The 83,097-nt window shown below is 66.7% G+C and carries 64 protein-coding genes, 3 pseudogenes and 1 riboswitch; of the genes and pseudogenes, 38 read left to right on the top strand and 29 right to left on the bottom strand.

The features are described from left to right. The first annotated feature begins 248 nt into the window (after window positions 1–248). The 5 genes from MBENS4_RS06025 (at window position 249) to MBENS4_RS06005 (ending at window position 7,608) form a co-directional block, all read left to right on the top strand. Window positions 249–1,751, top strand: coding sequence for an aldehyde dehydrogenase family protein (locus MBENS4_RS06025; protein WP_084591980.1), 1,503 nt, complete (start codon window positions 249–251; stop codon window positions 1,749–1,751). After that, window positions 1,748–3,052: an amidase family protein gene (locus MBENS4_RS06020; RefSeq protein ID WP_242404798.1), complete on the top strand. Its 1,305-nt coding sequence runs from the start codon at window positions 1,748–1,750 to the stop codon at window positions 3,050–3,052. The genes MBENS4_RS06025 and MBENS4_RS06020 overlap by 4 nt, the downstream gene beginning before the upstream one ends. A 151-nt stretch (window positions 3,053–3,203) precedes the next feature. Beyond that, on the top strand, window positions 3,204–5,525 hold the full coding sequence (locus MBENS4_RS06015) for a TonB-dependent receptor (protein WP_084591979.1): 2,322 nt from the start codon (window positions 3,204–3,206) through the stop codon (window positions 5,523–5,525). Next, entirely contained in the window at window positions 5,525–6,058 is a 534-nt protein-coding gene (locus tag MBENS4_RS23905; RefSeq protein ID WP_052322036.1) for a hypothetical protein, read from the top strand. The genes MBENS4_RS06015 and MBENS4_RS23905 overlap by 1 nt, the downstream gene beginning before the upstream one ends. Beyond that, a complete protein-coding gene (locus tag MBENS4_RS06005; protein ID WP_039389434.1) occupies window positions 6,055–7,608 on the top strand; it encodes a GMC family oxidoreductase in 1,554 nt (517 codons plus the stop codon). Before MBENS4_RS23905 ends, MBENS4_RS06005 begins: the two co-directional genes overlap by 4 nt. 84 nt (window positions 7,609–7,692) lie before the next feature. On the opposite strand, the gene MBENS4_RS06000 is transcribed toward MBENS4_RS06005, so the two are convergent. The 3 genes from MBENS4_RS06000 to MBENS4_RS05990 form a co-directional block, all read right to left on the bottom strand. After that, a complete protein-coding gene (locus MBENS4_RS06000) occupies window positions 7,693–8,139 on the bottom strand; it encodes a MarR family winged helix-turn-helix transcriptional regulator (RefSeq protein ID WP_039389433.1) in 447 nt (148 codons plus the stop codon). Between the two features lie 373 nt (window positions 8,140–8,512). Continuing rightward, entirely contained in the window at window positions 8,513–9,289 is a 777-nt protein-coding gene (locus MBENS4_RS05995; protein WP_052322035.1) for a 2-keto-4-pentenoate hydratase, read from the bottom strand. A gap of 71 nt (window positions 9,290–9,360) precedes the next feature. Then, window positions 9,361–9,825, bottom strand: coding sequence for a MarR family winged helix-turn-helix transcriptional regulator (locus tag MBENS4_RS05990; RefSeq protein ID WP_039389429.1), 465 nt, complete (start codon window positions 9,823–9,825; stop codon window positions 9,361–9,363). Window positions 9,826–9,880: 55 nt separating this feature from the next. Here MBENS4_RS05990 and MBENS4_RS05985 point away from each other — a divergent pair, with 55 nt between their 5' ends. Genes MBENS4_RS05985 through MBENS4_RS05970 form a run of 4 tightly spaced genes read left to right on the top strand, consistent with a single transcriptional unit; the run spans window position 9,881 to window position 13,351 of the window. Then, complete coding sequence (locus tag MBENS4_RS05985) at window positions 9,881–11,017, top strand: amidase (RefSeq protein ID WP_084591978.1); 1,137 nt, start codon at window positions 9,881–9,883, stop codon at window positions 11,015–11,017. After that, window positions 11,017–11,565: a nuclear transport factor 2 family protein gene (locus MBENS4_RS05980; RefSeq protein ID WP_039389427.1), complete on the top strand. Its 549-nt coding sequence runs from the start codon at window positions 11,017–11,019 to the stop codon at window positions 11,563–11,565. The genes MBENS4_RS05985 and MBENS4_RS05980 overlap by 1 nt, the downstream gene beginning before the upstream one ends. Before the next feature lie 5 nt (window positions 11,566–11,570). Further along, window positions 11,571–12,848, top strand: coding sequence for an aromatic ring-hydroxylating oxygenase subunit alpha (locus MBENS4_RS05975; RefSeq protein ID WP_242404797.1), 1,278 nt, complete (start codon window positions 11,571–11,573; stop codon window positions 12,846–12,848). After that, window positions 12,845–13,351, top strand: coding sequence for an aromatic-ring-hydroxylating dioxygenase subunit beta (locus MBENS4_RS05970; protein ID WP_039389424.1), 507 nt, complete (start codon window positions 12,845–12,847; stop codon window positions 13,349–13,351). The genes MBENS4_RS05975 and MBENS4_RS05970 overlap by 4 nt, the downstream gene beginning before the upstream one ends. Window positions 13,352–13,369: 18 nt before the next feature. Here the strand turns inward: MBENS4_RS05970 and MBENS4_RS05965 are convergent, their stop codons facing one another. From MBENS4_RS05965 to MBENS4_RS05950, 4 genes are all read right to left on the bottom strand, one after another. Continuing rightward, on the bottom strand, window positions 13,370–14,692 hold the full coding sequence (locus tag MBENS4_RS05965; RefSeq protein WP_039389422.1) for an MFS transporter: 1,323 nt from the start codon (window positions 14,690–14,692) through the stop codon (window positions 13,370–13,372). Window positions 14,693–14,718: 26 nt separating this feature from the next. Beyond that, complete coding sequence (locus MBENS4_RS05960) at window positions 14,719–15,915, bottom strand: MFS transporter (protein ID WP_052322034.1); 1,197 nt, start codon at window positions 15,913–15,915, stop codon at window positions 14,719–14,721. Between the two features lie 77 nt (window positions 15,916–15,992). Next, complete coding sequence (locus MBENS4_RS05955) at window positions 15,993–17,573, bottom strand: alginate export family protein (protein WP_052322033.1); 1,581 nt, start codon at window positions 17,571–17,573, stop codon at window positions 15,993–15,995. Window positions 17,574–17,613: 40 nt separating this feature from the next. Continuing rightward, window positions 17,614–18,621, bottom strand: coding sequence for an MBL fold metallo-hydrolase (locus MBENS4_RS05950; RefSeq protein WP_039389420.1), 1,008 nt, complete (start codon window positions 18,619–18,621; stop codon window positions 17,614–17,616). Window positions 18,622–18,772: 151 nt separating this feature from the next. Here MBENS4_RS05950 and MBENS4_RS05945 point away from each other — a divergent pair, with 151 nt between their 5' ends. Next, window positions 18,773–19,423, top strand: a complete 651-nt coding sequence (locus MBENS4_RS05945) for a TetR/AcrR family transcriptional regulator (protein WP_039389419.1) — start codon at window positions 18,773–18,775, stop codon at window positions 19,421–19,423. Window positions 19,424–19,446: 23 nt separating this feature from the next. On the opposite strand, the gene MBENS4_RS05940 is transcribed toward MBENS4_RS05945, so the two are convergent. Together MBENS4_RS05940 and MBENS4_RS05935 are read right to left on the bottom strand one after the other, a co-directional pair. Next, window positions 19,447–20,883: a sensor histidine kinase gene (locus MBENS4_RS05940; RefSeq protein WP_052322032.1), complete on the bottom strand. Its 1,437-nt coding sequence runs from the start codon at window positions 20,881–20,883 to the stop codon at window positions 19,447–19,449. Beyond that, window positions 20,873–21,538, bottom strand: coding sequence for a response regulator (locus MBENS4_RS05935; RefSeq protein ID WP_039389417.1), 666 nt, complete (start codon window positions 21,536–21,538; stop codon window positions 20,873–20,875). The genes MBENS4_RS05940 and MBENS4_RS05935 overlap by 11 nt, the downstream gene beginning before the upstream one ends. 106 nt (window positions 21,539–21,644) lie before the next feature. Between MBENS4_RS05935 and MBENS4_RS05930 the strand changes: the two genes are divergently transcribed. From MBENS4_RS05930 to MBENS4_RS05920, 3 genes are all read left to right on the top strand, one after another. Continuing rightward, window positions 21,645–22,721 carry an ABC transporter substrate-binding protein gene (locus tag MBENS4_RS05930; RefSeq protein WP_052322031.1) on the top strand — a complete coding sequence of 359 codons (1,077 nt, stop codon included), beginning with the start codon at window positions 21,645–21,647 and terminating at the stop codon, window positions 22,719–22,721. After that, window positions 22,722–24,251: an OprO/OprP family phosphate-selective porin gene (locus MBENS4_RS05925; protein WP_039389412.1), complete on the top strand. Its 1,530-nt coding sequence runs from the start codon at window positions 22,722–22,724 to the stop codon at window positions 24,249–24,251. It begins immediately after the preceding gene. Window positions 24,252–24,346: 95 nt separating this feature from the next. Next, window positions 24,347–25,702: a CitMHS family transporter gene (locus MBENS4_RS05920; RefSeq protein ID WP_039389410.1), complete on the top strand. Its 1,356-nt coding sequence runs from the start codon at window positions 24,347–24,349 to the stop codon at window positions 25,700–25,702. Window positions 25,703–25,784: 82 nt separating this feature from the next. On the opposite strand, the gene arsB is transcribed toward MBENS4_RS05920, so the two are convergent. Both arsB and MBENS4_RS05910 read right to left on the bottom strand, forming a co-directional pair. After that, on the bottom strand, window positions 25,785–26,858 hold the full coding sequence (gene arsB / locus MBENS4_RS05915) for an ACR3 family arsenite efflux transporter (RefSeq protein WP_039389408.1): 1,074 nt from the start codon (window positions 26,856–26,858) through the stop codon (window positions 25,785–25,787). 68 nt (window positions 26,859–26,926) lie between these two features. Continuing rightward, the gene (locus MBENS4_RS05910; protein ID WP_039389406.1) at window positions 26,927–27,259 is read right to left on the bottom strand and encodes an ArsR/SmtB family transcription factor; all 333 of its coding nucleotides are present in this window, start codon (window positions 27,257–27,259) and stop codon (window positions 26,927–26,929) included. A gap of 207 nt (window positions 27,260–27,466) precedes the next feature. On the opposite strand from MBENS4_RS05910, the gene MBENS4_RS05905 reads away from it, so the two are divergent. The 5 genes from MBENS4_RS05905 to MBENS4_RS05890 all read left to right on the top strand — a co-directional run bounded on the left by MBENS4_RS05905 (window position 27,467) and on the right by MBENS4_RS05890 (window position 33,035). After that, window positions 27,467–28,780 carry an aspartate aminotransferase family protein gene (locus MBENS4_RS05905; protein ID WP_039389405.1) on the top strand — a complete coding sequence of 438 codons (1,314 nt, stop codon included), beginning with the start codon at window positions 27,467–27,469 and terminating at the stop codon, window positions 28,778–28,780. A 1-nt stretch (window position 28,781) separates the two neighbouring features. Next, window positions 28,782–28,931, top strand: coding sequence for a hypothetical protein (locus MBENS4_RS25700; protein ID WP_159108021.1), 150 nt, complete (start codon window positions 28,782–28,784; stop codon window positions 28,929–28,931). Between the two features lie 16 nt (window positions 28,932–28,947). Beyond that, window positions 28,948–30,423: an amino acid permease gene (locus MBENS4_RS05900; RefSeq protein ID WP_084591975.1), complete on the top strand. Its 1,476-nt coding sequence runs from the start codon at window positions 28,948–28,950 to the stop codon at window positions 30,421–30,423. Beyond that, window positions 30,420–32,426 carry an NAD(P)/FAD-dependent oxidoreductase gene (locus MBENS4_RS05895; protein WP_039389404.1) on the top strand — a complete coding sequence of 669 codons (2,007 nt, stop codon included), beginning with the start codon at window positions 30,420–30,422 and terminating at the stop codon, window positions 32,424–32,426. The genes MBENS4_RS05900 and MBENS4_RS05895 overlap by 4 nt, the downstream gene beginning before the upstream one ends. A 69-nt stretch (window positions 32,427–32,495) precedes the next feature. Next, window positions 32,496–33,035 carry an amidohydrolase family protein gene (locus MBENS4_RS05890; protein ID WP_242404796.1) on the top strand — a complete coding sequence of 180 codons (540 nt, stop codon included), beginning with the start codon at window positions 32,496–32,498 and terminating at the stop codon, window positions 33,033–33,035. Window positions 33,036–33,052: 17 nt separating this feature from the next. On the opposite strand, the gene MBENS4_RS05885 is transcribed toward MBENS4_RS05890, so the two are convergent. Beyond that, window positions 33,053–34,960: a flavin monoamine oxidase family protein gene (locus MBENS4_RS05885; RefSeq protein WP_052322030.1), complete on the bottom strand. Its 1,908-nt coding sequence runs from the start codon at window positions 34,958–34,960 to the stop codon at window positions 33,053–33,055. A 271-nt stretch (window positions 34,961–35,231) separates the two neighbouring features. Between MBENS4_RS05885 and MBENS4_RS05880 the strand changes: the two genes are divergently transcribed. Further along, a complete protein-coding gene (locus MBENS4_RS05880) occupies window positions 35,232–36,164 on the top strand; it encodes a LysR substrate-binding domain-containing protein (RefSeq protein WP_052322029.1) in 933 nt (310 codons plus the stop codon). 26 nt (window positions 36,165–36,190) lie between these two features. On the opposite strand, the gene MBENS4_RS05875 is transcribed toward MBENS4_RS05880, so the two are convergent. The 3 genes from MBENS4_RS05875 to MBENS4_RS05865 are packed head-to-tail and all read right to left on the bottom strand — an operon-like array spanning window position 36,191 to window position 39,321. Next, window positions 36,191–37,603 carry a Dyp-type peroxidase gene (locus MBENS4_RS05875; protein WP_039389402.1) on the bottom strand — a complete coding sequence of 471 codons (1,413 nt, stop codon included), beginning with the start codon at window positions 37,601–37,603 and terminating at the stop codon, window positions 36,191–36,193. A 4-nt stretch (window positions 37,604–37,607) separates the two neighbouring features. Beyond that, entirely contained in the window at window positions 37,608–38,885 is a 1,278-nt protein-coding gene (locus MBENS4_RS05870) for a hypothetical protein (protein ID WP_052322028.1), read from the bottom strand. A gap of 4 nt (window positions 38,886–38,889) precedes the next feature. Then, the gene (locus tag MBENS4_RS05865) at window positions 38,890–39,321 is read right to left on the bottom strand and encodes a hypothetical protein (RefSeq protein WP_039389401.1); all 432 of its coding nucleotides are present in this window, start codon (window positions 39,319–39,321) and stop codon (window positions 38,890–38,892) included. 167 nt (window positions 39,322–39,488) lie between these two features. Between MBENS4_RS05865 and MBENS4_RS05860 the strand changes: the two genes are divergently transcribed. Continuing rightward, window positions 39,489–40,664 carry a hypothetical protein gene (locus MBENS4_RS05860; RefSeq protein WP_039389399.1) on the top strand — a complete coding sequence of 392 codons (1,176 nt, stop codon included), beginning with the start codon at window positions 39,489–39,491 and terminating at the stop codon, window positions 40,662–40,664. A 27-nt stretch (window positions 40,665–40,691) separates the two neighbouring features. Here MBENS4_RS05860 and MBENS4_RS05855 read toward each other — a convergent pair whose 3' ends face one another. The 4 genes from MBENS4_RS05855 to MBENS4_RS05840 all read right to left on the bottom strand — a co-directional run bounded on the left by MBENS4_RS05855 (window position 40,692) and on the right by MBENS4_RS05840 (window position 47,006). Further along, complete coding sequence (locus MBENS4_RS05855) at window positions 40,692–44,018, bottom strand: peroxidase family protein (protein WP_039389397.1); 3,327 nt, start codon at window positions 44,016–44,018, stop codon at window positions 40,692–40,694. A 261-nt stretch (window positions 44,019–44,279) separates the two neighbouring features. Continuing rightward, window positions 44,280–44,879, bottom strand: a complete 600-nt coding sequence (locus MBENS4_RS05850) for a hypothetical protein (RefSeq protein ID WP_144400855.1) — start codon at window positions 44,877–44,879, stop codon at window positions 44,280–44,282. Window positions 44,880–44,917: 38 nt separating this feature from the next. Continuing rightward, complete coding sequence (locus MBENS4_RS05845; RefSeq protein WP_199904345.1) at window positions 44,918–45,964, bottom strand: LLM class flavin-dependent oxidoreductase; 1,047 nt, start codon at window positions 45,962–45,964, stop codon at window positions 44,918–44,920. Then, window positions 45,957–47,006 (bottom strand): alkene reductase, encoded by a 1,050-nt coding sequence (locus MBENS4_RS05840; protein ID WP_084591972.1) that lies wholly within the window; start codon window positions 47,004–47,006, stop codon window positions 45,957–45,959. The genes MBENS4_RS05845 and MBENS4_RS05840 overlap by 8 nt, the downstream gene beginning before the upstream one ends. A gap of 213 nt (window positions 47,007–47,219) precedes the next feature. On the opposite strand from MBENS4_RS05840, the gene MBENS4_RS05835 reads away from it, so the two are divergent. Together MBENS4_RS05835 and MBENS4_RS05830 are read left to right on the top strand one after the other, a co-directional pair. Next, on the top strand, window positions 47,220–48,131 hold the full coding sequence (locus MBENS4_RS05835) for a LysR family transcriptional regulator (RefSeq protein WP_199904344.1): 912 nt from the start codon (window positions 47,220–47,222) through the stop codon (window positions 48,129–48,131). A gap of 103 nt (window positions 48,132–48,234) precedes the next feature. Beyond that, window positions 48,235–49,242: a zinc-dependent alcohol dehydrogenase family protein gene (locus MBENS4_RS05830; protein ID WP_039389391.1), complete on the top strand. Its 1,008-nt coding sequence runs from the start codon at window positions 48,235–48,237 to the stop codon at window positions 49,240–49,242. A gap of 49 nt (window positions 49,243–49,291) precedes the next feature. Here the strand turns inward: MBENS4_RS05830 and MBENS4_RS05825 are convergent, their stop codons facing one another. Together MBENS4_RS05825 and MBENS4_RS05820 are read right to left on the bottom strand one after the other, a co-directional pair. After that, window positions 49,292–49,954, bottom strand: a complete 663-nt coding sequence (locus tag MBENS4_RS05825; RefSeq protein ID WP_039389390.1) for a TenA family protein — start codon at window positions 49,952–49,954, stop codon at window positions 49,292–49,294. A gap of 14 nt (window positions 49,955–49,968) precedes the next feature. Beyond that, window positions 49,969–52,155, bottom strand: a complete 2,187-nt coding sequence (locus MBENS4_RS05820; RefSeq protein ID WP_084591971.1) for a TonB-dependent receptor — start codon at window positions 52,153–52,155, stop codon at window positions 49,969–49,971. Beyond that, window positions 52,147–52,276: riboswitch (TPP riboswitch) on the bottom strand. Its footprint overlaps the gene before it by 9 nt. A gap of 148 nt (window positions 52,277–52,424) precedes the next feature. Here MBENS4_RS05820 and MBENS4_RS05815 point away from each other — a divergent pair. The 3 genes from MBENS4_RS05815 (at window position 52,425) to MBENS4_RS05805 (ending at window position 57,262) form a co-directional block, all read left to right on the top strand. Next, the gene (locus MBENS4_RS05815; RefSeq protein WP_039389388.1) at window positions 52,425–53,588 is read left to right on the top strand and encodes a TetR family transcriptional regulator; all 1,164 of its coding nucleotides are present in this window, start codon (window positions 52,425–52,427) and stop codon (window positions 53,586–53,588) included. Between the two features lie 142 nt (window positions 53,589–53,730). Beyond that, the gene (locus tag MBENS4_RS05810) at window positions 53,731–56,016 is read left to right on the top strand and encodes a TonB-dependent receptor (RefSeq protein WP_242404794.1); all 2,286 of its coding nucleotides are present in this window, start codon (window positions 53,731–53,733) and stop codon (window positions 56,014–56,016) included. Between the two features lie 40 nt (window positions 56,017–56,056). After that, a complete protein-coding gene (locus tag MBENS4_RS05805) occupies window positions 56,057–57,262 on the top strand; it encodes a Ca2+-dependent phosphoinositide-specific phospholipase C (protein ID WP_084591970.1) in 1,206 nt (401 codons plus the stop codon). 93 nt (window positions 57,263–57,355) lie between these two features. Here the strand turns inward: MBENS4_RS05805 and MBENS4_RS05800 are convergent, their stop codons facing one another. Further along, the gene (locus MBENS4_RS05800; RefSeq protein WP_039389382.1) at window positions 57,356–59,611 is read right to left on the bottom strand and encodes a TonB-dependent receptor; all 2,256 of its coding nucleotides are present in this window, start codon (window positions 59,609–59,611) and stop codon (window positions 57,356–57,358) included. A 493-nt stretch (window positions 59,612–60,104) separates the two neighbouring features. Here MBENS4_RS05800 and MBENS4_RS05795 point away from each other — a divergent pair, with 493 nt between their 5' ends. After that, on the top strand, window positions 60,105–62,489 hold the full coding sequence (locus MBENS4_RS05795) for a TonB-dependent receptor (protein WP_039389381.1): 2,385 nt from the start codon (window positions 60,105–60,107) through the stop codon (window positions 62,487–62,489). Between the two features lie 211 nt (window positions 62,490–62,700). Here MBENS4_RS05795 and MBENS4_RS05790 read toward each other — a convergent pair whose 3' ends face one another. The 4 genes from MBENS4_RS05790 to MBENS4_RS05775 all read right to left on the bottom strand — a co-directional run bounded on the left by MBENS4_RS05790 (window position 62,701) and on the right by MBENS4_RS05775 (window position 68,682). Then, entirely contained in the window at window positions 62,701–64,917 is a 2,217-nt protein-coding gene (locus tag MBENS4_RS05790) for a beta-glucosidase family protein (RefSeq protein ID WP_039389379.1), read from the bottom strand. A 162-nt stretch (window positions 64,918–65,079) separates the two neighbouring features. Continuing rightward, the gene (locus tag MBENS4_RS05785) at window positions 65,080–66,498 is read right to left on the bottom strand and encodes a dihydrolipoyl dehydrogenase (RefSeq protein ID WP_039389378.1); all 1,419 of its coding nucleotides are present in this window, start codon (window positions 66,496–66,498) and stop codon (window positions 65,080–65,082) included. 1 nt (window position 66,499) lies between these two features. Then, a complete protein-coding gene (locus tag MBENS4_RS05780) occupies window positions 66,500–67,879 on the bottom strand; it encodes an NAD-dependent succinate-semialdehyde dehydrogenase (RefSeq protein ID WP_039389376.1) in 1,380 nt (459 codons plus the stop codon). 41 nt (window positions 67,880–67,920) lie between these two features. After that, entirely contained in the window at window positions 67,921–68,682 is a 762-nt protein-coding gene (locus MBENS4_RS05775; protein ID WP_039389375.1) for a hypothetical protein, read from the bottom strand. A 163-nt stretch (window positions 68,683–68,845) separates the two neighbouring features. Between MBENS4_RS05775 and MBENS4_RS05770 the strand changes: the two genes are divergently transcribed. After that, window positions 68,846–69,313 (top strand): MarR family winged helix-turn-helix transcriptional regulator, encoded by a 468-nt coding sequence (locus tag MBENS4_RS05770; RefSeq protein ID WP_039391823.1) that lies wholly within the window; start codon window positions 68,846–68,848, stop codon window positions 69,311–69,313. Between the two features lie 30 nt (window positions 69,314–69,343). On the opposite strand, the gene MBENS4_RS05765 is transcribed toward MBENS4_RS05770, so the two are convergent. Beyond that, window positions 69,344–69,922 (bottom strand): PAS domain-containing protein, encoded by a 579-nt coding sequence (locus tag MBENS4_RS05765; RefSeq protein WP_039389374.1) that lies wholly within the window; start codon window positions 69,920–69,922, stop codon window positions 69,344–69,346. Between the two features lie 132 nt (window positions 69,923–70,054). Here MBENS4_RS05765 and folE point away from each other — a divergent pair, with 132 nt between their 5' ends. The 10 genes and pseudogenes from folE to MBENS4_RS24625 all read left to right on the top strand — a co-directional run. Then, window positions 70,055–70,684, top strand: coding sequence for a GTP cyclohydrolase I FolE (folE, locus tag MBENS4_RS05760; RefSeq protein ID WP_052322328.1), 630 nt, complete (start codon window positions 70,055–70,057; stop codon window positions 70,682–70,684). A 2-nt stretch (window positions 70,685–70,686) separates the two neighbouring features. Beyond that, on the top strand, window positions 70,687–71,652 hold the full coding sequence (locus tag MBENS4_RS05755; protein WP_039389371.1) for an NAD(P)/FAD-dependent oxidoreductase: 966 nt from the start codon (window positions 70,687–70,689) through the stop codon (window positions 71,650–71,652). A 2-nt stretch (window positions 71,653–71,654) separates the two neighbouring features. Beyond that, entirely contained in the window at window positions 71,655–71,804 is a 150-nt protein-coding gene (locus MBENS4_RS24635; RefSeq protein ID WP_084591969.1) for a DUF2256 domain-containing protein, read from the top strand. A 42-nt stretch (window positions 71,805–71,846) separates the two neighbouring features. After that, a pseudogene (locus tag MBENS4_RS05750) lies at window positions 71,847–73,369 on the top strand (cryptochrome/photolyase family protein). 69 nt (window positions 73,370–73,438) lie between these two features. Beyond that, window positions 73,439–73,612, top strand: a pseudogene (locus MBENS4_RS26470) (IS5/IS1182 family transposase); the annotation flags it as partial. 608 nt (window positions 73,613–74,220) lie between these two features. Next, complete coding sequence (locus tag MBENS4_RS05740; protein WP_144400854.1) at window positions 74,221–74,751, top strand: TPR end-of-group domain-containing protein; 531 nt, start codon at window positions 74,221–74,223, stop codon at window positions 74,749–74,751. A 99-nt stretch (window positions 74,752–74,850) separates the two neighbouring features. After that, entirely contained in the window at window positions 74,851–76,539 is a 1,689-nt protein-coding gene (locus MBENS4_RS05735) for a hypothetical protein (RefSeq protein ID WP_052322027.1), read from the top strand. 35 nt (window positions 76,540–76,574) lie between these two features. Further along, entirely contained in the window at window positions 76,575–78,647 is a 2,073-nt protein-coding gene (locus tag MBENS4_RS05730; RefSeq protein WP_052322026.1) for a hypothetical protein, read from the top strand. 174 nt (window positions 78,648–78,821) lie between these two features. Beyond that, entirely contained in the window at window positions 78,822–79,382 is a 561-nt protein-coding gene (locus tag MBENS4_RS05725; protein ID WP_144400853.1) for a hypothetical protein, read from the top strand. Window positions 79,383–79,739: 357 nt separating this feature from the next. After that, window positions 79,740–80,168: pseudogene (locus tag MBENS4_RS24625) on the top strand (transposase); the annotation flags it as partial. 561 nt (window positions 80,169–80,729) lie between these two features. On the opposite strand, the gene MBENS4_RS05715 reads toward MBENS4_RS24625, so the two are convergent. Then, window positions 80,730–82,346, bottom strand: coding sequence for a winged helix-turn-helix domain-containing tetratricopeptide repeat protein (locus MBENS4_RS05715; RefSeq protein ID WP_052322024.1), 1,617 nt, complete (start codon window positions 82,344–82,346; stop codon window positions 80,730–80,732). Window positions 82,347–82,493: 147 nt separating this feature from the next. Here MBENS4_RS05715 and MBENS4_RS05710 point away from each other — a divergent pair, with 147 nt between their 5' ends. Beyond that, entirely contained in the window at window positions 82,494–82,718 is a 225-nt protein-coding gene (locus tag MBENS4_RS05710) for a tautomerase family protein (protein WP_039389368.1), read from the top strand. Between the two features lie 191 nt (window positions 82,719–82,909). Here the strand turns inward: MBENS4_RS05710 and MBENS4_RS25695 are convergent. Beyond that, on the bottom strand, window positions 82,910–83,097 hold a 188-nt coding region (locus tag MBENS4_RS25695; RefSeq protein ID WP_039389367.1), incomplete at its 5' end, for a hypothetical protein.

Raw genomic sequence — 83,097 nt, 5'->3', positions numbered from 1 at the left:
AGCCTAGCATGACTCCTCCCTGCCGCCCTTCCGGGCAGTCAAATCATTGAGACAGTACTATTTCTGGTTCCCCACTTATGGCTTCAGGATGTTGGAATAAATTGAAAAGTCAAGTGTTCTGTCTTGGCGCCTTTCGCGCGACTTCGCTGCCAATTCCGGTTCCTGCCTGCGCGATCTGAATAGCGGTCGGGGGACTTCGCGGCCTAACTCGGGACATCACGTTTCTTCGAGTTTGTTGCGGAGTCCATATGAGCAAGATGATCGACCAGAAGACCCTTCTGTCCGAGGCCACCCGTGCCTTCGTCTCGGCCCCCAAGGGCATGCTGATCGACGGGGAATGGTGCGCGGCGCAGTCGGGCCGCACCATCTCAGTGAGCGATCCGGCGACGGGGCTGGAGATCACCAGCGTGCCCGCCGGCGGCGCGGCGGACGTCGACAAGGCCGTGGCCGCCGCGCGGCGCGCCTTCGAAGGGGACTGGGCCAAGGTGCGCCCGGTGCAGCGCGAGCGCCTGCTGCTCAAGCTCGCCGACATGCTGGAAGCGCGGGCTGACGAGTTTGCTGAACTGGAGACGCTCGACAACGGCAAGATCCTGATGATGTCGCGCCACGCCGACCTCAACCTCGCCATCGATTCGCTGCGCTACATGGCGGGCTGGGCCACCAAGATCGAGGGCACCACGATCTCGCCCTCCTTCGCCTACGTGCCCGATGTCCAGTTCACGTCCTACACCTTGCGTGAGCCGGTGGGCGTGGTCGGCCAGATCATTCCCTGGAACTTCCCTCTGGTCATGGCGATCTGGAAGATTGCTCCGGCGCTCGCGGCGGGCTGCACGGTCGTGCTCAAGCCCGCCGAGGACACGCCGCTCAGTGCGCTGCGGCTGGGCGAGCTGATCTGCGAGGCGGGCTTTCCTGCGGGCGTCGTCAACATCGTCACTGGCGATGCCGAGCCCGGCCAGGCGCTGGTCGACCATCCCGATGTCGACAAGATCGCCTTCACCGGCTCGACCGAAGTGGGCAAGATCATCCAGCAGCGCGCGGCGGGCACGATGAAGCGGCTGTCGCTTGAACTGGGTGGCAAGTCGCCGGTCGTGATCCTCAAGGACGCGGACGTCGAGATGGCCGTGCAGGGCGCGGCGCAGGCGGTCTTCTTCAACCACGGGCAGGTCTGCACCGCCGGCTCGCGCCTCTTTGTCGAGCGCCCGCTCTACGAGGCCGTGATCGAGGGGCTGGCCCAGGCCGCCGACAGCTTCACCGTCGGTTCGGGTTTCGACCCCAACTCGCAGATGGGCCCGCTGATCTCGGCCACGCAGCGCGCCCGTGTACAGTCCTATCTCGACAAGGGCAGCGCCGAGGGTGGACGGCTCGTCACCGGCGGCGAGGCGATCGACGGGCCCGGCCACTTCCTGCGCCCGGCTGTCTTTGCCGACGTGCGCCCGGACATGACGATCTACCGGGAGGAGATCTTCGGTCCGGTGCTGGCAGCAACGCCCTTCGATGACCTCGACGAGGTGACGCGCATGGCCAACGACAGTGCCTATGGCCTGGGGGCGAGCGTGTGGACCGGCAACCTGCAGCTTGCCAACCGCTTCGTGCGCACGCTCAAGGCGGGCAATGTCTGGGTCAACGCGCACAACCTGCTCGATCCGGCCGTGCCCTTCGGGGGCTACAAGATGTCGGGCTATGGCCGCGAATTGGGCCATGCGGTGCAGAACCTCTACACCGAATCAAAGTCGGTCACGATGCCGCTGTGAGCAGGGCGGGCGAAGACACCGCGTGGCGGCTTGCGGCCGCGCGCGGGCTCAACGCCATAGCCGCGCACGATGCGCGGGAGGGCGCGCTTTCGCAAGAGAGCGCGCCCGTCGTCCTGGTGAAGGACAACATTGCGGTGCGCGGCCAGTCCTGGACGGCGGGGAGTCCGCTCTTTGCCGGGTGCCGTGCGGACCGCGATGCGGGCGCGGTGCAGCGGTTGCGCGAGGCTGGCGCGTGCTTTCCCGTTCGCACCACGCTGCACGAACTGGCGTTTGGCGTGACGGGCGCCAACGCCTGGAGCGGGGACATTGCCAATCCCCACGATCCGGGCCGGATCGCAGGTGGATCGAGCGGAGGCGCGGGCGCTGCGCTGGCGCTGGGCCTGGGCGATCTGGCACTTGTCACCGACACTGGTGGATCGGCGCGCATTCCGGCCGCGCTGTGCGGGGTGATCGGCTTTCGCCCCTCGACCGGGCGCTACCCGGGTGATGGCCTCATCGGCCTCTCGCCCAGCCGGGACACGCTGGGCCTGATGGCGCGCTCGCTCGCGCCGATCCTCTGGGCGGACGCCGTGATCGCGGCGGAGGCGAAGGAGGAGCCCGGCTTTCCCGGTTCGCCCACCATTGCCATTCCGGCCCCCGAAGCGCTGGGCTCGCTCGAGCCTGCCGTGGGCGCGGCGTTTGCGCGCAACGTGGCGGTGCTGGAAGCGCTGGGCGTGCGCACCGTTCCTTGCGATCTGTCGCGTATCACCGCGCTCGACGAGGCCTGCGGCTTTCCCATCGCGCTTTTCGAGACGGCGCGCTCGCTGGCCGCCAGTGTTCCGGCCCTGACCGGGCGCGATCTGGCCTCCAGCCTGGGGCGCATTGCCGGTGCGGACGTGCGCGAGCTGGTGGCCAGCGCGCTTTCTGGCGAGGCGGTGCCCCAGGCGGTCTATGATGAGGCGATCGGGACAACCTGGCCCGCCTTGCGCGGCGCCTTTGCCGAACTCTTCGCGGACGGTATTGATGCCGTGCTGCAACCCACCGTGCCGATGGTGGCCCCGGCGCGGGGCGGCGGCGAGACGGTCACGCTGTGCGGGGAGGTGGTGCCCGCATTCCCGACGCTCAGCCGCTTCACGCGCCCCGACAGCATGGCCGGGTTGCCCGCGATCTCACTCCCTGTCGGATGCGATGATGCCGGACTTCCCGTCGGCATGATGCTGACCGGCGCGAGAGGGCGCGACCGCGCCTTGCTGCAGCTTGCCGCGCGACTTGCGGGTCCATTTCGGGACAAGGCCACCCGGGCTGTACCGCGCAGGGGCTGAGGCGCGGCTTTTGTTCCCAACGCGCACATTGGCTGCGCAATCCGAATAGCCGCCCCTCCCGCTTGGTGACAGCTTCCCCTGCAAGGACCGGCGCGAAGACCGGCGATGTTCGCAGGACTCTTTTTCCAAGGCATTCAAGGGGGAAATATTCATGGCTCGATCACATCGTCGCGCGCGCCGCCTGTCCGCATTCCGGGCAGGCACCAGTGCTTTCCTGTCCATTGCAGCCGCCTCGCTGGCGCTTCCGGCCTGCGCGCAGGAAGCGCCCCAGGCCCAGGCCCAGGCTCAGGCTCAGGCCGCCGCAGGGCTGGAGGTGATTACCGTCACCGCGCGCAAGCAGACCGAGGATCTCCAGTCCACGCCGATCTCGATCACCGCTTTCAGCGCCGAGCGGCTTGAGGCGCAGGGGATCACCCAGATCAACCGCATCCAGGATTTCACGCCCAACCTGACCTTTGCCAACGTCCCCTCGAACAGCGGCATTGCCTCGAACGCGGCGGTCTACATCCGCGGCATTGGCCAGAGCGACTTTGCGCCGACCACCGAGCCGGGCGTGGGCATCTACATCGACGGGGTCTACCTCGGGCGCACGGCGGGCGGCGTGTTCGATCTCATCGACGTCGCCTCGGTCGAGGTTCTGCGCGGACCGCAGGGCACGCTGTTCGGCCGCAACACGGTGGGCGGCGCGATCAACCTGACGACGATCCAGCCGGATGAGACGCTGCGGGTGAAGGCCGATGCCAAGTACGGTACCGACAACCTCGTCAACCTGCGCGCGATGATCTCGGGCCCCCTGACCGAGGGGCTCTACGCCAAGATCTCGGGCGGGCTGTTCAGCCAGGATGGCTATGTCGACGCGCCCGAACTGGGCACCAGGTTCGGCAACAAGGACAGCAAGATGGTGCGCGGCGCGCTGCGCTTCGCGCCTGTCGGAAGTCGCCTCGACGTGACCCTGGCCGCCGATTACACCCGCGACAAGAGCAATGGCGCTCCGGTTGTCGTGACCGGCATGGACCCGAACGCGATGGACGGCTTTGCCGTGCTCAACAACCTCATCGCCAGCGGCATGACCGATCCGGGCTACTGCCTGACCCCGGCGCAGGCGAACAACACCGCCTGCTACAACTCGCGCCTGTTCAGCCGCGATACCAACTACTCGACCGGCGAGACCTTCTCGGACCTGGAACTGTGGTCGGCTTCGCTGACCGTGTCCTATGACCTCACCGACGAGATCGAGGTCAAGTCGATCAGCGCCTGGCGCCGCATCAACGGTTCCTTCGCGCAGGACCGCGACGGCTCGAACCTCGACATCAACTACGTCTACGACGACTTCAAGCAGAAGCAGTTCAGCCAGGAGCTGCAGCTGGTGGGCAGCGCGCTTGACGGTCGGCTCAACTGGGTCACGGGGCTCTACTACTTCACCGAGTCCGGGCGCGACATCAACCCGATCGACTTCCTCGTCGTCTATGCGCAGTCGGGCGGCTATTATGACTACGAGAACTGGGCGGGCTTCGCGCAGTTCGGCTACGAGGTGGTCGATGGCCTGACGCTGACCGGCGGGCTTCGCTACACCGACGACAAGAAGTCGTTCCTGCCCGATCAGTACGTGATCGACGGGCTTGCCCCTTTCATGACCTTGCCCCCCGGCACGCGTCTTGCGCCGTACGAGTGGGCCGACAACAACGTCCAGAAGTGGACGCCGATGGTCAACGCGTCCTGGGAAGCAACGCCCGACCTCATGCTCTACGCAACCTATTCGCAGGGCTTCAAGGGTGGCGGCTACACCCAGCGCGTCTTCCCGCCCGAGGAATCGCTGCCCAGCTTCCGTCCCGAAACGGTCGATTCCTACGAAGCCGGCTTCAAGCTCATGGCGCTCAACAACATGCTGCGCCTGAACGGTTCGGCCTACTACGCCGACTACAACGACATGCAGTTGCTGGTCGCCGATGCGACCCGTGTCGGTCCCTTCTTTACCAACGCGGGCAAGGCGCGCATCCAGGGCTTCGAGCTGGAGACCAACTTCGCACCGGGCGACGGATTTCGCTTCAACGCCGCACTGGGCCTGACCGATGCCGACTACAAGGAACTGGACGAAGGCGTGCAGGGGCTCACCCTCGACAGCAAGTTCGTGTTCGTCTCCAAGTGGACCGCCAGCGCTTCGGGCGAAAAGGACTTCGACCTTGGCAATTCGGGCACGATTACGCCGCATGTCGACTGGTCCTACCGCTCGGGCTTCTTCACCAATGCGAACGGCATCAACACGCCCGAACTCTACCAGCCAGGTTATAGCCTGTTCAACGCGAACCTGCGCTGGCGCGATGCGGACGAGCACCTCTCGCTGACGCTGGGCATCGACAATATCGGCGACAAGAAGTTCCGCATCTTCGGCGATTACCAGCCTTCCTTCGGCTTCTTCATGCAAGGCTTCGACCGCGGCCGGCAGTACTACGCCAAGCTCGGGTACGCGTTCTGATGGCGGGGGCTGACACGCACGCCGGCCTTGGGCGGCGCCAGGTTCTGGGGGGGATCGCGCTGGGCGCGCTTCTTCCCGCCCTGGGGGGGCTGGCTGCGCCGCTGCACGCGGCCGAACTGGACACTGAAGGCCCGGGCGAGCGGGAGACCAGCGCGGCGCTGCTGCGCCAGATGTTCCCGCACGCGGCTTTCGCGCCCGCCTTCTATGACGAGATGGCGGGGTGCTATCTGGAGGAACTGGCCGCGCGTCCCGACGCGCTTGCCGAGCATCGCCGGGGCCTTGCTCTGCTCGATGCCTCCTACATCGCGCCTTTCGCGCAGCTGCCCGCCGTCATCCAGCGCGCGCTGGTGGCCCGCGTCGATCAGGAGCCGTTCTTTACCGCCTACCTCATGCGCGGGGCCGAACTCGTCTACCGCGACGCGCGGGTCTGGGACAGGCTCGGCTATGAGGGTTCCTCGGTCGAATACGGCGGCTATCTCGACCGGGGCTTCGACGACATCGACTGGCTGCCGGGTGCAGGAGAGATGCAGTGACGACCTATTCGCTGGATGACAGCTCGGTTTTCGTGGTGATCGGGTCGGGGGCGGGCGGCGGCGTGCTCTCGCGCGAGCTGGCGAGCCGGGGACACAAGGTGGTGTGCCTGGAGGCCGGGCCCCGCCTGACGCTTGGCGATATCGTCAACGACGAGACCGAGATGTTCAACAAGCTCACCTGGCTCGACCCGCGCATGGCGACCGGCAAGCCCGATCCCAGGTTCCCGGTCTGGGGCTGCAAGACGGTGGGCGGTACGACCATGCACTGGACCGGGGCCTGCCCGCGCTTCGAACCGCACGAGATGCGCGCGCGCAGCACTTATGGGGACATGCCCGACACCACGCTGGTCGACTGGCCGGTGAGCCCCGAGGACATGGCGCCCTGGTACGACAAGGCCGAGATGCGCATGGGGGTGACCGGCACCCATGGCAACCCGCATCTGCCGCCCGGCAACAACTACAAGGTCCTGGAAGCGGGCGCGCGCAAGTGCGGCTACACCGACATGGACACCCACAACATGGCGATCAACTCGGTCGCGCGCGATGGCCGCCCCCATTGCCGCCAGCTGGGCTTCTGCACTTCGGGCTGCGCGCTGGGCGCCAAGTGGTCGACGCTCTACACCGAGATCCCCGCTGCCGAGGAAACCGGCAATTTCGAGCTGCGCCCCGGGTGCATGGTGACAGGGCTCGAGGTCGGTGAGGACGGACGCATCGCCTCGGTCACGTACCTGCATGAGGGGCAGAGCGTCACGCAGAAGGCGCGCGCGGTCTCGATCGCGGGCAACGTGGTGGAGACCACGCGGCTCCTTCTCAACAACCGCTCCGCGCGCCATCCGGACGGGCTGGCCAATTCGAGCGGACTTGTCGGGCGCAACTACATGCGCCACTTCACGATCCAGGTCATGGGGGTGATGCCGGGCAAGGTCCATTTCTACCGCCAGACCCACCTTGCGGGTGTCGTGCGCGACGAACGCGCGCACCGGCCTGAACGCGGCTTTGCCGGGGGCTTCCTCATCTCCACGGTGCCTTTCACGCCCGAGGTGCTGGCCAAGAACATGCTGGTCGGCGGCTGGGGGCGCGATCTCACCCGCGTGCTCGACAAGTACGAGTACCTCGCTGGGATGCTGCTCACGGGCGAGGATCCGCCGCAGTACTCCAACGCGATCACGCTGCACCCCGAGGCGCGCGATGCCAACGGCCTGCCGGTCCCGGTGATCCACTACGAGGACCATCCCAATACCATCGCGATGAAGGAATACGCCTGGAAGGCAGGCCGCCGCATCTACGAGGCGATGGGCGCCGAGGAGATCGTGGAAATGGGCGACTACATTCCCGCCACCCACAACATGGGCACCGCGCGCATGGGCGACGATCCCAGGGCCAGCGTGTGCACCCCGTATGGACGCACCCACGATGTCGCCAATCTCTTCGTCTCGGACGGCAGCCTGTTCCCGACCGCAGGCGGCTGCAACCCGACGCTCACCATCGTGGCGCTGGCCATGCGCCAGGCCGAACATATCGATGGCGAACTTCGCGCCGGCCGTCTCTGATCCGCAAGCTCGAGCCTGCCCGCCGCGCACCCTTGCGCGGCGGGCCTTTTCTCGGCGCGGCTTGGGGACGGCCTCCAGCGTGGCCTAGAGCACGATGTTGCGGGTTATTGTGCGCAGCAAACGGTTGAGACTGGCGACGTCTCTGTCCGAGACTCCCTCGAAGGTACGCGCGTAGATCCGGTTCGCGGCGGCCCAGGCCTCGCGGCTGGCCGCTTCGCCCTCGGGCGTCAGGCGCACCTCGGTCACACGCTGGTCACTGGGACGCGGCGTGCAGGCCACCAGGCCGTCGCTTTCCATGCGCTTGATGATCTTCGTCATGGTCGGAAGCTTGGCAATCGCGTGGTCGGCGATCTCGCTGACGCTCAGGCGTTCGCGGTCGCGCAGCGCCATGAGCACGCGCCACTGCGCAACGTCGAGGCCGATCGGTTTCAGGGCAAGCTCCATCTGCTGGAGGTAGCGCCCGGAGAAGCGGGTGAGCCAGTAGAACGGCCACTCCTCCATGTTGAAGTCCGTCTCGCCGCCTGCATCCATCGCTCGGTACTCTCCCTGGCGCGGCCAGCGGCCTGCGCGTGCCTGGCGGATCGGGGCGGCCGGACGCATTCGCGCGGTGGCTGTTCCCTCTTCGCCCAGGCTTTGCCTATCCCCGAGCGGCCCGTGAGACAACGCGAACAACAGATGACTGTTCAAGTAATATTCTCGTCGTATTCCAGCAAGACCGGGATGATGTCGGTCCTTCTGAACGACGCGGGTCACGATACCTCCACCGCCGCACACGTTCTTCTACGAGGCGACCGGGGATGCCTGGGCGACCCCGTGCACCGGAGAAGAGGCTAGCCGCGAGCCGGCGACGAGGGTGCGAAGGAAGGCCTCGTCTACTTCGACAGGGCCTTCCACCATGTGCCGCTCAGAGCGGGGTGACGACGCACTCGAGCGTGATGTCGGGCGCGAACTGCACGCGGCATTCCTGACCCTCTTCCACCACATGGACGCCGGTGACCGCGCCGGTCGAAATCAGGCAGCCCTCGGGCACGGTTTCGCCCATCCGGGCCAGCCGGTTGAGTGCAAAGGCGATCGCGGTGAGGGGGCCACCGGGCAGCATTCCTGCCGCGCGCGGCCCGAAAGTCGTGCCGGCGATGGTGGTGGTGGCCTCCACCGTATCGGGATCGCTGACCGCAATTTCGGGCCCCAGGATGAGCCCCATGTTGTTGCCAAAGACGGCAATGCTGGCAAGAGGGCCCAGGTCGTTGATGGTCGCCAGCGGGCTTCCGGCCACCTCGATCCCGGCATGCCAGGCCTGGACGAGAGAGGCGCAGTCCTGCGCGGTCCAGTCATCGCGTTCCCCGGGCGCGGAGATGCGGGCCACCAGTTCGGCCTCGAGCGCGGCAAAGCCGCCGCGAATCATCGGGAAGGGGGTGGGGCCTCCGCGTTCGAGCGGCCACACGTCCTCCTCGAATATCGGGCCGAGGAAACGGTTCTCCCCGAACCGGCTTTCCATTTCGCCCGTGATCCGGCCGACCTTCCAGCCCACGACCGGGCTGTTCCATTCCGCGATGGCCGCGTCCTGGATCGCGTAGGCTTCGTCCGGATTGGAGGGCATGATGCCCGGGAATTCGTCGAAGCCGACCTTGTTGTAGCGGTTGAGGACGAAGACGCGGGCGGCTTCGGTGGGGGCGACGGTCATGATGTGTCCTTGATCTGGAAGGGCCTGGACCGGCCCTCTGGGGAACATACCGGAAATGTGCTGCCAGCCGGTTAGCGCAGGTTTTGGGCCATGTCCCCAAGCAGTGTGCGCAGGAGAGTGAGTTTTTCCTCGTCGAACCCGGCAAAGGCGCGGTTGAAGACATGGCGTGCGGCGTCCACCGCAGGTGCGACGAGCGCCTCGCCCGCCGGGCTTAACGCCACTTCGGTCGCGCGGCGGTCGCGCTGGCCGCTGCGCAGCTCGACTAGCCCCTGGCTTTCCATGCGCTGGATCGCGCGGGTCATGGCCGAGAGTTTGGAATTGGCCTGCGCGGCGATGTCGCTCACGGTCATCCAGCGCTCTTCCTTGAGCACCATGACGATGCGCCAGCTCGTCGGATCGAGACCGGTGTCCTCGAGCGCGGAGCTGAGCGCGGTCTGGTAGCGCGTGTGCGCCCGGGTCAGCCCGTAGAACGGCCAGGCATCGTAGGTCAGGCGGTGATCGTGATCCATCGCGATCAGCTCGTGGATCTGCGGCATTTGTACAAGCCCTAAAATAGTTGACTAATCACGTGATTCGTGTTGCTTTCGCTTTATGACATATCCCCCCGACACCGCAATCCTTGTTCAGCACCTCGATCTGGCACGTGATCCCGGCCGCGCGGCCCCGCGCGTCGCGGTGAAGGATTGCCTTGCCATTGCGGGTACCCGCACCGGCTGTGGCAGCGCGGCGTTCGATGAGGCTGCGCCCGAAGCCCACCATGCCGCCGTCGTCGAGGCGCTTCTGGCGGCGGGGTGCCGGATCGTGGGCAAGGCCAACATGCACGAGCTTGCCTATGGGGTGACCGGGGCCAACGCGCACACCGGCACGCCGCGCAACCCGCGCTTTCCCGAACGCATCGTGGGCGGCTCTTCCAGCGGCAGCGCGGCGGCCGTAGCCGCGTGCCTGGTGGATTTCGCGATCGGCACCGACACGGGGGGCTCGATCCGCATGCCCGCGGCCTGCTGCGCGGTTTTCGGTCTGAAGCCAACCTTCGGCGCGGTGCCGCGCACGGGCGCTGTCCCGGCGTCGAGCTCGCTTGACTGCATCGGTCCCTTCGCACGTGACATGCGTAGGCTCATCACGGCAATGGAGGCGATCTGTCCGGGTTTCGAGAGGCCCGAGGCTGCGCGCGATTTCACGCTCGGGCGAGTGCCGACCACGGCCGATGGCGATGTGGAGGCCGCGCTCGATACCGTGCTGGCGCGCAGCGGCGCGCAGGTTCATGCGGCTGCACTGCCCTCGCTTGCCGAGGCGCACCGCGCCGGGATCACCATCATGGCGGCTGAAATGGCCGCGCTCTTCGGGCATCTCGTGGGTTCGGGAAAGCTGGGCCCCGACATCGACGCGCGCCTGGCCGCGGGCCTCAAGGTCGATGCGGCGGCGCGGGCTGAGGCCGAAGCGGTACGCGAACGCATCACTGGTGAAATCGACACCGCGCTGGAGACTTGTGACGCGCTGGTCCTGCCGACTTTGCCCAGCGTGCCGCTTCTCGTGCGCGAGGCGGGCGATGCGCAAGGGGCGCTGCGCCTGACCGAACTGGTGCGGCCTTTCAACCTCTCGGGTCATCCCGCACTGACCCTGCCGACCCTTACGCGCGAGGGCCTTCCGGTTGGCGTGCAGCTTGTTGCGGCCAAGGGCGCGGAGGCGCGTCTGTGCGCCCTCGGCCTGGCTCTGGAAGGAGCCCTGTGATGGCGCAGGACGACTACGCTGCTGTACTCGCCCGGCTGGAAAAGCTCGAGGCGGAAGGGGCGATCCGCGGCGTCATGGCCCGCTACATGGAGATCTGCGACACGCTTTCGCCGACCTCGCCGATGGAGGAGCTGGGCGAGCTCTTCACCCGCGAGGCAGTCTGGACCGGGGTCGGTGCGCGCTATGCAGGCGCCTTTGGCGGCCACCGCGGCCGCGCGGCAATCGTCGCCATGCTGGCGCAGTACCAGGGCGAGGAGGGCGGTACGCCGCCGCACTTCGCGATGAACGCGCACTTCCTTTCCTCCGAGACGATCCGCGTCGCGGACGGGGCAGGGCAGGCGCAGGGGCAATGGATGATGCTCCAGACCTCGACGTATGCCGATGGGCGCAGCGACGTGCGGTCTGCGCGTCTCAATGTCGGCTTCGCCCTGGAGGATGGGGTCTGGCGCATCGCCCGTTTCGAAACCGAGAACCTTTTCAGCCGGCCGGTGAGTCGGTGGGACGATCCGGCACCGGTCCCGGTGCCCGGACACAGGACAGGAGAATGAACGCCATGGACATGCCGACGGACATGACGCGACCGGATGGGGACTACGCCAGCCTCGTGCAGGATGATCGCGTCCACACCTCGCTCTACAAGGATCCGGCGATCTTTGACGAGGAGATGGAGCGCATCTTCAAGAACACCTGGGTCTGGGTCGCACACGCGAGCGAGGTGCCGGGCAAGAACACCTTCAAGAAGTCCTTCGTGGGCAAGCAGCCGGTGATCGTGACGCGCGACAAGGAGGAGAAGATCCACGTCCTCCTCAACCGCTGCCGCCACCGCGCGGCGACGGTGTGCGAGAAGAAGGCGGGCAAGACTTCGGTCTTCGTATGCCCCTATCACGGCTGGAGCTACAATCTCGATGGCAAGCTGCGCTCGGTGCCGCACGCCTCGGTCTATGGCGAGGATTTCGACAAGGACGAGTTCCCGCTCGTTTCGCTGCGCACCGAACAGTACAACGGCATGATCTTCGCAACCTTCCGCGACGACATCGAGCCGCTCGCGGACTTCCTCGGCAGCGCGAAGAAGTGGATCGACCTGTTCATGAAGCAGGGCGCGGGCTACCCGGTGAAGACGCTGGGCGAGCACCAGTTCCGCTTCCCGGGCAACTGGAAGATCCAGCTCGAGAACACCACCGACGCCTACCACTTCCCGATCGTTCACAAGACCTTCCTCGACAGTCTCGATGCCGAGACCGGCAACGTCTTCGATGTCCTGGGGCGCGGCGGCTGGGTCGAGGACCTGGGGCATGGCCATTCGGTCATGGTGATGATGCCCGAGTTGGTCGACCTGGAGGAGAACCTCGAGGCGCCGATCCCCGAACGCTTCGCCGATCTGGCCGAGGAACTGCGCGGCGAGGGCTACTCCGACCACGAGGTACGCCGCATCGTGCGCGCCGTGGGCGGCGGGGGCTTCAACCTCAACCTCTTTCCCAATGTGGCCTGTTCGATGGCGTTCTTCCGCGTGCTGCGCCCGGTCAGCGTCGATGAGACCGAGATCCGCCACATCGCCATCGGCATGGATGGCGGCCCCGAGGCGGGCAACCGCATGCGCCTGCGCCTGCACGAGCACTTCCAGGGGCCGATGGGCTTTGGATCGCCCGACGATGCCGAGGGCTGGGAGCGCGTCCAGCGCGGCTCGGCAGCGGGCGATGACCTGTGGATCCTCGTCAACCGGGGGCAGGCCCCGATCATCGGCCACGCGGCGGGCGATCACGTGACCGATGTCAGCGCCGAGAGCGGCATGCGCGCGGCCTATCAGGAATGGAAGAGGATGATGTCGGCATGAGCACGACCGAAATGACCCGCAGCGACCTGGCCGTCATCACGCTGGACGAGGCAAGCGCCTTCATCTGGCGCGAGGCCGAACTGCTCGACCGCCAGGATTACACGGCCTGGCTCCCCCTGTTCACGCCGGACGGGCTCTACGTGATCCCGATCGAGCGCGAGGCCGAGGACCGCGCGGGCGAACTCAACATCGCCTATGACGATGCCGAGATGCGCGCGATGCGCGTGAAGCGCCTCAAGAGCGGGTTCTCGATTTCATCCGCGCCCTCGGCGCGCACGGTGCGCACGACCTCGCGCTTCGTGCTCGAGGAGGCGCCCGACGGCGGCGTCCTGGTGCGCTGCGCGCAGATGCTGGTGGAGTACAAGTTCGAGCGCACCCGCGTCATCGGCGCGGACGTCACCTACCACCTGGTGCGCACGGGCGAGGGCTTGCGCATGGCGTACAAGGAGATCCTTCTCCTCAATTCCGACGATCCGCTCTGGGGGATCGGCTACCTGTTCTGACAGGGGACGCCGCCGTGCTCAGTCCTGTTTGAGGAAGACGAGCGCGGCGGCACCCAGCAGCGATCCGCAGGCCATCAGCAGGGCGACCTCGGCAAGGCCGAAGCCTGCGGTGAACAGGAAGCCTGCCACGATCGGGCCCAGCGCCGCGCCGCCGCGCCCGACGCCGATCACGAAGCCGGTTCCGCCTGCGCGCACTTCGGTCGGGAAGGCCTTGGCAAAGATCGCGTAGAGGCCGACCACGCCCGCATTGGTGAAGAAGCCGGCCGCGCCTGCGACCGTCGCAAGGCCGCCAAGGCTCGTCTGTCCCTGGCCAAAGACCGTGACCATGACCGTCGAGACGAGCATTGCGCCGATGACCAGCCAGCGCACCTGGACGCGGTACGTGAGGAAGCTGAGCAGGCTTGCGCCCAGGAGGCCGCCGACATTGGCCCAGACCAGCACGCCGCCCGCCTGCGCGGCGGGATAGCCCATGTCGACCACGATCTTGGGGATCCACTTCAGGATGAAGTAGAAGGTCATGATGTGGCAGAAATAGGCCAGCGTGAGCAGGATCGTGCTGCGCGCGAGCCGGGGTGCGAAGAGCGCGGCGAGCGAGGGCTTGGGGGCGCTGTCGCTTGCGGCGGGCAGCCCCTCGGCAGCGTGGTGGCCCAGGCGTCCAAGCACCGCGTTGATGCGGGCAAGGGCGTCGGGGCGGCGGCGGTGCACGTGAAAACCGACGGATTCCGGCAGCAGGAACCAGGCCAGCGGCAGAAAGGCCGCACTGACGAGCGCGCCGAAGATGAAGACGTCGCGCCAGTTGCCGTCTGCCAGCAGCGAGCTTGCGATCGAGCCACCCAGGATTGCGCCCATCGGATAGCCCGAGGCCATGATCGCGACGGCCAGGTTGCGGTGGCGTGCGTTCGAAAATTCCGCGACGATGGCGTTGGTGCAGGCCAGCATGCCCCCGATGCCGAGCCCCGTCAGGAAGCGGATGACGCCCAGCATCGTGACCGAGCTGGCCAATGTCGCCAGAGCCATGCCCCCTGCCATCACCACCAGGCAGCCGAGCACGGTCGGGCGGCGCCCGATCCGGTCGGCAAGGTTGCCCAGCAGGATCGAGCCGATGGCCATGCCGATCAGCTCCATCGAGAGGACAATACCCAGCGCCGCGCGGTCGATGCCCCACTCGCTGGCGATGCCGGGCGAGGCGAAGCTGATCGCGAGCACGTCGAACCCGTCCAGCGCGTTGAGCGCGATGGAGAGCGCCACGACGAGGATCTGGAGTGGCCTCATCGGGCTGTGCGCCAGAAGCGCCTGGGGATCGTGCGCGGTGGCGGTTCTGGAGGGCGTGGGAGAGGTCATGGCAACCGGTCTCTTTCAGGATTTTGTCAGGGGGGAGGCGGTCCGTCACAGTCGATCCGCCCGTAGCGGCGGTCGAGCCAGAGCGGGGCCAGCACGAGAATCAGGACGGGAAGTGCCAGCGCGAGGCCAAGCCGGGTCGAGCCCTGGCCCAGGCCGAGGAGAAGAGGGCCGCCGACCGCGCCGATCCGGCCGATGCCAAGCGCATAGCCAAGGCCGGTTGTCCGCATGGCAGGTGGATAGAACAGGCTTGCGGCGCTGGTCATGCCCTTCTGGCTGCCGCCAATGCCGATCCCGGCCAGGAGCGCGGCGGCCAGCAGCAAGGGGTGGGTAAGGTCGAGGCCGACGACGAGCAAGGCGAGGCCGGCAAGGCTGAACAGCCCCATCGCCGCAAGCGCGCGAAAGGGCCCCATGCGGTCGGCCCACCAGATCATCGGCACCGCGCCCAGCATGTTTCCCAGTGTGAAGATCCCGGTCAGTGCGACCGCACCGGAAAAGGTGATGCCACCTTCGGTCGCAAGGAGCGGAAGCCACGACTGAAGCGCGTAGAACAGGCAGAGCCCGGCGGGAAACAGGATCCAGAACAGGAGGGTGCCGAGGCGGCGGTTGCGATCGAGCAAGGCGCGCGGGCCGTGGATCCGGGGCTGGCGCGTGCCGCTCCGCGCGGCCCGGCGCGGAAGGGCCAGGGCCCCCAGCGCGGCTGCAAGTGCGAAGAGCGCACCTGGCACCCAGGCGGCGCGCCAGCCCGCTTCGGGGATCAGCCAGCCGGACAGCCCGGCGGCGGCAAGGAAGCCGAAGGAGTAGGCCGTGTAGGTGGCGACCACGCGGGCACCCTGCCAGCGGGGCGCCCCCTGCTGGCTGACGATGGCGACGGCGGCGGGAATGGCGGCGCCGCTCGCCGCCCCGATCACACCCCGGCAGGCCGCGAGGGTGAGGACGCCGGGCGCGGCCAGGCTGGCCAGTGTCGCGAGGGAAAGGCAGACCATTGCGCCTGCGACGATGACGCGCACGCCGATCCGCTCGGCCAGGGGGGACAGGGTGAGATAGCCAAGCATGAGGCCGAGCATGGCGCTGGCGAGCAGGGGGCCGACCGCCTGCGCGTCGAGGTTCCAGTCGCGCACGAGGCCGGGCATGGAGAACGCGAAAGCCTGAAGCGCGTACCCGGCGGTGAAGAGTACGCTGGCGCAGCTCAGCGTGATGAGGTGTTCACGGTGATGCGGACGCATGGCAGCCTGTTCTCCCCTCCCCGACACGGCGCGGCCAAGGGACGCAGGCACCTGCGTCAGGAGACCGCGCACCGCCATCAGAAGCGCAGCGTCAGACGTGTCTGGAGAAAGAGGTTATCGCCATAGCCCGCGCGTGTCAGGACCTTGCCGGCATCGACGTAGTTGGCGATGCCCGAGAGCACGACATGCGGGTCCGGCGTCCAGTCGATCCGGGCGCGGGCGATGTTGGCTAGGTGGTGTCCTTGCACGTTCTGCGTGCCCGCATAGACGACCGCGTTGCCACGATAGGCGGCGTCGTTTTCATTGGGACGCCAGTAGAAGCCAGCCTCGGTGGCGACCTTGAGCTTGCGCGAGAGGGGAACACGGAGGGTGGGGGCCACGCCCATCACGTTGCTCGCGCCGATGTAATTGTCGTCGCTGAAGATGATCGTGGCGTTGTAGAGGATGTTGAAGGCGCCGACCTTGCCGTCGGTGGCATAGCTGCCGCCGCCCGAGGCGTAGTCGGCGTGGAAGCCGAGGCGGGGGGCCTGCTTGCCTGCGCCCAGCGCGAGCGACTGGTTGGTCGAGATGGCCCAGGCATCGACCGGACGTTCGGCAAAGCGCCCGTCCTGCTTCATGGCGCTCCAGTCGAAGGCCACGCGGCCCCAGTGGCCCCACAGCCGTGCGCCCCAGGTCGCGCGCCGGTCCGATCCGGAAAGGAGGCCGCTGGTACGCTGTTCACGGGTGTAGTGGTAGTAGAAGGGATCGAGGTAGATCGCGTCGTTGGTGCCCTGCGCGCTGTTCCGGGCGAGAAGCAGGCTCGCAATGCCGCCCGAAAAGGTCTCGCCGTTGCCGATGCCGTCGTCAAAGATCCCGTTGCCCTGTTCGGTGGGCGTGAAATCGAAGACGGTAAAGCGCACGCGCGACCAGTCCATCGAGAGCCGCGCCCCGTTCATCGAGACGCGGATGTTGGGGTTCTCGCGGGGGCTGATCAGGAAGCGGGGGCCGTCGAAGAACTCCTGGCGGCCGACCGTGATGCGCGCCACGCCCGAGGCTACAGGCGCGCGGATCTCGGTGAAGAGCTGCTGGACGATGAGGTCGTTTTCCCAGACCGGTACGTGGCGGGTTTCGTTCGTGCCGAAGATATGGCCCGAGACGAGCTGGCCGTAAACGCGCACGGCAGGCCCGATGCGCAGGTCTGCGGCCAGGTTCGTGCGCGAGAGCCACTCGGTGCGGCTGCGCGTGTCGTTGAGGAGCGGCCGCGTCGAATGGCTGACGCTGGTGCGTTGCCCCCCGCTCAGCGACAGGGTGACATCGCCGTCCCCGTCGAGCGGGATCGCCTTGAGCGGCGCGAAGCGGTCATCGGGGGCTCCCTCCCTGCCCATGAAGCGCCAGTCCTCGGCGCCGCGCAGCAGGCGGTAGTGGGGCCCCAGGCGTGGGCCCAGGCCATCCGCCTCGGCAGGGAACGGCGAGGCAAGCGGGTCCTTGCCCGCCGGAGCGGGGGTGGGCACGGGTCGGGCTTTCGGCTCGGTCTCGTTGTGGTTGGCAGGCAGGTCTGCCGTTGGCCCGGCGCTGTCGGCCGCGAAGGCGACAGTGGGGACAAGGCTGGGCGCGACAAGTCCCAGCGTCAGGCATCCGGCCCACCCGCCAACGCGCCATCCCTTGCGGTGGCTGCGCATCAGGTTTCTCCCGTTCGATCTATGGATTTGGGTGTCCGGGTTATCCCAGCGCAATGTTTTGCAGGTCGTGGCCGACGAGGATTTCGCCCGCGTAGTTGGTGGCGGCGGCCTTCTGCCACATCTCGTCGGTGATCCATTCCATGTCGCCGGGCACGAAGTGGGTCAGCACCAGCTTCTTGGCGCGGGCCTGCGTGGCGATCTTGCCGACATCCTCAGCCGAGGTGTGCGAGTTGAGGATGTGGTTGCGGAACGCCTCGCCTTGCTGGGCGCGCTTCACGAGGGCATCGACGCCGGGGATATAGAGCGTCTCGTGGACGAGGACGTCGCAGTCGCGCGCGAATTCGGCGAGCGCGGGGTTGTAGGCGGTGTCGCCCGAGATAACGATGCTGCCGTAGGGTGTCTCGAAGCGGTAGGCGAGGTCCTTGATCGGCGGGTGCGGGGTGGTGAGTGCGGTCACGCGGACCACGCCGTCGTCCATGACGAGGCCTTCCCTGGCGTCGAATTCGTGGACTTCCAGGAGTGTAGCAGGATCGGTACGGCCCTCGTCCGCGATGCGGGTGTGGATGTCGGAACTGTGCGTGGCCCAGTAGTTGCGCGCCATGTCGGCAAGACCCTTGGGGCCATAGGCGTCGATCTTCTGGCGCAGGTCCCCTGCGACCCAGGTGTTGTAGACGAGGTTGCCGAATTCCAGTTCGTGATCGGAATGCATGTGCGAGATGAAGATCGCGCGCATCCTTGCCATGTCCAGGCCCGCCTTGAAGGCCTGTGCGCTCACGCCCATGCCGCAGTCGACGATGTAGACGTTGCCATCGACGACGATGGCGTTGGCCGGGTTCGAGCGCGTGCCGCCGACGCGCGGACCGCCCTTGGTGCCCAGCAGCACGAGCCGTGCGCCCTTCTCGCTGGCGGCATCGGAGGCACCTGCCGAACCTGGCTGGGCCAGCAGTCGCGCGCCGGGAAGGGCGAGCATGGCGCCGGTGGCGCCCATCAGCGAGGCGCGCAGCAGAGCGCGACGGCCAAGGACGGGGGGATGGAATTGGGGCTTCATCAGGACCTCTCCACGCGTTTTTGTCTGACCCTTTGCGGGTTGCTTGAGGGCCGATTTACAGGTCACGGCGGCGTGCGTCAATACGAATAAGAATCTGGTTCTGTTTTGTGCGGCGTGGACACGGCCGCCGAGATCGGCGATGGCTCGCACGATGAACACGCCGTCAGACGATCTCGACGAGGACTTCGAACGCGCCGGCGTTCCGCGCGCGCTGCAGTCGCGCAGCCGCCTCCTGCGCGACACCCTGATCCGGATTTCGCTGGATATCGCGCGGCGCCGCTCGTTCGATGATGTCGGCATCGTCGAGATCTGCGGGCAGGCCGGATGTTCCACGGGGGCCTTCTACGCCCGATTCCCCGACAAGCTGACACTGTTCAAGGCGGTGATGGTCAAGGCGGCGGCCGAATCGCGGCCCTTGCTCGAGACAATCGTGCGCGAGACGCCCTTCGATGAGATCCTTGATCGGTTGCTGGCCGAACAGGTGCGCCGCTTCGACGGTCAGGACGCTTTCTTCCGCTCCGCGTTCCGGGTCAGCCTGGTCGACCCGGAAGCCTGGGAGCCGTTTCGTCGCAACGCCCGCAGCCTCGCCTCGGTCTATCTCGAACGGGTCCGCGCAGAACCGGGCGTCGTTGCCGAGAGCATCGATGAAGGCCGCATCCGCTTTGCCTTCCAGGTCATGTATGGCGTTCTCAACAATACCGTCAGCAACCAGCCGGGGCCCTACACGTTCGCGGATCCGGCCTTCCCGAAGTTGCTCGGGATCGCGATGCGCGAGACCATGGGCCTGCAGCTGCGCACCTGAGGCGGCGCGATGGGGGGGCGGCTTCAGGCGCTCCGGGCCTGCGGCATCACCTCGATCGGGGCCGCAAAGGCGATGGTAACACGAAGGCCGGGCGCCATGGCCTCGACATGGATCGTGGCGCCCACGCGCTGTGCGGCCGAGCGCACGATGGCAAAGCCCAGCCCGCTGCCACCGGGACCTGAGCGGGGCTGAAAGCGCACGAAGCGCTGGCCAAGCTGCGCCATGTCCGCCTCGGCAAGGCCGGGCCCGCGGTCGGTGACAGAGAGGGCGCCTTCCTGCGTGATCGCGATCTCCACCTCGCCCCCGCTGCCGCCGTAGCGGATCGCGTTGTCGACAAGATTGGAGAGCATCTCGAAGACCAGCGTTCGGTGCGCCCAGACGCGGACCGGTTCGTCGGGGGCATCAAGCTGGAGTTCGACACGGCCCGCGATGGCCTGTCCGATGCGCCGGTTGATGACGGCGACGGCCACTTCGTGAAGGTCCACCTGTTCGCGCTCGGGCTCGACGCCGGCTTCCTCGGCGCGGGCGAGGGCAAGAAGCTGGGTCATCAGGTGTTCGAGGCGATCGGCGGCATCGGCGATCTCGCGCAGGGCATCGGGATCGCCGCGCCGGGCCAGTGCCAGCTGCACCTTGAGCGTGGAGAGGGGCGTGCGCATCTGGTGCGAGGCGTCGGCAGTGAAGCGGCGCATGCCCGCCGTGGCCGTATCGAGGCGTTCGAGCAGGCTGTCGAAGGCGCGCGAGAGGGGCACCAGTTCGCGCGGCAGGGGCCCGGCATCGAGCGGGGAGAGGTCGGGCGCGGCCCGGCGCGAGCGCCGCGCGACGGCCTCACGCAACCGCGCGAGCGGGCGCAGGCTCCAGCCGAGCGCCGGGCGCAGTAGCAGGACGGCAAGGCCGATCAGGAGCGCCTCGCCCAGCACCAGGGCAAGGATCAGGCGGCGGCCGAGCGCGCGGCGGTGGTCCAGCGTTTCCGCGATCTGGACCGAGATCGGCGCGGCGATGCCGGGGAGGTGCCGGTGCAGTTCGGCGATGCGGATGGCGCGTCCGCGAAAGGTGGCGAAGCGGTAGCTGGGCGCGCCTGTCGCATCGCCCGTGTCCAGGGCCGGCGGGCGCGCCGGGGGGAGCCCCGGGTCGCCCGTCAGCGTCTTCGTGCCGACCGCGACCCGGTAGAACACGGCATCGCGCTGCGGGTTTTCGAGCATGCCAAACGCGGCGGCGGGAAGGTCGAGCGTGACCTCGCCCCGTTCGGCCTCGACCGTTTCGGCGATGGCTCCAAGTGCGCCGCCCAGCACGCGGTCGTTGGCCCGGCGGACCGCGTCGGTGACGATGAGCGCGCCGATCACGCCCAGGACGATGGCAACGCCCACCATCGGGCCCAGCATCGCGACGAGGAGGCGCGTGCGCAAGGCTGGGGTGGGGGCTAGGGTGGGGGGCGGGCTGGGCAAGGCGGCCTCAGCCGACATCGAGCATATAGCCGACCCCGCGCACCGTCCGGATGGCGGGCCCGTCCGGGGCCAGCTTGGCGCGAAGGCGCGTGATGTGGACCTCCAGGGCGTTCTGGCCGACCGGTTCGTCGAGCCCGAACACCTCGCCCTGAAGAACCTGACGGGTGACCAGCTGGCCCGCGCGGGTGGCCAGAGCGTCGAGCACGGCGGCCTCGCGGCGGCGCAGGTCGAGCGTGCGCCCGGCCACGCTGGCCGCCCCTGTCGAGCGGTTGATCTGCAAGGTGCCGATGGTGAGTTCGGGCGTGGGATCGCCGCCCCTGCGGCGGCCGAGCGCGCGCACCCGGGCTTCCAGTTCTTCCGGCGCGAAGGGTTTGCGCAGGTAGTCATCGGCGCCCAGGTCCAGCCCGCGCACCCGATCGTCGAGCGCATCGCGCGCGGTGAGCATGAGCACGGCCATGCGTTCGCCGCGCCGCCGCAGCGTGCTCAGCACCTCGAAGCCGTCGATGTCGGGCAGGCCCACGTCGAGGATAAGCGCGGCGTAGGGTTCCTGCTGCGTGAAGAGCAGGGCGTCCTGTCCGCTCGCGACGTGATCGACGGCGTGGCCCGAGCTGCGCAGCAGGTTCACGAGGCTGCGGGCGAGTTGGTCGTCGTCTTCGACAAGGAGGATGCGCAAGGCGGGAAAGACCCCTGAAAGGTTGCTGACAGCAAGTTTGATTAGATCGACGCCACTGGCGGCTTACCCGACGCAAGGTCCGGGGAGCGAGAGGAGCTTGAGTGTCGTGCGTTCATACCTGATTTTCGGTGTCTTCCTAGGGGGGCTTGCGGCTGTGGCTCTCCTGGCCTGGTCGTATCTGGGCCGGGATGGCGAGGCGGCGCGCGTGGCCCGGGCCCAGCGCGAAGGGGGCGTGGTCGAGGTCTACGCCAACGTCGATGCGGGCGCTGTCGCGTCGCTCATCGCCGCCTTCGAGCGCCGCGGTGCGGGCGTGACGGTGCGCTACCACGACCTCAGCGCCGATGTGCTCGATGCCCGTTTCCGCCGGGAGGCCGACGCGGGCAAGGTGGGCGCGGACATTGTCTGGTCCTCGGCCATGGCCATGCAGGCCAAGCTCGTCAACGACGGCTATGCGCAGACTTATGCCAGTCGGGAGAAGGACGCGCTTCCCGCAGAGGCGGTGTGGAATGACCAGTCCTACCGCATCACCGCCGAGCCGGTCGCCATTGCCTACAACCGCGCGCAGGTGGCTCAGCAAGGGCTTGCGCGCACCCATGCCGCCTTTGCGCAGATGCTGCGCGCGCGCCGGGCGGATCTCACGGGTAAGGTCGCGACCTACGATCCCGCGCGTTCGGGCATCGGGTACCTCTTCCTTACCCAGGACCTTGCCGCGACGCGGGACACGCAGGCCCTGCTTGAGGCGCTGGGGGCAACCCGGCCGGTCCTGATGGAGACGACCGGCGCCATGCTCGATGCCGTGGCGCGCGGCGACGTGATGTACGCCTACAACGTCGTGGGGCCATACGCCGAGGAGCGTGCCAAGGCCGATCCGCGCATCGGCGTCCTCTATCCTGAAGATTACTCCATCGTCGCCTCGCGCGTCGCCTTTGTCGCGCGCGGCGCCCCGCACCCGGCTGCCGCGCGTCTGTTCCTCGATTTCCTGCTTTCGCGTGAGGGGCAGGACATTCTCGCGCGGGCTGGACTGCCGCCGGTGCGCGGCGATGTGGCCGCGCCGCGCCTCGCGTCCGGGCAGGCCCGCGCCATCCCCGGCGGCCCCCGCCTTTTCGTCAATCTCGATCCGATCAAGCGTCAGCGTGTCCTCGAAACGTGGAGTGCCGCGCTTGCCCAAGGAAAGTCCCCCTGAATGCGTCTTCTTCCCACCAGCTGCGCGCTCGTTGCCCTTGTCGCGGCGAGCCCGGCCCTTGCCCAGACCCCGAGCCGCGAGGACCTGGCCGATCTTGTCCGCCGCCAGGCCGCCGAGATCGCCGAGCTGCGCAGCCGCGTCGATGAGATCGCGACCCTGCGCGCGCGTATCGAGCAGCTTGAAGGGCAGGGGCAGGCTGATGGCGTGCAGCTGGCGGCTGGCTCCGCACCCCAGTCTGAGGCCGTTACCAGGACCGAGACAAAGGATGCGGCCGCCAAGACCGTGCACGTGGTCGTGACCCCGCCCTTTGCGCCGCAGCTGGTCCCGCCGGGCCCGGCCGAGCGCGACATTGCGCGGGCGCGCTCGGCGAACGAGGCCGACGTGACCACCGAATGGGGCGCGGGGCTGCCCGTCTTCCATTCGGCCGATGGCGAGTACACCTTCAAGCCGCGCGGGCGCATTCTGGCCGATGTCGGATCGACCTTCGGATCGGACCACGATGGGCGCAACCTGACCACCACGGGCATGCGCGCGCTGCGCCTGGGTTTCGAGGGCGGTGTAGGCACCCATTTCTTCTACCAGATCGAGGCCGATTTCTCGGAGAACCGGGCCGAGATCATGACCGCCTACATGGGCTGGCGCGACAGTCTGAGCGAGGACGTCAGCTTCGATCTGCGCATGGGCCACCTGTTCAACGACCGCTCCTTCGACGGCTCGACGGGTTCGGATTCGACCGCCTTCCTTGAACGCAGCGTGGTCCCCAACACCATCGTGCCCGAGCGCGGCTACTATGGTGTGGGGGCGATGGGCCGCGTGTTCTTTCCGGGCGGGCACGTCTCGCTCGCGCTCACCGGCGACCGGGTCGACGGTGACCAGACCGACAGCGACAGCCGCACGGTCATGGCGCGCGCGCACGTGAACCCGCTGCGTTCCAAGCGCGGCGCGCTGCATCTGGGCGCCTGGGGTTTCGATGAGGCGCTGGCCTCCTCGGCCACCGACCTGACGCGCAACACCTTCATGGGCACCCGTTTCAACGGGGCGCTGCGGGTCTCCACCGGGCCACTGCCCGATGGCACCGGCACGACCGGCTACGGGCTTGAATTCGGGGGCTACCAGGGGCCGGTCTGGTTCATGGCCGAGGCGGGCGAGCGCCGCGCGCGGCGTGCAGGGGGACAGCCCGATTTCCGGACCCGCGCCTACAGCGCGTCGGCAGGCTGGTTCGTCACGGGTGAACTGCCGCCCTACAACCCGCGCACCGGCAGTTTCGGGCAGCCGCACGTGCGCAACCCCGTCTTCGGTGGCGGTTCGGGCGCGCTGGAGCTGACCAGTCGCTACGAGGAAGTCTCGTTCCGCAATATTCCCAATCCCGCCGACGGCTGGACCGCGACGCTGGGGGCCAACTGGTACCTCAACAGCTTCACGCGCATCCAGCTCAACGGGATCTACTGGAGCATCACCGACGCCGCCGGCCCTTATGCTGGAAGCGACAGCGGCCAGACCCTCGCCGCGCGTCTCGGCGTCACCTTCTGACAGGGACCAGGGGCGCCCGGTCTCCCTCGCGCGCGCCTCCGTTCCTTGTCGAGATACCGCATTAAAACAGGCCAAAAGGCCATCAGGAGAGTTTCATGTTAGCCTTCTTCGGACTTCTCACGGTCGTGTGCGTCGTCGGCCTGCTCCTGGCGCGGCTGGCTTCGCCGATCGTCGCGCTCGTGCTGGTCCCGCTTGTGGCCGGGCTGGTCTACGGCTTCAGCCCCGAGGCCATGTCCACCTTCTTCGGCGATGGCCTGGCGCGCGTCATGCAGGTGGCGACGATGTTCATCTTCGCCATCATCTTCTTCGGCGTTCTGCAGGACACCGGCTTCTTCCGCCCCTTCATCAACGGCCTGATCCGGGTGACACGCGGCAACGTGGTCTATGTGGCGGTCGGCACGACGCTGGTGGGGGCCTGCGCGCATCTTGACGGGGCAGGGGCGACGACGTTCCTTCTCACCGTTCCCGCGCTGCTGCCGCTTTACCTGCGCCTGGGCATGAGCCGCTATCTCCTGCTCATGCTGCTCGCGACGGGGGCGGGCATTGCCAACATGCTGCCTTGGGCCGGGCCGCTCGGCCGTGCTGCGGCGGTGACCGGCATAGAGGTGACCGAATTGTGGCGCCCGCTCATTCCGGTCCAGCTCGCTGGCATTGCGCTGCTCGCGGTTCTCGCCGTATTCCTGGGCCTTCGTGAGCGGCGCCGAATCGCGGCGGCAGGTTCGCCCGAGCAGGCCGTGCTGGAGGCCGACGGCACCCACATCGCGCATGTCGATGGGGCCGGGAAGGCCACCCGCCCACAGGCTGCTCCGGAGCTGGGCGAGGAAGAGCAGGAACTGCTGCGCCCGCGTCTCATCTGGCTGAATGCGGCGATCTTCCTGGCCGTCCTGACCGTGCTCGTCGCGGGGATCCTGCCTGCAGCCTACACCTTCATGATCGGCCTTTCGGTCCTTCTTACCTGCAACTACCGCTCGATCGACGAGCAGATGAAGCGCGTGCGGTCCCACTCGGGTCCCGCGCTGCTGATGGGCGCGATCATCCTCTCGGCGGGCAGCTTCCTGGGCGTGCTGGATGGCAGCGGCATGCTCAAGGCCATGGCCGAGGCGCTGGTCGACTTCCTGCCCAGTTCGGCCGTGCCCATGCTGCACATCGTGATCGGCTTCTTCGGGCTTCCGCTCGAACTCGTCCTCAACACCGATGCGTACTACTTCGGTCTGCTGCCGGTGGTGCTCCAGGTCGTCGAGCCGGTGGGCGTCACCCCGCAGGCCACGGTCTACGCCATGATCATCGGCAACATCATCGGTACCTTCATCAGCCCCTTCTCGCCCGCCATGTGGCTGGCGCTGGGTCTGGCCCAGGCCGATATCGGGCGGCACATCCGCTATTCGCTGCTGACGATGTGGGGTTTCTCCATCGCGGTCTTCGGCATCGGCTGGGCGCTCGGCCTGTTCTGATCGCAGCGGCCGCAGGCGAGCCCATGGAAAAAAAAAAGGAGCCCCGGGACCTCGCGTTCCGGGGCTCCTTTTCGTGCAAGGCTTAGCCGCGTTCCTCGACGGGGACCGTGTCGGGGAACCAGCGCCGCCCGAAGCGGAAGGCGACCCCCACGAGCAGGATCAGCACCGGCACTTCCACCAGCGGGCCGATGACGGCGGCAAAGGCAACCGGCGAGGCCAGCCCGAAGGCGGCAATGGCGACCGCGATGGCCAGCTCGAAGTTGTTGCCCGCCGCCGTGAAGGCGACCGCGGTGGTGCGCGGATAGTCGCTTTCGACGAGGCGGCCCATGAAGAAGCTGATGGTGAACTGGATCACGAAGTAGATCGTGAGCGGGATCGCGATGCGCAGCGCATCTCCGGGCAGGGCCAGGATCTCGTTGCCCTTGAGGCTGAACATGGCAACGATGGTGAAGAGCAGCGCGACCAGCGTGACAGGGCCGATCCTGGGCAGGAAGGTCCCTTCGTACCAGGCGTTGCCGCGCGCGCGCACGAGGACCTTGCGGGTCAGGAACCCGGCCGCGAAGGGAATGCCCAGATAGATCAGCACGGCCTCGGCAATGGTCCAGAAGCTGACGTCGATCACGCTTCCCTCCAGCCCGAACAGCGGCGGCAGGACCGACAGGAAGAACCAGGCGTAGACGCTGAAGAAGAGTATCTGGAAGATCGAATTGAAGGCGACGAGCGCGGCCACATACTGGTTGTCGCCCTTCGCCAGCTGGTTCCACACGATGACCATGGCGATGCAGCGGGCAAGGCCGATCAGGATCAGCCCGGTCATGTATTCGGGCGTGTCGGACAGGAACAGGACGGCGAGCGCGAACATCAGCACCGGCCCGATGATCCAGTTCTGGACCAGCGAGATCGCGAGTATGCGCGTGTCGTCGAGGATATGGGGGAGTTCCTCATAGCGCACCCGCGCCAGCGGCGGGTACATCATCAGGACGAGCCCGATCGCGATGGGGATATTGGTGGTCCCCCAGGAGAGCCCGTTGATGGCTGCGGGCAGGCCCGGGATGGCCGAGCCGAGCGCGACGCCTGTCGCCATCGCAAGGAAGATCCACAAGGTCAGGTAGCGGTCGAGAAACGCGAGGCGCGCGCGAGGGGCGGGTGCGGACATGGTCGAAAGGAACCTTCTGGGATCAGCGGGATGAGGAGGCGGGGAGTGCGGGGCTTGGTGCAGCGGGTTCAGCAACAAGAAGTGAGCTCGGCAACGAGCGGCTGGCAAAGCTCGGGGTGGCCCTGGCAACAGTCGGTCGCAAGGAACAGCATCAGGCTCCTGAGCGCGGCGATATCGGCGCGCTGGATGTTCTGGCGCCCCTGCTTGGCGCTGCGCACGAGCCCGGCCTTCGCCATGACCGCAAGATGCGAGGAGAAGGTGCTCTGGCTCAGCCCCGAGGCCTCGACCAGCGCGCCGGTGGCCAGGCCCTCGGGCTCGTGGCGCAGGAGCAGGCGGAAGGCCTCGAGGCGCGTGGGGTGGCTCAGCGCCGAGAGTATGGCGAGGGCAGCATCGGAATCCATCCATCGACTTTATTCGATGGGAGGGGCGGGGGCAACCAGGCAAGGCGAACGTCGCGAAGCATGTTTGGGAGGCCTGTTGGGGTGCCGGCAATGGCCGGTGGTGCGCGCGGGGCACCAGTCCACGCCGGATAGGCATCTCCCGGGGCCTCTCCTGCGGCGATAGGTCTCTTTGCGGAAGAGGCAACCGGGAGCGCGAAGTCCTTGCAAATGAAGCTCAATGACCTGTCGAGCTACTGGATGCCGTTCACCGCGAACCGCCAGTTCAAGGCAGCCCCGCGCATGATTACGGGCGCGCAGGGCATGTATTTCCAGACCGACGACGGGCGGGAGATACTCGACGGGACGGCCGGGCTGTGGTGCTCCAACGCCGGGCATGGGCAGCCCCGGATCGTCGAGGCGATCCAGCAGCAGGCAGCAAAGCTCGACTACGCACCGCCCTTCCAGATGGGCAACCCCGCCCAGTTCGAGCTGGCCAACCGCCTTGTCGATCTGGCGCCGGAGGGCTTTGGCCAGGTGTTCTATTGCAATTCCGGCTCCGAAGCGGTCGAAACTGCGCTCAAGACCGCGCTCGCCTGGCAGCGCGCGCGGGGCGAGGGGACGCGCACCCGCCTTGTCGGGCGCGAGCGCGGCTATCACGGTATCAATTTCGGCGGCATTTCGGTGGGCGGCATCGTCGGCAACCGGGCGATGTTCGGCGCGCTGCTCGCCGGTGTCGACCACCTGCGCCACACCCACGACCCGCAGCGCAACCTTTTCACCCAAGGCGTGCCCGAGCACGGCGCGGACCTTGCCGACGACCTGGAGCGTCTGGTTCAGCTGCACGGGGCGCAGACCATCGCGGCCTGCATCGTCGAGCCGATCGCCTGCTCGACCGGCGTGCTGGTGCCTCCGCGCGGCTATCTCGAGCGGCTGCGCGCGATCTGCGACCGCCACGGCATTCTCCTCATCTTCGACGAGGTGATCACCGGCTTCGGGCGTCTGGGCACGCCCTTTGCCGCGCAGCGCTTCGGCGTCACGCCCGACATCATCACCATGGCCAAGGGGCTGACCAATGGCACGGTGCCGATGGGTGGGATCCTGGTGCGCGAGGGGATCTACGAGACGATCTGTGCGGCCGCGGCCGAGGGCGCGGTGGAGCTGCCCCACGGCTATACCTACTCCGGCCACCCGCTCGCCTGTGCCGCCGCGCTCGCCAGCCTTGATGTCTACCGCGAGGAGGGGCTTTTCGAGAGGGCCGCGGGCCTGGAACCCTTGTGGCAGGAGGCGGTCCATTCACTGCGGGGGCTGGCGCCCATCGTCGATATACGTAACCTTGGTCTCATTGCCGGGATTGAGCTTGAGGCAGGCCCGCACGGTCCGGGCACCCGCGCCTTCGAGATCTACCGGCGTTGCTGGGAGGAAGGCGTGCTGATCCGTGTGACAGGGGATATCATCGCGCTTTCGCCCCCGCTCATCATCGAGGAGGGGCAGGTCGCGCACATCGTGGACACCTTGCGCCACATCATCGCGCAGGTCGACTGAGGTGCCCGTGTTTACCCGCGTGCCGCGCCTGCGCCACTGGACGCTGACGCGCACCGGGGACGGGGGCATCCGCGAGCCTTCGATGGGCCGCGAGGACGACGGTGCGACCTGGGAGGTCGAATACGGCCTGCACTGGGGCCCTCACACATGACACGGCAGGGAGCGCGATGACGGGCAGGGCAGACGAGGGGACGCAGGCGATCCCGCACAACGACATCGTATCGCCGGCGGAAGTCTATCCGGGCGAGAGCCAGGATGAACTTGGCCGCTCGCTCAAGGCGCGCCACGTCTCGATGATCGCGATTGGCGGGATCATCGGGGCAGGCCTCTTCGTGGGAAGCAGCACGTCCATCGCCGCGGCAGGGCCCGCAGTGATCCTGAGCTACGCGCTGGCGGGCGCAATCGTCCTTGTCATCATGCGCATGCTGAGCGAGATGGCGGTCGCGATCCCCGGCATCCAGTCCTTTCCCGAGTTCGCCCGCATGGGCCTGGGCCATTGGGCGGGGTTTCTCAGCAGTTGGCTCTACTGGTATTTCTGGGTGGTCGTCGTGGCCATCGAGGCGATTGCGGGCGCGGTCATCATCGCGGGGTGGATCGCTCTTCCCGTCTGGCTCATCGGGATCGTGCTGATGGCCGTGCTGACCGCGGTGAACCTCATGTCGACGCGCTCCTACGGCGAGTTCGAGTTCTGGTTTTCCTCGATCAAGGTGGCAGGGATCATCGTCTTCATCCTCGTCACCGGGGCCTATGCGCTGGGGCTGGGCGCGCCGGACGGGCCGACCTTCGGCCATCTCACCGCGCACGGCGGCTTCGCGCCGGCAGGGGGGATGCAGGTGCTCGCCGCGACGACAAGCGTGATCTTCGCGCTCGTGGGGGCCGAGATCGCCACCATCGCGGCGGCCGAATCCGCCGAGCCCACCCGCACCGTCGCGCGCATGACCAGCACCGTCGCGCTGCGCATCCTGGTCTTCTACATCCTCTCGGTGTTCCTGATCGTCTCGGTCGTGCCGTGGGACAGCGTGGTGCCCGGCCAGTCGCCCTTCACCGCCGCGCTGGCCGCCATCGGCATTCCGGGCGCGGCGCTGATCATGAACGTGATCGTGCTGGTCGCGGTGCTCTCGTGCCTCAATTCCGGGCTCTACGTCACCTCGCGCGTGCTCTTCACGCTGGCCGCGCGCGGGGATGCGCCGCAGGCGCTGGTACGGGTCAATGCGCGCAAGGTGCCTGCCCGCGCGATCCTGATCGCGAGCCTCTTCAGCTACGCCGCGCTGGCCGCCTCGGTGCTCTCGCCCGAGGTCGTGTTCAGCTTCCTCGTCAATGCCTCGGGCGCGCTGATGCTGATCGTCTACCTGATGATCGCACTCTCGCACATGCGCCTTCGCCGCATTTTCGAGCGCGAATGCCCGCAGCAGCTGACCATCCGCACCTGGTTCTTCCCCTGGCTGAGTGGGGTCTCGGTGCTGGCGATCTGCGTGATCCTGGGCGCCATGGCGCTCAATCCGGGATCGGCCGCCGAGTTCTGGTCGAGCGTGGCCATCACCGCCTTCTTCGCCGCGCTCTTCCTCGTCCTGCGCCGGGCCAGAGCGGCCCCGCTCGACCCGCTTGCCCATATCGATACGCCTATCCAGGAGCCAGCCGAATGACCGAGAATGACCTGCGTCTCGGAATGAACTGCCGCATCGACCGGCGCGACTTCCTGAACGGCACCGCGATGGCCCTGGGCACCCTCGGCGCGGCCAGTCTTTCGGCGCCGGGCCTCGCGCAGACGGGATCAGGCACGGCGGCAGCAGGCGGGGCGGGGGCTACCAGCTATCCCCCGGCCAAGACCGGGATGCGTGGCAGCCACGCCGGCTCCTTTGAATTCGCGCACCTCCTGCGCGACGGGCAACTGCCGATCGAGGACGTGGCCGACCAGGGCGAAACCTATGACCTGGTGATCGTGGGGGGCGGCATCTCGGGCCTGTCCGCGGCGCACTTCTACCGCAAGGCGGTGGGCAAGGACGCGCGCATTCTCATCCTCGACAACCACGACGACTTCGGCGGTCACGCCAAGCGCAACGAGTTCATGGTCGATGGCAAGCTGGTGGTGATCAACGGGGGCACGCTCAACATCGAATCGCCCGCGCGCTACAACCGCTGGGCCGCGCAGCTGCTGGATGACATGGGGATCGACCTCGAACGCTACCGGGTTTCCAACGCCGAGGTGCGCGATCTCTATGCGGACAAGGGCCTGACGCGCGGCCACTTTTTCGATGCCGAGACCTGGGAGGCGGACCGGCTTGTCGTGCCGGAAAGCGGCGGCGGCCACGGCGGCGGTCCGGGCGCGATGGGCTCGGCAGAGTTCCTCGCGCGCACGCCGCTTTCGGCCAAGGCCCGCGCCGACATGGCCCGCCTCGTCGCGCCCGACCAGCCTGATTATCTGGCGGGCATGAGCGTGGCGGAAAAGAAGCACTTCCTCGCGACCACCTCGTTCCGGGACTATTACCTCAAGACCCTGAAGCTCGATCCCCAGGTCATGTGGTTCTTCCAGCAGATGGGCACCAGCAGCTTCTGCGTCGGGGCCGATGCCACCCCGGCGCTGTTCGGCTGGGTCGAAGGGTATCCCGGCTTTTCCGGGCTGGGCCTTGGCGAAATCCCCGAGGGCCTCTTTGCCGACCTTCCCGGCGGCCAGCACGGGCGCCAGAAGATCGACTGGAACGCGGTGCACTTTCCCGATGGCAACGCCACGCTGGCCCGGCTGCTGGTCGCGCACCTCGTGCCCGGCGCGACCACGGCGCGCACGCAGGAGGACATGGGCACCGCGCGCATCGCCTATGACGCGCTTGACCGGGCGCAGAACCCGGTGCGCATCCGTCTCTCCAGCATCGTTGTCAACGTGGCCCACGACGGCGATGCGAAGACCGCGCGCGAGGCCGTCATCACCTATGCCAACGGCGATGGGCTCAAATCGGTGCGCGCCAAGTCGGTCATCCTGGCCTGCTGGAACATGGCGATCCCCTACATGATGCCCGAACTGCCCGGGCCCCAGAAGGAGGCCTTGGCCTACGGCGTGAAGGGGCCGCTCATCTACACCAACGTGGTGCTGCGCAACTGGCGCGCGTTCGAGAAGCTGGGCGTCTCCAGCATCTCGTGTCCGACGATGTTCCACGATGTCGTCGCGCTCACCGAGGCGGTGGACCTGGGCGCTCTGCGCCATGCCCGCTCGAGCGAGGAGCCGATCGCGCTGCACCTCACCAAGTTCATGAATGCGCCCGGTCAGCCCCGCCGCGACCAGCACCGCATCGGCCGCGCCGAACTGCTGGAAATGAGCTTCGAGACGTTCGAGCGCGAAACCCGCAGCCAGCTTGCGCGGATCCTCGGGCCAGGCGGCTTCGACCCTGCGCGCGACATTGCCGCGATCACCGTCAACCGCTGGCCGCACGGCTATGCCTATACCTACAATAGCCTCTACGATCCGGTCGAATGGGTCTACACGCAGTCGCCCCAGCGGCCCTGCGTGGTCGGGCGGCAGCCCTACGGTCTTGTCTCCATCGCCAACTCCGATGCCGCGGCAAGTCCGCATACCGACGCGGCGATCCTGGAGGCGCACCGGGCCGTCAGCGAGATCGTCGAGCGCGAGACCTATCCCTTCGCCCGGCGCACCTGAGCGCTCTAACCCACCCGATTACGTCGTACCCACCGGCAACCTCCAAACGGCCGCCATCCTTCGGGATTGGTGGCCTTTTTTCACATGGTGCAGGAGTGGTGTCCTGCATGCACCGGCGGTGTCAGACTTGGCGCCTTCCACTGCGGCAGGGGCCTGCGACAGTCTCGCAAGAGCCGCACGGCGGCCCAGACCAACTTCCTCTACAACCTTGAAGGGCGCTACCAGCAGACGCTGGAGGGCCGTGCGCTGACCCACATCAACCCGCTGGGCACGCCTTTGCGCCGCGGTGTGAAGATGGTGCTGGGCTCGGACAACTTGCCCATCGGGCCGCTTTACGGCGTCTACGTCGCGGTCACGCGCAAGGCCGAAAGCGGCACTGCCCATGCCCGTGAGGAAGAAGACGTCTCGCGCATGGCCGCGCTGGCGATGTACACGCGCGAGGCTGCCTACCTCAGCTTTGACGAAGACAACCGCGGCACGATCACGCCGGGCAAGTTTGCCGATCTCGTCGTGCTTGACCGCAATCTGCTCACTGTGCCGGAGGAGGAGATCCTTGCCACCAGGGTCGATCTGACGCTGGTCGATGGCAAGGTGCTCTACCGCCGCTGAGGCTCCACGCGAACGGGTCAGGTCAGCCCGCGGCTCACCAGAACCTCACCGATGGCGCGTTCGGCCTGGTCGATCGCGACATTGGTGTAGGCCGCCGCGCCCGCATCGGCGTTGGCAATCGCGATGCGTCCGAAGGGACGGCGTCCCACGATGTGCGGGCGTTCGGCCTCGGGCACGTCGGGATCGGCGAGGGTGTCGTAGGTATAGGCATAGCCGTGGGGCCAGCGGTTGACCGTGATCGCCAGGATGTCCTGCGCGGCGTCGAAGCCGGCGGGACCCAGCATGCGCTGCAACTGGCGGCGCACTTCCAGCTCGCTCGTTTCGAACGGGGTGGCAAGCATGTCGTGGCGCCCGGCGCGGTGCTGCTCCTTGCGCGGCAGGCCAGGCTGGTTGGGATTGCGGATCATCGTCACGATGGCGGGCTGGTCGGGCCGGGTGGCGCTGGCATAGCCGCCGATCGCCATCGGATAGTCGAGCCCGACCCGCGTGTGATAGCCGTTCGGCACCATCAGGCTGCGCACGCCCAGCTTGCGCCAGGGCTCCCAGTTGCGCACCAGCACGTTGGTGTACTGCATCGGCACCTTCGAGGCTTCGCCCAGCGCCGCCTTCTGCGCGTCCGGAAGCTCAGGCACGAGATAGGGGATGATGTTGTTGAAGCAGGCCAGGATCACGTTTGCGGCCGTGACCGAGCCGGCCTTGCCGTCTTTCATGTAGACCACGCGCACGGCCTTTTCGGTTGTGGCGGTAACCGCGCCGATGTGCGCGACATGGACCGCCGTGCTGCCGAGGCGCAGGCGCGTGGGGGCTCCGGGGAGGTCGAGCCGGGTGTAATCCACGCGCGCGGTGACGATGCTCTCCTGGTCGTGGACCCCGGGGAGGGCACCGGGCACCAGACGGTTGACGAGCAGGCGCGCGATCGAGGCGTTGCCGTCGGGAAAGTGGAACTCGTCGCAGTGCATGCGGATCTGGCCCGCGATCTCCATGCCATCAAAGATCGGCAGGTGCGCGACCTCGTAGGCGGGGCAGGTGTCCACGCGCTTGTTGTTGCGAAAACCCATCCCGGCGAAGAAGGGCAGCGCCTCGCGCTTCATGGCCGCGGGCCCGAGCAGGAAGTCCTGGAGGCTGATGCGCTTGAGCGCCTCGGCCTTGGCGATGGGATCGAGGTGGGGGAGGTAATCCGACTTTGCGGTGTAGAGCCGGGTCAGTTCGGCGCGAATGTCGGCGCGGATCGGCGCGCGCGCGAAGAAGTCTGCCCAGGCAAGCGCGCCGTAGCCCGGCGCAACCGCGTCGCGCCCGAAGCTTTCCTTGTCGAAGAAGACGCCGCCCGACAGGCCCTTGTAGGTTTCCTCGCGGCGGTAGTGCTCCCAGGTCCTGGGCTCGATCCCCAGTTCGGCCAGCAGCGCCTTGGCGGTGTAGCTGTAGGGGAACGGGCTCTCGATGCTCATCGTCCCGCCAAAGGCCAGGATGGTGCGGCCCTCGTGGTGGAACTCGTTGCGCTTGGCGTGGCCGCCGAAATCGTCGTGGTTGTCGAGGACGAGGATGCGCATGTCCCGGCCCAGCGCCTTGCGGTAGAACCAGGCCGAGGACAGGCCCGAGATGCCCCCGCCCACGACGACGAGATCGTAGTGCTCACCGGTATCGTGCGCCGCGATGTCCGCGCCCAGGTCCCCGTCGCGCACGGCATGGGCGCTCTCGAAGGAGCCGGGATACTGGCCGCGAAGGCCGCTGCGCACAGGCGGATAGGTGGAGGCGTCGGGGGCCGGTGCAGGACCTGCACCTCCCGCGGCGAGGGGCTCGCTCGCCCGCGCCAGCGGCGACAGCGCGCCAAGCCCTGCACTGGTAGCGGCGACCCCGCCGATGAAGCTGCGCCGGGCAATCGGCCGGTTCATGCCCAGCCGTTCGTGTTCGCTTTCGTCGATCGCCATTCCCCGTTCCCCCGCGCGTCCTGCACCGTGATCGCGCAATAGTGCACAGGATTCGAGAATAGATAAGTTCGAATATATTGAGGTGCATAGAATTCTTGTCAGCAAGTTGCCTTGAATGCATGATGCGGTGCGCAGGGGGCACCAGTTCAGCGTGCGAATTTTCGAAATGTAGCGCCTTGTCCGGGGAGAGGATGCCTTCTTGAAGGGCTTGGTACCTGCCTGCGGTCTTCGACCGACACGCGGGACGCACAAGAATTTGAGAGGGGTAGTCGTGACCGATACGAGCCTGTACCCGCCACTGGCCGCCTTGCGCGCCTTCGAAGCCGTCGGACGCCTGGGCGGTATTCGCCGGGCCGCCCGCGAGCTGATGATCGACCATGCCGTGGTGAGCCGCCATATCCGCTCGCTCGAGGGCTGGGTCGGCGCGCCGCTGGTGCTGCGCTACGGCAACGACCGGCGCCTGACCGACCAGGGCGAAGTCTACCACGGCGAGGTCGCCAAGGCGCTCTCGATCATCGCCCGCTCGACCGGATCGCTGCTGGGCGAAGGCAGCGACAACACGCTGCGCGTCTGGTGCGTCCCGGGCTTCGCCTCGCTCTGGCTGGCCGAGCGCCTGGGCGACTTTCTGGAAGAGAACCCCGACATCGACGTCGATTTCCGTCCTGCGGACGAGGGGCCGGATTTCCGCAGCAAGGACGTGGACTGCGATGTGCGCTACGTGCGGTCCTGGGAGGAGGACCGGATTCCGCGCGAGGTGCGCCGCCTCGACATTGCCCGGCCCGAGGTCTTTCCCGTGGCCAGCCCCGCGTTTCTGGCCGGCATCGCCCCGATCCGGGAGGCCGGGGATTTCCACGAGCTGCCGCTCCTTCACGAGGAGGACGGGGCCGAGTGGCACCACTGGCTTCTGGCCCAGGGGATCACGCCGCCCGAGCGTTTGAGCGGTCCGCGCCTGTGGCACGCGCACCTCACCATCGACGCAGCCTGCCGGGGCAAGGGCATCGCGCTCGTCAACACCATGCTGCTGCACGACGAACTGGCGACCGGTCGGCTGGTGCGGGTCATGCCTGCGCAGACCGCGTTCCAGCCGGTCAGCTTCGGCAGCTACGCGCTGCTTTCGCGCGATGACCGCTGGACCTCGCCCAACATCCTGCGGTTCCGCCGCTGGATCCGCAAGGTCGTCGACGATCAGTCGGTCCCGGCCTGACAGGTGTCGGCCATGTCTAGAGCGGCTTACCGCGCGGTGATAGAGGCCAGTCCTTCGAGGCCCGGCAGGAAGAAGTAGGCCCCGCCGCGCACCGTGACGAAGCGGTCCATCCCCTGCGCGATGCGGGGCTGACCCTGGGCATCGTGATAGCGGAACAGGTCGCTACGCCGGTCATCGGGAAACGGGCAGCGAGCGCCGATCAGCGGGTCGCCCTCCTGCGAGAGGCCGCCAAAAGTCGGGCTGATGAGCCAGGCCCCCTGCACGAATTCGAATTGGCGCGCGAGGCTGGCGTTGAGGCACAGGAAGTGCAGCCCGGCCTCTGTCTTGGGCGCACCGGTGCGCATGGCCTGCTCGGGCGTCATTGTCGCGCCATAGGGGCGGCCCCGGCGCAGCAGGCGGTGGAAGCGTGCGCTCGCGACCGCATCGCCTCCGGCGCTTCCCAGCAAGCCTGCGGTCGAGAGCAGGTTGCCCAGGATACCGCGCGGGCCCAGCGGATCATCCCCCACGCGGGGATTGGCGCGGCGGATGTGGGCGCCGAGCGGACACAGGTGCCCCAGCGGATCGCCCTGGAAATCAAAGTCTTCCGGCCCGCGCCCATGCGCCAGTCCCGGGAGCGGCGCGCCGTCGATCTGGCGCCCGACCATCCGCTCGGCCAGTTCCAGCGCCCCGTCGGGCCCTGCGGCCGCGTGTAGCCAGCCCCAGAAGCCGGTGACGTCCTGTTCGAGCTGGCGATAGACAAGGTAGCTGCCATTGCGCTGGACCAGCGGCCCTGTCGCATCGCCCGCGATCGCGCCATATTCGTTGCGATGCCCCAGCAGCACTTCGCCCGCTGCGATGTGGGGGCGGTACGCGCGATCGGCGCGGGCGCTCGGCCGGTGCTTGGCGTCCCAGTCGATCTCCGGTTGCGAGAGGCCATCGGCAAAGCCGAAGGGCTCGCGCGCTGGGCCGCTGTCCTCGGGCGCGGGATTGCTGGCCAGGGTGGTCACGAGGCGAAAGCCGTTGGCGCGCGCGTCGCGCTCGACGTGGCTTGCCCAGTCCGCGATCCGGTTCGGCCGGGCCAGGAGGAGGAGCAGGACATGGGGTTCGCGTATGCCTGTCCCCCATTCCCAATGCGTAGGCGCACTTTCACCGACATCGCCAAGCCGGTGCGAGCGGCGTGCGTCGCTGGCCATTCCGTCGAGAAATTCCGGGGCCATGTTCTCCAGTTCGGCCGCAGTAAAGCCCAGGGCGCGCAGGCCTGCACGGGTGAAGGCGACCTGCAGGACGGTGTCGAGCGCGCGGCCCTCTCCGACCTCGCTGGCCCGTGTCGGCACGAGCCCGCGCAGCCAGGCCTTCGCACGGGTGCTATCCACGATCCGCACGAGGATGTAGCGCGCGCTGCCGAGCGATCCGAAACCGGACCGCACCAGCGCCTGCACATCGTCCCTGTCGACTGCCATCGCGTCAGATCTCGGCCACGAAGCGGGCCAGCTCCGCGCCTGTCGGACGCCGCTCGTACGTCGCGCGCAGGCGGGCGTTGCGCGCCATGTCGTAGGTGGTGAGGCCGCGGAAGGGGTTGTACCAGACCTGCGTCGGGATCTGGTGGTGGAAGAGGTACCACTTGAAGTCGCGTTCGTGCCGGGCGCCGCCGCGCACGAGCCAGTCGGTGCGGGGATAGCCCAGCCCGTTCGAGAACGAGAGGTTGAGCCCGAAGGCGACCTTGTTGATGAAGTCGTCGTTGTAGGCCTCGCGGCTGCCGTCGTAATTGCTGGCAAAGAACACGCGGCGCCTGTCGTCGAGGAAGGTCCAGCTGGCAAAATGGATGGTGTTCACGCGCGCGAGCCGACCGCTGCGATAGATGTGGCGCGCGCCCCAGTTGATGATCCACAGGATGACGATTGCCAGCCAGCGGCGAAAGCGCCCAGGCTTGAGGCTGCCGATGGCGCTGTAGGGGTTGGTGACGTCGTGGTCTTCGAGGGCGGAGAGCATCGTGTTTCGCGCGCGCGAGGGGCGCGGTGCGATCACCCGGTCGCGCGTCTCGCGCCGTCGCAGCATCACGATCAGGACCGGGAGCGCGGGCAGCAGCACGGGCAGGCTCAGCAGCGCCAGCACGGGAAAAGAGAGGAGGTGGAGGAGGTTGCCCAGCCACTCGCTCAGCGAAGGGCGCACCGGAGGAGAGAGAGGCAGATCCTGCGCCGCCGCGCGCAAAAGCGGCCAGAGCTCATCGGGAGACGTATCCGGATGCTCCAGGCGGACCGCGAGCCAGGCCTCGTGCAGCTGCGCTTCCTCGCGCACCTGCCGGGCGCTGCGCCCGGGCCAGTTGACGTAGTTGGCCGCCGACCTCACCCGGTGGCGATCCATCCATGCGGCGATGTTCGTGCCGGTGACCGTGGCGTCGCAATGGATGAAGACCCGCACGAGGCCTTCACGGGCCGTGGCCAGCAGACGTTGCAGCAGGTCCTGGGGCGATCCGTCGCCATCGACCATCAGCATCAGCCGGGTCGGCTCGTAGGCTGGAAGCCGGGGGTAGGCCGCGCGGTCGGGCAGCGAGGGGTCCTCCAGGAGGACGAAGCGCAGGAAATGGAGCCCCTCGATCTGGCCGAAAGGGATGATCGGATTGTCCGGATCGGCCTGTCCCGGTGCCTCGGGCGCGCGGGTCATCGTGCGCAGCAGGGCCTCCAGCTCCGGGATCGCGTGATCACGTACGGTGGCGGCCACGGCAAGCAGCGACTGGCGCGCCACGGGCCTAGACCTCGAGCGCGAAGTGCATCAGCGCCGTGTCGCCCCAATAGACCTTGCCGAGGAAGAGGCCGGGCGCGACCAGACGGATTTCGTCGCGCACGCGTGCGGCCGCCAGCGAGGTTTCCGAATAGTCGATGACGATGCAGTCCTTCTGGTCCATCCAGCTTTGCCCGTAATAGACCTTGGCGACGATGGCCTTGATCCCGAAGGGCAGGATGTAGTTGCGCAGGAAACCGTACTCGGCATCGAAGACCTTGCCCTGCCAGGCGAAGAGTTCGACCAGTTTGGCAACTTCGTCGCTGTAGGATGTTCCGGCTGCGATGATGGCCGTGCCCTTGGTCTCGCCATCGGGAATGTCGCCGCGCGGGGCCGCTGCGAACAGCGCGTCGAGTTCCTCGGCGGTCTTGGTGAGCAGGTCCGCGACAGTCACGGTCATGATCTTGCCTCCCCAAAGTGCAAGTCGTTCCCGGATATGTGATCCCCGGCAAAGAGCAATGGAGGTCTCTACGGGCCGACTCGACATCGATGTGTGATGACAAAAGTGCCACGTTTCTCTAATGTGTACAATTGATCATGCCCGGGCATGGTTCAGGGAGGGCTGTCGTGACTTTGCGCTGGCTGCACAATTTCCTGGAATATTCGCTTCGTGCCGAGCGTCGGATCGATCCGTGGCTGCGTCCTGCGCTCGATGGATTGTTGCAGCGGCCGGGTACGGCCCTGGTCCAGAGGCTGGCGTTGCTGTGGTACAGGGGTGATGATCTGGGGTTGGCGCAGGAGCGTGTCGGCCCCGACGAAGAGCGCCTGCTGGAGGAGGTCATCGCGCATATCCGCCAGCACATGGCGCAGGATTTCGCGCCCCAGGAAATGGAGCGCGGCGGCAACACCAAGACCCATGGCGTGGTGCGCGGCGAACTGGAGGTGCATGCCGACCTGCCCGAACCCTTGCGCAAGGGGATCTTCGCCGTCCGGCGCAGCTACCCGGCTTGGGTGCGGCTGGGGGGACCAGGCCCGCACACCCCGCCCGACATCGACGATGTCGGCGTGCTGAGCATCGGCGTGAAGCTGATGGACGTACCCGGCCCCAAGCTGATGGAGGACGAGCGCTTCACGCAGGACCTCACCGGAATTAGCTGCCCGACCTTCACGACGCCCACGCTGCGCGAGAACGTCTGCCTGCAGTCCTGGAGCCTGCGCGAGCTGCCCCTATGGTACTTTCTGGGTCCGCGTCCACACGTGCTCGACCTTTTGATGCAGGGGCTCTGGAGCCGGACGCAGGGCAATCCGCTGGGGACTGCCTACTACAGCTGCGTCCCCTATCTCCTGGGAGAGGGGACCGCGATGCAGTACGCCTTCCTGCCCGAGGGCAAGGTCGACATGAAAGTCGAGGGTCTGCCACGTCGCCCCTCGGACCACTATCTGCGCGAAAACATGGCCCGCACCCTGGCGCGCCAGGATGTCGCCTTCACGATGACCGTGCAGGTGCAGACCGACGCGCGGCGCATGCCGATCGAGCACGCAGGGATCCTGTGGCCGGAGAAACTCTCCCCCCGGGTCCCGGTGGCGACCTTGCGCATCCCGCGCCAGACCTTCGATACACCGGCGCAGATGGCCTTCGCGCGCAATCTTTCCTACAATCCCTGGCACAGCATCGTCGCGCACCGTCCGCTGGGTAATCTCAACCGCGCGCGGCGCCGGATCTATGCCGAACTGGCCCGTTTCCGGCAGGCCAGCAACGCGGTCGCGCACATCGAACCCACGGGGGACGAGCGCTTCGATTGATCCGATGCCATCGGGTCGCACGCGGCTCTAGGTGCGCTCCAGTTTCTCGAACATCGCCGGGATCAGCGTGTTGCGGTAGAGCCCCTCGAAGTCTTCGGGCGTGATCGCCTGCGCGCGCCCTGCGCGTTCGAGCAGGCGGAAGTAGGAGCCCCACTGCTTGCGGGTCAGGCTGTCGAGGGCGCCTTTCGCCTCGAGCATCGCGAGGAAGTCCTCTTCGGGGATTGCGCCCGTCTCGCTCTCCCCGGCCATCGCGCGCAGTTGGGCCAGGTATTCGGCGAGCCGGGGCTCGTCGATCATGCCCTGGGCATCGAAGATCCCGGTGCGCTGCGCGGGCCGCCGCCGGGCCATGGCGTCCATCGGGATGCCGCGCCCGGTCACGAAGTTCCTGAGGCCGCCGAATGTGAAGATCGAGCCGAGGGTGAGGAACAGCGCTCGCGCGCCGCTCTTCTCGAGCGTGCGCCAGCCGCGCAGGTTCTGCGAAAAGCCGATGGTCGGGCTCTTGCCGGCAAGGTTGAAGGGGACAAGGTGCTTTTCCAGATCGGTCAGGCGCGCCTGCACGCCGTTCCCTTCAGGATCGCCCTTGTAGCGCTTGAGCGTGTCGACTTCCTCCTGGGTGAGCTGCCAGCCGCTCACGAAGCCGGGATGTCCGGGCGCTTCGAAGCCCGGCCAGGGATACCGTGCCGCCTCCCGGATGGCCTGTGCGGCTGCGAGCAGGTCGCGCCGGGTCACGCCGGGCGGGTCCTCGAACAGCACGTCGCGGCCATGGACGCGGCCCTGGCCTTCGAAATCGGCGAGCACCTGGCGGTCGGTGAGATCGACAACATAGGTCTCTTGGCCATGCTCGATCCGCAGCATGTCGTTAGGGACGCCCGGGTGGAAATGCGCGTCCTTCCAGGCATCGCCGAGGCCAAAGTCGCGCATGTTCTGCTCGCCCCAGACGATGATGCCGGTGCTCTCGAGGGGGTGTTCCTCGGGATTGTCGCGCGGGTTCGTGCCCGCATATTCGTAGCTGTTCACTGTCTCGCGGGTTAGTAGCCAGTCGCGCAGTTCGGGGCAGTGCAGGTAGAGCAGCTTCTCCTTGTCGATCGCCTCGACAAGGTTGATTGCGGTCCAACTGACCTCGTCGGGGCGCCACTTTTCGGTGAGGTAGGGGTTCTTCCGGATGCGGCTGGTCGCTTCCTGCACGAAGGTCTGGAACCCCTCGTTGGTAATGGCAAGGCCCTCGGGCCGGTGCTCGTTGAGTGTGAGCCCGATCACCGCGTCGAGCGTGGAGATCCCATCGGGGTACAGTTCCTTCAAGGTAGCGATGGTGGCCTGCGATTGCGGGCTTTCGGGGTCGAGGAAAAGGTGCTCCCAGGTCTCGCTCGGCGGGATGTTGTGGGCCTTCTGGTAGTCGGTCCAGGAGGGGGTGCCGCGCCGCCGGTCCTTGCGGATTTCCTGCTCGAGCATGTTCATCACGCCCTCTTCGCTGGCCATGTCGCGGAAGAAGTCCGCGGTGTTGCCCGCAACGGGCGCGCCCAGCCTCGTGTGCATCATGTAGTAGTAGACCGCGCCCAGCCCTTCGCGGCGCAGGAACTCGTGCCCGTCGAGCTCGCGCAGTTCTTTCATATTGACCGTGCGAGTGCCCGCATCGGGTTTCGCGCCGATGGGCGGGCAGTGGAGCTGGTCGACCCAGATCTGGTGGCCGAAGCGATAGGCCTTGCTGAAGAAGTTGCCCTTGATCTCGGGCTTGTCCTTGTCGACCTTGCCCGCCGCGATGCCGTGCGCGATGGGGTCGGTGCCCTGTTCGGGGCGGTAGATCTTCTTGTCGAAATGCGGAAGCTTGCGCTCGGCGCGGCCGAACAGGTTGGCGTTGAGGCCGTTCACCACCGCCTCGTTGGCAAACAGCGTGTGCGTCCAGGTGCCGGTGTGGATCTTGGCGTAGGTCATCGTCACCACGCGCCGCGCGATCTGGAAGATCTGGTTGTCCGACCAGTCCGGGTAGCGCTCCTTCAATACGTCGGCGACCCAGTTGTGGTGGCGCGCATAGAGCGTGTGCTCGGCTTCGAGCGGGGCGGTCATGTTGCGCCCGAACCCGGTCAGGATCTGGCGGCGCGCGCGCCCCTCCTCGCCCGCTTCAACCTCGTGGGTGGGAAGGAAGAGCCCTCCGTTCCCGGCTGCGTCCATGCCTTCGAGGTAGAGCTTGCCACCAGGCACCTTGCTGCCGTCGGGAAACGAGCGGATCGCGGCCAGCGTCTCGATTTCGCTGCCGTAGATGTGGCTCATGTCCCACCACACGGTGGTGCTGTGCATGCCCTCGCCATCGGGGCGCAGGACATTGGGCGCATCGGCCCGGCTCCAGTGATGGGTCACGCCCAGCGCGGCGAGTTCGCTGTCGGGATCGACGGGAATGGCGTGCTTGCGCCGGTTGTCCGGTGCGGTCTGGGCGACATCGTGGACAAGCTGCTGGAGGTGGGCCGCGGCATGGAAGCTCGCGGTCATGGCTTCCCGTGTCGTGCCATTGCGGTAGCCGAAGGCTCTGGCCACGGCCGCCTCGCTGGGCAGGTTGGCGTCGTGCGAACGGTCTCGGGGCCGGTAGTTCTCGGGCATGCCATGGTCGACGAAGGATTGGCCGACGCGGCCTTCGCCAGGACCGAACTGGTCCGAGACATGGGCACCATCAGGCGTGAACCCGGAATCCGCCCACTTGGGCAGGTCCTTGCGCCGTGCAAGCTGCCCGACGATATCGTGATGCTCGCCATCGGGATCACGTTCGCGCCTGGCCATCCAGGTGCGCGCGGCGCCCAGCGCGGCAAGGCGCATGATGCCAAGCCGGCGCTGCGTCCAGCGCCCTGCATTGCCGGGGGTAGCCCCGCTGTTGGCCAGTTCGCCAATCGGACCCAGCGCGAGGGAAACCAGCGAATCCTTGAAGTTGCGCAGCTTGTCGCGCACCGATTGCGGTGGAATGTAGTCGCTGGGGCGCTGGAAGTCGGTGCACAGGACCCAACTGAAGGGGCTGTCACGGTAGGTGTCTTCGGGATTGGTGCGCAGGTAGCTTTCGGTAAGCGTGCTGGGCCGCAGGATCCCGGCGCCGCTGCGCTCGTCGATCCGGTTGGCCTCGACCTGCGCGCGCCAGGATACGGCGAAGCGATGCTCGGGGGCCATGCCTAGGGCCTTCTGGAACCAGTCCGCCGCCTGGCCAAATTCCCCGGTGTTGCGCAGGGCGTGGGCGGCCAGCGCGCAGTCCTCGGCCGATAACGTGCCGTCTGTGTCCCGGGCGCGGTAGATCGCGATGGCGCGCGCGAAGTTTCCGGCGTTGATGTGTGCGAGCGGATCGTCCGACACCATCTCGGGGGTCTGGTCGTGGCGGGCCATGAATGGGCATCCGCCGCTTTGCCTGGCTGCATCTGGCATCGCGAAATATCTCCCAAGGCAGTTTTAACTATAACTACTCGATGGATATTTTTGCGGCCCGGCCGTTTTCTTTGAAGTGTAGCACATTCTGGGCGCTCGTGCGCGCCGCTTTCGTGGGGACAGGGCTTGCGCCGTGTTCACAAGAGAAAGCCGATACCGGTCTTCGCCGCGTCGGGAGGGGGGAGGAGGCGCGAGGTCGAAAACCGGTATCGGGGGCGGAGTTTACGCCGGGCCGTTGCTCTCTTCCGGAGCTTGGGAGGTTGGCCAGACGACCAGGCCATGGACGTTGCCCCCCATGGCCGAGCGCACGACCTGACCGTTCGCATCACCGGCCTCGCCAAGGCCGCCCAGTTCGTGATGCAGGCGCGCGAGTACGCGGTTGGTCGCCCAGGACGGTTCGAAGGTGGGCCGGGTGTTCGGCAGCGTCGGCGTCTTGTCGAGGGCCAGGAAGCGGGGCTCGCCGCCGAACGCGATCTGCGTTTCGTAGCTGATGATCGAGCCGTGCACCGCGTCATCCGCGCCCGGTGCCTGGTAGGCGACAAGGAACGCGAGGCGTCCACTATCCGGGGCAAGGTCCTCGTAGACCGAATGGAGGATATGGTGCGAGCTGACTTCGTCCGGAACCGCAGCGAACCATGCGCGCAGGGTTTCGTGATCCTGCGCAAAGAGGCGCTGCCCGCGGTGGCCCGACAGGCGTACCTGCGGATGGAAAATCCCAAGGTGCGCTTCGAGGTCGCCACCGGGGGCCTCGAAGAAGGCGAACCACCGGTGGGCGAGATAGAGCGCGATATGATGGCGCTGGGAGGTGGGGGTGGCGTTCATGTTGGCCTCCTTCATCGGGGGAATGCGTGGCGCGGCCCTTACGCCCGCAGCGCGGCGCTCAGCGCTTTGACGGCATTGGTGCGCGCGGCCTCGCCCGGCATCATCAGGTTGATCATGACTTCGTTCGTGCCATAGGCTTCGCCAAGGGCACGCAGCTGGGTGAGGACCTGCGCGGCCGTGCCCGAGATCAGGCGGCCTTCGTTGCCCGCGCGCGTCGCGAGCTGTTCGGGCGTCCAGATGTGGGCCGCGCTCGTCTCCAGCGAGGGCACGCGGTCGAACTGCGTGTGGCTCTCGGCGTGGGTGAGCCACAGGTGGAACGCGTCGGCATACGCGGCCGCCTCCTCCTCGGTATCGCCCACGGCCACGAAGACCGCCACGATGACCTGCGGTCGCGCGGCGAAGTGGGAGGGACGGAAGGCCTCGCGATAGACCCTGCTGGCATCCGCCCCCCGGCGCGTGGGATTGATGAAGTGCGCGAAGGTGAAGCCAAGGCCCGCCTCGGCCGCGATCTGCGCGGTCGAACCCGAAGCCCCCAGCACGAACGGCTGGGGCGGGGTAGGTGTTTCGGGCCGCGCCTGCAGGCCCGCATAGCGCGATCCGGCCGGATGCGAACCCGTCACGAAGCCGAGCAGGTCAGACACCTTCTGCGGGTAGGGAAGCGGGCGCGCCTTCTCGTCGTTGAGCGCGCTACTGATGCGCTGGTCCCCGCCCGGCGCGCGGCCGAAGCCCAAGTCGATGCGGCCGGGGAACAGCGCTTCAAGAAGCTGGTAGTTCTCCGCGATCTTGAGGCTGCTGTAATTGGGAAGCAGCACCCCGCCCGAGCCGACGCGGATGCGCGAGGTGCCCGAGGCGACATGCGCCATCAGGATCTCGGGCGAGTTGCTGGCGGTCGCCGAGATCCCGTGGTGCTCGGACACCCAGTAGCGGTGGAAGCCTTCCTGCTCGGCCAGCTGGGCCAGCCGCAGCGAGGCGCCAAAGGCATCCGTCGGCGTCTCGCCTTCATCGACCGGCGCGTAGTCCAGCAGGCTGAGGCGCAGCGACGCGGTGTCGCTGGCCTCTTCGTGATCGGTGCGCGGTTCAGCCATTATCAGCGGCCTCCTCTTCGTCCCAGGTGGGGTAATCGGTGTAGCCACGTGCGCCGAGGTCCCCGTACCAGGTGGCGCGGTCGGCGGGGTGGATCGGGTGACCGGCGCGCATGCGCTCGACCAGGTCGGGATTGGCGATGAACGGGCGGCCGAAGGCGACAAGGTCAAGCTCGCCCGACTGGAGCGCCGCCTCGGCGCTGTCCTTCTCGAAGCCGCCCGCGGCAATCAGCGTGCCGGTGTAGGTGGTGCGGAAATCGCGCGCGAAGGTCTCGGGCATCTTTTCCGCGCCGATCGTCAGCTGGTCGCTGAGGTGCACATAGGCGAGGCTGCGCTTTTCAAATTCGCCCGCCAGCGTGACCCAGGTCTCGGCCTCGTCGGCGTAAGGCTCCATGCCGAAGAGGCGGCCGAACGGGGACACACGCACACCGACACGGTTGCTGCCGATCTCGGCGCTGATCGCATCGAGCGTCTCGAGCAGGAAGCGCAGGCGGTTCTCGATCGAGCCGCCGTAGCGGTCCTCACGCTGGTTGAGCGCGCCGTTGACGAACTGTTCGAAGAGATAGCCGTTAGCGCCGTGCAGCTCGACCCCGTCGAAACCGGCGTCGATGGCCGTGCGTGCGGCGCGCACGAAGTCCTGCGTGATGCGCACGACCTCTTCGGTTTCCAGCGCGCGCGGCGGGCTTGCGGCCAGGCTCTTGGCGACGCCGTCCTCGTCACGCCCGAAGGCCCAGACGTTTTCGCCCACCGTGGCCGAGGACGAGACGGGCGATTGCCCTTCGCCCAGGATCGAGGTGTGCGAGACCCGGCCCACGTGCCAGAGCTGGGCGAACATGCGCCCGCCCTTGGCGTGGACGGCGTCGGTCACGCGGCGCCAGCCTGCGGCCTGCTCGGCCGTGTAGAGGCCGGGGTTGAAGAGGTATCCGCAGCCTTCCAGTGAAACAGGCGCGCCTTCGCTGATGATAAGGCCCGCGCCCGCGCGCTGGCTGTAGTACTCCACGGTGAGGTCATCGGGCACGGTGTCGAGCGCCCGGGCCCGGGTCATCGGCGCATGACGACACGGTTGCGTAGCGTGAGGCCGGAGAGGTCGAAGGGCTCGAAAAGCTTGGTCATGGGAATCCTGAAAAATGCGGGGGGAGGAAAGGGAGCGAAGCGTTGGGCTCTATCTAGAGTGGAATTTCGGGAGAATAATCCCCTTGCGATTCCATTCACTCGATCCCACAGTTCCGGAATGGATGTGCAGGATCGCTTTGCCGGATTGACCGAATTCGTTGCGACCGTGCGCCTGGGAAGCTTTGCGGCGGCCGCACGCGAGCTGGGCGTCACCGGCTCGGCCGTGGGCAAGAGCGTGACCCGGCTGGAGGCGCGGCTGGGAACCAAGCTCCTGCACCGCACGACGCGGCGGCTGACCTTGACGGGGGAAGGGCAGGTATACCTCGACGCGTGCCAGCGGATTCTCGACGATCTGGACGGGACCGAGCTGGCGATGGCCTCGGGCCGCGACACGCCGGTGGGTACGCTCCACCTTAACCTGCCCGCAGCCTTCGGGCGCAGGCACGTGATGCCGATCCTGCTGGAGCTCACGGCGCAGTACCGCCATCTGGACCTCTCGGTCATGTTCACCGAGCGCACGGCCAACGTCATCGAGGAGGGGATCGATCTGGCCGTGCGCATTGGCACGCTCGGCAACGATGCGGACCTGACCGCACGGCGGCTGGGCACGCAGCGCCTGCTGATCTGCGCCTCGCCGGACTATCTGGCCCGCCATGGCGCGCCGAGGAGCCCTGAGGAACTGACGCAGCGCGATTGCATCATCGGGTGGCGCAGGGTGCCCCGCCCTGTCTGGCTCCTGAAGGACAAGGCCGGGGGTGAGGTGGCCCAGGAAGTGAAGGTCCGCCACGAATTCAGCGACGGCGAGGCCATTCTCGCCGCCGCGCTGGCAGGGGAAGGCCTGGCCCAGCTGCCCGATTGGCTGATCGGGAAGGAGCTTGCCTCGGGCGCGCTCGTGCCGGTGCTGGAGGAATGTGCCGGGGCCGAGATGCCGATCCACCTCGTCTGGCCCAGCTCTCGCTATGAACAGCCGCGCCTGCGCATCGTGATCGATGCCCTGGCCGCCGCGGCGCAGCTGCCCGGTTCGGGCTTTACGCCGGGGAGCCGGGCGCGCGCCTGAGCGCTGGCGCCGCATCGAAGCGTGGGGGCACTCCACCGTGCCCGCATTGAAGCCGAGGCTGCGATACCTACCTGATCGGGCGAGCCAAACAGGAGAACGATCCATGCAAGCCATTCAAATCAAGGCGCCCGGCGGTCTCGACACGCTGGAATGCGTCGACCTTCCCGATCCCGGCCAGCCCGGCCCCGGAGAGATCCGCGTGCGCCTGCATGGCGGATCATTGAACTACCATGACTACCTCGTCTGTTCGGGCGCGACGCCGGCCGAGGATGGGCGCATCCCTCTCGCCGATGGTGCGGGCATCGTCGAGGCGGTGGGCGAGGGCGTGGACGCGTTCGTGCAAGGTGACCGCGTGGTCTCGTGCTTCTTCCCGGACTGGCAGGACGGGCCGCCCGCCGTGGGCGACTTTGCCCGCGTCCCGGGAGACGGCATCGACGGGTTCGCGCAGGAGTTGGTCGTGCGCCCCGCGACGGCCTTCACGCGCATGCCCGAAGGGCTCGATTTCGTGGAAGCCGCCACGATCACCACGGCGGGTCTCACCGCATGGCGCGCGCTGATTGTCGAAGGGGGCCTCAAGGCGGGCGACACGGTGCTGGTCATGGGCACGGGCGGCGTCTCGATCTGGGCCTTGCAGATTGCCAAGGCGATGGGCGCGCGCGTCGTGGCGACCTCATCCTCGGATGCGAAGCTGGAAAAGCTGCGCGCAATGGGCGCGGATCACACGATCAACTACCGCAGCGAGCGCGAATGGGGCGAGGCGGTCCTTGCCTGGACAGGCGGGCGCGGGGTCGACCACGTGGTCGAGGTCGGCGGCCCTGCCACGCTGGCGCAGTCGCTCCAGGCGGTGCGCATTGGTGGCCACATCACCCTCATCGGCGTGCTCACCGGTACGGGCGGCGAGGTGCCGACCGCCCTTCTGATGGCCAAGCAGGTGCGGCTGCACGGCGTCATCGTCGGCAGCCGGCGCGAGCAGGTCGATTTCGTGCGCGCCATCGAGGCCATGGGGATCAAGCCCCGTGTCGACCGTCGCTTTGCGCTCGCAGACCTCGCCGAAGCCTTCCGCTACGAGGAAAGCGGTGCCCATTTCGGGAAGATCGGCGTCAGCTGGTAGGTCCGCCCTTTTCCATGCATCATCACGTCTGGCCGATCGGGCGGGAGGCTCAGATCGGCCAGGTCTCGCGCCGGTAGGCCGAATCCCAGAACATCCACTCGTAGCGCGTGGCGTTGCGGAAGGCCGTTTCCATCGCGGCGCGGATCGCCGGGGTGGCATTGGCTGCGGCCTCGTCCACCAGCGCGCGCACCCGCGCGGTCGCTTCGCCGAAGCCGGGATCGGCATAAGTGTCAATCCAGGCGGCATAAGGGTTGGGCGAGGCGGCGCGCGGCTTGATGTCGCAGCCGACCTCCCAGTAGACCCAGAAGCAGGGCAGGATGCCCGCGATCAGTTCCTCATAGCTGCGCGTTGCGGCAAGGCCGGTGAGGTAGCTGGTGTAGCCAAGGCACACAGGGGTAGGCTCGGCCTCGCGCGCCATTTCGGGCGTGACGCCGAACTTTTCGAAGAAGGCCTGGTGCAGCGCCTGCTCCACCTGCACCGCGACCTTGGCGCCGTCGGAAAATTCCAGCCGGGCGCTCGCCGTGGGCGCGCGGGCTGACGCAATGGCCAGCGCGCGTGCATATTCGGCAAGGTAGAGGCTGTCCTGCAGCATGTAGTGCCGGAAGCTTTCCGGCGCGAGCGAGCCGTCGGCAAGCTCGGCGAGGAAAGGCTGGTCCAGGATCGCGCGGCGCAGCGGGGCAACGTCCTGCCAGATCGTGTCGCAAAAACTCATGGGGGTGCCTTCCTTCAGAAACGGTGGGTGGCGCCGACGCCGAACTGGCGGCCGGTATTGATGGTGAAGCTGTCGAACGGGCCGTTGGGACCAAGGCCCAGGAGCAGCGGCAACTGCTGCTGGCCGAAGGCGGAAATTGCCCAGCGCGTGTCGAAGAGGTTCTTGGCCCAGACTTCCAGGTTCCACGCGCCGAGCTCAACGCCAAGCCGCCCGTCCACCGAGGCGTAGCCGGGGGTGTGCAGGATGTTGTCGATCTCGAAGTCCACGCGCGAGACGTAGGCAACGCTGAGGCGCGCGTCGAGCTTGGCAGGCCCGGCCTCACCCTCCCAGCCGATGCCGCCGTTCAGCGTCCAGTCGGGCGCGTTGGGGGTGCGCTTGCCGGTGAGATTCACCAGGTCAGGCTCGCCCGGTTCCGGCGTGGGGTTGGGGGTGATGTAGGTGCCGGTGCGGCTGTGCGTCCAGGCCGCGCCGCCATCGAGGCGGAAGCCTTGTCCCAGGTCCGCCTGCACGGAGGCTTCTAACCCGTGGACATTGACCTTGGGCACCGACAGCACGACCGAATTGCCCAGGAACACGGTGTTCTGGAAGTTGCTGTAATCCGTCACGAAGCCTGCGAGGGAAAGGCGCACGCGCCCTTCGGCAAGCTGGCCCTTGATACCCGCTTCCAGCGACTTGACGGTTTCGGCGGCAAAGTTCGCGGTCCAGATGTCCGAGGGGCCGGGAAGGGGGTTGAAGCCGCCCGCCTTGAAGCCGACGCTGCCCGTGACATAGGCGGTGAAGTCCGGGCTCGGGCGCCAGGCGAGCGAGAGCTTGGGCTGCCACTTGTCGAAAGTCTGCGCGCGGCGGGCATAGGTCGTGGCGGTGTCCGTACCGACCGTGTCTTCCTTGCGCCGGTCGCGGTCGTAGCGCAGGCCCAGCGTTGCCTCCAGCGTGGGCAGCACGTCGTAGCTCGCCTGCGCAAAGAGGCCGATCTGGTTGCTCCGGGTCTCGGCGCGCTGCGGCTCGGCACCGAACAGCAGCGGGCCCAGATCGTCGGTCCGGTCACGTTCGAGACGCTGGAAGAAGACGCCTGCGTGCCAGCGCAGCGGGCCGCTCCCTTGCGAGGTCAGGCGCAGTTCGCTGGTCCAGGCCTCGATGTCGACCGGCTGCGATATGGGCTGGATGCCGTCCGGGAACAGCGCAACGCCGTCCAGTGTGACGGGCGTATCGTGGCGGAAGTCGAGTTCTTCGCTGAAGTCCTTGTGGTAGTTGTCGTAGCCGCCCGACCAGGTGAGCTGGAGCGTATCGCCCAGGTCCTGCGCGAAGGTTGCCTGCGCGCCCCACCATTTGCGCGCGAAGCGGCCCTCGAAGTCGCCCTGCGGATCGGTCAGGATCGCGCCGGAGAGGCGCCCGCCGTTGCGCCCCGTGACATTCTCGGACGAGATATAGGCCGCGCCGCCATCCTCGTCGGCCCAGGCGAGGCGCAGGTTGAGGGTGCTGGTCTCGGAGGTCTGGATCTTCGCCTTCAGGCGCAGGTTGCGGCTGGTGAAGCCGTCGACCTTCCTGTCGAGGTAGCTGTTGCGGATGAAGCCGTCGGAATTGCGGTACGAGCCCGCCAGACGCAGCTGCACGCGCTCGGACACCGGCGCGTTGACGACCCCGTCCGCGGTCCAGGTAAAGCCGTTGCCCATGCCGAGCGAGGCCATGCCGCCTGCCTCGTCGGTGGGATCGTTGGTGGCGATGTCCACCGCGCCGCCCGAGGCCGAACGTCCGAACAGTGCTCCCTGCGGCCCTTTCAGGATCTCGACGCGCGCGACATCGTAAGTGCGCAGGGTGAAGAGCTCGGAATCGGCGAGCGCGAGCCCGTCCACGACGTAGGCGATGGAGGGCGACTGGTTGCGGTTGGTCGATACCCCGCGCACCGAGATCATGTTGGTGCCCGGGTCCTGGTCGTTGATCAGGAACACGCCCGGCGTTGCGGCGATGAAGTCGTCTATCGTGGTCAGCTTGCGCCGGGCGATGTCGTCCTGCGTGTAGACCGTGATGGTGTCGGGCACCGCGATCTGCGCCTCGGGGCGGCCGCGCGCGGTAACGACGATGGGGGCCTCGCCCGCGGCCTCCTCGGCATGGGCGAGGGTGGGTGTGCCAAGGCAAAGGCCAGCGCCCAGGAATGTGAAGATGGTAGACGTACGTGTGGCGTGACGTGCGGCGCGTTGTCGCATGGTCCCTATTCCTCCGCCGGCATGAACCGGATCAGGTTCGCGGGTTTGCAGACTTTGCGCGGGAATGCGCCGTGATCCGCCTCTCAGCCCTGACAGCGCCAGGACACCCCGTGGGTTGATGATGTTCCGCGCTTAGAAAAAGCGTGCGCCAGCGTCAATCGTTGCACGCTGCGTTGCGCTCGCCGCCACCGTCGGGGCCGACACCATCGGACCACGACAGGCGAAGTCCCGGCTTGGAAAATTGCAGGATCGCACTATCCGTAACCGCGATGACAAGCTCCTCGACCAAGGCCCGGGATCGCGACGAAATCCTTGATGCGGCACGAAATGTTCTGGCGCGCGAAGGACTGTACCATTTCAGTCTGCGTCTCGTTGCGCGAGAGGCGGCGATGTCTGTCGGCAAGATCCGCTACCAGATCGGGGACAAGGCGGCTTTGCTGGAGGCTGTCGTCGCGCGGGAATGCGAGATCATCGACGCGCGGCGTGACCAGTGGCGCACGCAGCTGGCCTCCTGCCCGGAACTGGACCCTGCCAGCGTGACCGATATCGTCACGCAGGTCCTTGACGAGGTGTCACAGGACGGGCGCGTTTCGGCAATCGTCATGGCCGAGATCTATATCCAGGCCCATCGCGATCCGGCTCTTGGGGCGCTGCGCGCGCGGTTGTGGGCGCACGACCAGGGGTTCTGGCAAGGCCTGTTCGAGGACTTTCCCGAGGCCCGGGGGCTGGTGCGCCGCATCGCGTGCTATGGCGTGGATGAGCGCGTCTTCAGTGTCCTTCTGGGGCAGAGCCGCGACTACCGGCTTCTGCGCCAGTCCACCTTGCGGGCGCTGCTGCGTCCTGCCGGGGCGCACGCTCGCAGCGCGGTGAGCGCCTGGCATCTCCACCTCGTCGCGCAACTGGCCGGTCCGGCGCAGGCGGCGCTGGAGGGGGCGAGCGAGATCAAGGGCACCAAGGCGGTGCTGGCAGGGCAGATCGCCGACGCCATGGCCCGCGAAGGAGTGGAAGCGATCTCGTTTCGCCAGATCGCGACATCGGCCGGGGTGCCTCTCTCCACGCTGACGCACCATTTTCTCTCGCATCGTGACCTGGTGCTGGGCGGTGTGGAGGAACTGTACCGGCGTATGCGCGCGTCGCTGGGGCAGCCCGGCGATGCGCGCGCAGGACGCCAGGTGCTGCTGCTGACCCATGAGATGGCGCTCGGCGCCCTGCGCGATCCGCGCCTCACGCCCTTTGCGATCGACATGCGGCGAAGGCGCGCGGAAAATGTCCACGCGCAGGTTGCCCCTCTGATTGATGGCGAGGGGGATCGCGCACGCAGCCAGGCGTTCACCATGGCACTGATCGGAGAGGCTATTGCTCTGGGCGATGAGGGGCAGACGCTGGATAGCGCGGCATTTCCGGAACGGCTGCGCGAACTGGCCCGCGATTAGGCCGAACGAGTGTGCTAAATTACAAATTATATGGCGAATATTTGACAGAACGGATGTCTTAAAACGGCAATGGGCCACTCCTATCGGGCGCTCCTGACGCACAACAGGGACGCCCGATATGCACGCCTTTGATTCCACCAGATTGCCTCTCCGTCTTGCCACGGTGCTCCTGACCGGGAGCGCCCTTGTCTCTTCGCTGCCCGCCATGGCTGCCGCCGGTGAACTGGCCGAGGACGCGGAGGCCGCGCCCGGCCAGCTCCATGAAATTACCGTGACCGCGCAGCGCCGCGTGGAAAACAGCCAGGATGTGCCGCTCGCCATCAAGTCGGTCGATGCCGATGCTCTGGCGCAGACCGGCTACACCGACTTCACCGATATCCAGTACATGGTCCCCGGGGTACAGTACGATCCCACCCAGGGCGCGGCCTTCCAGATCCGCGGCGTGGGCAGCCGCTCCTTCGACTTCTCGAACGCCAAGTCGGTCAGTGTCGTGGTCGATGGTGTCGTGATGGACGGCCAGCGGGCCAATGGCCTCATCGGCATCACCGACATGGAGCGCATCGATGTGCTGATGGGGCCACAGGGTACCCTGTTCGGCAAGAACGCGACCTCGGGCGTGATCTCGGTGACGACCCGCAAGCCCGAACTGGGCGTCACCTCGCTGTCGGCCAGCGGCAGCTATGGCGAACATGACGAGCGCATTCTCAACGCAACCCTCAACGTGCCGCTGGGGCGCGACGTCGCCCTGCGTGTGTCCGGTTTCGATCAGGCTCAGGACGGGTTCGGGCGCAACGTCACGCTCGACCGGACCATCGGTTCGACCCACGAATACGGTGGCCGTGCGCGCCTGCTGGTCGATGCCGGGCCGGACCTGGAGTTCATCGCGCGCGCCGACTTTGCCCGCCACTGGGATTCCAGCGTGCGCACGCCCGCGGGCAACCAGCCCGAGAATGTCGCGCAGATGCTCGCCGAACTGGGCGTGTTTCCCGATGGCCGTAGCGCTGACACCGCCGATGGCAGCTTTGGCGAAATCACTACGCGCGAATACGGCGGCTCGCTGGAGGTGAACCTGGGCCTTGGCGAGCATCAACTGAAGTCGATCACGGCCTATCGCGAAACCGCCTACGACAACTCTACGCCTGTAAACCTGCTCCCGCTTGACCAGTACGCGTACGTTCCCTTCAACCTAGGCGAGCTGGATACCAACAAGTTCAGCCAGGAATTCCAGCTGGCCTCGCCCACCGGCGGGTTCGTGGAATATGTCGTGGGGGCCTTCTACAACAAGCTGAACGCGCAGCAGACGCAGCTGCAGTGGGCGACGCTGGGTGCGCCAGTCTACGATGCGAGCGGCGCTCCCATTGCTCCGCTGCTCTACGCGATCACGGGCGCGGCAGGGGTGGCCGATGCCAATACCTCGCTGTTCGATTCCACGAACGAGACCGCGGCGGCCTTCGGGCAGGTCACCTTCAACTTCACCGATCGTTTCAACCTGGCGCTGGGCGGGCGTTATACCCACGACTGGAATTCGCAGAGCCTGGACTTCATCTGGCTCGATCCCGAGCCGATCACCGGCTACAATCCGACGTTCGCGGGCACGAGCCCGGCGCCTGTCTATCCCGATGGCAAGGTCACGGGAGGGAACTTTTCCTACCGCATCGCCCCGACCTTCCACCTGAGCGACGACGTCATGCTCTACGCCACGTACTCGACCGGGTACAAGCCGGCGGGCATTGCCTTTGTCGGCAACGACTACAGCCCCTACCGCAAGGAAACCGTGAAGGCCTGGGAAGCGGGCATCAAGTCCGAATGGTGGGATCGCCGCCTGCGCGTAAACCTCGATGTCTTCCTTTCGAACTTCAAGGACTTCCAGACCACCATCCTGACCACCATTCCCGACGGGCAGGGCGGTGAACTGCAGGCGACCACGATTGGCAATGCGGGGGCCTTGCGCACCAAGGGCGTGGAAGGCGTGATCGCGCTGGTGCCGGTGCCGGGGCTGACCCTCAATGGCTCGTTCACCTACACCGATGGCGAGTTCACCGACTACGTCTACAACGAGACGACCGACTACACCGGCACCGCGCTCACCAATTCGCCCAAGTTCTCCAGCATGGTCTCGGCCGATTACGAGCACACCTTCGCCTCGGGGCTGGGCGCTCGTGCCCACCTGGACTACGCCTGGCGCAGCGAGTACTGGACCGTCACCGGCCAGCCCGACTACTCGCATGTCGATGGCTATGGCCTGGTCAACGCGCGCGTGACCTTCACGCTGCCCGACAGCAACATCCGGTTCGGCGCCTATGCCCGCAACCTGTTCGACACCTACTACTCGACGGGTTTCCAGAACTACGGTGCGGTCGGGATGCTGCACTACACTTCGCCTTCGGCGCGCCGCACGCTGGGCGGCTTCATCTCGGCGGATTTCTGATGCGGGGCCGGATCACACGGACCCGGTGCTGGGGAGTGCCTTGCTGGCGCTCCCCCTCTTCGCGGTGAGCGCGCAAGGCGCCCCGCCAGCGCCGCGGGCCGACACGCCCGAGCGGATCGATGCGCCGGACCTGCCCGGCGCGACGCCGATCAACCATCTCCAGGTCCTGGGAACGCACAACAGCTATGCGCTGCCGGTCGACCGGCGCCTGGTTGAACTGATGCGCCCGCGCTTCGAGGCCATGCTGGCCGCCTTCGATGCCCTGCCCGAGGAACGCCGCGCGCTGATGGCCGAGGAGCATCCCAACGGGATCTCCTTCGACGATGCCCTGAACTACCTGCACCCCGACCTCACCACGCAGCTGGACCTGGGCATGCGCAGCCTGGAGCTCGACGTGAACCCGGACCCCGACGGTGGGCGCTATGCCGATCCCGCCGGGTATCGGGCGCTGCGCCGCGAGGGCATCGCGCCGGGTTTCGCCATCGACGAAGCGGCGCTCGCCAGGCCGGGGTACAAGGTGCAGCACATCGTCGACTATGACTTTCGCAGCCATTGCACCCTGTTCGTGACCTGCCTTGCGCAGATCCGGGACTGGTCGGACGCCCATCAGGGCCATGTCCCGCTCTTCATCCTGGTCGAGGCGAAAAGCCAGGGGCGCAAGCTCTTTGCCGATTCCGCCGAGCCGCTGCCCTTCGACAAGGCCGCCTTCGACGCGCTCGATGCCGAGATCCTCTCGGTCTTCGACAGGTCCCGGATCATCACGCCCGACGATCTGCGCGGGGAGCACGCCACGCTCAACGCCGCAGCACGGGCGGGAAACTGGCCGCGCCTGGAGAGTGCGCGCGGCAAGGTGATGTTCCTGATGATTACCGCCAACGGGCCGCAGGGCGCGGCGGCCTATCTGGAAGGCCATCCCTCGCTCGCCGGGCGCGTCGCCTTCCTGCGGGCCAATCCGGGCGAGGACCACGCCGCCTTCCTGATGTACGACAACGCGATCGTGCGCGAGGACGAGATTCGCAAGGCCGTGGCCGAGGGCTATCTCGTGCGCACGCGTTCCGACATCGAGACCTACGAGGCCAGGGCCAACGATATGACCCGTGCCAACGCCGCGCTGGGCAGTGGTGCCCAGATCGTCTCGACCGATTTCGAGCGGCCGGGCAATGTCTATGGCACGCCCTATCTGGTCCGCCTCCCGACCGGAGACGGCGCGGCGGCGCGGCTGAGCCCTGCGGCCGGGGGGCAGTAAACAGGGCCATTTCCCGATGGCCGTACAGCACGTTGGAAGGGGGCGGTTCGGGGTCGGACCGCCTCCTTGTTCGTTACAGGGCCAGGCGCGCGGCTAGAAGGCGGCGCGGGCACCCAGCGTGACCGCGCGTCCGACCAGCGGGGCGCGGTAGCGCAGGGGGCTGTTGTGCGCGCGGGCCTCGGTGTTGGTGAGGTTCGTGGCGTCCACGAAGATCTCGATGTCGTGCGTGCTCAGCGGCAGCTTGTAGCGCGCATGGGCATCGACCAGCCAGTAGCCGGGGCTTGCGGTTTCATCCTGCGAAAAGCGGGTCTGCCGGGCGAAATGGACCGTGCCCGCCGAGACGCGCCAGCGCGCGCCGGAGAGCGCAGCATCGGCGCCGTAGCGCGAAACCGGCATGCGCGGCAGGTATTCGCCATCGAGCTGGCGGTGGTAGTATTCGGCGGTCCACTGCGCGTTCGAGGGATAGTCGAAGTTGAACGGGCTGTAGTCGTCGGGGGCGTGGAAGCGGGGCTTACCCAGCACGTGGTCGGCAAAGACATGGAGTTCCAGATCGCCCGGGCCGACCTGCGGCACGCGCAAGGTCGCCTCGCCTTCGATGCCTTTGAAGCGCGTGTCGCCCTGGCGCCACTCACGCACCGGCAGGGTGCGGCTGATGCCGGTGTTGCCGAGGTAGATGTAGTCCTCATAATTCACCCGGTAGCCGGTTACCGAGAGCGTGAACGGCGTGAGGTCCAGCGTTCCGCCCAGTTCCCAGGTCTGTGAGCGCTCCTTGCGCAGGCGTCCATCGCCCTGCTCATCGGACAGCGAGGCGAAGTGGTTGCCGTTGGCGTAGAGCTCGTTGACCTCGGGCGCGCGCTCGCCCAGCGCGTAGCGGGCATCGAGGTGCAGCCAGGAGAGCGGTGTCACGCGCAGCGCGCCAAAGGCGTTCCACAGCCGGAAGTCGCGGTCCTGGGCGTAGCTGACGCCGAGCCCGCGGCCATCGCGCACGCTGGTCTCGTCGAGGTCCTGCTCGATCCAGTCATGGCGGCCGCCTGCGCTCAGGCGCACAGGGCCGATGGTCAGACGTTCCAGCGCGAAGAGCGCCAGCTTCGTCGTCTCGACACTGGGCAGGTAGGCCGTGTCGCTGCGGGTCTCCAGCTTGCGGTGGTTGACCTCGCCGCCGAGGACGCCCGTGAGCGGGCCGAGCGCGGCCTGGGTCAGTTCCAGCCGGACGGTGTCGGAGTGGATTTCGAAGGCGCTGGCATCGTTGCCGTCGATCCGCTCGCGATCGTGGCTGCGCACCGAACCTGCACGCAGGCGCACGGCGGCAAGGCCCGGCAGCGGCGCATAGAGGACCCCGTCGATATCAAGGCGCAGCTGCTCGGCCGCGATGGCGATGGGCGAGGGGGAAGGGCTCGCGGGCGTGACCGACTGGAAGCCGGGAACGCCGTAGTCACTGCGATAGTAGCCCGCCGCGAGCCCGAAGTAGCCCTGGCTGCCGACATGGCTGGCGCCGAGGTTGACCGCGACTGTCTCGAGCCCGCTGTTGACGAGCTTGCCCTTGCGGCCCGGCGCCGGGTCCTCGATGATCTGCTGCTCGGCAGGCGTTGCATCGACGTAGCGGCCCAGGTCCGGGTCATAGGCCCACTGCGGGCTTGCGGTGCGCACCTGGCAGATGCCCTGCAAGGTGACGTTCGTCACCAGGTCCGCCCAGCTGCGGCATTCGTCGGCCTTGGCGAGGCCGGGAATGTCGAAGTCGCCGGCATGGCGATAGAGCATGTCGGCGTGCCAGGCGAAGTCGTCCTTCCCGCCGTCGAGCCGGGCCATGGCGGTGACCGGCGTGTTGAACCCTCCGCTCACTTGCGCCCGCCCGGACAGAGGGGCCTTTGCGGCGCTGCGGGGAATGCGTCCATCGCGCAGGTTGACCGCGCCGCCGATGGCGTGGCCACCGTAGAGCACGCCGGCACTGCCATTGAGGACCTCGATTGCATCGGCGAGGAAGGGCTCGATCGGCGCGGCATGGTCCCCGGTGATGCCCGACATGTCGTCGAGCGCGAGGCCATTGAAGCGCAGCGCGACGCGGTTGCCGGCCTGCCCGCGAATCTGGGGCCGCCCGGCAAGGGGGCCCTGGTAGCTGTTCTGGACCCCGGGCAACCGGGCAAGCGTCTCGCCCAGCGATTGCGAGCGGTCCTCCTCCAGCGCCTCGCCGGCAAGCACGCGGGCCGGGGTGCCGGCAAGGTCGCTCGCGCGGGCGACCTCTTCGCGCTCTCCAGTAACGAGGATGTCGGTGTCGCGGGGCGGAGCGGCCAGCGCTCCGGAATAGGGAAGAAAGAGAGCTGCCGAACCGGCCAGCAGGGTAACGTTTCGCATGGCGTCCCACCTGTTTTGAAAGGAAGCGCCTTCAAGCCATGTTATGTTATAACGTCAAATATGAGGCCCGTTTTTTCCACGACTACCGTCAGTTAGCATGTGCGATGCGTGGCAATGTCCCGGAGATCCGCGGGGCAGGACGCCCTAGCGCCCAGCTGGCGAACACTTCGATCCCTACCGTCTCACAACTTCAGGCTCTCTCCATGCGGATGCTCACGCGGCGAATAGTTCGTGTCACGAATTTTTTGCCGCAGTCCCGTCGACCGGATCCGAAACCCTGAGCAGTCTCCGCAATGCCCCGGGCGAGCACATGGCGTGCCGCAAGAACGAGAACGGACGGGGCCCGGGTACACCAATTCACGGATCAACGGGCTGAGGATTTCGGAGCTTCACGAGGGCTCCGAAGGGCGCCGCATGTGCGTCGGGTTCCTGCATGAGGGCAGGGGCCGGGGGGCTGCGGGTATGAAGAAAAGAAGCTCTTAGGGGGTAAAGCATGATGTTTAAGCACACGAGCCGGCTGCTCTTGTCGACAGTCGCATTCGCGCCGCTGGTTCTCGGGGGAACCCAGGCGGCCCATGCCCAGGCCACGGCGCCTGCGGCCCAGCAGGGCCCTGCACAGTCCGGGCTTGGCGACATTGTCGTGACCGCGCGCAAGCGCAAGGAAAGCGCGCTCGATGTTCCCATCGCGATCAGCGCGCTTTCGGGCGAGGACATTCAGTCGCTCAACGTCCAGACGGTCGAGGATCTGACCGCGGTGACGCCGGGCATGAACCTCAACAACTCTATCACCGGTTCGGGCCGCTCGGACCGCAGCCAGACTGCTCTCATCATCCGCGGCATGGCGCCTTCGCGCGGCAACCGCACCAGCTCGACCTTCATCAACGGCATCCAGGTCTCGGACGGCACCGTGACGGGCGTGTTCGACTTCGAACGCGTCGAGGTGCTGAAGGGCCCGCAGAGCGCCTACTTCGGCCGCCAGACCTTTGCCGGCGCGATCAACATGGTGACCGCCGAGCCGACCGACTACTTCACCGGCTATGTCAGCGGCCTTGCTGGCACCGACGACTATTACGACCTGCGCGGCGCGGTCGGCGGGCCGATCATCCAGGACGTCCTGAGCTTCCGCGCGACGGGTCGCTACTTCACGCGGGACGGCTCGTGGAAGAACAACGCCGAGCCGGGCAAGACGCTGGGCGATCAGAGCACCCGCAGCGGCACGCTGCAGCTCAAGTTCACGCCGAGCCACAACTTCACCGTCAACCTGTTCGGCATGGTTGCCAACGACGATGACGGGCCGGGCGCCACCGGCGTGATCCTGGGCTCGCAGTCGAACTGCAACCTGGGCGCGCAGGACCTGCCCTACTTCTGCGGCACGCTGCCGGGCCTGCTGCCCGGCCAGCCTAGCGCGCGCACCGAGGTCAATGCGGGCGTCGCCAACATGCTCGAGAACTACTCGCCGATCATGAACCAGGACGAGCAGATCGACCACTTCGGCATGACGCGGGACAGCAACCACTTCAGCGGCGTTGCCGAATACGTCACCGAAGGGGGCACCTCGATCACCAGTCTGACCGGCGTGAACCGCAATTCCTGGACGGTGCTCTATCCGCTCAACGCCTATGCCTCGCCCTACGAGAACACCTTTACCTCGGGCGAGTTCGCGCAGGAGTACACCGACTGGCCGCTGATGATCCAGCACGAGCAGAAGGACTTCTCGCAGGAAGTGCGCATCGCCTCGAACCAGGACGGTCGCTTCCGCTGGATGTTCGGGGGCAGCTACCTGTGGGCCAAGGGCTACGAAGGCTACTCGGAGATCTACTACTTCACCGGGATCAACAGCGCCTTCTCGTCCACCAGCGAGAACAAGACCTGGGGCGGGTTCCTGGGGCTGTCCTATGACCTCACCGACCAGCTGACCGTCGACTTCGACGCGCGCTACCAGTCGGACAAGGTCATCAGCCGCACCGGCGATACCGACGACATCGTCTACCAGCGCACCTACAACAGCTTCCTGCCGCGCGTCAGCCTGCGCTACAAGCCCGACCTCGACACCATGGTCTACGCCACCTACTCGCGCGGCGTGAACCCGGGGCTGGGGCTCGACCCGCTCGAATCAGCCGATCCCGCCTTCGTCGACGACCTCATCGCGATGGGTGTGACCCGCGGCGTCAGCCCGGAATACCTCGACAACTTTGAGGTCGGCTTCAAGGGGCGCTTCTTCAACGACCGGCTGATCGTCTCGGGCGATGTCTACTACGACATCTGGACCGACAAGATCACCGAGCAGACCCTGATCATCCCCAACAACAGCGGCGGCATGCCCGAGATCTCGTGGTTCTTCACGAACATGGGCAAGGTGACGCTGAAGGGGATCGAGCTTGACCTGACGGCGCGTCCGATCGATGCCCTCACGCTGACCGCGCGCGGGGCGATCAACGACACCAACATTGATGAAGGCCTGTGCTCGACCTGCGCGCAGCTGACCGGTTCGGACGACGTCTCGGGCCAGAGCCTGCCCTTCGTCTCGAAGTACTCGGCACAGGTGAACGCGGAATTCGCGCAGGCCTTCGCGCCGATGCCGGACTACGAATGGTACCTGCGCTCGGAGCTGTCCTACAAGTCGGGCGTCTACGAGAGCGAAGGCAACTTCGCCAAGACCGACGCCTCGACCAAGGTCAACTTCCGCGTGGGCCTGCGTTCGGACAACGTGTGGATCGAGGGCTTTGTCACCAACGCCTTCAACGACAAGACCTATACCAGCGTGCAGCCCAACTGGGACCTGTCGAACCCGAACGCGACCTTCCAGGAGAAGGACGTGATGTACGTGGGCCTTCCGCAGCTGCGGACCTGGGGCGCGCGTATCCGCTACGACTTCTGATCCCGATCCGATCTGCAGGGGCTTTCTGCCAGTCCCTGCCATCGGTTCGTGCAAATGCCCGGTGTGCGTCGTGCACGCCGGGCATTTTGCGTGGGGGAAGGGGCGCGCTCCGGGGCGGCGATCCTTGTGGAACGCGCATGTACGAAAGCGCCCGCCTTCCCAGGTCCGGGAGGGCGGGCGCGGATGGTATGAGAATGGGGCGCGCTAAGGCTTAGCGGCCGAGCGTGCGCGCCTTCAGCGTCACCTCGACCGGGGTGCCCAGGTCCTGCGCGGAATGGCCCGCGGCGAAGGTGTAGCGCCCGGCCGCCTGGACGAAGGCCCCGTCCGTCCAGTTCGCGAGCAGACGTGGGTCGAGAGCAATCTCCACCTTGCGGGCTTCGCCCGGCGCCAGGTCCACGCGCTGGAAGCCGACGAGGCGGCGCGTCGCCCCCTTCGGACCAGAGGTGAGATAGAGCTGGACCACGTCCGCCCCGCCCTTCGCGCCGGTGTTGCGCACCGAGACGGAGGCGGTGGGCGCGCTTCCGGGAGCCGCGTTCACGCGCAGGTCCTCATGGGCAAAGCGGGTGTAGCTCAGGCCATGTCCGAAGGGGAACAGCGGGCTCAGGTCCTTCGCGGCGTACCAGCGGTACCCGACATCCGCGCCTTCGGTGTACTCAACGACAAGGCGCGTGCCTTCAGGTTCGCCAAGGCCCGGGATCTCCGGGCGCACCAGCTGGCTCTCGTCACGCGGGAAGGTGACGGGCAGGTGGCCCGAGGGATTGGCCTTGCCGGTCAGGATGTCGGCGATGGCGGCCCCGCCTTCCTGCCCCGGATACCAGGCTTCGATCACGCCCTTGACCTTGTCCAACCAGGGCATCTTGATCGGGTTGCCCGACTGGATGACGACCACGGTGTTGGGATTGGCCGCCGCGACCGCCTCGATCAGCGCGTCCTGTCCTTCGGGCAGGGTCAGGCTGCCGTCGAGCGCCTCGCCCGACCAGGCCGTGACGAAGACGATCGCGATCTCCTTGCGCGCGGCGAAGCGGGCGGCGGATTGGTGGTAGTAACCGCTGTCGAATTTCACCTGCGTGTCGGGCAGGGCTTCTTTCAGGGCCTTGAGCGGGGAGGAGGGGAAGTAGACGGCCTTGGCCCAGCCGCCCCAGCTCTCGCGCCCGCCGATGGGCAGGGTCGCAACCTCGCCTTCAGGCGTGACCTGGCTCGATCCTCCGCCGGTCATGACACCCATGTCGGCATGGCCGCCTATCACCGCGATCGACTTTGCGCTGGCGGCAAGAGGCAGGATATCCTCGGCGTTCTTGAGAAGGACGATGCCCGCAGTCCCAGCCTCGCGCGCGACCCTGGCATGGGCGGCGTAGTCGATGGGAGCGGGCTCGCTGGGAAACGGGGCGTCCGCGCCAACCGCGTAGACCGAGCGCAGGATGCGGCGCACAGCCTCGGACACGCGCGCCTCGGGGATGCGCCCTTCGGCGACGGCCTCGCGCAAGGGGTCGCCGACGTAGACATCGGGGTCGAGCTGGGAGCCCGACTGCTGGTCCATCCCGTTGACCACCGACTGGAGGCTATGCACCGCGCCCCAGTCGGACATGACCCAGCCCTTGTAGCCCCAGTCCTCCTTGAGCACCGTGTTGAGCAGGAACTCGTTCTCGCAGTCGTACTGGCCGTTGACGAGGTTGTAGCCGCACATCACCGCGCCCGGCGCGCTTTGTTCGATGGCGATCTGGAAGGCGAGCAGGTCGCTTTCGCGAAGGGCCGGTTCGGCAATGTGGGCATCGAGCGTCATGCGCAGCGTCTCTTGCGCGTTGAGAGCCATGTGCTTGATCGTGGAGACGACCTTCTGGCTCTGGATGCCGCGGATCGATCCGGCGGCCATGAGCCCTGTAAGCAGTGGGTCTTCGCTCAGGTACTCGAAATTGCGGCCATTGCGCGGTTCGCGGATGAGGTTGCTGCCCCCGCCGAGCACGACGTTGAACCCCTTGGCGCGGGCTTCCTGGCCGACCACGGCGCCGCCCCGCTCGGCCAGCTCGGGCGAGAAGGTCGCGGCCAGCGAGATGCTGGCGGGCAGGGCGGTCGACCAGTCGCCCTTGCGGACCTCGGACGGGTTGGTGACGCCAAGGCTGGCGTCGGTCTCGTAAAGCGCGGGCAGGCCAAGCCGAGGGATCGGCGGGACATAGCCGACCGCTGGGTGCGCGCCTTCAGGGACCTGCGCGAGGCCCGGGAGGTCCAGCGCCATGGGGCTGTCGAGGTAGCGGTAGCGCTCCTCCTGGGTCATGGCCTTCTCGGTCGCCCGGGCCCGCGCATCGGGATCGTTCGTGCCCGCAGAGGCCGGGCCGGAAATCTCCTGCGCGCGCTGGGCTTGTGCCAGCGCGGTCGAGGAGAGGCTTGCGGACAGGAGAAGAAGTGCGGCGTTGAGGCCGGACCGGGGTGTCATGGGGCAGGTGCATCCTTGCTCGATTGGGGGGCGACGCGGCGTCGCGCGCTATCGAGCGCCAGCCTCCCCCGGCCGGACGCAGCAAGGCAAATGGCGGCTTGCCTCTGTCCATGAAGCGAACATTGCGCTGCGTTCAAGGCGCTTTCGGGCTGTCCTTTTTCATCAGGCGCCGGGCGGGGTGCCGGCGTCCTGGTCCTGGGGAAGGTCGATGGGCGTCGCCTGGCAGATCGTGCGCAGCGCGTTCTTGAGGCCTTCCTCGATGGTGGGGTGGTAGAAGGGGAGGGAGAGGAGCTCGCTCGCCGTGCGGCCCTCCTGGATCGCCCAGGCCAGCATGTGGGCAAGGTGCTCGCCCGCGGGTGCGACCATGTCCGCGCCGATCAGCCGCCCGTCAGGCGCTGCGGCGTGGAGGGTGAGCAGCCCTGCGTTTCGGCCTTCGACACGGGCGCGGCCCTGGTCGTCGAAGTCGGCGGTGCCGGTGACCGCGCCCTCGTCCTCAGCTGCGCCAATGGTCGCGACCGTGGGCTCAGTGAAAATCATGCTGAAGGGGACATGGCGCTCGGCCGTCACGGGAGCGGGGAAGGCCGCCGCGTTGCGCCCGGCGATGGCCCCGTCGTGCGAGGCCTCGTGCAGGAGCGGGAGGTCGGATGCGACGTCGCCTGCGAGGAACACCGCGCTGTTGCCGCAGCGCATGGTGCGCCGGTCGTGGAAGGGGACGCCCTTGTCATCGCAGGCTATCCCGGCTGCATCGAGATCGAGGTCGGCCAGCTGCGGGGAACGGCCCAGCGCGGCGAGCACGAGATCGTACTGCGCTTCGCCCGCCTCGCCTTCACCATCGGACCACTCGATCCGGGCGCCGTTCTCTTCGGCGTGGGGTGTCACCTCGACCTCGAGCTTGAGGTCGAGATCCGCTGCGATGATGGCCTGCAAGCGTTCGTGCACCCGCGCGCAGCGAAGGCTGCCCATACGTTCGGCGCGGTCGAACAGCGTGGTTTCGACGCCCAGGTGCGCGAATGCCTGGGCCAGTTCGAGACCGATGGCGCCCGATCCGACAACCGCAAGGCGGCGCGGCAGATCGTCCATCTCGAAGATGGTGTCGCTGGTCCGAACCCTGTCCCCCAGCGCCGCGAAAGCGGGGGGCAGGACCGGAGAAGAGCCGGTGGCGATGATGACCCGGTCCGCCGCGACACAGCGCCCGTCGTCAAGCGCCAGACGCCCCGGCGCGGTGAAGCGGGCGCGGGCCTTGATCGCGATACCGGCGGGCAGGTCCTCGAAGGACTGGCGCGTCAGGCGAGCAAAGCGGTCGCGCTCGTCACGCACCCGCTGCAGGACGGCGGGGCCGTCGATCGCGACATCGCCAACCTCGATACCGAAGGGGCCTGCCGTCCTCACCGCGCGGGCCCGGTGGGCCGCGGCGATGAGGAGCTTGGAGGGCATGCAGCCGACAGTGGCGCAGGTCGTCCCGTTGAAGGCCGGATCGATCAGGAGGGTCGAGGCGCCATTGGCGCGCGCGGCGCGTTCGGCTGCGAGGCCGGCTGTGCCGGCCCCGATCACCGCGACGTCGCAATGGAGCGTCTCGCCCATCTCAGCGGGCGATCTTGATCGACTTGATGTTGACGAACTCCTTGAGGCCCTCGGGCCCGTGCTCGCGGCCATAGCCCGAGTTCTTCACCCCGCCGAAGGGCAGGTTGGGCGTGGCGATGTCGAAGGTGTTGATGAACACCATGCCGGTGTCGAAGTGGGTCTTTGCCAGTTCGCGGGCGCGCTCGACATCGCGGCTGAAGATACCCCCGCCAAGGCCGTAGCGGCTGGAATTGGCGATGCGCATGGCCTCGCCATCGTCCTTCGCCTTGATGATCGCGGCGGCCGGGCCAAACAGCTCGTCCTCGTAGGCGGGCTGGCCCGGGGCGACATCGGCAAGGACGGTGGCGGGGTAGAACCAGCCCTTGCGCTCGGGCACTTCGCCACCGACGACAAGGCGCGCGCCTTTTTCCACGCTCTTGGTGACCTGCTCGTGCAGCTGGTCGCGCTGGCTGCGGCTGACAAGCGGGCCAAGCTGCGTGTTCTCGTCGGTCGGATCGCCCAGCACGATGGCGTCGAACTTCCTGGCGTAGCGCTCCACGAAGGCGTCGTAGTTCGCCTCGGTCACGATGAAGCGCTTGGCGTTCACGCAGGTCTGGCCGTTGTTATAAAGGCGGCCCTGCACGCAGGTGTCGACCGCGAGATCGAGGTCGGCATCGTCGAGCACGAGATAGGCATCGTTCGAGCCCAGTTCGAGCACGGTCTTCTTGACCTGTTCGCCCGCCTTGGCCGCGATGTGGCGCCCGGCCTTGTCGCTGCCGGTCATCGTCACGCCGCGCACCAGGTCATTCTCGATGATCGCATCGGACTGTTCGTGCGTGATGCACAGGACCCCGAAGAGCCCTTCGGGAAGGCCCGCCTGCTCGTAGATCTCGCGCAGCAGGAGCCCGCTGCCGGTGCAGTTCTCGGCGTGCTTGAGGAGAACGCCATTGCCCGCCATCAGGCTGGCGATCGAGTAGCGCACCGCCTGGTAGGCCGGGAAGTTCCAGGGCTGGATGCCGTAGACGACACCGATGGGCGCGTGGGTGACGATGGCCGTGGCGCCGTCGACCTCGCGCTCTTCATCGGCCAGCGCCTTGGGGCCTTCGTCCGCGCTGTAGTCGCAGATCGCCGCGCACAGATCGACCTCGTCGCGGCTGTCGCCGATCAGCTTGCCGGTCTCGCGCGTCATCAGCGTGGCCAGCTCGTCCTTGCGCTCGCGCAGGGCCGTGCCGATGGCGCGGATCACTTCGGCGCGCGCCTCAAGGCTCTGCAGGCGCCAGTCGAGGAAGGCCTGATGTGCGTCTTCGACGACTTTGGTCGCCTGCGCGTCGCTCATGTAGGCGTAAGTATCCAGCACCTCTTCGGTGAGGGGATTGACGGTCTTGATGCGTTGTTCGCTCATGGCGTTTCTCTCGTATCTGGAGGGATGGGCGCCCGCGGGGTTCAGCCGTGGCGGGCGCGATGCTTGGCGAGGGTCTTTTCGGCGGCCTCGAGGGCGTGAAGCACCTCTTCGTGCCAGCCTGTCTCCGGGAGTTCGCGCACCGCCGAATGGGCCGCGCACACATAGGGTGTGCCCGACCATTCCCCGGCGATCTGCCGCGCCCAGCGCGCGAAGGCATCCGCCGCGCCCGCCCGTTGCTGCAGGGCTTTCCCCAGCATCGGGTGGAAGCGCAGCCGCCCCTGGGGCAGGACCTTGCCCAGAACGCCCGGCGCCTTGAGGACGCTGAGCGTGTCGTCGACATGGACGATGCCGCTGCGCAGGTGGCGCACCAGCACCGAGCCCGCATGGACCGACGGGTCCTGTGTCACCAGGTCGACCCCCTCGGGCACCGAGAAGGCCAGGTCATCGGCGAACTCGGCCTGCGTGGAGGCGTCCTCGATCACCCCGTCCTGCCAGCGCAGGTGCGGGGCCTGATCGCGGTGCCGCCGCGTCCCCACCAGCCGCGCCTCGGGAAACAGCTTGTGAACTGTCTCGCAGTGCAGGGTGTGGAAGGGATGGACGTTGAGAATTGCGTCGATCGCTGCACCATTGTCGGTGAGCGCCTGCAACTCGGCACGGTCCTCGGGCGTCAGGTCATAGGAGTCGAGGACAAGGAATCGTCCATTGGCCCTTCGGACCAGCGACATCTGCGTGCCGACATCGAGAACCCCTGCGATCTTGAAAGACCCGCGGAAGTTCCAGAACCCGTCGGACAGTTGACGCATGGCTTGCCTCCTTGCCGGCAGGATCGGCCCGGTGCCGACCCTCGCTCTTGGAGGGGGAACGGGAGAGGCGGCCTTCGAGTTCCATTTTGCTCAATCAAGTTGTGTGCAATATAAATTACGCAAACCTTTGAGTGCGCGGGGGCATGCGCTATCGTTGCGCGCGATGCGAACGTCCCTGAATGCCCCTGACCCGCGTGAGGACCCTTTGCGCCTCGATCGCCAGCTGTGCTTCCAGTTCTACGCGGCGAGCAACCTGATCGGCAGGCTCTACGCCCCGGTGCTCGCGCGGCTGAACCTGACCTACCCGCAATACCTCGTCATGCTGGTGCTGTGGGAAGAAGACGGGCAGACCGTAGGGGCCATCGGCAAGCGGCTGCATCTCGATACCGGAACGTTGACGCCTCTTCTCAAGCGCATGGAGGCCCTGGGGCACCTCGTGCGCCAGCGCGACCGGGAGGACGAGCGCCGCGTGCGCGTCTCGCTGACCGCAAGCGGAAAGGCGCTGCGCGAAGAGGCGCTCCACGTCCCGGAAATCATGACCCGGGGGCAGGACCTGGAAGAACTCGACGCGCTGCGCCGCACACTCGCAGGCGTCGTCGAGGCGCTTGGCGGGGGGAAGGCCCCGGTCTGATCTTCGGGCAGAGGGCCGCGTTCTCGAGGTTCAGAAACCGGCCTCGATGGCGATGCGTATGGCTTCGGCCACCGTGCGGACATCGAGCGCGCGCAGCACGGCGGCGCGGTGCATCTTGACCGTGCGTTCGGTCACGCCAAGCTCGTAGGCGATCTGCTTGTTGAGCTGCCCCTGGGCCAATGCGCGCAGGATCTGGCGCTGACGCCGGGAGAGGCCCTCGATCCGGGTGCGGGCCTGCTGGTGGCGGCTGGCCTCGGTATCGTCGATGGCCATCTGCGAGCCCAGGAAGAACTGCAGGTCCCCTTCCTCGTCGAACAGGGGGGCGACCATCACCGCGTTGCGAAAGGCGCTGCCGTCCTTGCGGTAGTTGATGAGCTCGACCATCGCGGGCCGGGTTTCGGCGACAGCCTCGCGCAGCATCGCGGCCTGTTCGGGTTCGGTGCCGCGCCCTCGCAGGAAACGGCAGTTGCGCCCGATCACCTCGTCACGTGTGTAGCCCGTGAGCTCGAGGAAGGCCTCGTTGCAGGCGACAATCGGATTGTCGGCCCGTCGCGGGTCGCTGACGACGGCGGCGACGCGGCTGCTCGCAATCAGGGAATCGGGATCCATCGGGCTCGGCGCGGCTGCTTTCTTCACGTTTGGCCATATCGCAGAGCTTGGAGCACACGCCTAGAACCTTTCCGGAAGAAAGCCACCTGCGCCGGGTCGGCGGGAAACCGGACGAGAGATATCATGAACATCATGGATGCAGCCTTCCTCGCGGATCATGTCTGTGACGAGGAGGTGGAAGACACCCGCGAGACGGTGCCCGATGACGTCCAGGACGCGGTGCGCACGCTGCTGCGCTGGGCGGGGGAGGACCCTGATCGGGAGGGCCTTCTCGATACGCCCGCGCGCGTCGGGCGGGCCTGGAAGGAATATGGCAGGGGCTATGCGGAAGATCCGGCCGTCCATCTGGGCCGCACTTTCGACGAGGTCGGGGGCTATGACGAAGTCGTGCTCCTGCGCGACATTCCCTTCCATTCGCACTGCGAGCATCACCTTGCGCCGATCACGGGGACGGCCTCGATTGCCTATCTGCCGCGTAACCGCGTGGTGGGCATCTCCAAGCTGGCGCGCGTCCTGCACGGCTTTGCCCATCGTCTCCAGATCCAGGAGCGCCTGACTGCGCAGATCGCCGAATGCATCCGGGACAATCTGGACCCGCTGGGCGTGGCGGTCGTCATCAAGGCCCGCCATGGCTGCATGACGGGCCGCGGCGTGCGCACGCACGGCGTTGACATGGTGACGAGCAAGATGCTCGGCTGCTTCCGCGAGGATGCGGGCCGTCGCCGCGAGGTCCTGGCCCTGATCGGCGGGGGCAAGGGCTGACCATGCGCATTGCCATCGTGGGAGCGGGCATGGCCGGGCTCGCCTGCGCCGGGCGGTTGTCGGGGCTTGCCGACATCGTCCTGTTCGACAAGGGGCGCCGTCCCGGAGGGCGTCTGACCTCGGTCGTGACGGACATATCCTCGTGGGATCTCGGGGCACCGTTCTTCACCGCGCGCGAGCCTGATTTCCAGGCGGAGGTAGCGCGCTGGCAGGACGCAGGCTGTGCCGCGCGCTGGCCCGGCGGCCCGCGCGGGGCCATGGTCGGCGTTCCCACCATGGCCACCCTCGTCGCCGAGCAGAGCAAGCGTTTCGACGTGCGCTTCGGCGCGCGAGTCCAGGCATTGGTTCGGGGCGAGGACGGCTGGAGGATCGAAGGGGAGGGCCTGGACGCAGAGCCGTTCGACAGCGTTGTCGTCGCCGTCCCGGCCGAGCAGGCCGCGCCGCTCCTGTCGCTTCACGATCTCGATGCCGGGCTGGAGGCGGCCTCGGTGCGTTCCACGCCCTGCTGGTCGGTCATGGTCGCGTTCCCCTGGGACATTCCTGCGCCCCGTTCCTTCATGGCGGACCGTGGCATTTTCTCCGTGCTCGCGTGCAACGCCTCCAAGCCGGAACGCGGGCCCTCGCACGGCTGGGTGCTCCATGCCAACGCGGCGTGGTCGCGCGCGAACCTGGAATGCGAGGCTGAGGACGTTGCGGAGCGGATGCTCGCAGAGTTCGCGCAGGCGCTCGGCACGGAACTCCCCGCGCCGACCTTCCTGAAGGCGCACCGCTGGCGCTTTGCCCAACCTTACGGGCAGTCGGGCCGGGTCCTGTGGAACCTGGAGCAGCACCTTGGGGCCTGCGGTGACTGGTGCCGCGCGCCCACGGTCGAAGGGGCCTGGCTTTCGGGCGTGCGGCTCGCCGATCAGATGCGCGCGAGCCTGCCGGAGCTCATCACCCAGGCGGCGGCCCTGCACGGGGCGGGTTAGCCATGGCCACGATGCGCAAGAAAGCCGATCTGCCAAGCAAGACCTGCCTCACCTGCGGGCGTCCCTTCACCTGGCGGCGCAAGTGGGCGCGCGTCTGGGACGAGGTGAAGTACTGTTCGGACCGCTGCCGCCAGAACCGCAAGGCGCCCTAGCCGCATGCACACCAGCAACGCTGCGGCCTTCAGGAAATTCCGATGACAACACTCGTGCCCGTGCTGGGCGATCAGCTCTCGTTCGACCTGTCCTCGCTTGCGGGGATGGAGGCCAAGGACATCGTCGTCCTGATGATGGAGGTCGCGGACGAGACGACCTACGTGCGCCATCACAAGAAGAAGATCGCCTATATCCTTTCAGCCATGCGCCATCACGCGCAGGCGCTGGTCGAGGCAGGCTACACGGTCGATTACGTACGCCTCGACGATCCGGAGGCCAGTGACAGCTTCACAGGCGAGATCGCCCGCGCCATTGCGCGCCATGACCCGGAGCGCATCGTCGTGACCGAGCCGGGGGAATGGCGCGTGGCGGCCATGATGGAAAGCTGGCAGACCCTGTTCGGCCTGCCCGTCGATATCCGTGCGGATACACGCTTCCTGTGCTCGCACGCTGAGTTCGAGGACTGGGCGGAGGGCCGCCGGGCCTTGACGATGGAATTCTTCTACCGCGAGATGCGCCGCAAGACAGGGCTCCTGCTGGACGACGGCAAGCCTGCGGGCGGGCACTGGAATTTCGACAAGGACAACCGCCAGCCGGCCGACGCCGACCTCTTCATGCCCCGGCCGCTACGCTTCGAGCCCGATGCCATCACCCGCGAGGTGCTGGCCCTCGTCGCCGAGAGGTTCGCGGACCATCCCGGATCGCTGGAGGATTTCGACTACGCGGTCACCGCCGCCGATGCCGATCGGCAGGCGGCGAGCTTCTTTGCCAACGCCTTGCCCGATTTTGGCCGCTACGAGGACGCCATGCTGCGGGGCCAGCCGTTCCTGTGGCACTCCATCCTCTCGCCCTACCTCAATTCCGGGCTGCTCGACCCGCTCGACCTGTGCCGCCGCGCGGAGGCCGAATACCGGGCGGGTCGGGCGCCGATCAATTCGGTGGAAGGTTATATCCGGCAGATCCTGGGCTGGCGCGAATACGTGCGCGGCATCTACTGGCGCGAGGGGCCTGAGTACGTGGAGCGCAATTTCCTCGACCACCGCCGGGACCTGCCCGCCTGGTTCTGGACGGGCGAGACGGACATGCAGTGCCTGCGCGAGGCGATCGGCCAGACCCTTGCGACGGGGCACGCGCATCACATCCAGCGGCTCATGGTGATCGGGAACTTCGCGCTTCTGGCCGGCTGCGATCCCAGGCAGGTCCACGAATGGTACCTGCAGGTCTATGTCGATGCCTACGAATGGGTCGAACTGCCCAACACGCTGGGCATGAGCCAGTTCGGCGATGGCGGCCTTCTGGGTTCCAAGCCTATGTTGCCTCGGGGGCCTACATCAACCGAATGTCGGACTACTGCGGGACCTGCGCCTACAACGTGAAGGAACGGGTGGGCCCCGTGGCATGCCCCTTCAACGCCCTGTACTGGCATTTCCTCGAGCGTCACCGCGACAAGCTGGGCGACAATCACCGCATGCCGCTGACCTACCGCAACTGGGACCGGCAGGACGAGGACAGCCGGGAGGGTATTCTCGCGCAGGCGCGCGCATTCCTCGCGGGCTGCGCATGAGCGCCTGCTCTAGGGCGCAAACTCATGCAATCGCTTGAGACACGCCGTGTCGTACGCAGACTGGCTCTCCTGATCGGACGGACCAGGGGCTGTACGCACACCAAGCTCCCTGCCGCTAGAGATGCCATCGGACGGCCTTTGAGCTTCTTCATTACGGCGGGCCAGATCAGCGATGGCACTGGGGCCCCGGCGTTGATTGATGACTTGCCAAAGGCGCAGTGGCTGCTGGCCACCCGCTACGACCTCTGCCAGACCATATTCATCTCAGCCCAGGCTCTCGTAGCGACCGTGCCATTCTGTGTCTGATCAACGAGTTACGAGCCTGGCGGCGCCGACGCACAGCGCGCTTTGAAGTGCCGGGGGGCCGAGGTTGGTCGCTCAGAGGGCGATTGGATGATCAAGGGCGCGGTCCGTCGGGTTCCAGATGGAAATTTAGAGCCGGGCGGTGGTGAGATGCGTGGGAAGCCGCCATTTCGCCATGCGGTAGGACCTCTCTCCGTCAGGCGGCAAGAATGCACGCGACACCATTACAAGTCCTCTTTTGAGAAGCGGCGCCCCTGCGCCGATCGGTGTCCCGATTTCACGCGATTGGCTGGGTTTCGCTCCGCACTCCCTCTCTCGATGTCACTCGCGCAAATTTCATGTCAGATGACATTTTTCACTTGCCGACCCAATTGAGTTAAAACTAAGGGAAATCTTGCAAGTCATTCTGCAAAAAAACGTTTTTTTGATAGTTCAGGTCTCACTTCAATCACGCCATGTGAGGGGAAATCCCCCTCACATGGCGTGATTGAAGTGTGGCGCGAGGCGGTGGGCAGCGCCTGTACGAAGTAACTTAGGGGTTGAATAGAGTGAAGCAGGTTGCGTCTTCTGGTGTGCTCTTGTGCCTGGCGGCATGCTTGGCCAGTTGTGGCCCGAAGGATCAAGATTCCGACAATGGTTCCCCTTCCGCAGCGGTGTCGACACCGTCTGCCGGTGGTCTCGATGCGGTGCGCGCGGCAATCGTTGCACGCAACTTCGGCCAAGCGGTGGAGCTTGCTCAGGCCGAAGTGGATCGCAATATTTCGGACCCGGATGCCTATTTCGAACTTGCCCGGGCTCAAGCTCTGGCTTCGAACGAAGGCCTTGCCCTTGATGCTCTTCGGAAATCAATCGAACTGGGCGTTTCCAATGCCGCACAAAGGCTGGAAGATCCCGCATTCGAGCAGATGCGGAATTCGGAGCGCTTCGCGGCAATTGCCGACATTGCCTACACCAGGGCGGAGCCTTCCAAAGGCACCACGGCGAAACGCGCTTATCGAAGCGACGTGAGCATCTCGAACAAGCCTGGCGGCGGCACGCATATTCAAGCGGGTGACGTCGTTCTCGATACTGATTTCTAAAGTACGATTTCCGGGCCATGTCGGCCCGCCTCTGACGTAGCCTTGGCCGGCTGGATCGTCCTGCCGGCCAGGCACAGTCTCTGTAATCGGAGCCATTCTATGAACCATGCCATCCGGCGTGCGCCTCGTCGTGCGTCAGCGCTTGCGCGCGCCCCCTTCACACGCGGCCTTGGCCTCGGCTTCATCGCGACGGCCGCCTTGGCGGCGGCTCTTCCGGCGCGCGCGGATACCGTTCAGGGCAATGGCAAGGCGCTGATCACGAAAGACAGCGCCTCCGTCCAGGCCCTGGCGAACCTCGAGGCTCGACGCTCGATTGTACGCGCGATGCTGACACGTACGATCGGTGGCGATCGCCTCTCCGAAGTGACGCCCGAAATGCTCGAGGAAATGGCCGGACAGATCCGCGATGACATGATCCACGCGCAGACCTCGGAACGTCTCGGCAATGATTTCGTGGTTCATTTGACTGCCGATATCGACGGGGCGTGGTTCGCCGGAATGCTCTCGGACTATGGGATCGACAGTTCCTCGCAGCGCGCGGACGGTGATCGCCAGTTGATCCTTGTCTATATCGACAGCGCGACCGGAACCGCCAGCGATTATTCCAAGCCTGCTGAAACCACCTACGAATACGACCGCAGGACCGGAGGCTCCTATTCCGATCAGTCGGAAGAGACAGCCTCCTCCAAGGAAGCGGCCGCCTCGAGCTACCGCCACGCCGCGGGATCCAGTCGCTCCTCGTCATCGGCCTCTCGCAGCCAGGACTCGGGCGCATTCCGCTCGCAGGGGGCTGGCGCCTATGGCGCGGCCAATGCCTATGGTTCGGCCGCGGGACAGTATCAAGGCTCGAGCGCGGGTGCGCACTCGGCTTCGGCAGCGCGCGCCTCGGCAAGCCGTTCATCCTCGGCGAGCGCAACGAAGGCCTCCAGCGCCTATGCCGCCTCGTCATCCTACCGCGACAAAACCGACATTGCCGCCGAAGTTCACGACGACGTCCACATCCGTTCGCATGTCGTCTATCAGCAACCGCCGCGCAGTGTCGATGGAGACGCCATCCGCAATGGCCTCAACGGGGGGCTCCTCCAGTACGACGTCCAGCCGGCAGACGCCTGGATGGCACTCTCATCCTACTTCCCCTCCGGCGTGCCACAATACGACGACCTGAAGCGGGACCCGGCCTTCGAGGGCTTTCTGCGCAGTCTCAAGGCGCGCAACACCCCCTTCTTCATGGGGGGATCGTTTACGGTCACCCAGGAAGGGCGTGATCCGGCAAGTGGCTACCTGCTGTGCTCGGGCAACCTCGATGCAGGCGCTGCGGCCAGCGCCGATGGGCGCGTCATTGCGTCCAATACCTTTCCCGCCCGCGCGACCGGAAGCAGCCCGGAGGACTGCGCCTCCGTCCTGACCCGAAAGCTTGCCGATCTGGCCGCGGCTGGACTGGGACCGCAAATCCAACGCTACTGGCGCAACCAGGCTCGCGCGGCGAAGGGCCAGGATTCGACCCAGCTTGCCGACTACACCCTCGTTCTGCACGCCGCCGCGCTCGACATGAACCTGCAGCAGGACCTGCTTGACGCTATCGCGGCAACCCAGGGGGCCGATCTGCAGGAATTCGTTTCATCGAACGCGCAGGAACTTCGCGTGACGGTGCGCTACGCGGGCGCCATGCCCTTGCAGTTCGCGCTCTTCGGCCAACTGCGCCGCAAGCCTGCCTTTGCCGCCATGCAGTCGAACGTTCAGGGACGCGCAATCACCATGTGCCTGTCCGCGTGTGGAGCCGGTTCATGAAGCGGATCTGCAAACCCTCTCGGAGAGGCGTCACGATGGCCCGCTGGAAGGCTCCCCTCGCGGCCGGGGCGGCACTGGTACTCACAAGTGCCGGTTTTCCCGGCCTTGCAAGCGCAGGCGAAGCTTCCTTGGCGGATGGTGACAATCCCTGGCTCTGGGCCGCTCCCGCCCTCTACGGCTTCGAAGATGGGACGTGCAGTGGGGATGCCCCTTCGCGCCAGATCGAGGGATCGATGATCGATCCGGTCTATTGCCCCGCACTGGGCGAAGAGCAACGTATCGATATCGGACGTGCATTCGCAGCCGCCGTGAGTTCGAACTTCTCTCAAGTCGAGGCCGAGTTCGGTGCCCACCTGCCGGATGGCGCCACGCCTTCAGCACGGCTGCGATCGACGCTGGCGGTCTCGCTGCGGCTTGGTCGGGCGGGCAAGGCGCTGGTCAGGCGGCCTGTCGGCATCGATGCCTATACACCTATCACGCTCACCCTGGATATTACCAATCCTTCCAGCGGCGAGGTTGTCTTTACCCGTAGCCGGACCACGATCGTCGAGGGTACATTTGCGACCGGCGACGTCGATACGCAACTGCTCGCACAGTTTCCCGAACACCTTCGTGCGGCCATGCTCGCGCTGGTCGCGCAGGCTGGCGCCGAGTTCAAGCCATATGCGCAGCGCGCCGAAGTTGTTGGCGAGGTCAGCCTTGGTGGTAGTCAGAAGGGGTATGTGATCAGCAAGGGCCGGGATGCCGGCCTGCGTCGCGGGGATGGCATTGGAGGAACCGGGACGATCGTGCAGGCTGGAGCCGACTATGCCATCGTCACCAGCGCCCTTGGATCCTACCAAACGGGGCAAGTCCTTTCACGAACGGCCTCTGCTCCGGTCGCGGCGCTAGCTCGTCCCAGCGTTCTGGTGTCGGTCGAAGAGGCGCCGGAAGGCTATGCCCCAGAGTGGCTCTCCCAAGTGCTCGAGGGTGAACTGGGCGCGGGATCTGCACTGTCCCCGGTGCCTGTGAATCCGGCCTTTTCCAACTTGAGGCGCTTCGCTCTGGACGGAGCAGGCTCCAACCTTGATCTCGATGACCGTTCCCTGCCCGACTACGTTGCAAGTGTCCGTCTCGTCCTGCTTGGTCACGTCGAACGGCCAGGTCGTGTCCGTGGTGTCACAGTCGAACGCCACGAGGCTCTCGCTTTCGTCACTCTTGTCGACGCCTCCGGGCGCGCCGTCGCGGCCTGGGAGGGCCGTGGCCTGATCCGGGATGAGGTGAAACACGGTGTGCGCTTTCCCACCGAGAAGCGAAGCGACGAGGTGCTGCGCAACGCGCTCGTCGATGTGGCCAGCAAGATGGCGAGTTTTCGGCCCCAACCGGCAACCCTCCCCATCTCGGGTAGCAAGGGCACCTTCGAAATCGCCGATGCCGCGGGACTGTTGGGAGCAGGGACGACTGTTCAAGTCCTGCACCCGGTCCGCGGCTTCTCGAGCGTCGCTGGAGATGTGATGGTTCCCATCGGAATGGTGACGACCCGCACGGCCAGCGCGAAGGGCATTGAGGCCGTCGACAGCGGTGTGCAACCACTTCAACTGAAGGGGCATGACGTTGTCGAACTGGAAAGCGGCGGCGTGCCCCCCGCCATGCGGCTGGCGGTGGGCGAATGCCCCTCTCCCTCCGGACAGAGCGTGGATGATCGAGGCCAGATCGGGATGCCGGTCTACGGCAGTGCTGCCCCCTCGCTGATCGTCGGGAACATGCCCGCCGCGATCCGTCCGACCTCCCTTGCCGCACACCTTGCCCGCTTCGCACCAAGCTTTGCGGGTTGGTCGACGTATGCGCCTGCAAAGCGTGCGCAGATCGATGCCTGCTTCCGTCCCGTGATCGCCATTGTGCCCGACACCGGAGGCTATCAGGTCTCCGTTGGCTACACCCTCCACGCCGGGAGTGATGCGTCCACACGTCCGATCGGTTCAGGTGGTCTGGGCGTGACACTCACGCCCACACCTTTGCCCCCGGACACGGCGCCTGAATTTGTGGCGGGACGTCTGCAGATGGACCTGGTCGATCAGATCCTGCCCCTCGCCGCGAAGGCCGCCACGATGCTCAAGCCGCAGGGTTGAGAAGCCCTGCCATCCCCGTTTCCCAATTTTTCCAACCGGAGAAAATCCAAGACTATGCGTAAGACATTTTCGGCACTTGTTGCCTTTTCCGTGCTCGCGATGCCGGTCGCCGCTTCGGCCCAGTTCGGCGGCCTCGCCAAGAAGGCGCTGGGCGGCGGCTCCTCGGGCAGCAGCGTGTCCAAGGGCGATGCGGACGGGTTTCTCAATGGCGCGGTTCTCTCGACGAAGAACGTCATGATCTCGGCGCAGCTTCTTGCAGACGCGTTGCGCGGCCGGGAAGACATGGCTGCCCAGAAGGCCGAAATCGCGTCGATCAGCGAATCCAAGGACATTGGCGCGGTCAACGCGTCGAAGGAACGTTTCAAGAGCGACCTCGCCGTTCTGAGCGCGTCCAAGGACCTTTCCGGCGATATCCAAGGCAAATATGCATCTGCGAGCTCTGCGCAAAAGGAACGGATCGCCAAAGCCGTCGCGAACCTCGCTCTTGGGGCCTATCGTAATGTCGGTCTGGCCGGTCAGGCGCCGGGCATGATCAGCGGCGTGGGCTCGAACCCTCAACTGATGAAGCGCGTTGGGGACTTCAAGACAGCCGGTAGCCTGCTCTCCATGCAGGCCAGCGCATTCACCAAGATCGCGCCCGCTCTGCCCAAGGTCATGACGGCGCTCAAGATCAAGCCGCTGCCCGAAGCCGAAACGACCGAGCCTCGCCCCATTACCTTCGCGGCGGCTGAGTGACATTCTGCCGTTCATATGACGCTTTGCTTGGCGGAAGGGTGCGCCCAATCGCGTGAGGGCTAAGCTCACACCGTGTGGAGGTTTGCGGGCGCTTGCGTCCGGAAACCTCCATAAATGGTGTCAATTGGCCCATCAGATCTGCCCCACCGATGGGCTTTGATGATGTGACCGCTCTCCCGACGGCCTTGATGTGCGAAGGTGGGTCTGGATCTTTCGTGCAACCTTGAATTGGTCAGGTTCAACCACCTCTTCGGGGATCAGGAAGAGTCCTTTGGCTGCTCTGCCACCTGAAACTTGGACCATTCGCAGCTAGAGTTTTGGGCTGTAGATTTCCTTGGCTGGGCAAGGAGTCGTGTGATGAAGGCATCGAAGTTCACGGACGCGCAGAAGGCGTTCGTGATCAAGCAAGGTGAGGAAGGCGCGCCAGTTGCGGAGATCTGCCGGAAGGCCGGGATCAGCCAGGCAACTTACTTCAACTGGAAGAAGAAGTACGCTGGGTTGATGCCATCGGAGATGCGTCGGCTACGCGAGCTTGAGGATGAGAATGGACGTCTGAAGAAGATCGTCGCGGACCTGACGCTGGATCGCGGGATGCTGCAGGATGTCATCAAGCGAAAGCTTTAAGGCCGGATCGGAAGCGTGAGCTTATCGACGCGATTCGGCAGGATTGGTAGGTGACGATCCGCAGGGCATGTTCGGCTCTGCCGTTTGATCGTTCGACCTATCATTACCAGTCCCGCCGTACTGATCCGGCCTTTTCTGAAGAAGCGCATCAAGGAAATCTGCTAGACGCATGTCCCCGCCAAGCCATGCCGAGTGCACGCGGCGGATCGTCAAGTCCATCGAAGAGGGCTGGCGCAGCGACTTCGAGGTCACTGTGGAACCGGTTGAATTTTTGACCGAGCGGCCACTCTCCAGATTGGGCGGGAGCGGGTCCGGGAAATGCCTCGCCAATTGCCCCTCCTACTTCGAGAGAAGGAGACTTTCATGTACCTGGCCAACACCTTCTATCGCGCGACCACGGCTTGCATCCTGGCCACGGGCCTTTCACTTCCTGCCGCGAGGGCTGCACGGCGCCCGAAGGGGAGTGGAGCCGCTTCTCTTCATGGCTTGCGCTTCGCGGCCCCGATGACGAGGGCGTCTATCACGCCCGCATAGACGTCCGGGAACGCGCTTGCGATGGCGAAGATCGCCACCGGCTTACGGACTGCCACCGTAAGGCTGTCCACTGGTTGTGCCAGCGTATGCGGCGCAAGGGGGAAACAATCTTCGCGATCCCGGAAGCTCCTGCCGCCTGCTCACGGCGGATTCTGGCGACGATCCGCAATCAGGCGCGGTAAGACGCATTCACAAGGCCAGGTCGCGAAGGCCTTTTTCGATGATCTCGCGCGCGGCGGTCGGCGCAAACGGAAACGCGGCCAAAAAGGCCCTCGCATCGAGCGCCGGGTCCAGCTCTTTCGCACGGGCCAGCCACAGCTTCGCCTGCTCGCAGTGCCCGGCAAGGTGCAAGGTCAGCGCCGCGATCAGGGCAATGTGCTTGTGCGCGCCGGGCATCATCGCCGAGCGAACGCCGAAATCGGCGGCCTCCTCAAGTTCACCAAACTGGAGATGGGTAAGCGCGCGTCCCGAAACCATGGCGTAGCCAAGCGGGTCGAGCGGGCTCAGCTTCAGAGCCAGTGCCAAGTCCGCATCGGCCTTTCCGGCCTGGCCCGCCATCATGGCCACCAGGCCGCGGTTGTAGACGCCTTGCGCAAAGTTGGGACTGAGGCCCGTGCATTGATCGAACCAGGCGATGGATTGCTCCAGCTGGCCTTCCAGCCAGAAGCAGCGTCCGATGTTGAAGTGCGCGAAAGGATCCAGGCGATCGGCCTCTAGCGCGCGCTGCGCAAGCGCATGTGCGGCCTGTGTCTCGGCCGCGAAATCCCCCTCGAAGCGCAGGAAGGCGTTCTGGAAATGCGTAAAGGAAAGCCCTCCCAGCGCCCTTGCGAACCATGGGTCGCATTCCAGCGCCCGCTGGAAGAGGCGTGCGGCCTGCGTGTTGTCCCCATGGGTAAAGCGGTACATGTGGTCGAGACCGAGATGAAAGCTCGCCCACGCATCGAGGCCCGAGGCCGGTCTTGCACGTGCGAGCCGAACCTCGTTCCTGGGAATCTGGATCTCCAGTCCAGCAACGATCTTCGTTTCGATTTCGGGGCGCAGCGTCTGCAACTCGCCAAGCGGAAGGTCGTATTTCTCGTTCCAGACGATCCTTGCGCTGGCGACTTCGACCAACGAGACCGTGATGATCAGCGCGCTGGCGGTCCCTTCCATCAACCCGGTGAGGCAATAGCGCACGCCGAGCTGGCGCCCGGCCTCTGCAGGGTCCACATCGCCTCCCCGAAACCGGAAGCTCGAACCGCGCGCGATGACGAAAAGCCAGGGAAATCGCGCCAGGTCGAAGATGATATCTGCGGGCAGGGCATCGGCCACGACCTGATACGCACCGGCCTCACCGACGAGCTGGAATGGCAGGACCGCGATCGAGGGACGCCCTTCACCCGGCTCGCGGCGAGCCTGCAATGGGTCACCCTGGAGAGCATCGCGGGCTTGGGGGCGGGGAACCACGACCTCGGCGGCCACCTTGGCCGCGCCGGAGCAGAGGGTGTCAGCCTCGGCCACGAAGCGGAAACCCCGGGCATGGACGGTGCGGATCACCTTCTGGGCGGTGCCATCGTCGTCCACAGCCTTGCGCGCGGCCTTTATGCGAGCCGCCACCGCGGATTCCGAAACGATCCGCCCATCCCAGATCCGCGCGATGATCTCAACCTTGCCAACCAACCGCGCGCGGTTCTCGGTCAGCAGCAGCAGCAGTGAGAGAACCTGGGGTTCAACATGAACAGGTACGCCGGCGCGGCGCAATTCGAAGCGGGCCGCATCGAGCTCGAAACGGCCGAACAGATAGGTCTGAGGTTCGAATTCGACCACGCCCCTCCCTTCTGCGGCAAATCTTCACACAAAGGTCAGCCATCTTCATGGGAACGTCAAGCTTGGCCGAAATCCGCGTGTAGATTGCGATCGCCAACAACGAACGGTGTCCACGCAAGGCGCCGCAATCTAAACAGGAGAACACACATGCCTTTCGTAACAATCGATGTGATCAAGGATGTCTTCACCCCCCAGCAGAAGCGCGCCCTGATCGACAAGGTGACGCAGGCCATGATCGATGTGGAAGGCGAGGCTCTGCGCCAGGTGACCTGGGTCCGCATCATGGAAGTCGAGCAGGGCGACTGGGCCATTGGTGGCCAGCCCCTCGGCGCGGCGGATGTCCATGCGCTCGCGGGGAGGGATGCCGCCTGAACGCGATCGCGCTTTCCGGGATGATGCGGCCGCGCCGAAGCGTGCGGCCGCATCTCTCTGGACTCGCTGGAATGGGGCCCGGAATTGCGGGCGGCCTGTCCGTTCCAGGTTTGATTGGCTGTGTCCGCTTCGCCTCGAGCTCGTCTACGCGGATCCCGGGTTAGGACGCCCTTGTTACACCTTGCCGTTGCTCAAAATGCGAGGCGCTTGCCCTGACGTGCGATCCAGAACCGCACGGGTAGCGTCCGGCTCTCCTCCAACTCGTAAGCGATGGTCTGGGCCGCAGGTTCCCTGGCCGGGGCGAGCGATGGTTTGATGTGGCCGATGACCACATTCAGCCCGCGCAGGGCGTCGGTGTCGCCGACATGCCCGGCAAGCC

The sequence above is a fragment of the Novosphingobium sp. MBES04 genome (genome assembly GCF_000813185.1).
Lineage (GTDB): Bacteria > Pseudomonadota > Alphaproteobacteria > Sphingomonadales > Sphingomonadaceae > Novosphingobium > Novosphingobium decolorationis.
The sequence above is the reverse complement of the archived record's forward strand: the minus strand, read 5'-3'. Positions and strand labels throughout refer to the sequence as shown.

Excerpts from the sequence above, each read along its gene's own strand:
- MBENS4_RS05730 (WP_052322026.1), top strand. The coding sequence starts at position 76,575 with ATGGCCCGCTGGAAGGCTCCCCTCGCGGCCGGGGCGGCACTGGTACTC.
- MBENS4_RS05795 (WP_039389381.1), top strand. The coding sequence starts at position 60,105 with ATGATGTTTAAGCACACGAGCCGGCTGCTCTTGTCGACAGTCGCATTC.
- MBENS4_RS06000 (WP_039389433.1), bottom strand. The coding sequence starts at position 8,139 with ATGGATGCAGGCGGCGAGACGGACTTCAACATGGAGGAGTGGCCGTTC.
- MBENS4_RS05970 (WP_039389424.1), top strand. The coding sequence starts at position 12,845 with ATGAGCACGACCGAAATGACCCGCAGCGACCTGGCCGTCATCACGCTG.
- MBENS4_RS05900 (WP_084591975.1), top strand. The coding sequence starts at position 28,948 with ATGACGGGCAGGGCAGACGAGGGGACGCAGGCGATCCCGCACAACGAC.
- MBENS4_RS05800 (WP_039389382.1), bottom strand. The coding sequence starts at position 59,611 with ATGCGAAACGTTACCCTGCTGGCCGGTTCGGCAGCTCTCTTTCTTCCC.
- folE (WP_052322328.1), top strand. The coding sequence starts at position 70,055 with ATGGATGCAGCCTTCCTCGCGGATCATGTCTGTGACGAGGAGGTGGAA.
- MBENS4_RS05990 (WP_039389429.1), bottom strand. The coding sequence starts at position 9,825 with ATGCCGCAGATCCACGAGCTGATCGCGATGGATCACGATCACCGCCTG.
- MBENS4_RS05855 (WP_039389397.1), bottom strand. The coding sequence starts at position 44,018 with ATGGCCCGCCACGACCAGACCCCCGAGATGGTGTCGGACGATCCGCTC.
- MBENS4_RS05710 (WP_039389368.1), top strand. The coding sequence starts at position 82,494 with ATGCCTTTCGTAACAATCGATGTGATCAAGGATGTCTTCACCCCCCAG.
- MBENS4_RS05920 (WP_039389410.1), top strand. The coding sequence starts at position 24,347 with ATGTTAGCCTTCTTCGGACTTCTCACGGTCGTGTGCGTCGTCGGCCTG.
- MBENS4_RS05815 (WP_039389388.1), top strand. The coding sequence starts at position 52,425 with ATGACAAGCTCCTCGACCAAGGCCCGGGATCGCGACGAAATCCTTGAT.
- MBENS4_RS05755 (WP_039389371.1), top strand. The coding sequence starts at position 70,687 with ATGCGCATTGCCATCGTGGGAGCGGGCATGGCCGGGCTCGCCTGCGCC.
- MBENS4_RS05850 (WP_144400855.1), bottom strand. The coding sequence starts at position 44,879 with ATGAACGCCACCCCCACCTCCCAGCGCCATCATATCGCGCTCTATCTC.
- MBENS4_RS06015 (WP_084591979.1), top strand. The coding sequence starts at position 3,204 with ATGGCTCGATCACATCGTCGCGCGCGCCGCCTGTCCGCATTCCGGGCA.
- MBENS4_RS05865 (WP_039389401.1), bottom strand. The coding sequence starts at position 39,321 with ATGACCGTGACTGTCGCGGACCTGCTCACCAAGACCGCCGAGGAACTC.
- MBENS4_RS05925 (WP_039389412.1), top strand. The coding sequence starts at position 22,722 with ATGCGTCTTCTTCCCACCAGCTGCGCGCTCGTTGCCCTTGTCGCGGCG.
- MBENS4_RS05885 (WP_052322030.1), bottom strand. The coding sequence starts at position 34,960 with ATGGCGATCGACGAAAGCGAACACGAACGGCTGGGCATGAACCGGCCG.
- MBENS4_RS05910 (WP_039389406.1), bottom strand. The coding sequence starts at position 27,259 with ATGGATTCCGATGCTGCCCTCGCCATACTCTCGGCGCTGAGCCACCCC.
- MBENS4_RS05840 (WP_084591972.1), bottom strand. The coding sequence starts at position 47,006 with ATGACCCGGGCCCGGGCGCTCGACACCGTGCCCGATGACCTCACCGTG.
- MBENS4_RS05830 (WP_039389391.1), top strand. The coding sequence starts at position 48,235 with ATGCAAGCCATTCAAATCAAGGCGCCCGGCGGTCTCGACACGCTGGAA.
- MBENS4_RS05735 (WP_052322027.1), top strand. The coding sequence starts at position 74,851 with ATGAACCATGCCATCCGGCGTGCGCCTCGTCGTGCGTCAGCGCTTGCG.
- MBENS4_RS24635 (WP_084591969.1), top strand. The coding sequence starts at position 71,655 with ATGGCCACGATGCGCAAGAAAGCCGATCTGCCAAGCAAGACCTGCCTC.
- MBENS4_RS05945 (WP_039389419.1), top strand. The coding sequence starts at position 18,773 with ATGAACACGCCGTCAGACGATCTCGACGAGGACTTCGAACGCGCCGGC.
- MBENS4_RS05905 (WP_039389405.1), top strand. The coding sequence starts at position 27,467 with ATGAAGCTCAATGACCTGTCGAGCTACTGGATGCCGTTCACCGCGAAC.
- MBENS4_RS05985 (WP_084591978.1), top strand. The coding sequence starts at position 9,881 with ATGACATATCCCCCCGACACCGCAATCCTTGTTCAGCACCTCGATCTG.
- MBENS4_RS05995 (WP_052322035.1), bottom strand. The coding sequence starts at position 9,289 with ATGACCGTCGCCCCCACCGAAGCCGCCCGCGTCTTCGTCCTCAACCGC.
- MBENS4_RS05820 (WP_084591971.1), bottom strand. The coding sequence starts at position 52,155 with ATGCGACAACGCGCCGCACGTCACGCCACACGTACGTCTACCATCTTC.
- MBENS4_RS05780 (WP_039389376.1), bottom strand. The coding sequence starts at position 67,879 with ATGAGCGAACAACGCATCAAGACCGTCAATCCCCTCACCGAAGAGGTG.
- MBENS4_RS05845 (WP_199904345.1), bottom strand. The coding sequence starts at position 45,964 with ATGGCTGAACCGCGCACCGATCACGAAGAGGCCAGCGACACCGCGTCG.
- MBENS4_RS05975 (WP_242404797.1), top strand. The coding sequence starts at position 11,571 with ATGGACATGCCGACGGACATGACGCGACCGGATGGGGACTACGCCAGC.
- MBENS4_RS05765 (WP_039389374.1), bottom strand. The coding sequence starts at position 69,922 with ATGGATCCCGATTCCCTGATTGCGAGCAGCCGCGTCGCCGCCGTCGTC.
- MBENS4_RS05875 (WP_039389402.1), bottom strand. The coding sequence starts at position 37,603 with ATGGCAGTCGACAGGGACGATGTGCAGGCGCTGGTGCGGTCCGGTTTC.
- MBENS4_RS05980 (WP_039389427.1), top strand. The coding sequence starts at position 11,017 with ATGGCGCAGGACGACTACGCTGCTGTACTCGCCCGGCTGGAAAAGCTC.
- MBENS4_RS05770 (WP_039391823.1), top strand. The coding sequence starts at position 68,846 with ATGCGAACGTCCCTGAATGCCCCTGACCCGCGTGAGGACCCTTTGCGC.
- MBENS4_RS06025 (WP_084591980.1), top strand. The coding sequence starts at position 249 with ATGAGCAAGATGATCGACCAGAAGACCCTTCTGTCCGAGGCCACCCGT.
- MBENS4_RS05775 (WP_039389375.1), bottom strand. The coding sequence starts at position 68,682 with ATGCGTCAACTGTCCGACGGGTTCTGGAACTTCCGCGGGTCTTTCAAG.
- MBENS4_RS05825 (WP_039389390.1), bottom strand. The coding sequence starts at position 49,954 with ATGAGTTTTTGCGACACGATCTGGCAGGACGTTGCCCCGCTGCGCCGC.
- MBENS4_RS05790 (WP_039389379.1), bottom strand. The coding sequence starts at position 64,917 with ATGACACCCCGGTCCGGCCTCAACGCCGCACTTCTTCTCCTGTCCGCA.
- arsB (WP_039389408.1), bottom strand. The coding sequence starts at position 26,858 with ATGTCCGCACCCGCCCCTCGCGCGCGCCTCGCGTTTCTCGACCGCTAC.
- MBENS4_RS05940 (WP_052322032.1), bottom strand. The coding sequence starts at position 20,883 with ATGTCGGCTGAGGCCGCCTTGCCCAGCCCGCCCCCCACCCTAGCCCCC.
- MBENS4_RS05965 (WP_039389422.1), bottom strand. The coding sequence starts at position 14,692 with ATGACCTCTCCCACGCCCTCCAGAACCGCCACCGCGCACGATCCCCAG.
- MBENS4_RS05960 (WP_052322034.1), bottom strand. The coding sequence starts at position 15,915 with ATGCGTCCGCATCACCGTGAACACCTCATCACGCTGAGCTGCGCCAGC.
- MBENS4_RS05785 (WP_039389378.1), bottom strand. The coding sequence starts at position 66,498 with ATGGGCGAGACGCTCCATTGCGACGTCGCGGTGATCGGGGCCGGCACA.
- MBENS4_RS05895 (WP_039389404.1), top strand. The coding sequence starts at position 30,420 with ATGACCGAGAATGACCTGCGTCTCGGAATGAACTGCCGCATCGACCGG.
- MBENS4_RS23905 (WP_052322036.1), top strand. The coding sequence starts at position 5,525 with ATGGCGGGGGCTGACACGCACGCCGGCCTTGGGCGGCGCCAGGTTCTG.
- MBENS4_RS05950 (WP_039389420.1), bottom strand. The coding sequence starts at position 18,621 with ATGAAGCCCCAATTCCATCCCCCCGTCCTTGGCCGTCGCGCTCTGCTG.
- MBENS4_RS05955 (WP_052322033.1), bottom strand. The coding sequence starts at position 17,573 with ATGCGCAGCCACCGCAAGGGATGGCGCGTTGGCGGGTGGGCCGGATGC.